We start from the raw sequence: 110,184 nt of genomic DNA on the forward strand, positions 1-110,184 counted from the left end.
GGCCAGCAGCGGCCGCAGCAGCTCCACCTGGACTTCGACGTGGACGATCTCGAGGGGGAGGAGAAGCGGGCGCTCACCCTCGGCGCGACCGTGCTCGAGCGGACGGACCAGCTCCGGCCGGAGGCCAACTGGCGGGTCTACGCGGACCCGGCCGGCCACCCGTTCTGCCTCTGCCTGCACTGAGTCAGCGGGCCCGCCGCAGTCGCTGGGTGCTCAGTGGTCGGCCCGCGAGGAACCCCCGGATCGGGCCACCGCCGTGAGACGTGCGACGTCCCGGCCCGGGGGCGCGCCGAACGTTTTGCGGTATTCGCGGCTGAACTGGGACGGGCTTTCGTAGCCGACCAGATAGCCGATCTCCGCGACGTCTGCCGGTCGGGTCAGGAGCAGGGTGCGAGCCTCCTGGAGGCGGATCTGCTTCTGGAACTGGACCGGCGTCATCGAGGTCGCGGAGCGGAAATGCCGGTGAAACGTTGAGGGGCTCATGCCGGACAATTCGGCGAGGTCCGCAATACGCAGCGGCTTGTCGTAGTGCCGGCGGATCCAGCGGATCGCGCGGGAGATGTGCGCGAGGTTGCTGTTGGCGAGGCCGATCTGACGGACGAGTGCGCCCTGGGCGCCGGTGATGAGTCGCCACAGGATCTCCCGTTCGAGGCCGGGTGCGAGCACCCGGAGGTCGTCAGGACGACCGAGCAGACGCAGCAGCCGGACGACCGGATCGAGCAGCTCCGGCGTCGCGTCGCTGACGGCCAGGCCGGAGAAGGCGGGCGGCTTCGCGGTGCTGCCGGTCTCCAGCAGCAACGGTGCGATCGCCTCCGGCTTCAGCGTCATGCTGAAGACCACGAAGGGTTCCTCCGCGCTCGCCTCGAGCGCCTGACCGGTCACCGGAAGGTCGACCGACACGACGAGAAACTGGCCGGCCCGATAGTCGTAGGGCACGCCGTTCAGAATCGTGCGTTTGACACCCTGGCCGACAACGGCGAGCGAGGGCTCCGCCATCGCGCCGATCGGGGATGTGGGCTTGTCCGCATGGGTGATGGATACGCCCTCCAGGACCTGCGTCTTCTGCTGCGGGCCGCCGCCGGTGTGGCGCACGATCAGCGTCCGAAGCTAGTCGAGAAGGTTCATGCCCTCGGCCGTGGAGCCGGAGGACGGTGGCGCCGCATGCTGCATGGCTCGATTGGAGCAATGTTGACAGGATCGTGCAAGCCCGCAGCAGGATCTGTCTATCGATCGGGTGGGCCGGCGTGGTCGCATTGGTTCATCGGCACGAATGCAGACAGCGCCTGAAAGGCATGAAATTGAAGCGCAGGACTCTTGGGTCAACCGGTATATCCGTCAGTGAGTTCGCGCTCGGTGCGATGATGTTCGGAAGTCTGGGAAACCCGGATCACGAGGACGCGATCCGAATCATCCACAGCGCGCTCGATGCCGGAATCAACTTCATCGATACGGCCGACGTCTATTCCAGGGGTGAGTCGGAGGAGATCGTCGGCAAGGCCGTAAAGGCACGTCGGGATGATCTCGTCATCGCGACGAAGTTCGGACGGCCGATGGGCGAGGACCCGAACCACCGGGGCGGCTCGCGGAGGTGGATCGTACGGGCGGTCGAGGACAGTCTTCGCCGACTCGACACCGATTACATCGACCTGTACCAGATCCACCGTCCCGACTACGAGACCGAGATCGGCGAGACCCTCTCGGCGCTGTCCGACCTGGTACGGGCCGGCAAGATCCGGGCGTTCGGATCGTCCATGTTCCCGGCGGAGATGATCGTGGAGGCGCAGTGGACGGCGGAGCACCAGGGGTGCCATCGGTTCCTGACCGAACAGCCCATGTACTCCGTCTTCACCCGCAGGCCGGAGGCCGCCGTGCTGCCGACGGCGCAGCGGCACGGTCTCGGGGTGCTCACCTTCAGCCCGCTGAACAGCGGCTGGCTCTCCGGGCGTGCGGATCTTGCGTCGAGCCACCGGGCCGTACTGACCTCCTCGGCCCTCCCGTCGCACTATGACCCGTCGACTCCGACCGGCAAGCTGAAGGCCACCGCACTCGCCCAGCTCACTGTCCTCGCCGACGAGGCGGGGATGACGCTGCCGCAACTCGCGATCGCTTTCGTCCGCGTGCATCCGGCGGTCACCTCCGTGCTGATCGGTCCGCGCACCCGGGAGCAGCTCGACGGACTTCTGTCCGGGATCGATAGGGAGCTGTCGAGCGACATCCTCGATCGCATCGACGAGATCGTCCCGCCGGGAACCGACCTCGACCCCGCGGACAACTACGCGGCCACCCCGCCCGCGATCGAAAGCGCGCGGCTGCGCCGGAAGTAGGCCGCAGGGAGCCGAAGGTGCGGGAAAGTCGATCGCTCGCGGGCCATGCGCGGCGCAGCATGGGGCCATGCCCTACTCCGGACCGCCGCTTCCGCCCGTGCTCGTACCCGCGCCGATCCGCGCCCTGGCCGGGGACCGGCCGCTGTTGCCGGTCTGGCAGAACGAGCTGGGGGGCTTGGCCTTTCGGATCGGTGACGCGGATGGGAACGGGAACAGCGCGTTGTTCGCCAAGTGGGCTCCGGCCGGCACCGGCTTGGATCTCGTGGCCGAGGCGGAGCGCATGCGCTGGGCCGGGCGGTTCACCGTGGTGCCTCGGGTGCGGGAGTGCGGGGACGGTGCGGAGGGAAGCTGGCTGGTCACCCATGGGCTTCCCGGCGAGAGCGCGGTCAGCCCCCGGTGGCTGGCGGATCCGGCCGGAGCAGTACGCGCCCTGGGCGCCGGCTTGCGGGCCCTGCACGAGCAGTTGCCGGTGGCCGACTGTCCGTTCAGCTGGTCTGTCGAGCATCGGCTGGAACGTGCCCGGCAGGCGGGTATCGAGGTGCCGGCGGAACTGGCCGAGCAGCAGCCGCCGATCGACCGGCTCGTCGTGTGTCACGGTGATCCGTGCGCGCCGAACACGCTGCTGCACGAGGACGGTTCGTGGGCCGGTCACGTCGACCTGGGAGCCCTCGGTGTTGCCGATCGGTGGGCGGACCTGGCCGTCGCGGCCAGGAACACCGGGATGAACTACGGTCGGGGCTGGGAGGACACCCTCGTTGAGGCGTACGGCATTGCTCCTGACCCGTACCGGTCGGAGTTCTACTGGCGTCTCTGGAACGCGACGTGAGGATTCCGCCGCGCCCGTGAGCCGCACCCGTGAGCGGTGCCCGTAAGCCGCGTCCGTAAGCGCGCGTGAGCCGTCGGCCGAAGGCCGTCGCGCGGGGCAGGGCCCCGTCCACCACGACGGTGCTGGTGGACGGGGCCCTGCCGGGCGTACGGGTACCTCAGTGACAGCCGCCGCACTGGCACGGCGCCCCGGACTGGCAGCCGCAGCCGCAGCTCGGGCCGCAGCCGCAGGCGCCGAGGACGCGCAGATGGTGGACTTCGACGGGGGCCGGCTGCTGGGGTTCGGTGACGGGGGAGTCTGCCATGGGAATCCTCCTGTTAGGCATACGAGCTGTCAGGCGTAGGAGCCGATGGGCATCCAAGTGCGTGCTGCCTGTGCTCATCCCATACCCGGGCCGGTGGGGCGCATCAACGGCGCACGCGCGCAAGCGCGCCGTTCACGCCCCTTCGACCGGGGCCGAGACGGCCTGGATCTCGTCCGCGTGTTCGCCCGTCACCAGGTACACCACCCGCTTGGCCACCGAGACCGCGTGGTCGGCGAACCGCTCGTAGTACCGGCCGAGCAGGGTGACGTCGACGGCGGTCTCGATCCCGTGCTTCCAGCGGTCGTCCATCAGGTGCTGGAAGAGCGCGCGGTGCAGCAGGTCCATCTCGTCGTCGTCGTTCTCCAGCTGGAGGGCCAGGTCGACGTCCTTGGTGATGATGACCTCGGCGGCCTTGGCCATCAGCCGCTGCGCCAGCTGTCCCATCTCCAGGATGGTCGCGTGCAGGTCGTGCGGCACCGCCCGGTTCGGGTAGCGCAGCCTGGTCAGCTTGCCGACGTGCTGGGCCAGGTCGCCGGAGCGCTCCAGGTCGGCGCTCATCCGCAGGGAGGTGACCACGATCCGCAGGTCGGTGGCGACCGGCTGCTGGCGGGCCAGCAGGGCGATGGCTCTGGCTTCCAGTTCGTGCTGGAGCTCGTCGACCTTCTCGTCGGCGGCGATCACGCTCTCCGCGAGCTTCAGATCGGAGTCGAGGATCGCGGTCGTCGCCCGGCCGATCGCCGAACCGACGAGCCGGGCCATCTCGACCAGACCTTCGCCGATCGAGTCCAGTTCCTCGTGGTACGCGTCCCGCATTGCAGTCCCTCTCTCGTACAGCCATGAGGTCTCCGACCCCCGCGTCTCCACGGTGCGACCGCCACGCGTCCGTTTCCGTCATCTGAAGTGAACCGGCCCTATCCCCTCGGTGAACTCTGGGCGACGAACGTTCGAGCGGGCACCCGTATGGCTGGGGAAGTGTCGGCCGGCCCGCATAACCTTGAGGCATGGACGTGAACGCGGCGGTCGCCGCAGCAAGCGCGATCGCCGGGTTGTGCACCGGTGTCATCGCGATGCTGGCGTTCCGCTGGAGCGAGCGCGACCAGGCACGCCCCACCCGCGGTTCGCTGCACACCGACGATGTCCTGCCGCCCGGAGTCGACACCGTCCTCTCCGTGCTGCGCTCGTCGGCGGTGGTGCTGGACGAGAGCGACTCGGTGGTCAAGGCCAGCTCGGCGGCGTACGCGCTGGGCCTGGTCAGGGGCGGGAAGCTGGCCGTCGCGCCCATGCTGCACATGGCCCGCGACACCCGCCGGGACGGCGAGATCCGCCAGGTCGAACTGGATCTGCCCCGCCGGGGCACCGGCCGCGGCGAGGCACTGGCGGTCTCCGCCCGGGTCGCGCCGCTCGGCTCCCGGCTCGTGCTGCTGCTCGTGGAGGACCTCACCGAGGCACGCCGTATCGAAGCCGTACGACGCGACTTCGTCGCCAACGTCAGCCATGAGCTCAAGACTCCGGTCGGCGCGCTCTCGCTGCTCTCCGAAGCCGTCATGGGGGCCAACGAGGACCCCGAGGCGGTGACCAGATTCGCCGGCCGGATGCAGATCGAGGCGACCAGACTCACCAATCTGGTCCAAGAGCTGATAGATCTCTCCCGGGTCCAGAACGACGACCCGCTGGAGGACGCCGAGCCGGTCCGGGTCGACGTCCTGGCCACCGAGGCCATCGACCGCTGCCGCCACCAGGCCGGCGCCAAACAGATCACCATGACCGTGGGCGGCGCAGCCGACCTGTCCGTCTGGGGCAACCGCGGCCAGCTCGCGGCCGCGGTGGGCAATCTCGTCGAGAACGCCGTCAACTACTCACAGGACCGCACCCGGGTTGCTATCGCCGCGCAGCGGGTCGCCGCACCCGGCGGTGACTTCATCGAGATTGCCGTCACCGACCAGGGGCTCGGCATCTCCGAGAAGGACCGCGAGCGGATCTTCGAACGTTTCTACCGGGTCGACCCGGCCCGTTCCCGGGCCACCGGCGGCACCGGCCTGGGCCTCGCCATCGTCAAACACGTGGCCGCCTCGCACGGCGGGGAGGTCACCGTGTGGAGCGCCGAGGGACAGGGTTCCACCTTCACCCTGCGGCTGCCGGAAGCCGGCGCCGTGAGCAAACGCGGCGACCACCGCAGCCGTGCGGACCAGGAGCCGGACGCCGTCGACGTGGACGACGACCAGCCGTACCAGAGCTTCCTTACTTCTGACCCCATTCCTGCCCCGGAGGTCCTTCCGTGACCCGAGTGCTCGTCGTCGAGGATGAGGAATCCTTCAGCGACGCCCTGTCCTACATGCTGCGCAAGGAAGGATTCGAGGTCGCGATCGCGGCCACGGGCCCCGATGGGCTCGACGAGTTCGAGCGCAACGGCGCCGACCTGGTGCTGCTCGACCTGATGCTGCCGGGCCTGCCCGGCACGGAGGTCTGCCGCCAGCTGCGCGGCCGCTCCAACGTCCCGGTGATCATGGTGACCGCCAAGGACAGCGAGATCGACAAGGTGGTCGGCCTGGAAATAGGGGCCGACGACTACGTCACCAAGCCGTTCTCCTCGCGGGAGCTGGTCGCCCGGATCCGGGCGGTGCTGCGCCGCCGGGGCGAGCCCGAGGAGGTCTCCCAGGCCGCGCTGGAGGCCGGCCCGGTCCGGATGGACGTGGACCGCCATGTGGTCACGGTCTCCGGCGGAAAGATCGATCTGCCGCTGAAGGAGTTCGACCTCCTGGAGATGCTGCTCAGGAACGCCGGCCGGGTGCTGACCCGGATGCAGCTGATCGACCGGGTCTGGGGCGCGGACTACGTCGGCGACACCAAGACCCTCGACGTTCACGTGAAGCGGCTGCGCGCCAAGGTGGAGCCGGATCCGGGGGCGCCCCGGTATCTGGTCACGGTGCGCGGCCTCGGCTACAAGTTCGAGCCGTAAACCGTACGAGCCGTTCGGTTCGCGGAACGAAACGTGCCCCCGCCGGGCCGCTGAGGCCTGGCGGGGGCACCGCGCTGTGCGGGAGTCAGCTCTGCGTGCCGGCCGTCGCACCGGCCGTCGTACCGGCCGTCGTGCCGGCCGTCGTGCCGGTTGTGGACGCCGCGTCCGAGGGGCTCGAGGAGCCGGTCGGGGTGCCCGAGCCGGACGGCTTGCCGGACCCCGACGGGCTGGTCGACGGCGTGGGCTTGGCCGTCGGCGGGAGGGAGCTCGGGCCGAAGCTGCTGAAGTAGCTGGTCGCCGGGACGATGTAGGCGAGCAGTGAGACCTTGCCGGTCTCGCTGAAGTGGAAGACCACCTGCTGGGCGTTGCCGTCCGTCACCGTGCGGCTGTCGGCGACGACAGCGGAGGGGTTGTTCTTGCCGCCGAGCAGGACCGAGCCGTTCGCCGGCACGGTGATGTGCCCGGAACCGCCCTTCTTCGGGGAGAGCTTCACCGTCGCTCCCGTGCCGGGCAGCTCGATCGAGTCCAGCGTCTGGTTCTTGGTGCCGTTGTTGAAGATCCTCGTGGTGATGACGGCAGGACCCTGGGCGTCGGCCTTCGGCTGGGTGATCACCGTCGCGTTCTGCACCTGGATGTTGCCCACCGAGGTGGCCGCGTTGTCCGGCTTCACCTCGAGCGTCTGAGCGTCGTTGCCTGCGCCACAGGCGGACAGGGCGGCAATCGAGACCACGATGGCAGAAGCGGCGATGGCACCGCGTCGAAGGCTGCGGCTCATGGCTGCGGCAACTCCTAAGACGTATGGACAGCAGAGATCGGGCGCGCTCAGGTTACCGAGCCGTCTTCCGGGGGCCGCACCCGACCCGCCCCGGGCGGCGCACGGGTCTCCGCGGGGCGCGCGATCGCGGTGTGTCGTACGCCGTTCACATATCGGTGGTGATCAATTCCCCGGTCCGCCGTCTATTCCTTCCGGAAAAGTCTCGTGAGGTCCCTTGCAGCTCCCTTGCGAGCCGCAGTGATCAATTTCGGATTGCGTCCGTACGGGTGATCGACGACCGAACTACGGCTCTGAAGTTCACCGTTTCGAATGCGGCAAATCGGGACGTTCGACCCCCGAAGAAGGGCTCCGGACGCGTGTAACGTACGCGTTTCTCTTCGCCCGCAGAGCCGCTCCGACCTGCGAATACCGTCTTCCGGAAGGCGTCCGCAGCACGTTCCTGTTGCTGTTGTCAAGCCCCGAGATATGCTCTGACCTGCGAAAACGCCATTCAGAAGAAGCCGTATCCGTGTTACCCTGGATAGCCACGGAAGGGGTACCTGTCACATGACGTTCAAGGTTGGCGACACCGTGGTCTATCCCCATCACGGGGCCGCGCTGATCGAGGCTATCGAAACTCGCCAGATCAAAGGCGTGGACAAGACCTACTTGGTGCTCAAGGTCGCCCAGGGCGACTTGACTGTTCGTGTGCCGGCGGACAATGCGGAGTTCGTAGGCGTACGCGACGTGGTTGGTCAGGAAGGGCTGGACCGGGTCTTCGAGGTGCTTCGCGCACCGTATGCCGAAGAGCCCACCAACTGGTCCCGCCGATACAAGGCAAATCTTGAGAAGCTCGCCTCCGGCGATGTCATCAAGGTCGCGGAAGTGGTGCGTGACCTGTGGCGCCGCGAGCGTGAGCGCGGACTTTCCGCAGGTGAGAAGCGCATGCTCGCCAAGGCCCGCCAGATCCTGGTGAGCGAGCTCGCTCTTGCGGAGAACACCAACGAGGACAAGGCCGAGGCTCTGCTCGACGAGGTGCTCGCCTCCTGACGGCTCTCCCGCCCGAAGGCTGCTTCCCGCCTGGAGCATGACGTCGGAGTGAAATGCTCCGCCGTGAAGTAATGCCGCGGCGCCCGATGACTGCATGGAATACTTCCATGTGTCGCCGGGCGCCGCGGCATGTCGCGTCCGGCTGCCCCACCAGCACCTAGTTGAGCGGTACCTGGTGGAGCGGTACTTGGTGTGCCGGGCCCGGGATGCCGACGAGACCGGTCGTCACGGAAGGGGCCGGTTCAGGGCGTCGCGCCCGGCACTCCCCCAACCAGCGGCCGGGGGTACCCCCAGGCCATACCCACGTCGGCTGAGGACACAAACCCTGAACGCGCACCCGATGTCAGACGCCCCGCTGCCCCGTCCCGACCTGCCCTCCGACCCGCCCGGTCCCGACCGCGGCACCGCCGCGGTGGTGCCCGCCGCAGGACGCGGTGTCCGGCTGGGCCCCGGAACGCCCAAGGCGCTCCGCGCCCTCAACGGGACGCCCATGCTGATCCACGCGGTCAACGCGATGGCCGGATCCCGGTCCGTGTCGCTGGTCGTCGTGGTGGCCCCGGCGGACGACGTGGCCCGGGTCACCTCCCTCATCAACGAGTACGCACCTCCCGCCGGTACGGAAGTCGTCGTCGTCCCCGGCGGTGAAACCCGCCAGGAATCCGTGCGGCGCGGCATCGATGTGCTGCCCGACACGGTCAGCACCGTGCTGGTGCATGACGCCGCCCGGCCCCTGGTCCCCGTCGAGACCGTCGACGCGGTGATCGAGGCGGTACGCGGCGGCGCCCCCGCCGTCGTGCCCGCCGTGCCGCTCGCCGACACCGTCAAGCAGGTCGAACCACAGCCCGACGGCCGCCCCGAACCGGTCGTCGCCACCCCGGAGCGCGCCAGACTGCGCGCCGTGCAGACCCCGCAGGGCTTCGACCGGGCCCTGCTGGCGCGCGCACACGCCACGGTGACCGGCGATGTCACCGACGACGCGAGCATGGTGGAGCAGCTCGGAGTACGGGTCGTGGTCGTCCCCGGGCACGAAGAGGCGTTCAAAGTGACCCGGCCGCTCGACCTGGTGCTGGCCGAGGCAGTTCTCGCCCGCAGGAGGGCCAACCATGGTTTCTGAGACGCCCAGGCCGGTACTGCCGCTCGTCGGCATCGGCACCGACATCCACGCCTTCGAGGAAGGCCGGGAGTTGTGGTGCGCCGGGCTGCGCTGGGAAGGCGAAGGCCCCGGGCTCGCCGGCCACTCCGACGCGGACGTGGTCGCGCACGCCGCCTGCAACGCACTGTTCTCCGCCGCGGGGCTCGGCGACCTCGGCGCCCACTTCGGTACCGGCCGCCCGGAATGGTCCGGCGCCGCCGGTCTCACCCTGCTCGCGGAGGCGGCCCGGATCGTCCGCGCCGACGGCTTCGTCATCGGCAACGTGGCCGTCCAGGTGATCGGCCTCCGTCCGAAGATCGGCAAGCGCAGGGCCGAGGCGCAGCGGGTGCTGTCCGAAGCGGTCGGCGCGCCCGTCTCGGTCTCCGCGGCCACCAGCGACGGGCTCGGCTTCACCGGCAGGGGCGAAGGACTCGCCGCCGTCGCGACGGCTCTGGTGGTGCGGTCGGAGCCGTAGCCCGGCGGACGGGTGGGGTGCCGTATGGGGGTTGGCGCCTTCGCAGCGGTCAGAACCGCTGCAAAGGGGGTACCCATGCCATCAGCACACCACCTCACCCGCCCCCTCCGGAGGACAGCCCGTGTCAGCCGCACTCAGTGACAAGCTCAAAGAACTGCTCGACAGCCCGGTCTTCGTGAACATCGCCACCATCCAGCCGGACGGCACCCCCCAGGTCTCACCTGTCTGGGTGAAGCGGGACGGCGACGATGTGCTGATCTCCACGACCGTGGGCCGCCGCAAGGAGAAGAACCTGCGCCGTGACCCCCGGGTGACGGTGCTGCTGCAGCCCTTCGACGACCCCTACACGTATGCCGAGATCCGGGGCACCGCGGCGCTCAGCACCGAGGGCGGCCAGGAGCTGATCGACGAGCTGTCGCTCAAGTACTCCGGTAAGAAGTACGCGGAGTTCAACCCGGACTCCGCCAACGACAGCGCCCGGGTGGTCGTCCGGATCAGCCCGCGCAAGGTCGTCGGCCGGCTCTGAGCGGCTTCTGCAGCACTGTTGGGTCACACTTCGGTGCCCCGTGGCCCAAAGGGTCACGGGGCACTGGTATGGGACCACTACCCTGGTGGGGTGACTATTCGTCTGTACGACACCAGCACCCGGCAGATTCGTGACTTCGTCCCGCTCACCGCGGGCTGCGTCTCGATCTACCTCTGTGGCGCCACGGTGCAGGCGGCCCCGCACATCGGGCACATCAGGTCCGGACTGAACTTCGACATCATGCGCCGCTGGTTCAGCTACCGCGGCTACGACGTCACGTTCGTCAGAAACGTCACCGACATCGACGACAAGATCATCAAGAAGTCCGTGGAGCAGCACCGGCCCTGGTGGTCGATCGGGTACGAGAACGAGCGCGCCTTCAACAGCGGCTACGACGTACTCGGCTGCCTTCCGGCCAGCTACGAGCCGCGCGCCACCGGCCACATCCCCGAGATGATCGAGATGATGCGCGGCCTCATCGAGCGCGGTCACGCCTACGAGGCCGAGGGCAACGTCTACTTCGACGTGCGGTCGTACGACGGGTATCTGCAGCTCTCCAACCAGGACTTGGACGATCTGCGCCAGCCGTCCGGAGAGGGCGAGACCGGGAAACGCGACCCGCGCGACTTCGCCATGTGGAAGGCCGTCAAGCCCGGCGAGCCCTCCTGGGAGACCCCGTGGGGACGCGGCCGGCCCGGCTGGCACCTGGAGTGCTCCGCGATGGCCCACAAGTATCTGGGCCGCGCCTTCGACATCCACGGCGGCGGGATCGACCTGATCTTCCCGCACCACGAGAACGAGATCGCCCAGTCCAAGGCGTTCGGCGACGACTTCGCGACGTACTGGCTGCACAACGCCTGGGTCACCCTCAGCGGCGAGAAGATGTCCAAGTCGCTGGGCAATTCGGTGCTGGTCAGCGAAATGGTCAAGCAGTGGCGCCCGATCGTGCTGCGCTACTACCTGGGCACCCCGCACTACCGGTCGATGATCGAGTACAGCGACGAGGCGCTGCGCGAGGCCGAGTCGGCCTTCGCGCGGATCGAGGGCTTCGTCCAGCGCGTCATCGAGAAGGCCGGAGGGGTGGTCGAACCGTCCGCCGATGTGCCGCTCGCCTTCGCCGAGGCGATGGACGACGACATGGGCGTCCCGCAGGCGCTCGCGATCGTCCACACCACGGTCCGCCAGGGCAACTCCGCGCTGGCCGCCGACGACAAGGAAGCGGCCGTCGCCCGGCTCGCGGAGGTCCGGGCCATGCTCGGCGTCCTCGGCCTCGACCCGCTCGACGAACAGTGGGCCGCCGGCGACGGCGACCGCGGCGAAGACCTGCACGGTGCCGTCGACACCCTCGTACGCCTCGTCCTCGAACAGCGCGAGGCGGCCAGGTCCCGGAAGGACTGGGCGACGGCGGACGCGATCCGCGACCAGCTCCAGCAGTCCGGCCTGGTCATCGAGGACAGCCCGACCGGTCCCCGCTGGACACGAGGAGGGTGCTGAAGATCTTGGGCGGGCTCGCGGGGCCTGGCACGCACATCTGCGGCGTTGCCAAAACGCCCTAATAGCTCCGCTATGAGGACGCTTCGGCGCCTTGCAACTGCACGCACCAGACCCCGCTCCCTGATCAGCCCAAGATCTCCAGCACCCTCCTGGGCCCGCGGTGAGCACTCCGCTGCCGTTCGCGGCACACTTTCCTATACGTAGTACGTACTGAGCAGCAACGAAACAGGTAGGTCATGGCCGGGAACAGCCAGCGCAGGAACCGCCGTACGTCCAACAAGAAGGGCGCACAGGTCGGCAGCGGGGGCCAGCGACGCCGCGGCCTCGAAGGAAAGGGGCCCACGCCGCCCGCGTCCGCCCGCAAGGGCCACAAGAAGAACCGGGTAGCGGGCGCCCAGGCGCGGCAGGCCGCGGCCCGCCGCCCGGCCCCCCGGCGCGGTGGCGCCAAGGGCACCTCCGAAATGGTCGTCGGCCGCAACCCGGTCTACGAGGCGCTGCGCGACGGCGTACCGGCGGTCACCCTGTACGTGCAGCAGTACATCGACAACGACGAGCGGGTGCGCGAGGCGCTCCAGCTGGCCGGTCAGCGCGGCAACATCAACCTGATGGAGGCCCCGCGGCCGGAGCTCGACCGGATGACGAACGGCCTGAACCACCAGGGCCTCGTCCTCCAGGTCCCGCCCTATGAGTACGCGCACCCCGAGGACCTTACCGACGCGGCCTACGACGCCAACGAGGACCCGCTGATCGTCGCCCTCGACGGAGTGACCGATCCCCGGAACCTCGGTGCGATCGTCCGCTCGGTCTCCGCGTTCGGTGGCCACGGCGTGGTCGTGCCGGAGCGCCGCGCGGCCGGGATGACGGCCGGCGCCTGGAAGTCCTCGGCCGGCACCGCCGCCCGCACCCCGGTCTCCCGGGTCACCAACTTGACCCGGGCGCTGGAGGGCTACCAGAAGGCCGGCATCACGGTCGTCGGCCTGGCGGCGGACGGCGAGCACGAGGTGCAGGACCTGGAGGCGCTGGGCGGCCCGGTCGTCATCGTCATCGGCAGCGAGGGCAAGGGCCTGGGCCGACTGGTCGGCGAGACCTGCGACTACCGGGTACGGGTCCCCATGCCGGGCGGTGCGGAGTCACTCAACGCCGGTGTCGCAGCCGGCATCGTCCTGTACGAGGCGGCCCGCCGCCGCGCCTGACCCAGCCGGTTCCGCTTCCCTCGGCTGTCGCCGGGGGGAAGCGAGAACCGGTGCCGACGAACCGCGCGTCACGCCCGGGAGCACACCCGGGCAACCGGCACGGACAGCGCGTCGGTGCCGTCCGACGATCACCGACTTGCCGCTTGCACCAGTTCGCGGTGCAACAAGCTGTCCCACAGCAGGTGTTCCAGCTCGGTCCGGTCCGCGCCGCGTTGACGCATGGCTTTCTCGGTGTACGGCTTGTTCCGGTGCTCCTGGGAGCCGGGCGATCGGGGATTCCTGTCCATGGCTCGTTCATGAGGCGGCGATGATCCGTTGCTGTAGCGGGAGTGAGACCCCGATCGAAGAGTGCTGGAACGGACGGTAATACTGCGATCGCCCCTCGGTCGGTTGCCGGTCGGCTTCCGCTGGGTGACCGGGCCGTGAGGGCCCTCGTGACCGTGTCGGTCGAGGCCTGTTGACGGGTCGCGGACAGATCCGACGGGTCAAGGCAGTGTCCTAAGCGAGCGTCACTCGGTTAGATGAGCGTGGACACCAGAACACCCGGGTTCGACGAGCTGCCTGCCCTGAGCATGGTCAAGGTGCCGTGCGATCCCGCGCAGGTCGTCGTCAACCACGCCAGCTTCCGGGTGCAGCTCGCACCGAACTCGATGCCGTGGCAAGCCGGTTCGGCGGGAGGTGGCCGGGCCAGGACCTCCTCGGCAGGGCGACGCCGGGCGCCCGTCGTGTGGAGCGGGAAGTCCGCGCCGGACGACACCGGCGCCATCAGACTGCTGCAGGCCGTGCGGAACTCCGGTGTGCAGGAGGCCGGTTACGGCTCCGGCCACGACGCCGGCGCCACCCAGGTCATCCCGCGCATCAGCGTCGACGACGCGGGCGGTCCCCCCTTCCCCAGCAGACCCGCCACCACGCTGCTGCCACGCATGCGCGAGGCCGTCGGCGCGTACGACGGTCAACCGTCCGGCCACGGTGACGGGTTCGGCGACGACCAGTACGACGACCAGCGGCGCGACGACGAGCAGTACGACGACGAGCAGTACGAGGACGACGACTTCTACCCGGGGCAGCGGCAGTCCGCCGACGCGGTCCGTCACGCCTACTACCCGGGCCGCCGGATGAACCTGGGCGTGGTGCTCCTGCCGCTCCGGGTGTTCCTCGGCTTCATCTCCGTCTACGCCGGCATGGGCAAACTCTGCGATCCCGTCTATTTCGACGGCGGCGAACGCGGCTCGATGGTGAAGTGGCTGCACTCACTGCAGCCTTGGGCGCTCGCCGAGCCGCTGCGCGACTTCGCGCTGTCGCATCCGGTGGGCGCCGGCCTCACCATCGCCTTCCTCCAGGTCGTCGTCGGTGTGCTCACCGTTCTCGGACTCTGGCAGCGGGTCGCTGCGGCCTTCGGCGCGATGCTGTCCATCGCGCTGCTGGTGACCGTCAGCTGGCGGGCCGTACCGGTGTACGACACCCCCGACATCATCTTCCTCGCCGCCTGGTCGCCGCTGATCATCGCGGGCGCCCCGGTCTACTCGGTGGACGGCCGCCTCGCGGGCGAGGCCTGGCGCCGGCTCGGCCCGCGCTCGGCGCTGCGGGATCTGCGCAGGCGGGTGCTGCGGCGCGGGGCCGTCGTCGCCTCCGTGGTGGTCGGTCTGACGCTGCTGATCGGCTCGCTGCTCGGCGGCGCCGTCCGGTCCGCGGAGGTGGTGACCGTACCGGGGCCGAACACCGATCCCACCAACCGGCTGCCCGGACAGCCGCTGCCGCAGGAGACCGGTTCGTCGGGCAGCCCCTCGCAGCGTGCGCACCGGGACCGGTCGTCGCCCTCCGCGCACACGTCGGCGCGACCGTCCGGCACCCCGACGACGCCCGGCACGGTCCGCGAGACCGCGACCGTGGGCATCGGCGGCGACCAGCCGAGCCAGACCCAGGGCAGCGGGCAGCAGCCCCCGCAGCAGCGTCAGCCGGCTCCGCCGCCACCGGCGGCGAGCAGTTCCGGCCCGTCGTCCTCGGGCGGCTCCGCCGGTGGCGGCGGCAGCACCGGAGGAAGCGGCTCGACCGGCGGGGGCAGCGGCACCGGCGGCAGCTCGGCCGGTGGTGGCGGCAACCGCAACCCGATCGGCGGCCTGCTCGGCTGACGGCCGGCACGGGGAACACATGAGGGGCGGCCGCTGAAGGTGCGGCCGCCCCTCACGTACGTCGTCCGACGCGAGGGCCCGGGTCAGGTCCGCGCGCCCAGCTCCCGCGCCGCCTCGGTGAGGTCCTTCGCGGTGTCGATGGCCCGCCAGTACGCCCCGTTGGGCAGCGGAAAACCGGCCAGCCTGCGCTCCCTGGCCAGCCGGGGGAACGTTGACCGCTCGTGGTCGCCCCGGTCCGGCAGCAGCGCGGTGAAGGCCGCCGAGAACACGTACACCCCGGCGTTGATCAGATACGGCGACGGAGGCGACTCGATGAAGTCGAGTACCTGCCCGAACTCGTTCGTCTCCACGGCGCCCCACGGAATCCTGGGGCGGGCCAGCGCGAGTGTCGCGGTGGCGTCCCGCTCGGCGTGGAAGGCCGCCATGTCGCGGAGCGAGAAGCGCGTCCAGATGTCGCCGTTGGTGGCGTACCAGGGACGGTCGGCGTCGGGCAACCGCGCGGCAGCGTACTTGAGACCACCGCCGCGGCCCAGCGGCTCGGACTCGATGACGGTGGTGACGCGCAGGGGGAGTTCGGTGGAGTCCAGCCACTCCTGCAGCACCCCGGCGAGGTGGCCGCAGGAGATCACCGCATCGGTGACGCCCTCGGCGGCCAGCCAGGCAAGCTGATGGCCGATGATCGGCGTTCCGGTGCCCGGAATCTCCACCATCGGCTTGGGACGGTCGTCGGTGTAGGGGCGCAGGCGGGAGCCCTGACCGCCCGCCAGGACCACGGCCTGGGTGGGCGGTAGCTGCACTTGAGGATCAGCGGTCGTCATGAGGCGCACCTTAGACCGACCGGCACATGGGCGGGCGGCGTCGCGGTGCCCCCATGTGGCGGCCGGTCCTGGACGGCCGGTCCTGTGCGGCGCGCCCCCGGCAAGGTGTCTCAGTGCACGTGCGCGACCCCGTAGGCGAAGGAGGTGTCGCAGACCGGGCGCGAGTACGACTGGGCCCGGGTGGGCCCGTAACGCTCGACGGCGGCACGGCCCAGTGCACGGGCGATCTCCATGCAGTGGCCCGCGAGAGAGGGGCGGCTCTCCACCTCGCGCTGGAGATGGGTGAGCGCGGTGCCCGGGTCCTTCTCCTGGAGCTCGGAGAGCAGCTTGTCGCGCAGAATGTCCTGCGGGGTGCGGGTCTTGGCGCGCACCGATACTTCCTTGGACGACGCAGTGAGGATCTGCGAGCCGGTGGAGGTGCCTGCCCACGGGACGCGGGTGACCGCGAGCGTCCCGGAGAGAACCAGGACGACGGGCAGGACGAGTGCGAGAGTTCGGCCGATTCGGCGGGCTGTGTGGGTCACGCAGGCGAGCGTAGCGGCCGGTGATGATTTGGCGACATTGAGTCACTCGTGTGGGGGATGGTTCGAGTTCTCTTTTCGAATCGGGTGTTGACGTCCCCGGCGAATCGCCCGTTCTGCCGGGGTAGTTGCCGCCGTATACGGAGGCCCCGCCACCCACATACGGCGGCGGCCCCGCACCTCCCGAGCGGAAGATGCGGGGCCGCCGCCGTACGCTGCTGGGCGACGTCAGTCGCTGAGGCGCTCGCCGGTCGAGGTGGCGAAGACGTGGATCTCACCGGGGCGCGGCACGACGTGCAGCTTGCTGCCCTTGTCGGGCACCCGGCGGCCGTTGACGCGGACGACGAGCTCCTTGTGCTCACCGCTCACCTCGGCCGAGCCGTAGACGAACGCGTCGGCGCCGAGCTCCTCGACGACGTTGACCGAGACGGCCAGACCGGCCGGCGCGTCCTTGGTCAGCGTCTTGGTGGTGGTGTCGTCGTGCTCGACCACCTCGAAGTGCTCCGGGCGGACACCGACCGTGACGGTGGTGTCGCCGCGCTCCGCCGCCGCGGACAGTGCCTCGCGGGAGACCGGGACGACGCTGTTGCCGAACTTCACGCCGCCGTCGGTGATCGGGACCTCGACCAGGTTCATGGCCGGGGAGCCGATGAAGCCGGCGACGAAGAGGTTGTTGGGACGGTCGTACATGTTGCGCGGCGAGTCGATCTGCTGGAGCAGACCGTCCTTGAGCACGACCACCCGGTCGCCCATGGTCATGGCCTCGACCTGGTCGTGGGTGACGTACACGGTGGTGATGCCGAGGCGGCGCTGGAGCGACGCGATCTGCGTACGGGTCGAGACGCGGAGCTTGGCGTCCAGGTTCGACAGCGGCTCGTCCATGAGGAAGACCTGCGGCTCCCGGACGATCGCGCGGCCCATCGCGACACGCTGACGCTGACCACCGGAGAGCGCCTTCGGCTTGCGGTCCAGGTACTCGCTGAGGTCGAGGATCTTCGCGGCCTCTTCGACCTTGGCGCGGATCTCCGTCTTGTTGACACCGGCGATCTTGAGCGCGAAGCCCATGTTGTCGGCGACCGTCATGTGCGGGTACAGCGCGTAGTTCTGGAACACCATCGCGATGTCCCGGTCCTTCGGCGGCAGGTGCGTGACATCGCGCTCGCCGATGCGGATCGCACCGCCGTTGACGTCCTCGAGACCCGCGAGCATCCGCAGGGAGGTCGACTTGCCGCAGCCGGAGGGACCGACGAGAACCAGGAATTCGCCGTCCTCGACCTCGATGTCGAGGCCGTCCACGGCGGGCTTGGTGGAGCCCGGGTAGATCCGGGTCGCCTTGTCGAACGTAACAGTTGCCATGATCGCGTGCTCCTTCACCGGCAGGAACGTGCCGGACGATCCGAGTAAGGGAGTGGTGTAGTCCACAAGAGTGAACTGCACCGAGACGCTACCTGGCCGTTTGTGGTCTGTCAGTAGTTTCCGGCTGATGAAATTTTCGACTCCGGGCACGGAGCCGGAGCAACGCGCTTTTGACTGATGCGCCCGTCCGCTCGGAGCGCCCGACTTCTGGATTACGCATTCTTTCGCGGTTCGGCGATTCCCGGAGCCTCACGCCCGCTACGTCCTGCCGGTCCGGCCTTCGGAACGGCACATCGGTCGGCCCGACGAACTGATGGCCGCCCAGGTCGCGGGAGCGGGGAACTTGATGGCTGGGCGGATCGGCCCTGTGTAGAGTGGAGGCGCCTCCGTGCGGCTTGTAGGTGCACGGTTGCCCCCTTAGCTCAGCTGGTTAAGAGCGCTGGTCTTGTAAACCTGAGGTCGTCGGTTCGAATCCGACAGGGGGCTCGACCGAAGCCCGGACCGATTTCCACTGGTCCGGGCTTCTCCCGTTTGCGGCCTATATGTCTGTTGACGAGGCCTCGGCCTGCTTCGGTGAGGGCCCCCAGGGGCCGTTGTCCCCCTCAGCAGACCTCGAGTTCCGAGTGGGCCCTTCCTGGCGGCCGGGGCTGGTTGTCAGATCTGTCCGTCGGCGGCGGGGAGGCCCACTCCACCCAGGACGGCGAGGTCCGTGCGGTGCGGTGGTGACGCCAGCAGTGCGAGGACCTCTGCGGGGGCGGGACCGCCGGCGGGCGACGGAGCGGCGAGGGCTGCCTGCGCACAGGCCTCGTCCCGCCAGACCTCGATGACATGCACGGTGTCCGGATCGGCTGCCTCCTGGCTGATCAGATAGGTCTCACAGCCCGGGAAGCCGTGCAGCCCCTTCGCGACTCTGAGGAGGACGGCGGCGAGTTCGCCTCCTCTGCCGGGGTGCGCGGTCATGGTCATCAGTCTGCCGATCACGTTCAGACCAGGGTCGTGATGCAGAACGGGTGGCCTGCGGGGTCCAGCAGGACCCGCCACCGGTCGGGTGCCGGCTGGACAGCGGGTTCGACGGCTCCCAGGGCCAGCAGCCGGGTCCGGGCCGCATCCAGGTCATCGACACCGAGTTCGATGTGGGCCTGCTTCCCCTGAGAAGGGTCCGGCCAGGTGGGAGGCCGGTAGTCGGCCAGCCGGTTGAATCCAAGTCCGGCCGCGCCCTCTTGGCCGAGCAGGACGAAGTCGTCAGTGGAGTAGGCGACGGCGAGGCCGAGGGCGTCGCCGTAGAAGCGGGCCAGCTCGGCGGGGTCCGGGCAGTCGAAGGTGACGGCCGCATAGCGGATTGCGGGTGCGGATGTGCGTCCGGTACTCATGGGAATGACGCTAGGGCGGAACTAGGACAGTTTCCGTCCTCATCGGACTTTCACGAAGTGATCAGCGCATCGCCCGCCTGCTGCGGCTGCTTCCACTGCTGTCCGCGCGGCCGTCGTGGACGTGCGGCGAGCAGGCCGACCGGATGGCAGTCACCGAGGGCACGGTGCGGCGGGACGTCGCCAGGCGGCCCGCTACTCCGGTGGCACGTGAGGGTGCCAGTCGGGTAGGCGTTCAGGGCGTTGACAAGGGTGCCTCCGAGGACCGCCGCGAGGGGCGGGCGACGCGCGCGTCAACCGCCCCTCGTTCGGGCTCCGTCGGGTCCGGGCGCTGTCGCCGCCGGTCCCTTTTGGCTACACGTCCTGCTTCACCGCGTCGCGGCGTTCTGTCGCCGGCGCGACCGGTCCGGGTGACTGGGCCACCACCACGCTGGGGCCCGACGCCGTGGCCGGACGGAAGCGGCGGGGGACGAGGGTGAGGACGCGTTCGCTGTGGTGCTCCTCGTGCTGGTCGATCCGGCGGGCCTCCAGCAGTTGGCGCAGGCTCAGCAGACCCTCGAGCCGGTCGGGGTCGGCGCGGTCGACGATCACGACGCGGGTGACGTGGTGGGTGGCCATCCGGTTGGCGATGGTCCGCAGCGTCTCGTCGTTGTACGCGGTCACCGCGGGCCGGGCCAGTTCACCCAGCGGCGTGCGGTCGTCGGGCGAGCTGAGCAGGAAGTCGGAGCGGGTGACGATGCCGGCCAAGTGGCCGGCCGGGTCCATGACCGGGTAGAGCCGCTGGGCGAGGAAGCCGTCGAAGTCGTGGCTGCCGTGCGGGGCGTTGAGCTCGCGCTTGATGTCGGCCACGGTCTCGTCGGTACGGAAGGTGGCGGTGATGGGCGTTTCCAGCTGGCGTACGAGGTGGACCTCCAGCGGATCCACCGAGTACTCCCGGGTGAGGTGCAGCCCACGGCGGGCGAGCTTCTCGGTGAGGACGGACCGCTTGAGGACGATCACCGAGAGCAGGTAGGCGGAGGACGCGGTGATCACCATGGGGAGCATCGCGTTCATCTCATGGGTCAGTTCGAGGCAGAAGACGATGCCGGTCAGCGGGGAGCGCATCACGCCGCCGAGCACTCCGGCCAGTGAGACCAGTGCCCAGAAGCCGGGGCTGACGGTCGGGAAGATCAGGCCCTCGGCGGCTCCGAGCGCTCCGCCGATCATGAACATCGGGGCGAGGACACCGCCGGAGGTGCCGGAGCCGAGTGAGAGACCCCAGATGAGGGTCTTGACCACCAGGATGCCGACGATCAGACCCACCGTCGCCCGGCCGGTCAGCAGCTGGTCGATGACGTCGTAACCCACCCCGAGCGCGCGGGGTTCGATGAGGCCGCCGACGCCGATGATGAGGCCGCCGATGGCAGGCCACCACATCCAGTGCAGCGGCAGCTTGGCGAACAGGTCCTCGGAGAAGTAGACGAGGGCGGTGGCGCCGAGCGCGAGCACCCCGGCGGCGAGTCCGGCCACCAGGCACAGGCCGTACGCGGAGAGCGGCAGCTGGACCGGGACGTGCGCGCCGCCGAAGAGCGGGGCGGAGCCCAGGACGGGTTCCCGGACCAGGGTCGCGGTGACGGCGGCGACGGCGACGGGGATGTACGAGCGCGGACGCCATTCGAAGAGCAGCAGCTCGACGGCGAGCAGGATCGCGGCCAGTGGCGAGTTGAAGGTGGCGGCCATGCCCGCGGCGGAGCCCGCGACCAGCAGGGTCTTGCGCTCGTCGGTGGTGACGTGCAGGAACTGGGCGAGGATCGAGCCGACCGCGCCGCCGGTCATGATGATCGGTCCCTCGGCGCCGAACGGTCCGCCGGTGCCGATGCCGATGGCCGACGAGACCGGCTTGAGTACGGCCAGCCGCGGCTGGACCTTGCTGCCGCCGACCAGGATCGACTCGATGGCCTCCGGCATGCCGTGACCGCGGATCTTCTCCGAGCCGTACCGGGCCATCAGCCCGATGACCAGGCCGCCGACGATCGGCATGAAGAGGACGAGCCACCAGTGGGAGGTGGAGCCGGGGGTGGAGCTGCCGAAGGAGAACCGGCCGTGGAAGCAGAGGTTGGTGAACAGGGCGATCAGCTTGAGCAGGCCCACCGCGACCAGGGCGGCGGCCGCGCCGACCGGCAGGGCGAGGGCGGCGATCACCGCGACCCGGGGCGGGACGTGGAAGTCGCCCAGGCTCGCGATCTTCGGCGGGTGCGCCGGGCGCGCCGGGCGGGCCGCGGGCGATGGCGGCGCGTGTTCTCCGGGGGCACGCTCGGGTTTCCGGGTGTGGTCGGGCGTGGTCACGGGGGTACCTCCGTCGGTGGTGCAGGCAGGGGCAGTCCGTCATGGGCGCGCACGAGCAGGGCCGTCGGCGCTCCGCATACAGCGGTGCCGGCGCCCCTGGGTGGCTCACCCGATGGCGGAAGCGGGCGTCATTGCCCTGGAGAAGCTGCCGATGCCCTGTGCGGAGGGCGGCAGAAAGGTGTGGGCGGTCCGTGGCGCGCAGCGGCGCCGTAGTCGGAAGCCCGGATACTGGAGCGGTAGGAACAGCGTCAAGACTACCATTGCAGACTGCAATGGTTAGTCGCGCCCAGCTGAGCTGGGTGAACGGGCCGGCCCGACAGACCGGCCGAAGAGAGCGGTGGACGGATCGTGACAGGCGAACCGCAAGGGGCGAGCGGCGGGAACACAGCGACCGGACTCACAGCGGAGACCGACGAGGTCACCGCGGCGGTGATGGCTGTCGCGAAGCTGTTGGTCGGTCTCTCGGCGCGGGCCCTGGCCGAGGCGGGCAGTGCGCTGACCCTTCCGCAGCTGCGGACGCTGGTGGTGCTGGAGACCGGCGGACCGGTCAAGCTGGCGTCGCTGGCGGCCACGCTGGAGGTCAACGCGTCGACGGCGATGCGGATGGTGGACCGGCTGGAGGCGGGCGGCCTGGTGGACCGCAAGGTCAACCCGGACAACCGCCGGGAGGTCGTGCTGCGGACCACCGCCGAGGGCGCCGCGCTGGTGCGTACGGTGTTGGAGCACCGGCAGCGGGAGGTCGCCGCGCTGGTGGGCCGACTGCCCGTCGACGTACGGTCCGGCCTGGTCGCGGGCCTCCGGGCGCTGAACCGGGCGGCGGACGATCCGGCGCTCAGCCTGCCCGATGTGCCGGCCGGGCGGGACGCGTTCCCGGACGGCAGCACGTTCTGAGCGGAGACTCCCGAGCCCGGTGCCGTCCGGCGGTGCGCCGTACGATTCCCGCGCGGGCATGTACGGATCAGTACCGACCCGGCGGACCGGTACGTGCGGGTGTTCACACTGACGGCACCAAGCCGGGGCTGGGGCTGCACGAGCCTTACGACGGTACGGCGCCGCACACCGCCCGGATCAAGGTGCTGAAGATCTGGCGGGTCGCGGACCCGGTCGAGGACGCCGTCGACGTCCAGGGTCGAACCGGCCGCGTCCGGACGCACGGGACAGGACCGGCCCCGCACGGACCGGTCTCGCGAGGCGTCCGGGCGTTACGACGCGTAGCCCGACCCGGTGCTCCGCACCACGTACGCGCACTCCGTGTAGGTGTAACCCGAGCGGATCTCGGCGGTGTTGGTGCCGGCGCCGGTCGTCGAGCGACCGGTGTAGAGGATCTCCACCTCGTCGGGACTGTCGTTGCTGATGGTGACCGGGATGCTGCCGCCGGAGGCCGTGGTGGGCAGGTGCTTGCCCGCCGCGGGCTCGTCCTGGGCGATCTCCGCGGCGATGGCTATCTTCTGGGCGCGGGCCCGGTTCTCGTCGTGCTCGTACTGGTCGGTGAAGCCGTTCATGGTGTCGAGCGCCGCGTCGAAGTCGCCGTCCTCGTACTCGTCGACGCCGCAGGCGTACGTACCCGCCTGCACCTTCTTCTCGGCCGCTTCGGAGTCCCGGCGCAGCGCACGGCCGACGGCGTCCTTCCTGCCGGGCAGCGCGGTGGCCTGGCTGCTGAGGGTGCGGAGTCGCTCGGTCGCCGCGCAGGGCTCGTCGCCCTTGAGGCCCTTGGCGGCCTGGTCGATCCGGGAGCTGATGGCCGGCTCCACCTTCCCCGCCTGCGGGGAGCGGGGGAAGGTCGTCACCAGTTCGCCGAGGTTCCCGCTCGCCGTCGTGACGGCCTCGTCGGTGCCGAGGCCCGGCAGCCCGCAGGTGTACAGCGCGTCGGCGAGCCGGCTGTCGGGCCAGCCGGCCAGCGAACCGAGGTGCTTACCGCCGAAGGTGTCGGGCACGGTGCGCAGATACTTCAGCGGCGCTATCGCGTCGCAGTACTTCTTCTCGCTGTACGGGGGCGACGGCCTCAGCGCCCCGTGATGCGGTCCGCGAGGGTGGCGATGCGGTCGGTGGCCGTGCTGCGGCCGGTGAGTTCACGGCGGTCGGCGGCCCGGTAGGCCCGGTACATGCCGTGCACGCCGAGCCAGCGCAGTGGCTCCGGCTCCCAGTCGCGGACCTTGTGGTTCACCCAGGGCAGGGTGGTGAGGTCGGTGGGGCCGGACTGCCCGGAGTCCTGCTGGATCAGGTCGCGCAGGGTACGGGCCGCGAGGTTGGCGGTGGCGACTCCGGAGCCGACGTATCCGCCCGCCCAGCCGAGGCCGGTCGACCGGTCCAGGGTGACGGTGGCGCACCAGTCACGGGGCACACCGAGCACCCCTGACCAGGCGTGGTCGATCCGTACGCCCGCGGTGGCCGGGAAGAACCGGACAAGGATCTCGCGCAGCGCCTCGATGGTGGCGGGGCTGGTGCGGCCGTCGTTGTCCGTCTTCGAGCCGTAGCGGTACGGGACGCCGCGTCCACCGAGAGCGATCCGGTCGTCGGCGGTGCGTTGTGCGTACATGTACGCGTGGGCCATGTCGCCGAGGGCCTCCCGGCCCTCCCAGCCGATGGTGTCCCAGACGGACGTGGGCAGCGGCTCGGTGGCGATCAGGGAGGAGTTCATCGGCAGCCAGCTGCGGTGCGTGCCCTTGAGACCGGCGGTGAATCCCTCGGTGCAGCGCAGCACATAGGGGGCGCGGACCGTGCCGTACGGGGTGACGGCGTGCTTGGGCCGGATTTCGGTGACCGGTGTCGACTCGTGGACGGTGACGCCGAGCGCCTCGACGGTCTCGGCCAGGCCCTTGACGAGTTTCGCCGGGTGCAGCCGGGCGCCGTGCGGGGTCCAGGTGGAGCCGACCGCCCCGTTGACCCTGATCCGCTCGGCGGTCTCGCGGGCGCCGTGCAGGGTGCGGTCCTTCTCGCCGAAGGCCACCTCCACCGAGTGGAACGCCTTGAGGCGCTGCAGCTGGGCCGGTGTGTAGGCGACCTCGAGGACGCCGCCCCGGTGGATGTCGGCGTCGATGGATTCGTCGGCCGCGGTGGTGATGACCTCGGTCACCGTGTCGTTCATGGCCTGTTGGAGGCGGACCGCCGCCTCGTGGCCGTGCAGTTCCGCGTACCGGTTGCGGCCGGCGATGCCGTTGTAGAGCCAGCCGCCGTTGCGGCCGGACGCGCCGTAGCCGCAGAACCTGGCTTCCAGCACGGTGATGTTGAGGAAGGGAACGGCCTTCTTGAGGTAGTACGCCGTCCACAGCCCGGTGTATCCACCGCCGACGATCACCACGTCCGCGGTCGCGTCGCCGGGCAGCGGCTCGCGGGCGAGCGGGGCGCCCTGGCCCGCGTACCAGAACGATATGCCGCCGTTGGCGGTGCTGTGGCTGCCGTGGCTGGGGCCGTTGACGGTGCTCATACAGACCTCTGACTCCTGGATCCGGACCGCTCGGTGTCCCGCCGGCGGTTGCCGGGAGCGTAGCGCCGGGCCGCGTGGAGTGCTCTCGCCGGGTTGGTTCGCGGACGTCCGCGGGTGACCGGATACCAGGCCAGGCCGATCAGTACCGAGGTGAAGTGCCCGAGGTCGGTGAAGGTGCGTGCGGTGACCAGCGGTAGTGCGGTGCCGACCAGGATCACGGCCAGATATCCGTACCGCCAGGGCGTGGTGATCCGGTAGGTCAGTACGCCGATGACGCCGGCCAGCGCGTAACTCACGCCCACATCAAGGGTGTTGACCGCGGACTTCGGGGCGTGGCCGAGTTGGATCGCCCAGAGCAGAGCACCCTCGCTGATGAAGGAGGCGAAGACGTGCGCACTGGCGGCGACCGCGAGCCAGCGGGCGGTGCCGATCCAGCGTTCGGCCTGGGCGTGGAAGAGGGTGTAGAGCACGGCATAGGGGACCCAGTGGCCGCTGCCGATCCACATGGCGCTCTGGATCAGCACCCGGACGGGGTGGACGGACAGCTCGTGGATGTTGGTGGAGCGCCTGTCCAGGAACGCCCGCTCGTGCCCCGGCGGCAGCTGGTGCAGCGCGATCGTGGTACCGAGCAGTACCGCCAGCCAGATGTAGGTGCCGGGTGCGCTGCGGATGTACGAGCGGACGGCGTGCAGGGCGCGGGTCATGAGGTCGATTGTGCTGGCCCGCGCCGCGCCGTGCGGCGGTCACGGCGTGCTGGTCGGCGTGGCGGTCACGGCGTGGCGCGATGGGAGCGAATGCCGGCCGGGCGAACGGGTGTGCGGGTGAGGGTGATCTGCCTGACGAGCTGGTGGAAGCAGGTCAGGGCGGTGATCGGCGGGAGGCACGCCACCGCGATGCCGGACAGCGTCTTGTCCGCGTGGCTCACGCACAGCACCGCCGCGAGCGCGGAGAACAGCACCACCAGCGCCCAGCCCTGCGGGGCGGTGCGGTGGTGCAGGGTGGCCCGCAGGACGGACAGCGAGGCGACCAGCCAGGGGCCGAAGATCAGCAGCGGCCAGCACTTCGCCAGGTTGTCCGGTACCGAGGTGGCCGCGATGAGACGCAGCGGATCATAGGAGACGACCGCGCCGAAGGCGCTGACCATGGCGACGATGACCGCGGTGAGCGCCGCGAGAGCGAAACTGATCATGCGCAGCCAGGTCCACCCGGCCGGCCGGTGGAAGCGCGGTGCGCGCCGTTTGCGGTGGTCATGGGAGCCCGGGCGGGGGAACGGCGGGGTGGGCGCGACCGGTGCGGCGGGCGCCGCCTCCGCCGCGGAGGCGCGCATGAACTCGGCCAGTTCCTCGTCCAGGTTCAGTACCTGTCCGAAGTCGTGCACGTCCTGCGGCGTAAACGTTTCCTGGGTGTGCATCATGTCGGCGTAGTGCGTGGTGGGGACGATGCCCTCGTCCGGGTCGAGTGGCCCGTAGTACGTCCCCTGGTGCGGCGCTGGGTACGTCTCCTGGTACGACCCCTGGTACGTCTCCTGGTAGGGCCCCGGGTACGACTCGAAGATTTCCCGACGGTCATACATGGCCGGCCTCCTGCCTCACCGTCGGTGCCGGCCGGGTCGCAGCCGTGCGGGATCCAGCGGTGCGGGATCCGGCGGTGAAGGATCGGGCCGGCGGTTTGGAGAGGGGTTCAGGTGGCGTCACACGAGAAGAACGACCGCCGCCATCCCCCGGATGACCGGCAGTCGGGTGACCGGCCGGGGCGAAAGGGTGGAGCGGCGATGCGGCCGTTGACCTTAGTCGGATGGTGCATCTAGCGGTTAGTCTGCACTGATGATTCGCTACGCCACCGCAGCCGACGTGCCCGAGATCCACACGATGGTCCGGGAGCTCGCCGAGTACGAGAAGGCCCTGGACGAGGCACGCGCCACCGAGGCCCAGCTGCACGAGGCACTGTTCGGTGAGCACCCGGCGGCGTTCGCCTTCATCGCCGAGACGCCGGAGGGCGAGATTGCCGGTTTCGCCCTGTGGTTCCTCAACTTCTCCACCTGGCGCGGCGTGCACGGCATCTACCTGGAGGACCTGTACGTACGCCCGCAGCTGCGCGGTGGCGGCTACGGCAAGGCGCTGCTGAAGGAACTGGCGCGGACCTGCGTGGAGCGTGGTTACGAGCGCCTGGAGTGGTCCGTACTGAACTGGAACGAGCCGTCCATCAACTTCTACCGCGCGCTGGGCGCCAGGCCGCAGGACGAATGGTCGGTCTACCGCCTCACCGACGGGGCGCTGGCGGCGCTGGGGGCGTGACCCTCAAGGGGTGAGGGCCTCCGCGGCTGCCGCCTCGCTCCGGCGCGGAGAGTGTGCGGACACCAGCAGCACCGCGAGCACCGCGCCCACCAGCATGATCAACGCGGCCCAGCCGGTGGCCACGGTGAAGCCGTGCACCACACCGCTCTTCACCAGCTGTGCTTTCTCGAGCTTGCTGGTCGCGCCCGGCAGCCGGCCGGCCAGCCAGTTGGCGGTGGTGGTGGTCGCGATGGTGTTGAGCAGCGCCGTACCGATGGAGCCGCCGATCTGCTGGGCGGTGTTGACGGACGCCGAGGTGACACCGGAGTCCCGCTGGGCCACCCCGGCGGTGGCCGTCGCCATCACCGGCATGAAGGTCAGACCCATCCCGACGCCGATCAGCAGGGTGCCCGGGAGGACGTGGGTGACGTAGCTGGAGTGCGTGCCGATGAAGGTCAGGCTGAACATCCCGCAGGCGCCGATCAGCAGCCCCGGCCCCATCAGCAGCCGCGGCGGTACCCGGTGCAGCAGTCGCGCCGCCACCTGGGTGGACGTGAGAATGATCAGTGCGGACATCGGCAGGAAGGCGAGGCCGCTGCGGATGGGGCTGTAGCCGAGGATGGTCTGCAGGTAGTACGTCATGAAGAGAAAAAGACCGAACAGTCCGATCATCGCCAGACACATGGTGAGCATCGAGCCGCCGCGGTCCCGGTTCCTGATGATGTGCAGCGGCAGCAGTGGCCGCTCGGCGCGCGTCTGCCACCAGGTGAACACGGCCAGCAGGACGACACCGCCGATGAGCAGCCCGAGCACCAGCCGGGAGCTCCAGCCGTGCGCCTGGGCCTCGCTCAGCCCGTAGACGATGGCGACGAGGCCGCCACAGCCGAGGATCACACCGGGGATGTCCAGCGTGACCTCGCGGTGGCCGGCCCGGTCGTGCAGCAGCGCGGAGGCGCCGAAGACGGCGAGCACCGCGATGGGCACATTGACGTACAGACACCACCGCCAGTCGAGGTACTCGGTGAGGATGCCGCCGAGCAGCAGCCCGATGGCGGCGCCCGAACCGGCGATGGCGCCATAGATGCCGAACGCCTTCGCGCGGTCCCTGCCGTCGGAGAAGGTGGTGGTGAGCAGCGACAGCGCGGACGGCGCCAGGATCGCGGCGAAAACGCCCTGGAGGGCGCGGGCGCCGAACAGCATGGAACCGTTGAAGGCCGCGCCTCCGATGGCTGACGCGGCGGCGAAGCCGATGAGCCCGATGACGAAGGTGCGTTTACGGCCGACGAGGTCGGCGATCCGGCCGCCGAGCAGCAGCAGCCCGCCGAACGCCAGGGTGTACGCGGTGATGACCCACTGGCGGTTGGCGTCGGTGAGGCCCAGATCGCGCTGCGCGGACGGCAGCGCGATGTTCACGATGGTGGCGTCGAGAACCACCATCAACTGGGCCGTCGCGATCACGGCCAGGCCCCACCAGCGGTGCGGGTCGGGTGCGCTGGCTTCCGGGGCGCCAGAAGGTCCCGGAGGAGATATCGCCGGGTCGCTCATCGCTCCATGGGACCACATAACGGTACTTTTCGCCCTGGTGGGTTCCGTTCCGTGCTGCCATGACCGGCTACGGGGAAACCTCGAGTCTGCTCGAGGCCAAAGCCAGGGTGGTGGCCTCGATCGCGCTGTTGAACGAGACCTCGGCGAGCATCCCGGGCGCGGCGACCTGGTCGCCCGCCAGGAACACGTCGCCGCCCCGGCGCACGGCCGGCCGGTCGCGCCAGGTGCGGCCCGGCAGATCGACCGCACCGGTACGGCCGGCCGCTACGGAGGACCGCCGCCAGGTGACCCGCTCGCGCCAGCCGGGGAACCCCAGGTCGAAGAGGCGTTCCGCGTGCGCCACACCGTCCGCCTTGGACTGATCCGGCGCGATGGGCAGCTGGCTCTGGATCAGTTGCTCACCGGCCGGGGCGAGCGTGGTGTCCTGGGCGGTGAAGCGTTCGACCCAGCCGGGGGCGTCCAGATCGGAGATGATCCAGGCGTCCCCGCGCCGGGACTCGATCGCCACATCCACCAGCGTGGTGCGGCCGCTCTCCCAGCGGAGGCTGTCGTCGCCGAGCAGCCGGCGGGCCGCGTCCAGCGAGGTCGCCACGATCACCGGCCCGCGCGTGGTGGGGAGTTCGTGCACCCGGGCGGAGGTCTCGATCCGTACACCGAGATCCCAGGCCCGGCCGGCCATCCGCTCGATGAGTGCACCCCAGCCGCCGCGCGGGAAGTGCGCCTCGGGCGGCAGCGAGACCGCGCGGCGGAGCCGGGCGTGCACGAACGCGGCGGACAGCGATCCCGGATCGTGGTGGTAGAGCGCGACGCCCGCGTAGTGCGCGGCGGCGCGGGCGCCCTCCTCGCCCACCTCACCGGTCGCCCAGTCGGTGAAGTCACGGTCCACCGGAGCCTGGGCGGCCGTCCGGCGCAGCAGCCGCACCATGGCGAGCGGCGGTGTCCTGCGCAGCGCGCCGTGCAGATGCAGCCGCAACCGCCGTATTTCGGGCAGCGGCGCCGGGGCGACCGGCCCCAGCAGACCGCGTCGCTTCAGCCACGCCCAGTGCGCGCCGCCGCTGTAGAGGGCGTGCGGGCCGTCATTGGCCAGGTATCGGCTTTCAGCCGTTCTGGCTCGCCCGCCCAGGGTGTCGTGCGCCTCCCGCAGAGTCACCCGGGCGCCCGCCTCGGCCGCGGTGATGGCTGCGGTGAGTCCGGCGAAACCGCCACCTATGACAGTGATCCGGTGCATGGTCCGTCTCCCTTTCAATGAACTTTCACCGAGTTCGAAGGAACTTCAATGAACACTTCCTGCCAACCGGACGGAATGCGGTGACGCGGATGTGACATTCGAATGGTCGCGATGTCAGAGGTGTAGGTCACCATGGGAGGTATGGCAGCGAGGAGCGGTGCGAAGAGGACACCACTGGTGAGGCGGCCGGAAGTCCGGCTCCCGCCACTCAGCCCCTTTCAGGGGCACGGACTTGAGCCGGACGGCGATTATGACGGACTTGAATTCACCTCGCAGAATTTCACCGGCCAGTCGGGCGCCGGGGCACGTTTCATGGACTGCGCCCTCAAGGAGTGCGTGCTGGACGGCACCGAGCTGGTGCGTTCCCGCTTCATCGACTGCATACTGACCGGCCCCCGGGGAGTCGGCACCGATTTCGCCGGCGCCGCACTGCGTGACGTCGAAGTGGTGGACGCCCGGCTCGGCGGCGTCCAACTGCACGGCGCGGTGTTGGAGCGGGTGGTGGTGCGCGGCGGGAAGATCGACTATCTGAACCTGCGCGAGGCGCGGCTCAAGGACGTCGTCTTCGAGGGCTGCGTGCTCTCCGAGCCGGACTTCGGTGGGGCCCGCCTCGAGCGGGTCGAGTTCGCCGGCTGCTCACTGCGCCGGGTGGACTTCTCCGGCGTCGCGATGAAGGACGTGGACCTGCGCACGGTCTCCGAGCTCGATATCGCCCGCGGTGTGGAGCGGCTGTCCGGTGCGGTGATCAGCCCCGCCCAACTGCTGGCACTGGCACCGGCGTTCGCCGCGCAGGTGGGCGTACGGGTGGAGGCGGCCGGAGCGTAGCCGCCTGCGGCGGGGGCTTCCGGGGCTCCGCCCCGCGGCCCGCTCCTCAATCGCCGGAGGGGCTGAGTTTTGCTGCAGCAGGGCTTGCACGCGCAGGTACAAAACTTGCATGCGGTCGGCACAATCAAGGCGACGCAGGCCAAAATCAAGCCCCTCCGGCGATTGAGGAGCCAGGGCCCGGGGCGGGAGCCCCGAAAAGCCCGCCGCAGGCGCCCCCTACACCCGCGGAAACCGCGCCTGCAGGTCCCACACCACCGGATTGTCCGCCAGCCCCTCATGCATGTCCGCCAGATCCGCGACCAGGTCATGCAGAAAATCCCGTGCTTCCCGCCGCAGCACCGCATGCCCGAACGTCAGCGGCGCCTCGTCCGCCGGCATCCAGTCCGCCGCCACGTCCACCCACCCGAACCGCCGCTCGAAAAGCATCCGGTCCGAGGACTCGGTGAAGTCCAGTTCCGCGTGCTGCGGCCGCGACGCGCGGTTGCCGCGCGGATCCCGGTCGACCTGCTCGACGATGTCGCAGAGCGCCCAGGCGAAGTCGAGCACCGGCACCCATCCCCAGGCTGTGGACACCTCGCGGTCCGTCCGGGTGTCCGCGAGATAGACGTCACCGCAGAACAGGTCGTGGCGCAGCGCGTGGACGTCCGCGCGCCGGTAGTCGGTCTGCGGGGGGTCGGGGAAGCGCCGGGAGAGGGAGTAGCCGATGTCGAGCACGGTTCGATGGTGTCACGCGACCGGGAGGGGCAGGACCGGCCCGGCCCTCTTAGGATCACGGCTATGGACCAGCGCATACGCCGCACGGCCGCCCCCACCGCGATCGCCGCCGCCCTGCTGCTGGTCCTGGCCGGCTGCGGCTCCGGCGTACACGGCAGGCCCGGCGCGTCGGGCCTGCACGACCCCTACTTCCCGCGCCTCGGCAACGGCGGCTACGACGTCAGCCACTACGGCCTGGAGCTCGACTACGACCGGGACACCGGCCGTATCAAGGGCACAGCGACGATCACCGCCCGGGCCACCCAGAACCTCTCGGCGTTCAACCTGGACTTCGCCGGGATGACCGTGGCGGGCGCCACCGTGGACGGCGATTACGCGCCGGCCAACCGGGCGGGCACCGAGCTCACCCTCCGTCCGCACCACGACATCGACCGGGGCCACACCTTCCGTACCGTCGTGCGGTACTCCGGCACACCCAGGACGATCACCGACCCGGACTCCTCCGAGGAGGGCTGGCTGCCGAACGCCCACGGCGCGCTCGCGCTGGGCGAGCCCACCGGCTCGATGGCCTGGTTCCCCGGCAACAACCACCCGTCCGACAAAGCAACTTACGACATCACCATCACCGTCCCCGACGGCCTCCAGGCGGTGTCCAACGGTCGGTTGACCTCGCGCCGGACCAGCGGCGGCCGCACGGCCTTCCACTGGCACAGCGCCGAGCCGATGGCCAGCTACCTGGCGATGGTGGCGATCGGCCCCTACCGCACGCACTCCTACAAGGCTCCCTCCGGGCTGCCGGTCTTCACCGCGGTCGAGCCGGCCGACGAGAAGGAGAGCGCCGCGGTGCTGGCCCGTGTCCCGGAGATCATCGCCTGGGAGAGCAAGGAGTTCGGGGCCTATCCCTTCGCCTCCACCGGCGCCGTCGTCGGCCCCGCCGATTCGGCGGGATACTCCCTGGAAACCCAGACCAAGCCGGTGCTCCCGGCCAACCAGTTCGACCTGCCGACCCTCGTGCACGAGTTGTCCCACCAGTGGTTCGGGGACTCGGTGACGCCCAAGTCCTGGCAGGACATGTGGCTGAACGAGGGGTTCGCGACGTACGCCGAGTGGCTCTGGGACGCGGACCACGGAGGCGAAAGCGTGCGGGACCACTTCAACGACGCCTACGACCGGCAGGCCAACTGGGCCTTCCCGCCCGCGAAGCCACCGTCTCCGAAGGAGATCTCGGCCTCCCCGGTGTACGGCCACGGCGCGATGGTCCTCCAGCGGATCCGCGACACCGTCGGGGACCGCGCCTTCTTCGCACTGGTCCGCGGCTGGGTCCACGACCACCGCTACGGCACCGTGTCCACCCAGGACTTCACCCGCTACGCCGAGAAGAAAACCGGCGCGAACCTGACCGCCCTCTGGGACGCCTGGCTCTACGGCAAGGACCGGCCGGTGCGGCCGTGAGGGGGCGCACGGTTATCGGAGTTCAGCCTGTGGCCAACCCCAGCAGCCGTCGCATTCGGGTGTACTTCGCGGTGAGGCGGTCCCTCGTTGCGGGGTCCAGCACGGACAGGCGGTCGGGGTCGGAGTTGTGCGCGATGTCAGCCTCTTTGATCAGCAGCGCCCCGGGCACGCTGAGAATCCGTTCGGCGTAGTCGTCCAGGCTCTCGCCCGGCTGTTTGGTCATGGCCAGCACCATGGCCTTGACACCGGGCGGCAGTGCGGCTTCCGACAGCCATTCCCGGGACAGCGCCCCGTCCTCGACGGCATCGTGGAGCCAGGCGGTGGCGACCTGTTCATCGGATCCGCCGCGCGCGGAAACGCCGTTCGCCACCGCGGCGAGGTGCTCCGCATACGGCCGGCCCGCCTTGTCGGTCTGCTGCGCGTGGGCCTGGCGCGCCAGGCTCTCCACCTCGCGCACGTTCAGATACGTTTCCGTAGCACTCCTGCATGCCGTCTCCTCGCCCATCGGCTCGGTTCCCTTCCCCATATCCGCCATATACGTCTCCCTCCAGGGATCCCATCACGATCGCTCTTCGTCGGTGCCGTCCCGGTCTTCGTCGGCGGACGCGGGGAGGCGGGCTCCTCTACTGGTCGCGATGCGGTGTACGTCGGTGAGGGATTCGGTCATCCGGGCCAGCACGAAGCGGAGTTGGTGCGGGGTGGCCGTGCGGTCGGCGAGCATGTCGGCCGCGTGGCCGAGGAGGTCGCTCGCCATGCCGAGCTGCACGCTCTCGATGTTGTCCGCGACCCGGGAGAGGTAGCCCGTGCCGTCGCCCACCAGGTAGGCAGGTTTGCCCTCCATGGTGCGCCACGGCAGCAGTCGGGGCGCGTCCGTGCGGCCGGTCACGCGGTCACCTCCACGCCGTGGATGACCCGCGGGCCGATGTCTACGCCGTGCACCGCCAGCCACAGTGCGCGCCGCCGGGCCCGCCGGCGTTGTTCCTCCTGGCGTTGCTCGTGGGCGACCAGGTACGGGTGCACCAACGCGCTGTCCTCACCGCGCAGCGCACGGGATCCGGTACGCCGCACGGTCGGGCCCTCGGTCCGCGTTGCGGTGGGGGCGGTGCGTCCTGGACTGCTTCTGTGGCACCCCGAGGCGGGGAACAGGAGCCGTAGGAGCGGCTCGATGAGGCGGGCGATAACTTGGACCATGTCGACCTGCTCTTTTCAGGTTGGCCACGCCCCCGGGCCGTCGTGACACGGTCGCGGGGGTCTCGCGTGGGCTCATCCGCACAGCGGCGGGCGATGTCGCCGTTCGAGACCAGAGTCCAGTGACAGCGCGTAGCCTCGCAAGTAGGTCAAAGGTGACAAGTGCGTTGTCACACGGGGGAGTTAAGTCATGGGTAATGCTTACGGTGACTGGGTCAGGCAGCAGCGGGAAGCGGCCGGGCTGACCCAGCAGTGCCTGGCCGACACGGCGGTGATGACCCGCTCGCATATTTCGCATATCGAGGCGGGGCGCCGCATCCCTTCGCAGGAGGATGCGAAACGGCTGGACCAGGCACTGAACACGGGGAACGTGCTACTCAGCTTCCTGCCGAAGGGGGACGAGCGGGCGGTCGCGGAGCACTTCGAGGCGGCGCGGCAGTTGGAGCAGCAGGCGGTCGTAATCCGGGAGTTCGCCCCGTCGTTCGTCCCCGGCCTGCTTCAGACCGAGGCGTACGCACATGCTGTTCTGCGCACAAGCTTTCCCCCGCTGAGTGACGCGGAGCGTGACAGGGCCGTTGTCACACGGCTTGACCGGGCTGGTGTGCTCGCTGACACGGTGGTGCCGGTGCTGTGGGCGTTACTGGACGAGGCGGTGATCAGGCGCCCCTTCGGCGGGCGAAGAGTCATGGCGGAGCAGCTCGCGCATATCGCCGGCCTGGCCGACAGCGGGCGTATCCGGGTGCACGTCATGCCGTTCGCTATGGGGGGCTACATGCTCCTACAGGGTCAGCTCACGCTCATGTGGTTCGAGGATCAGCCTCCGGTGGCCTATGCAGAGGGCTTGTTTACCGGGAAGGTTCACGACTCCCCGTCCTTGGTCCAGCGGTACCAGGCCACATACGATCTCGCACTGAGCGACGCGTTGCCGCTGAAGGAGTCACTGGCCCTCCTGAGGGCAACAGCGAAGGAATACGGAGACCATGACAGTTGAGCGCCACATTCCCCGCGCCTCCGCCGTGAGCGGGTGGCGCAAATCGAGTCACAGCGGGGCTGATCAGGGCAGCTGCCTCGAGGTCATCGACGGCCTCCCCGCTGCCGTCCCCGTCCGTGATTCGAAGGACCCGGACGGCCCCGCCCTGCTTTTCCCTGCGAGCGGCTGGTCCTCGTTCGTCACCGCGGTCAAGGGCGGCGAGTTCCCCGCCTGAGTCCGGCGACCCGGCCTGTGCTCGGCCGCCGCGGATGTGACAGCAGCTCTGTCACATCGGCAGCGGCAGACGTCGTCCCGGCTTCGACCGTCGGGTCGCGTAGCCGGGGGCCTACTGACGCAGTTCGAGCGAAATGTGCGGGGACAGGGCGCGGAGGAAGCCGGGGGCGTCGAAGAGCGCGCCTGCGGAAGCGGCGCCGACCGTCCTGGTCTGTCCGGTGAGGACGCGGTGGACTGCTTCCACTACGAGCGGCGCCGTGATGGCGTAGATGTCCTGGCCGCTCGCTGAAGCGCGCCGTTCCGTGCCGCCGGCCCGCACGATGACGTCGACGAGGAAGGTCTGCGCGGACCGCCCGCGCTCGTCGACCGCCGTCGGCGTCGGTGTGTCCGGAGTCGCCAGGTCGCCCGCCGCCTCGACCGTCATGTAGGTGCACACCTCGGGGATGGCCAGGTGGCTGGGGACGGTGACGACATCGGCCATGGTGAACTCGCCGATCACCGCCCGGGCACCCATCGGCTCGGGAAAGGGCCACTTCAGGGTCGGCGGGGCGTCATCGCGGTACTCCAGTCGGCCGTGGCTGTAGCGGATGCGCCGGCCAGCTCTGCGCTGCCGGGAGACCGTACCTGCGGTGCGGGTCCCGGCTGTGGGGTGCCAACCGCTCAACCCGTACGCGATATGCGCCTCGTCGGCCGCCGTCCAGTCGGCCATCGCCGCGGTGACCAGTAGGTCGCCGAGTCCGCCGTAGAAGGCCATCGCGGTGACGACCACCACACCCGCAGCCCGAGCGCGGTCCGCGAAGTGCGCGAACGTGTCGAGATTGGCCTCGATCTCGGCTGCCACATCCAGGTACGGGATCCCGGCGCGCAGTGCCGCTTCGATCACCGGAGCGGCGGTCACGGCGAAGGGCCCGGCGCAGTTGATCACCGCAGCCGCGCCGGCCAGTGCGCGGTCGAGTGCGGCCGGGTCGTCGACCGAAGCGGGCCGGTGGCCGAGCCCCGGGTGGGACGCCGCGAGCTCCCGCAGCTTGTTCGCATCGCGTCCGGACAGCAGCGGGACGAACCCGCGCTCGCGCAACTCCGCCACCACGAAGCGCCCGGTGTGCCCGTAGGCGCCGAACACTGCCACCGTCTGACCCGATGTCATCAGTTCTCCCGTTTTCGTGCCGAACGATCAGCTGTGCAGATCCTGGTGTCGGCGGCTGAGCAACGCCAGTGTCCGGAACGCCATGGCCCGTACAATTCCAGACATGGGTACTGTCGCACTGGCCGTCACCGACGGGATGCTGCACTTCGAGCTGTCGTTGGCGTACGAGGTCTTCGGTGCCAACCTGACCGGCGTGGCCGACCCCTGGTACAGCCTTACCGTGTGCGGACCGGGCGCGGTTCGGGTCGGCCGGTTCCTGCTGGAGCCGGACTGCGGGCTCGACCGACTCCGGCACGCCGACACGGTGATCGTCCCCGGGTGGGCCGATGTCGACGAGGACCCGCCTGCCGACCTGGTCGACGCTGTGCGCGCGGCCCACGAGGCGGGCGTACGGGTGGTCTCCCTGTGTACGGGCGCTTTCGTGCTGGCCGCCGCAGGCCTGCTGAACGGCCGACGTGCGACCACGCACTGGGCGCACGCTCAGGCCCTGGCCACCCGCTACCCGCAGGTCGAGGTCGATCCGGACGTGCTCTACGTGGACAACGGCAGCGTGCTCACCTCCGCCGGCAAGGCCGCTGCGATGGATCTGTGTTTGCATCTGGTCCGCCTGGACCACGGCTCGGCGATCGCCAACACGCTCGCCCGTCGCCTGGTCGTGCCACCGCACCGGGCCGGCGGCCAGGCTCAGTTCGTCACCGCGCCGGTGCCCGCCCAGGACGACCACCCGCTCGCCGAGCTGTTCCCCTGGGTGATCGAACGCCTCGCCCGTGAGTTGAACGTGGAGGACCTGGCCCGCCAGGCGAACATGAGCTCGCGCAACCTGAGTCGCCACTTCCGGTCGGCGACCGGCACGACCCCGCTGCAATGGCTGCTGAACCAGCGGATCCGGCGCGCCCAGGAGCTGCTGGAGACCACCGGTGACAGCGTCGACGCCATCGCGGCGGCAACCGGTATGGGCACCGCGACGACTTTGCGCCGGAATTTCAACCGCGCCATCGGCGTGCCCCCGGACACCTACCGCCGGACCTTCCGCAGCTCCCGGACCGTCGCTCGGTGACGGACTGTCACCAAGGAAGAGGCCCCACCCGGACCTACTCGGGCTGCTCACGTGCCGCTTGACGGGTGCGCTGGTCCTTCACGTGGACACGGGCGGCGGCCTTCGGCGACGACGCCGGTTCGTCGGCCGGGTCGGGGTGAGGGAAGAAGCGGCGGGCCGCGAGGGCGACGTGGACCAGGCCGATGAGGACGGGGACCTCGATGAGGGGGCCGACCACTCCGGCGAGGGCCTGGCCGGAGGTGGCGCCGAAGGTGGCGATGGCGACCGCGATGGCGAGTTCGAAGTTGTTGCCCGCAGCGGTGAACGCCAGCGTGGTGGTCCTCGGGTAGTCGAGCCCGGCGGCGCGGCCGATGACCATGGACCCGGCCCACATCACGGTGAAGTAGGTGAGCAGGGGCAGCGCGATCCGAGCGACGCTGAGGGGCCGGGAGGTGATGGCGTCGCCCTGGAGGGCGAACAGCACGACGATCGTGAACAGCAGCCCGTACAGCGCGAACGGGCCGATCCTGGGGGTCAGTTTCGACTCGTACCAAACCCGGCCCTTGGCCCTCTCGCCCAGACGGCGGGTGAGGAACCCGGCCAGCAGCGGGATGCCCAGGAAGATGAGCACGGAGCGGGCGATCTGCCACGCCGAGACGTCGAGTGCGGTCTGTTCCAGGCCGAGCCAACCGGGCAGCACGGTCAGGTAGAACCATCCGAGCACACCGAAGGCGATGACCTGGAACACCGAGTTCAGTGCCACCAGGACGGCGGCCGCTTCCCGGTCGCCGCAGGCCAGATCGTTCCAGATGATGACCATGGCAATGCAGCGCGCCAGGCCGACGATGATCAGGCCGGTGCGGTACGCGGGCAGATCAGGAAGGAAGAGCCAGGCGAGGGCGAACATCAGGGCCGGTCCGACGAGCCAGTTCAGGGCCAGGGACGGGATGAGCAGGCGCCGGTCGCGGGTGACGGTGTCGAGCCGGTCGTAACGGACCTTCGCGAGCACCGGGTACATCATCACGAGCAGGCCGAGCGCGATCGGCAGTGAGACGCCGGTGACGGTGACCCGGGCGAGTGCGTCGCCGAGGCCGGGGACCGCACGGCCGAGTCCGAGGCCGACGGCCATCGCGGCGAGAATCCATACGGCGAGGTACCGGTCGAGGAACGACAGGCGCCCGGTCATCGGCCCTGCGGACCCCGCCGCGGCCGTGGTGGTGGTCCCGGTGCTCACGAAGCGGCCCCGGTGGGCGACGCGGACCCGGCGGGCTCGGGCAGCGGTTCTCCGGCGGGGCGGGTGAGGACGGCGGCGAGGCGGTCGGTCATCTCGGGCAGCAGCCGGTAGTACACCCAGGTCCCGCGCCGCTCGGAGTCGATGAGCCCGGCCTGCTTGAGCAGCTTGAGGTGGTGGGAAATCGTCGGCTGGGACAGCTCGAAGGCCGGGGTGAGGTCGCAGACGCAGACCTCCCCGCCCGCGCGAGAGGCGATCATCGACAGCAGCCGCAGGCGCACCGGATCGCCCAGCGCCTTGAAGACCTTCGCCAGTGTCTCGGCCTGGTTCTCCTCCAGCGGGGCGGTCAGCAGGGCGGGACAGCATCCGCCGGGCTCCTGGCCGAGCACCACAAGCTCTTGTTTCGACATGCTTCTATGTTGACGTTTTTCTATTCAAGGCGCAAGGTTGAATCGACAGACGTCAATACAACGCGTTCAGGGAGTGGTCATGTCGCGTGTCCAGCTCGCACTCAACGTCGCCGACCTCGAAGGGTCGGTGGCCTTCTACTCCAAACTGTTCGGCGTGGAGCCCGCCAAGCGCCGCCCCGGCTACGCCAACTTCGCCATCACCACCCCGCCGCTCAAGCTCGTGCTGATCGAGGGCGAGCCGGGCCGGGCCACCCGCCTGGATCACCTGGGCGTCGAGGTCGCCGGCACGGACGACGTCGCCGCGGCGGCCACCCGCCTCAAGGACGCAGGGCTCGCCACGTTCGAGGAGAACGACACGTCGTGCTGCTACGCGCTCCAGGACAAGGTGTGGGTCCACGGCCCCGGCAAGGAGCCGTGGGAGGTCTACGTCGTCAAGGCCGACGCCGACCAGCTGGGGAAGAACCCCGTCGGGGGCGGTGACGCCTGCTGTGCCGGCCGGTCCGGCGCCGCCGGAACGGAGAGCGCCGAGACCGCAGGGTCCGCGGCGACGACTGTGGGCTGTGCCTGCGGCAGTTGAGTCACCGCGGGGATCCTGTCGCATGCCGGGCTACGGGGTAACGACACGAGCAAACGCGCTGAGCCCCCGGCGACCACTGGAACTCAGGGGCTGCCGGGGGCTCAGGCGCTGTGCGGGGAAGGGGGTGTCAGACGCTGACGCCGAAGTCCTGGGCGATTCCGACGAGGCCCGAGGCGTAACCCTGGCCGACGGCGCGGAACTTCCACTCGGCGCCGTTGCGGTAGAGCTCGCCGAAGACCATGGCGGTCTCGGTGGCGGCGTCCTCGCTCAGGTCGTAGCGGGCGATCTCGGTGCCGCCGGCCTGGTTGACGATGCGGATGAAGGCGTTGCGCACCTGGCCGAAGTTCTGCGAGCGGTTCTCCGCGTCGTAGATCGACACCGGGAAGACGATCTTCTCGATGTCGGCGGGCAGCGCGGCCAGGTTGACCTTGATCTGCTCGTCGTCACCCTCGCCCTGGCCCGTGACGTTGTCACCGGTGTGCTCGATGCTCTGGTCCGGGGTGACCTTGTTGTTGAAGAAGACGAAGTGCTTGTCGGAGTAGACCTTGCCCTCCGGGTTCACCGCGATGGCCGAGGCGTCGAGGTCGAAGTCGGTGCCGGTGGTCGTGCGGACGTCCCAGCCGAGGCCGACCGTGACGGCGGTCAGGCCCGGGGCCTCCTTGGTGAGGGAGACGTTGCCGCCCTTGGACAGGCTTACAGCCATGGGGATGTCCCTTTCCGTTGCGATGTGCGGGCTTCGTGCGGTCACGAAGCTACCGTCATCCGGCATAACGTCGGCAGGGGACCGGGTGGTTCCAGGTCTCTTTGCTTTCTTTACCCGGCACCGAAAAGTGGGTGACGGGACGGGTCCGTACCAGCGACCATGGATCACATGTCCGGTCCCTATGTCGTCCGTGGTTCGGTCTCCCTGCCGGAGGCCGAGCTGATGTGGCGTTTCTCGCGCTCGTCGGGGCCCGGCGGCCAGCACGTCAACACCACCGACTCACAGGTCGAGCTCCGCTTCGACCTCGCGAACACGGAAGCGCTGCCGCCGGTCTGGAAGGAGCGTGCCCTGGAGCGGCTCGCCTCCCGGCTGGTGGGCGGTGTCGTCTCGGTCCGTGCGTCCGAGCACCGGTCGCAGTGGCGAAACCGGGAGATGGCCGCGGTCCGGCTGGCCTCGTTGCTCGCGGAGGCGACCGCGCCGCCGCCGAAGCCGCGGCGTGCGACGAAGATCCCTCGCGGGATCAATGAGCGGCGGTTGCGGAACAAGAAGGCTCGGGGGGACACGAAGAGGGGCCGCGCGGGGCGCGGCTGGGACTGAGCCGCGCTGCCCGTCTCCGGGCGTGGGCCTTGTCCTCGAGCGCCGCCGGGGTTGGTGGGGGCTGGTGTTCGGGTGGCCTCAAGCGCCGGCCGGGCTGGTGGGGGCTGGGGTGGATGGGTCCGGCCGGGGTTGGTGGGGGCTGGTGTTCGGGTGGCCTCAAGCGCCGGCCGGGCTGGTGGGGGCTGGGGTGGATGGGTCCCGCCGGGAGCTGGGGGCGGCCGGTGTCGACGGATCCGCCGGGACCGGTGAGGGCTGGGCTGCCGACGGGGCCGCCGGGGTCGGGGCCTTGACGGTGAGTCAGCCCAGGTGGCGGTAGCGGCCGCGGAAGTAGGTCAGGGGGCCGCCCTCCGTGGGGGGGACGTTCGCGGTCAGTACGCGGCCGATGACCAGGGTGTGGTCGCCGGCCACCACGCGTTGTTCGGTCGCGCATTCCAGGGTTGCCAGGGCGCCGTCGACCAGAGGGGCGCCGGATGTCTCGCCGCGGGTGAGGGGGAGGTCCGCGAAGAGGAGGCGGTCGCTGATGCGGCCCTTCATCGCGAAGCGGCCGGCGATGTGGTGCTGGCTCTCGGCCAGCAGGGACGCGGCCCAGAGCGGCTGCTCGGCGAGGAGGTCGTCCATCCGGGAGCCGTTCCGTACGCTCACCATCACCAGGGGCGGGTCCAGCGACACCGACATGAACGCCGTCGCGGTCATCCCGGCGTCCTCGCCGCGTGGTCCGGCGTCGGCGTCGTGCGCCGTCACCAGCACCACACCTGCGCTCAGGCGGGACATCGCGGCGCGGAAGTCGTCGTTGCTCACCCCCTCAGGATGGGGGATGGGCTCGGTGCGCGGGGTGGGGATCGTCTGCATCTGGAACACATCAGGAACGCTAGCCGGGGCGTGCCCGGTGCGCATCGGGCCGGAGGACCAGGTCGGTAGGAGGACCCGAAGGACCGGCGGCACGGACCGGCGTTCAAGAATCGACAGGCGTTTTCCGCTGTTTCTCAAATGACCCTTCATGCTCTGATGTGACTTGGGTCACGACGGCGATAAATTGTTGACCCTGTGTACCTGCCGAACAGCTCACTGTGATTCAGTGGCGGAGACACTGCACCAAGAGCGCCGATGGAGAACCCTGGAGTTGCTGTCGAGGTCTTTCTCGGGGAGAGCGAGCAATGGAGACCGAGTCGGAGCCGTACGTCCGTCTTGCGACCCTGCGGCAGTTGCATCAAGCGGTCGCGAACCTGAATCAGGCACGCAGTCTGGCGGACACCCTGCAGACCGTGGCCGACGGCATCGTGGCCGGGCTCGGCTATGAACTTGCCTGCGTCAACCTCGTGCGGCCGGACGGCGACCTGATCGTCGCGGCGCTCGCCGGTGACGATTCCGCCGCCGCGCTGATGACCGGACGCGTCGGGTCACGCGCGTCCTGGGAGCGCAGGCTCGCCATGGGCCAGGCCTGGGGGGCGCTGCGGTTCATCCCGTACACCGAGGGCTGGGTGCTCGACCAGGACGACGTGCCGCACTGGCACAACAGCGGACCCGAGCCGCGCTTCGAGGACGAGTGGCACCCGGACGACCGGCTCTTCGCTCCGATGTACGCGACCGACGCGTCCGGCGGGGAGCTCGTCGGTGTGATCTCCGTCGACCGGCCGCGCAACGGCCGGCGCCCGGGCGCCTGGGGCCAGGAGGCGCTGCAGATGTACGCGTTCCAGGCCGCGATAGCGATCACCAACGCCCGGCTGCGCGCCAATATGCAGCGGGCCCTCGTCCGGCTGGAGCGCGAGCAGCAGGCGCTGCGGGCCAGTGAGGAATCCTTCCGGCAGGCTTTCGAGTACGCCCCGAGCGGTATGGCCATCGCGGAGATGGGCGGCGACCAGCACGGGCGGCTGCTCCGGACGAACGACGCGCTCTGCCGGCTGCTGGGTCGGCCCGCCTCCGCGATGCGCCGGTACTCGTTCGCCGATCTGGTGCACCCCGAGGACGTGGGCACGCTGCTCCGTACGTCCGCCGAGGGGGGCCGGGCCGAGCTGCGGCTGCGGCGGCGCGACGAGTCGTACATCTGGGTGTCGCTCCGCAATTCGGTGGTCGCCGACACCACGGACGGCCCGCGCTTCCTGCTCACCCACGTCGAGGACGTCGAGGAGCGCAAGCGCCATGAGCTGCAACTGGCCCACCGCGCGTCGCACGACTCACTGACCGGGCTGCCCAACAGCGCCGAGCTGCGCTCCCGGCTCAGCGCCCGGTTGTGCGCGCGCCCCGACGCGGTGCGCGAGACGGCGATCGAGGCGCTGGACGCGGCATACGAGCAGGGCAGCCTGTCGACCACGGACTCCGGCGGTCACCGGTTCGACTTCGCGGCTGCGGCGGCCGTCGCGGGTGGTTACGACCACCCGAACCATCTGGTCCCTCCGTCGGACGACGCCGAGGACGGGACGAAGGGGCTCGCGGTGCTCTTCTGCGACTTGGACGGTTTCAAGTCGATCAATGACCGCTTCGGGCACCACACCGGTGACGCCGTTCTCATCGAGGTCGCACGCCGGCTCGCCACCGGCGTGCGGGACGGCGACACCGTCGCGCGGCTCGGAGGTGACGAATTCGTCGTCCTGGCTGACGGCCTCGCCGCCGCGGACGCCGCTGACCTGGCCGTACGGCTGCGGAATGCCATCATCCCGCCCATAAGGGTGGACGGCAGGGCGGTGCGCGTCGGAGCCAGTTTCGGCATCGGCTGGGCGAGCTGCGGGATGACCGTCGAAGAGGTGCTGCGCTCCGCCGACCAGCGGATGTACGTCGAAAAGCGGTCGCGGGCGAAGGTGCACCGACGGGCCGGATAGGTGCTGTGACGCTGCCCACGCGGTGCGAGCGGGGACCGGTCGACTGGCCGATCGGTTGGTCCATCCGGGGTAGGCTCGCCCGCGTCAGCGATGTGTGAGGAGTACCAGGGAATGACGGCCGGCAATAACGGCGCGAGCACGCCCGAGGACGACGACCCGTTCGGCTATCTGTACGAGGACGGTCAGGCAGCAGGTGCCGTCCCCCCGCCCGGCGGCGGCGGATACGGCTATCCGGGCCCGTCGGCAGGCGGCCGCCCCGGGGTGCCACGCACGTCGTACAACCAGGTGCGGACGGTCGGCGAGCGCCAGTACGGGCAGCAGCAGGCACCGCAGCAGGCCCCTCCGCCGCAGCAGCCGTACGACCAGCCACAGCAGGCATACGGTCAGACCCAGCAGTACGGCCAGCAGGACTACGGCCAGACCCAGCAGTACGGCCAGCCGTCCCCGCAGTACGCCGCGCCGGAGGTGTACCCCGGCGGGCCGCCGCAGCCGCCTCCGGAGCAGTACAGCTCCGGCAGCGGTGGCGGCCGGAGCGGCCCCCAGCACAAGGGGCTGCTGATCGGGGCGGTCGCGGTGGTCGCGGTCGTGGTGATCGGGATCGCCGCAGCGCTGATGACCAGCGGCGGTGACAAGAACAACGACGCCAAGTCGGGCGCGAGCGGTGGGTCCGGTGGTGGCCGGTCGGCCGCCCAGTCGGTCAAGCCCAGCGACACCCCGTCGGAGTCCGCGCCCGCGGACCTGCCGAAGCAGGACGCGGCGACGCTGACCCTGGGCGGTGCGGCGACCACCAGCAAGGACGTCGCGGGTGCCAAGGCGGCGGGCGGCGCCTATGTGGTGATCGCCCAGCCCGGTGACTCGGCGACCTGGACAGTGGATGTGCCCAAGGCCGGCGATTACACCCTGTCGATCAACTACGGCGTGCCGGGCACCGACGCGAAGACCTCGCTGACGGTCAACGATGCCGCGAAGCCCGCGTCGGTCAACATGAAGAACTTCGCGCAGGCGCCCGCCGGGGACGCGTCGAAGGGGTGGACCAACACCTTCAACTACGTCAACCTCAAGAAGGGCTCCAACACCATCAAGATCTCCTGCGAGCAGGGAGACACGTGCGGGGTCAATCTGGACCAGCTCGAGCTGAAGGCCGGGCACCAGGGCTGACCGTTCATCCCGGCTGACCCGGTGGCCGGTGCCCGGGAGGGCTATCCGGCCTGTGCGACAGCGTCGACGAGGACCTGCGGAAGCAGGTCCTCGTACGTTTTGCGGTGGAACTCACCCGCCGCGGGCGCCTGCACCGTGGCCGCCGAGAGCGCCACCGCGCGGGCCAGCCGCTGCGGCCAGGGAAGCTGCTCCACCAGCCCGGACAGCAGTCCGGCGACCGCCGAGTCGCCCGCGCCCGTCGGGTTGCCGGGGAATCGGGCCGGTGGCGTGGCCTGCCAGTTGCCGTCCGGGGTGGCGGCCAGCATGCCGTCCGCGCCCAGCGAGGCGACCACCGTACGGGCGCCCCGGCGGCGGGCGTCCCGAGTGGCGCGCAGCGGTTCCCGCGAGCCGGTCAGCCGGGCCAGCTCGTCGGCGTTCGGCTTGACCAGGTCGGGGCGGGCCGCGATGCCGCGCCGCAGCGGCTCGCCGCTGGTGTCGAGCAGGACGGGGACCCCGGCCGCGCGGGCCTGGCGGATCAGCCGGCCGTACGCGCCGACCGGCACACCCGGCGGCAGGCTGCCGCAGAGCGCCACCGCTTCGGCGCCGGTCAGCAGCTCCGCGTACGAGGCGAGGAAGGTCTCCCACTCGGTCGGGGAGATGACCGGACCCGGTTCGTTCAGCTGGGTCGTGTCGCCGGAAGCGGCGTCGACGACGGCGATCGTCCGGCGGGTGGTGCCGGCCACCGGTATCAACGCGTCGGTGGGCGGCAGCTCCGCCAGCAGCTCACGCAGGACCGCGCCCGTGGTGCCGCCGGCGAAACCGGTCACCACCGTCTCGTGGCCGAGCGCGGCGAGCACCCGGGCCACGTTGAGCCCTTTGCCGCCCGCCCGCTCGGTGACCGCTTCCACGCGGTGGCTGGCGTGCGGGGTGAGGGCGGGGACGCGGTAGGTGATGTCCAGTGCGGTGTTCAGGGTCACGGTCAGTAGCACAGAAACGATCATGCCAAAGCGGAAGCGGCAGGCCCAGACCTGGGAACCTGCCGCTTTCCGTGTGTTGTGGTTGGTGTGCCGGACCGTACCGGCCGGCTGTGCCGGGCCGGGCTACCGGGGCGTAACCACCCATTCGCCCTTGCGCATCACACCGGTCAGTGTGAAGTCCGCGTCGAGCACCACCAGATCCGCGTCCTTGCCGGGTTCCAGCGAGCCGACCCTGTCGTCGACGCCGAGCAGCCGGGCCGGGTTGGCGGAGAGGGACCGTACGACGTCCTCCACCGGGAGCCGGTCGACGGTCACCGCGCGCCGGAAGGCGGTGTCCAGCGTGAGGGTGGAGCCCGCGATCGAGCCGCCCTCGACGAGCCGGGCCACGCCCTGCTCGACCTCGACCTCCAGCGGACCGAGGTGGTAGATCCCGTCACCGAAGCCCGCCGCGTCCATCGCGTCGGTGATGAACGCGACCCGCGCGGCGCCCGCGCAGCGGAACGCCAGCTCCAGAGCGGCCGGATGCAGATGGGTGCCGTCGTTGATCAGCTCGACGGTGATCCGCTCGTCCTCCAGCAGCGCGGCGATCGGACCGGGGTCCCGGTGACCCAGCGGCGGCATCGCGTTGAAGAGGTGGGTGGCCACGGTGGCGCCGGCCTCGATGGCCTGCACGGTCTGCTCGTACGTCGCGTCGGTGTGGCCGATCGCCGCGATCACACCGTGCTCGGCGAGCAGCCGTACCGAGTCGATGCCTCCCTTCATCTCGGTGGCGAGGGTGAACATCTTCGCGGTGCCGCGCGCCGCGTCCAGCAGCTTGCGGACGTCGGCCGGGTCCGGGTCGCGCAGCAGCGCCTCGCTGTGCGCGCCCTTGCGGCACGGCGAGATGAACGGGCCCTCGAAGTGGATGCCCGCCAGATCGCCCTGCTCGACCAGCTCGGAGAGCAGCGAGGCGCGTGCGGCGAGGAATTCCATCTCGCCGGTGACGGTGGAGGCGACGATCGTCGTGGTGCCGTGCAGCCGGTGCGTGTGGATGCCCTGCAGCACCTCGTCGGTGGTCCCCGAGGTGAAGGAACTGCCGCCGCCGCCGTGTACGTGCATGTCGACGAAACCGGGGACCACCCAGTGGCCCGCCAGATCGATCACCGGAGCGTGCTCCGGCGCGCTCGCCGCGATGCGCGATCCGGCCACGACCACCTGGTCGCCCTCGACGGTCCCGGTCGGCAGCACCACCCGGGCTCCGGAGAGAACGGTGCTTGTTTCGCTTCCGGCCATCAGGCGGTTACCTCCGTGGAGAGTAGATCCCAGGCGAGCAGACCTGCGCCCAGGCAGCCGGCGGTGTCCCCGAGGGCCGCCGGGACGATGAGAGGCAGTTTCTGGAACGTCACGCGTTCCGCGACTGCTGCCCGCAGGGGTACGAACAAGGTTTCCCCGGCTTCGGCGAGTCCGCCACCGATGATCAGGGTGCGCGGGTCGAGCAGCGTGAGCGCGGTGATCAGACCGTCGGCCAGCGCGTCCACCGCGTCCTGCCAGACGGTGACGGCCCGCGGGTCGCCGGATTCGACGGCCTTGGCGCAGTCCGCCGCGTCCGCCTCCGGATCGCCGGAGGCCGCGGCCCAGGCCAGTGACACCGCCGACGCGGAGGCGTACCGCTCCAGACAGCCGCGCTGCCCGCAGCCGCAGTCGACGCCGTCGGGACGCACCACGACGTGGCCGATCTCACCGGCGCAGCCGTGGGCGCCCGCTTCGATGACGCCGTTGATGCCGATGGCGCCCGCGATGCCGGTGCCCAGCGGCAGGAACAGGAAGCGGTCGGCGTCCCGGCCCGCGCCGATCCGGCCCTCGGCGAGCCCGCCGGTGCGCACGTCGTGGCCGAGGGCGACCGGGACGCCGTTCAGCTCGGCACTGAGCAGCTTCCGCAGGGGCACGTCCCGCCAACCGAGGTTGGCGGAGTAGACCGCTATGCCGTTCTCGCCGTCGACGATGCCGGGGACGGCGACGCCGGCCGCCGACGCAGGCCGGCCGAGGTGCTCCTCGCCGTACGCGTGCAGCTCGGCGGCGAAGTCCAGGATCGACCGGACGACGGCTTCGGGGCCCCGCTTCCTGTCGGTGGCCCGCCGCGCCTCGTGGAGCAGGGCGCCGTCGGCCCCGACCAGGGCGGCCTTCATACCGGTGCCGCCCACGTCCAGGGCGATGACGTGGCTTCCGGCCGGGTGTCCGGGGGGTGTCCCACGGGAGAATGCAGTCACGGGGACAGTGTGGCGCGGAGAACCGGAAAAGGTCTAGTCCACTCGCGGTGAATTGTTGCGCACCCATACAAAGTCCGGACCGCAGCCGGACCCCAGCCCGGGCGCAGCTGGACCCCGGCCCGGACCCCAGGCGGACCGCAGCCGGGGCGAAGCCCGGGTGGCGGTGCCGGTGGCAGTCCGGCCGAAGTCCGGGCAAAGGCGGCATTCGGTGGCCGCCCGGCCCGGAACATCGAACTCTCCGGTGTTTGACGGTTGTTGACCGGATCGTTGCGACAATGTGGGGGTGCGTTGCAGAAGCGAGACCCTTGTCGTGTAGACCTTGTGGCGGGGCGTGAGGGAAAATCGCAGCTCATAGCGACAGGACGTCACGAGGGACCGACTGGAACACAAGGGTGGGTAAAGGGCTGTGCAGCGGCGCTTCATGGGACTGACCGCGGCGATCGCGGCGCTCGGAATGACAGCAGGTCTCTCCGGCTGCGGCAGCGACGACGGGTCGTCGGGCGACGCCACCCTCAGCATGGTGGTGGCGAACTACGACCCCGACGAGGGCAGTTCCACCCAGAAGTACTGGGACGGCCTGATCAGCACCTTCGAGAAGAACAACCCGGGCATCAAGATCAACCTCAAGGTGCTGTCCTGGACGGTCGTGGACGCCGAGGTCGCCAAGATGGTGAAGGCCGGCCACGCCCCCGACATCGCGCAGATCGGCTCCTACGCCGATTACGCGGCCCAGGGCAAGCTCTACAGCGCGGACGACCTGCTCTCCATACCCGTACAGGCCAACTTCCTCGGCCCGCTCGCCGACGCCGGCCAGCAGGACCGCAAGCAGTACGGCATGCCCTTCGTGGCCTCCACCCGGCTGCTCTTCTACAACAAGGAGCTGTTCACCGAGGCCGGCCTCACCCCGCCGAAGACCTGGAAGCAGCTGGCGTCGGACGCCGGGGTCCTCAAGGCGCGTGGCGTGAAGTACCCGTACGCGCTGCCGCTCGGCCCCGAGGAGGCCCAGGCCGAGACGCAGATGTGGCTGCTGAGTGGCGGTGACGGTTACACCGACGGCGTCGGTACGTACACCATCAACTCGCCGCAGAACATCAAGACCTTCGACTGGCTGAAGAACGACCTGGTCGGCAAGGGCCTGACCGGCCCGGTGGCACCCGGCAAGCTCAACCGCAAGGACGCCTTCGCCGCGTTCACCCACGGGGACGTCGGCATGCTCAACGGCCACCCGCAGCTGCTGCAGCAGGCCGAGGACAAGGGGGTCAAGGTCGGCATGGTTCCGATGCCCGGCCTCAACGGCACCTCCAAGACCACCATGGGTGTCTCCGACTGGATCATGGGGTTCAAGCAGAACGGCCACCGCGAGCAGATCGGCGCGTTCCTCGACTACGCCTTCAACGACCGCAACGTGCTGGACTTCGCGACCCGGTACGACCTGCTGCCGCCGACCGTGTCCGCGTCGGACAAGCTCGCCGATGACCCGGAGCACGAGGAACTGAAGAAGTTCCTCGACGAGCTGGCCACCTCGCAGCTGCCGCCGGTCGGCAAGACCTCCTGGGCCGCGGTCAGCGGGTCCATCAAGAAGCAGATCGGCAAGGCCGTCGAGCCCAACGGCAACCCGGAGAGCGTCCTCAACCAGATCCAGAACGTCGCGGCTGCCGCCCAGGCGGCGGAGTAGCCGTTCCGGGCAGCCCGTTGCGTCCAGCCCCGCCCGGAGCAGTACCCGTCGGGAGGAGCGTTGGGAGCAGCACCGCCCGGAGTGGCTCCGCCCGGGGGCTGCCCAGTACGTTGGCTCATATGACCGGCAACGACCTCCACGGCCCCGCGCCCCTCTCGGAGCGCGACCGTGCGGTGCTCGCCGTCGAACGCCACGCCTGGCCGGGTCCCGGCGCGAAGGAACGCGCGATACGCGAGCGCCTGGGGATCTCCCCGGTGCGCTACTACCAGCTCCTGAACGCTCTGCTCGACGACGAAGCGGCACTCGCCCACGACCCGGTGACGGTCAATCGCCTCCGCCGCGTCCGCCAGGCCCGGCGGGAGCGCCGGTAACTCCGGCGACGTGCGGACCACGACATCCGGGGCGCGGCGGCCGGGTCGCGGATAGGGTCATCCCATGGGCAGCCCATCGAACATCCTGCCGACCCCCGCCACCGCAGCCGGCCGCCAAGGCCTCGCCGCCCTGTTGGCCGGGCCGGAAAAAGCCGTAGTGGCCCTCGACTTCGACGGCACGCTGGCCGACATCGTGCCGGACCCGGAACAGGCTCGCGCCCACCCGGACACCGTTCCCGCGCTGGCCGCACTCGCCCCGCGGATCGCCTCGGTGGCCGTGGTGACGGGCCGCCCGGCCGGCGTCGCCGTACGGCACGGCGGCTTCGCCGGTGTGCCGGGCCTCGAGCATCTGGTCGTGCTCGGCCACTACGGCGCCGAGCGCTGGGACGCCGCCAGCGGCACCGTGAACGCCCCCGCCCCGCACCCGGGTGTCGCCGCCGCCCGCGCCGAGCTCCCCGGCTTCCTGGACGCGATCGGCGCCTGGCAGGGGACCTGGGTCGAGGAGAAGGGGCGGGCCGTCGCAGTCCACACCCGCCGGGCCACCGACCCGGAGGCCGCCTTCGAGGCGCTCCGGGAACCGCTGGCGGAGCTGGCCGCCCGCCACGGGCTCATCGTGGAGCCGGGCCGGATGGTCCTGGAGCTGCGCCCGCCCGGCGTCGACAAGGGTGTCGCGCTCACTGCCTACGTACGCGAACTGGGCGCCGCAGCCGTCCTCTACGCCGGTGACGACCTGGGCGACCTGACCGCGTTCGGCGCGGTCGAGCAGCTGCGCGCGGAAGGCGTCCCCGGGCTGCTGGTCTGCAGCGGCAACGAGGTCCCCGAGCTCGCCGCCAGGGCCGACCTGCTGCTGCCGGGCCCCGGCGCGGTCGCCGCGTTCCTGGCCGATCTGGCGCGCTCGATCACGGGCTAGCGGTCAGCGCTTCCAGCTGATCCAGGAACCACCGCTGCGGCGGCAGCGCGGTGGCCGCCGCAGCCAGCCGCCCGGTGCGTTCGGCGCGCTCCGGGCCCGGCATGGTGAGCGCCTCGTGCAGCGCGGCCGCGGTGCCCGACACGTCGTACGGGTTCACCGTGACCGCGTCCGGCCCGAGCTCCTCGTGGGCCCCCGCCTCCCGGGACAGCACCAGCGCGCACCCGTGGTCGCTCACCACCGGAACCTCCTTGGCCACCAGGTTCATCCCGTCCCGGATCGGGTTGACGAGGGCGACGTCGGCCAGCCGGTAGGCGGCCAGTGAGCGCGCGAAGTCGTCCTTGAGGTACAGCACGACCGGAGTCCAGTCGTCGGTGCCGTAGCGGGAGTTGATGGCGTCGGCGACCCGTCGCACCTCGTCCATGTAGTCGCGGTAGACGGCGAGGTCCTGCCGTGAGGGGTAGGCGAGGGCGAGGTGCACGAGCCGGCCGCGCCACTCGGGGCGGGTGTCGAGCAGCTCACGGAAGGCGTGCAGACCGCGCACGATGTTCTTGGACAGCTCGGTACGGTCCACCCGGACGATCGTCTTCCGGTCACCGCTGCCGCCGATCCGACCGCGCAGCTCCTGCATCCGCCTCTCCACGTCCGGCTCGTGGGACCGCGCCCGCAGGAAACCGGCGTCGGCGCCGAGCCCGTGCACCCCGATACGGGTACGGCCGGTGCCGCCCAGCACCTCCGTGCAGCAGCCGATGAAGGCGTCCGCCCACCGCCGGGTCAGGAACCCGGCCCGGTCGGCGCCCAGGATGCCGCGCAGCAGTTCCTCGCCGATGTCGTCGGGCAGCAGCCGGAAGTAGTCGACGGGCGCCCACGGGGTGTGCGAGAAGTGCCCGATCCGCAGATCGGGGCGGAGCTCGCGCAGCATCCCCGGCACCAGCGCCAGGTGGTAGTCCTGCACCAGCACGACGGCGCCCTTGGCGGCCTCGGCGGCCAGCGCATCGGCGAAGGCCCGGTTGTAGGTGCGGTACGCCGCCCACTGCTGCCGGAAGGCGGCGTCGAACACCGGCTCGAGCGGCGTCTGGTAGAGCATGTGGTGCACGAACCAGAGCACCGAGTTGGCGATGTCGTTGTACGCGGCGTGGTGCACCTCGGCGTCGATGTCGAGCATCCGCACCCCGTCCTCGCCGGCCCCGCGACGGACCGCCTCACGGTCGCCCTCGCCGAGCGCGGCACACACCCACAGCGAGTCGGCGTCCCCCCCGACGGCCGAGAGCCCCGAGACGAGCCCGCCGCCACCGCGCCGGGAATCGAGCTCACCGTCTTCGCGGAGGGTGTACGAGACGGGACCGCGGTTGGAGGCGACGAGGATCTGAGCGGCGTGCGGAGAGGACATGACGCGTACCTAGCCCCTGCGGCAACCGCTCAAACGTGCTGGGACGGGGCCACCGGTTCCGGGTCGGCGCCGTCCCCGGAGGGGGCGAGCACGTCCTCGGGGACCGAGATCACCCAGTGCGTCTCGCTGCGGGGGCGGAGGTAGAGGGCCCAGTACCCGGTGGCTGCCGCGACGATGACGCCGGTGATGACGAGGCTCTCGACGCTCTGCTGGTACAGCACCCAGGCCAGTACGACGACCAGCAGCGCCGGGATCGCGGGCCACAGCGGCATGCGCCAGGCCGGCCGGTCCTTGTGTGCGCCCCGGCGCGAGACCAGTGCGCCCAGCGCGACGAACACGTACATCGCGGCGACCGCCACCCCGGTGACCTCGCTCAGGGTGTCCAGGTTGACGAAGCACAGGGCCGCCCCGGGGATCCCCACGGCCAGGGTGGCGACCCAGGGGGAGCCGTAGCGCCGGCTGACGTGCGAGAAGGCGCGGTTGACGGAATCCGGCCAGGCCGCGTCGCGCGCCGATGAGTAGACGACGCGAGAGTTCTGGATCACCATCACGATCGCGGCGTTGATGATCGCCAGTGCGATGCAGAGGCTGACGAAGGTGCCGACGCCGGAGTTGCTCCAGCTCGCCACCATGCCCGCGACGTCGCCGGTGGCGAGGGTCGCGAGGTCGGGGGCGCCGAGCGTGATCGCCACCACCGGGATCAGGACGACGGCCGCGCCGATGCCGAGCGTCCACAGCACGGTCCTGGAGACGTTGCGGCGCGGGTTGTCCATCTCCTCGGCGAGATACACGGCGGTGGAGAAGCCCTGGAGGATGAAGAGGGCGGTGGCCAGGCCGGTCACGATCAGTCCGGCGGTGACGGCCGAGCTCTGGCCGTGCCCGGTGGCCATCACCGGGTGGACGAAAACCGAGGCGGACCTGCTGGTGTGGCTGAAGCCGAGGAAGGCGACCACTGCGCAGGCCACCACCTCCAGGACCAGGAAGATGCCGGTGATCCAGGCATTGGCGCGCAGATCCAGCAAACCCATCAGGGTGGCGAGCACCATCACCCCGGCCGCGGTGAACTCCGGACTCAGGTGGGCGATCGGCGCCAGATAGTCGGCGGTGCCCAGGGCGATGATGGGTGGCACGATCATGACCACGATCAGCGACAGGACGAACACCAGCCACCCAGCGAGCCGGCCCATCAGGGTGCCGACCATGGCGTACTCGCCGCCGGAGCTCGGTATCAGTGTGCCGAGCTCGGAGTAGGTGAAGGCGACGCCGATGCAGAGCAGGCCGGCGATGGCGATGGTGAGGGCCGTGCCCGTGCCGAGGGTCGCGAACGAGTCCGGCACTATCACGAAGAGTGAGGACGCCGGGGTCAGGCAGGTCAGTGTGAGCAGCGTGCCTCCCACCACCCCGATCGACCGGGTGAGCTTCGGAGCGGCTGCGTCGCGAGGGCCGGCTGGGGGCTTCTCGGCTTCGGACTTCTGGGGCGTGGCGCCAACGGCCATGTCGGGCATGTTGATTATCCGTGTCCCATCGGTGCGTGGGCTGGACCGAGCGGGGACCTCCGCGCCGCTTCGGTGTCCGAATAAAACCCTTACCGATGGATCCCGTCAAGACCTCATTAAGGGCGCATCGCAACGAAATCCGTCGTGTCCGACGTATGCGTAGGTTCTTATGCGCTCCCTGGGCGCGGTATTCAAGCGGATTTAGTGGCCTGATGGGCGGTGCGGATTCTCGCGTGAAATCGGCCGGATTCTTTTGGCAGGCGGTGGGACGCGACCGGTCACGCAGCGCGGCGCGCCTGGTACTCGGCCACCTCACGCATCGGCGGCCGCTCCTCGGTGTCCACCGGAAACGTCCGCGGCACGAACCCGTCAGGACCGCGTTCGAACTGGGTGAGCTCGGGTCGCACCAGATGCCCGCGGGAGAGCCGCAGCTGCGCGGTCCGGTAGATGGCGGCTGCCATCCGGCCGAGCGCCAGGCCGTCCTGGTGGCGATGCCTACGGGAGCCGACGTCGACCTGGGCCAGCGCGTCGAGCCCCACCATGTGGAGCGCGTCGACCAGCAGGCCGAGCTCCACTCCATAACCGACCGGGAAGGGGAGGCGCTCGAGCAGCGAGCGGCGCACCGCGTACTCGCCGCCCAGCGGCTGGACGAAACCGGCCAGCTGGGGCCAGTGCAGATTGAGCAGCGGCCGGGCCACCAGTTCCGTCACCCGGCCGCCCTGGCCCGTGCCGGAGGGGAGCGGAGGGGACGCGGCGGGGGAGGCGGGCGAACGGAACTCGGCGCCCAGCGGACGGTCGTACATGGCCTTGACGAAATGCACGTCGGGCTCGGTCAGCAGCGGTCCGACGATGCCGGAGACGAAGTCCGTCGAGAAGTCCTTCAGGTCGGCGTCGACGAAACAGACGATCTCGCCGCTGGTCGCCAGGAGCGAGCGCCACAGCACCTCGCCCTTGCCGGGCAGGGCGGGTATCCGGGGCAGGATCGTGTCCCGGTGCACCACGCGGGCGCCGGCCGCCGCCGCGACCTCCGCCGTACGGTCGGTGGACCCCGAGTCGATCACGACCAGCTCGTCCACCAGCGGCACCGCCTCCATGAGATCCCGCCGGATCGCCGCGACGATCTCACCGACCGTGGCCTCCTCGTTCAGCGCAGGAAGCACCACGCTCACCTTCGTACAGCGCTTGGCGGCGGTCAGCCGGTCCAGCGGACGGTCGGCGGCCGACCAGGAACGCCTGGTCAGCCAGCGTTCCACCTCATCCAGCACGGAGTGTCTCCTCGGTACGCCGGCCGCGGCAGCGGCTCATGTGACAGTCATCTCGCGGTACGGACGACTCTCTCCATCGTCCTCGCCGTCGGCTACAGTCTTGAACAACGCGAGAGACCGCCGCATGCCGGGGGTCGGTACGCGCGACAAATACCCGGGCCCGGTGGTCCGGCGTCATAGCGCTCATCCAGAGGGACTGAGGGAACGGCCCGTTGAAGTCCCGGCAACCTTCCGCCGACCGCGAGGTCATGGTGGGGAAGGTGCCAATTCCGTCTTGCGGCGAAGTACGTCGCGAGGAAGATGAGGAGAAAGGGACCTCGCCACCATGGCTGTGCAGACTGTCGCCGACACCACGAACTCCACCGAAGCGGTCGATCTCGGACCCGCCGCCGCGCTTTCCTGCCGCGAATGCGGAGAGCGTTTCGCCCTCGGACCGATCTTCGCCTGTGCCTCCTGTTTCGGGCCGCTCGAAGTCGCGTACGACCTGCCGAGCGGCTCCCCCGACGAGCTGAAGAAGCGCATCGAGGCAGGCCCGAACAACATCTGGCGTTACGCGCCGCTGCTGCCGGTCCCCGCTGATGTCGCGTCGCAGCCCAATCTGAACCCGGGTTTCACCAAGCTGGTCAAGGCCGACAACCTGGCCCGCGAGCTCGGCATCACCGGCGGCCTGCACATCAAGGACGACTCCGGGAACCCGACGCACTCCTTCAAGGACCGGGTTGTCGCGATCGCCGTCGAGGCCGCCCGCGCCTTCGGCTTCACCACCCTGTCCTGCTCGTCGACCGGCAACCTGGCGGGCGCCGTCGGCGCCGCCGCTGCCCGTTCCGGCTTCCGCTCCTGCGTGTTCATCCCGCACGACCTGGAGCAGGGCAAGGTCGTGATGGCCGCGGTGTACGGCGGTGAACTGGTCGGTATCGAGGGCAACTACGACGACGTCAACCGCTTCTGCTCCGAGCTCATCGGCGACCCGATCGGCGAGGGCTGGGGCTTCGTCAACGTCAACCTCCGCCCGTACTACGGCGAGGGCTCCAAGACGCTGGCGTACGAGATCTGCGAGCAGCTCGGCTGGCAGCTGCCCGACCAGATCGTCATCCCGATCGCGTCCGGCTCCCAGCTCACGAAGATCGACAAGGGTCTCCAGGAGCTGATCAAGCTGGGCCTGGTCGAGGACAAGCCGTACCGGATCTTCGGCGCGCAGGCCGAGGGCTGCTCGCCGGTCTCCACCGCCTTCAAGGCGGGCCACGATGTCGTGCGGCCGCAGAAGCCGAACACGATCGCCAAGTCCCTCGCCATCGGCAACCCGGCGGACGGCCCGTACGTCCTGGACATCGCCCGGCGCACCGGCGGCGCGGTCGAGGACGTCAACGACGAGCAGATCGTCGACGCGATCAAGCTGCTGGCCCGCTCCGAGGGCATCTTCGCGGAGACCGCGGGCGGGGTGACCGTCGGCGTGACCAGGAAGCTGATCGAGGCCGGTCTGCTCGACCCGGCGCTGTCCACCGTCGTCCTGAACACCGGTGACGGCCTCAAGACCCTGGACGCGGTGGCCGAGACCTCACGCCCCACCGCGACGATCCGCCCGACCCTGGACGCGTTCCGCGAGGCCGGCCTGGCCACCAGCTGAACCCCCGTCCCGCCCACTCCCCGGTCTCCTGGACGGCCGGTTCTCCCGGAAGGCAATCCGCATGAGCGTCAAGGTCCGCATCCCCACCATCCTCCGCACGTACACCGGCGGCCAGGCCGAGGTCGTCGCCGAGGGCGGCACCCTCGCCGAGGTCATCGCCGACCTGGAGAAGAACCACACGGGCATCGCGGCCCGCGTCCTGGACGACCAGGGCAAGCTGCGCCGCTTCGTGAACGTGTACGTCAACGACGACGACGTGCGCTTCGAACAGGGCCTGGAGACCGCCACGCCGGACGGCGCCGGCGTCTCGATCATTCCGGCCGTCGCCGGCGGCTGACCGGCCTCCCGCGGCGCTGATCCGGCGCCGCGATCGCACCCTCGATTACCCCCTCCGGGCCAGAAGCGGAGGGGGTAATTCTGTGTGGTTGAGCGCGGTACAGTTGGGGTAGTCCCCTTCGCTGCTCATGCCAGGCGCATATGTGAACGCGACAAGGTGCGGACAAAAAGTGAAACCTTTTGTGGCGTAAGTGCCCTTTGCCCGGCCCGACTTGCCCGGAAACCCCCAGGAATCAGCCCGTTCGGGCGTTCGGTCACGCACAGATTTTTCGTCCGATTGACCTGTTGCAGAGGGCAGTTGGGCAGATACATTCAGCCGCGGTCGACGCGTTCCGGCGCAAGGTCTGACCCCGGGTCCCGCGAAGTGCGGGCTCGTGCAAGGGCCAGTAATAGGGGAGTTGGGCATGGCTCAGGGCACCGTCAAGTGGTTCAACGCGGAGAAGGGGTACGGCTTCATCGCGGTCGACGGTGGTGCGGATGTTTTCGTCCACTACAGCGCGATTCAGATGGACGGTTACCGCACCCTTGAAGAAGGTCAGCGAGTGGAGTTCGAGATCTCGCAGGGCCAGAAGGGTCCGCAGGCGGACATGGTCAAGCTCGCCGTCTGATTCTCGGCGCGATCGGCCACCGACGCACTCACGCCGAGAGGCCCGTACCCCGCACCGGGGTACGGGCCTCTCGTGCGTCCGCACCCGCCCCGCGCTGGATCGCCGGAGGCGCTTGCTCCCCCCCCGTCGCCCGACCGCCGCCCCGCATCGAGCCTTCTTCGAAGGCGCTTGCACTCCAGGGGGCCGAGTGCTAATCATTGGCATTAGCACTCTCCCAGTGAGAGTGACAGAAAGACCGGGTTGGCGAGGCCCGCAGGCCGGGTGGGGCAAGGAACCACCAGGCAGGCAGGCCGTCCGTCGCGGGCGCCGCCAGGTCTGACGCATCCCACCCTGTCCGGGAGGACCACTTCACATGGCCAAGATCATCGCGTTCGACGAGGAGGCACGGCGCGGTCTCGAGCGCGGGATGAACCAGCTCGCCGACGCCGTCAAGGTCACCCTCGGCCCGAAGGGCCGCAACGTCGTCCTCGAGAAGAAGTGGGGCGCCCCCACGATCACCAACGATGGTGTTTCCATCGCCAAGGAGATCGAGCTCGAGGACCCGTACGAGAAGATCGGCGCCGAGCTGGTCAAGGAAGTCGCCAAGAAGACGGACGACGTCGCCGGTGACGGTACGACCACCGCGACCGTCCTCGCCCAGGCGCTGGTCCGCGAGGGCCTGCGCAACGTCGCAGCCGGTGCCAACCCGATGGCCCTGAAGCGCGGCATCGAGAAGGCCGTCGAGGCCGTCTCCGCTGCCCTGCTCGAGCAGGCCAAGGACGTGGAGACGAAGGAGCAGATCGCTTCGACCGCCTCCATCTCCGCCGCCGACACGCAGATCGGCGAGCTCATCGCCGAGGCGATGGACAAGGTCGGCAAGGAAGGCGTCATCACGGTCGAGGAGGCCCAGACCTTCGGTCTGGAGCTGGAGCTCACCGAGGGCATGCGCTTCGACAAGGGCTACATCTCGGCGTACTTCGCCACCGACATGGAGCGTATGGAGTCGTCGCTCGACGACCCGTACATCCTGATCGTCAACTCCAAGATCGGCAGCGTCAAGGACCTCATTCCGCTGCTCGAGAAGGTCATGCAGTCCGGCAAGCCGCTGCTGATCATCGCCGAGGACGTGGAGGGCGAGGCGCTCTCGACCCTGGTCGTCAACAAGATCAAGGGCACCTTCAAGTCCGTCGCCGTCAAGGCCCCGGGCTTCGGTGACCGTCGCAAGGCCATGCTCGGTGACATCGCCATCCTCACGGGCGGCACCGTCATCTCCGAGGAGGTCGGCCTCAAGCTCGAGAGCGCCGGTCTGGACCTGCTCGGCCGCGCCCGCAAGGTCGTCATCACCAAGGACGAGACCACGATCGTCGACGGCGCCGGTGAGAGCGACCAGGTTCAGGGTCGCGTCAACCAGATCCGTGCCGAGATCGAGAACTCCGACTCGGACTACGACCGCGAGAAGCTCCAGGAGCGCCTCGCGAAGCTGGCCGGCGGCGTGGCCGTCATCAAGGCCGGCGCCGCGACCGAGGTCGAGCTCAAGGAGCGCAAGCACCGCATCGAGGACGCCGTTCGCAACGCGAAGGCGGCCGTCGAGGAGGGCATCGTCGCCGGTGGTGGCGTGGCGCTCATCCAGGCCTCCTCGGTCTTCGAGAAGCTCGAACTCGAGGGTGACGAGGCGACCGGTGCCAACGCCGTGAAGCTCGCGCTCGAGGCCCCGCTGAAGCAGATCGCCGTCAACGGTGGTCTCGAAGGCGGAGTCATCGTCGAGAAGGTCCGCAACCTGCCCATCGGTCACGGCCTCAACGCCGCGACCGGCGAGTACGTGGACATGATCGCCGAGGGCATCATCGACCCGGCCAAGGTTACGCGCTCCGCGCTGCAGAACGCCGCGTCGATCGCCGCGCTGTTCCTCACCACCGAGGCCGTCATCGCCGACAAGCCGGAGAAGGCCGCTGCCGGCGGCGCCCCGGGCGGCATGCCGGGCGGTGACATGGACTTCTGATCGACTGCGGCCCTGCCGCTGGTTGATCGACTGTCCTGAACCGAAGGGCGGCACTCCCCTCAGGGAGTGCCGCCCTTCGGCGTTGCTCAGATCCAGCCGTGTGCCCGCGCCTCGCGTATGGCCTCGTGACGGTTGCTCAGGCCGAGCTTGGTGGTGGCGCTCGACAGATAGTTCCGCACGGTGCCCGGCGTGAGCACGGCGCGTTCGGCGATGTCGGCTATGGGGGCTCCGTCGGCCGCCAGGGACAGCAGGTCGGTCTCCCGGGGGGTCAACGGGGAGTCGCCGATACTGATCGCGTCGGCGGCGAGCGACGGCTCTATGTAGCGGTTTCCCTGGTACAGCGTGCGGATGATGGCCGCCAGATCGCTGGCGGACAGGGTTTTCGACGAGAACCCCACGGCCCCGACGGCGAGTGCGCGCTTGAGATAGCCGGGCAGCCCGTGGCTGGTGACGATGAGACACCGGCAGTCGGGGAGCTTCGCCGAAAGGGCCTCGGTCACGGCGATACCGTCCGCACAGGGCATCAGGAGGTCGAGTACGGCGACATCGGGGCGGTGTTCGAGGGCCAGCTCCACCGCCTCCCTGCCGTCGCCCGCCTGGGCGATGACATCGATGTCTTCCTCGTAGGAGAGCAGGGCTGCGAGGGCCCCGCGGATGAGGTGTTCATCCTCGGCGAGCAGAACGCTGATCATGTCTCAGTCCTTGCGGTGGGGGACGACAGCGGTGAGACGGTACGTGTCCTTCGGGCCGGCACCGTGGCTGACGGTGCCGCCGAGTGTGCTGATGCGGTGCGCGAGGCCGGCGAGCCCGGTTCCTCCTTTACCCGTGGCCTCCATCGGGCGGTCGTTGGTGATGGCCACGGTCAGCCGGCCGCGGCCCGATGTGATGCGGATGGTGCACGTGCGGGCGCGGGAGTGCCGGATGACGTTGGTGACACCTTCACGGATGACCCAGCCCAGGGCCACATGCTTGTCCAGGGTGAGGTTCATGTCCACCGTGTTGCGGTGGACGCGGCAGGCGATGCCCGCGGATTCCAGTACGGCGGCGGCCCCGTCGAGTTCGGTGGTCAGGTCCGTGCTGTGGGAGCCGCGGACGACGTCGCGTACCTCTTCCTGCGACTCCCGCGCGATGCGCTGGATCTCCGTCATCTCCGCGTGGGCGCGGGGCACGCTTTCCGAAAGGCGCGCGCCGAGTTCGCTCTTGAAAGCGATGATCGCCAGGTTCCTTCCCAGCACGTCGTGCACGTCGCGGGCGATCCTCAGCCGTTCTTCGGCGACCGCCAGGCTGCTCTCGGTCTGCCGTGCGGCATCGAGGCGGCGCATGACCGAGAGGGACCACAGGGACGAATGCACACCCAGTCCGGCCGCGCCCCAGACCGCCACCGCCGCCACCACGCAGATCTTCCAGGTGGAGGGCGCGACGGCTATGCACGCGACGCAGGCCGCGACAGCACAGGCCGTGGAGGCCGGCCAGCGCTCGGTGGCCCAGACCGAGGCGAGTGGAATCACCGCCACCGCCCCGGTGAAGGCGGCGCCCACGGGCTGCAGCCAGTCGGCCGGACCCGCCGCGTAGGCGACGGCGACGAGCTGTCCCGCGCACATGAGGGTGACCGATGCGGTGACGACGACCGGCGGCCTGCGGAGCGAAGCGAGCGCGACCGTGGCTGTGACAGCCTGCGCGAGATAGAGGACGCCGGTGCCCCAGGCCAGCGGAACGGCCGAGTGCGGGACGCTGAGGTGGGTGATGATGGGGCGGCCGAGAACGAAGATCAGCAGCCACGGCACGCAGCACAGCACCACCCGGGAGACGAGGGTGAACTGCTGGATGGGGGTACGAAACCGACCGCTCCTCATGTCCGTGGTTCCCACCGGAAGGACCGGCGCACCGCCCACGCCGTGAGAGCGATCCAGACCAGCAGGGTGGCCGTGCGGACGGCGGCGTCCGCCACGGACAGGGAACCGGTCCACCCCGAGCGCACCAGATCGGTCACCGGCGTCAGCGGGAAGAAGCGGAGGACCTCCTGGACGCCGTGCGGCAGGATTTCCAGCGGTACATACGTGCCGGAGGTCAGTGGCAGCAGGAACATCCCCGGCAGTACGGCGATCTGGGCGGTCTCCGCGGTCCTGGCCAGCACGGTGGTGAGCGCCGCGAGCGCGGTGATCAGAGCGGTGCCGAGCACGATTCCGATGACCGCGAGGAGCGGTGCGGCGGGCGCGCCGGTGCCGGCCACCACGGTGATACCGGCCGAGATGATGAGGAACTGGACCGGCACGGCGGCCACCACGGGCACTGCGGCTCCCAGCAGGATCGTGAGGTCCCCGACCTCGCCACTGCGCAGCCGCTTCAGGATCAGCTGCTCGCGCCGCATGACGTAGATGCTGGTCAATGGTGCGTACAAGCCCATGAGAAGGATGATGCCCGCTGCCGAGGAGATCATGACCGGTCCCATGGTGAGGCCGGCGCCGGAGAGATCGAACTGATCCAGGATCACCTTCATGGTGAAGACCAGCATCAGCGGTACGAGAAGCGCGCTGACGAGGTTCGCCTTGCTGCGCAGGAAGAGGGTCAGTTCCGCCCGGCCGAGTCCGGCCAGGTGCGTGGTGTGGCTCATGTCAGTACGTCCTCGCTGGTGTCTGCCTTGGCGATGTGCATGAACGCCTCTTCCAGGGATGCGGAGCGGGCGTGCAGACCGGCAAGGGAGATCCCTCCCTCCCTGGCCCACATGAGCGCCTGGGTCGCTGTGAACTGCAGGTCCTCGGTGGTCAGATGAACAGTTCCTCCCGTCATCCGCACGCTGGTGGCGCCCAGCGGCGGCAGATCGGCGTCGGTGAGGCCGGCCGGGAGACCGAAGAAGAGGGAGGACGGGTGGGAGGAGACGATGTCGGCTGTCGTCCCCGAGGCGGTGATCCGGCCCCGGTGCATGATCGCCAGGTGGTCGGCGAGCCGCTCGGCCTCCTCCAGGTAATGCGTCGTCAGCACGATGGTGGTGTCCTGGCTCTGCAGCTCGCGGATGAGGTCCCAGGTCTCCCTGCGGCCCTCCGGGTCCATGCCCGCCGTGGGTTCGTCGAGGAAGAGCAGCTCCGGTGAGCCCAGCACGGCCAGGGTCAGGTTCAGCCGGCACTTCTCGCCGCCCGAGAGGTTTTTGACGAGTGTTCCGCTGCGGGGCATCAGCCCGGTCATGGCGATCGCTTCGTCGACCGGCCGCGGTCGCGTGGTGCAGGAGGCCCACATACGGACGGTTTCGGCGACCGTGAGGTCGCCGGGGAAACCGCCCTCCTGGAGCATGACTCCGGTACGTGGCCGGATGCGGGCGCGGTCGCGCAGCGGGTCGTAGGCGCCGAACAGCCGGATGGCACCCCGGGAGGGCCGGGCATGTCCTTCGAGGAGTTCGATCGTGGAGGTCTTTCCCGCTCCGTTCGTGCCCAGCAACGCGAACAGTTCGCCGCGGCCGACGGTGAAGGAGACACCGCGCACGGCGTCGAACCCGTGCTCCCCGGTCCCGTACCGACGCCAGAGGTCTGTGACGTCGATCACATTTTCCGATGTTGGCTGATTCATGTCGATGATCCTTCCAGCGCCGGGTGAGGGGGTTCGGTGAGACGTGTCATGTCTTGAGGTGACGGATGTCATGGCGTCCGGCTGGGCGTCCCCACATGTGGAAGCGCTCCGTCCGAATTTCGAAGTCATGGACGTCGAACGAAGGGCCGTTCTAATATCCGGAGCGTGGCGGACGAGAGGTTCCCGGCGGCTTATTCCTAACAGTGTCGACGCACTGGCGGAGAAAGCCGCAGGACAATAGCAGTCCGGTTCGGCCCATTGCGTACGAGCCGTCACGAGGATCACGGAAGCGGGGGCTTTCGCGGTAACAGTAAATGCCGCGCGTTCTGGATTGTGTTGATGTTCCGATTGAGTCCTGAAACACAGGAAGAATCCATCAGAAATTCGAGAGAGAGACAGCCATGAACAACGTGGAATCGTTTGCCAATTCGACGCTCGTGCGTCCCATCGGTGAGCAGCCGGGCCAGGTCATGACCGACCAGAGCCCCGTCATGACCGTTGTCGCGCTCGGTGCCGCGGCCGTGGCCGGCGGCGCCGCCGTGGTCGGCGCCTACGCGCTCGGCAAGGCCGTCGGCTGATCGATCCGCAACACGCTCTCATTCAGAATTCGCGAGGAGGAACAGCTGTGAACAACGTGGAATCGTTTGCCAACTCGACGCTCGTGCGTCCCATCGGTGAGCAGCCGGGCCAGGTCATGACCGACCAGGACCCCGTCATGACCGTCGTGGCCACCGCCGCCGCCTTCGCGGGTGGCGTCGCGGTCTGTGGCGCGCTGGTCGCCGCGTACGACGCCGGCGCCAACGGCTGAGTCCGGCCGACCGATAGGTAGACCGTCCATGTGCTGCCGGGCCGGGACCGGTATCGGCCCGGCGGCACGGGACGCACCGGAACAGAAGCCCTGGCGCCCGGTGAGCCGGGCGCCCGAAGAGTCCGAAAGACCCGAAGAGTTCGCAGAGCCCCCGCGGAAGGACCGGTGGAGATCTCATGAGTTTGCCCGGAAGGATCGCTGCGGCGGTCTTCAGACCGTGGCCGGTGTCCCGGGGCGGAGCGATAGCGACCGGCGAACGTCTTGCCGCCGCCACGACCCTGACCTCGTCACTGGAGTACCTCACCCAGCGTCATCAGATGCGCAGCGGCGGACTGAACGACTGGCGGGTCGTCAAGGACGTCCAGAGCAAGTCGACACCGCTCACCCGCAAGCTCCTGGATCTGGTCAGTGACGAGCGGGCCACCACCGCTGTGCACGCCGCCCGCGCCCTGGTCAGTGCGGGAATGCTGCTACCGGGATCCAGCCGGTGGCGCGGTGCGGGCAGTCTGTTCCTCGGGGCCAGCACGGCGTTGCTCTACCCCCGGCATCGCTACGGAACCGATGGCTCCGACCAGGTCTCCGTCCTCGTGCAGACCGCCGCCGGTGTGGCCCGCCTGTCCACCAGCCCCCAGGTCAAGGATGCGGCCCTCTGGTACATCGCTCTGCAGTCGAACACGTCCTACCTGGTATCCGGCTGGGTCAAGCTCATCGGCCCCTCCTGGCGTGACGCGACCGCACTGGGCGGCGTGCTGCGTACCAGGACATACGGTCACGAGGGCGCCTTCAGACTCACCCGCAAGTACCCCAGGACCGCCCGCTGGGTCGCCCACGGGGTGCTCGCACTCGAATGCCTCTTCCCGGTGGCCTACCTGGGCGGTGGCAGGCTGGTACGCCCGGTGGTCGCGAGCGCGGCCGCTTTCCACGTCACCAACGGCTTCGCCATGGGGCTCGGGCGCTTCGTCACCTCCTTCACCGCGATGCACCCGGCCGTCGCCTACACGGCGGCGCCCAGGAACCACCCGGCGGTGGCCGGCCGTGACGACCGTGCCCTAGCGGTCGCCGGTGCCACGCTGGCGCTGGCCGCTTCGGCGGCCGGTGTGGTGGCCGTGCAGCGCAGACTGCGCTCCCGGGAGGGCTGGCCCACCTCACGCACGATGACGACCCGTCAGGGCAACGTGCTGCAGTACGAGGTGATGTCGCCCGGGAAGCCCGGCCGGCCCGTCGTGGTCTTCTGCAACGGCCTGGGTACCTCCTCCGAGTACTTCTCCTGGATCAGCGAGCATCTCGCCCAGCAGTCCGGTTACGGCGTCATCACCTTCGCCCGGGCCGGATACGCGGGCAGCAGCAGGCGCAGCACCGAGCCCTACCGGCTGGACGAATCCGTCGATGACCTGGTGGATCTGGTGCACGGCGCGGTCGCGGCCGACCGCAGGGTGGTGCTGGTAGGACACTCCCTCGGCGGCGAACTGTGCCGGCGCGCAGCGTCGCGTATCGGCGACCGCCTGCACAGCGTCGTGTACCTGGACTCCTCGCACCCGGCCGAGCTGAACCGCTCCGAGCAGCAGGGTGAGGCGGCGAAGCGGCTGCGTGAGTCTCTGACGCTGATGGTGTGGTCGCTGCGGCTGGGCATGGGGGCACTGATGAGCCGGCCCGAGTGGCTGGACTCCCTGCCGGAGCACTACCGGCTGCGGGCCTTCGCGCAGTACAGCGATCTGCGCACCTGGGCGGCGGCCCGGCGGGAGTGGCTCGCCGTCGAGGAGGACTTCCGCGCTTTCAGCGGCGATCTGACACCCATTGACGCTCCCGCGTTGATGATCTCCGCGCAGCAGACCACGGACCGTGACCCGGAACAGCTGCTGATGCACAACGAACTCGCCCAGGCGCACCGCGGTGGCGGGCGCCGCGTCGAGACGATGGTGATGGAGGGCGCGAACCACGAGGGGCTGCTGGTGAAGGCCGAGTACGCGGTCGACGTGGCCTCCCGCATCGTCGGCTTCCTCGACGCCGCGACCGCGGACGTCTCCGCATCCGACGTGCTGGAGGGACAGACCCGATGAGGACCGGCAGACTCACCGACAACCTTTTCACCGGGCCGGGCAGCACCGTCCGCATTCTCGGGGCGGTGATGCTGGCGTGCACCGTCGCGACCCAGCACCCCAACCCCGCCTTCAACCGGTTGCAGCGCAAGGACACGCTGTCGCTCCTGCCGAACTGGCGGTTCTTCGCGCCGACACCGGCGACCCACGACGACCACCTTCTGTACCGCACGCTCGACGGCAACGGCCAGACGTCCGCCTGGCGGGACATCGACGTGATCGCCGGGAGAAAGGTCAGCCAGGTCGTCTGGTTTGCCACCCGGCGTCAGGAGAAGGCTGTCTTCGACGTGTGCGCCGAGATTCTCCGGTCGCTCGACAAGGGGTTCGATTACGTGGTGAACATTCCGGCCTACCGCGTACTCGTCGGCTACATAAGGCAGCGGATGGTCGCCGACGGTTTCGGTGACGCCGAGGGTTTTCAGTTCACCCTCGTCCGTGCCGCGGGATACGACGAGGCGGAGGAGCCGGCCGCTCTTTTCGTATCGCCCTACGCCCCGCTGAAAAACCATGCGGAAACGCTGCATCGGCACGATATGGAAAGGGCGGCGCCGTGACGACGAGCCAGGTTATTTTTTCGATCTCCATCCTGATGATCCTCATCATCCTGTACGTGGTATTCAAGAATCGTTAGGGGCGCGTTCGCTATGACCGTTCGCGAAATAGCCAGGCGGCACCTGAGGATTCTGGTGACCGGAATTCTTCTGGGTCTGTTCGGGGCGGCGGCCTCGCTGGCGCAGCCCATGCTCATCGGACGGCTGATCACGGCTGTCGCCGCGCACGCCTCGCTGGTGTGGCCGCTGGTGTTCATCGTCGCGCTGTTCTGCGCGGATGCCGCCCTGTCCGGAACGCACGCCTACCTGATCGGGCGGGCCGGCGAAAACATCGTGTACGACATGCGAAGCGGGCTCACGGCCAGGCTGCTGCGCTCCGACATGTCCGCGTTCAGCCGGCTCGACCACGGCGACGTGTTCACGCGGATGGTCACCGACACCTCCCTGGCCCGGGTGTCGCTCTCCCAGTCGCTGGCCCAGATCGTCACCTCGACCTTCATGGTGGCGGGTGGCCTGACCCTCATGGGCTGGCTCGACTGGCGGTTGCTGGTGGTGACGGTCTGCTGCCTCGGAGCGGCAAGCGTGTGCTCGCTGCTGATGGCCCGCCAGGTGAGGCGGGCCGCAGTGCGGAACCGGGAGGACACCGGCGTGTTCGGCTCCAGGCTCCAACGGGTCATGGGAGCGATGAGCACGGTCAAGGCGTCCCGTGCCGAGCAGCGGGAGACCGACGACGTCAGCGGTGTCGCGGACGTCGCGCGCCGTTCCGGAATCCGGGTCAGCGCCCTGTCGGCCATGCTCACCCCCAGCATCAACGTCGGCACGCAGATCTCGCTCGCCGCCGTGGTCGGCTGGGGCATGTCACGGGTGGCGACCGGCGCGATGACGATGGCGGATCTGACCGCGTTCGTGATGTACCTGTTCTACCTGGTCTCTCCGCTCGCGCTGCTCTTCATGTCCATCGGGCAGTTCCAGCAGGGACGCGCGGCGATGGGCCGGGTGGACGAACTCGCCTCGATCGAGCAGGAGGAGACGGTCGCCCCGCCGCCCGCCGTCCCCCGGCCCGGGCCGGCCGTCACCTTCGAGAACGTGTCCTTCGGCTACGGGGAAGCGGGCACGGACGCCGTGATCGACGATGTGTCGTTCTCGGTGCCGGAGCGCGGGGTGACCGCGGTCGTCGGTCTGTCGGGCGCGGGCAAGACCACCCTCTTCCAGCTCATCGAACGTTTCCACCGGCCGTGGCAGGGCACCGTCCGGCTGGGCGGAACGGACCTGGCGCGGCTGCCGCTGGAGCAGATACGCACCACGGTCGGCTACGTCGAGCAGCACAACGCGCTGCTGCGCGGCACGATCCGGGCGAACCTGACCTACGCCAATCCGCACGCCGACGACACCGCCATCGCCAGGGCCGTTGAACTGGCAGCCCTCAGCGATGTCATCGAACGGCTGCCCGGCGGGCTCGACACCGAGCTCGGTGAGCTCGGCTCCGGCCTGTCCGGCGGACAGCGGCAGCGTCTGTCCATCGCCCGGACCCTCCTGCAGCGCCCGCGCGTCGTTCTGCTCGACGAAGCCACCGCGCATCTGGACAGCGACGCCGAGACCCGGCTCCGCGAGAGCATCGACGGCATGGCGCGCGAGTGCGCGGTGGTGGTCATCGCGCACCGCATCTCGACGGTCATGGCGGCCGACCAGATCATCGTCATCGAGGAGGGCCGGGTCCGCGCCACCGGGAGCCATCACGAACTCCTGGCGTCCGACAGCCTGTACAGCAGGCTGGCCACCCAGCAGCTCGCCCCCGCGCCGACGCTGGCACGGGCCGCCGGGTGAGCCGCGCCGACGCGGCCGTCGTGGGCACGGGACCCAACGGACTGTCCGCCGCCGTGACGCTGGCCCGGGCCGGGCTGACCGTCGATCTGTTCGAGTCCGCCGACACGGTGGGCGGCGGACTGCGCAGCGAGCCGCTGTTCGACAGCGACATCGACCACGATATCTGTTCGGCGGTCCACCCGATGGCACCCGCTTCGCGGTTCTTCCGGGAATTCGACCTGTCCGCACACGGGGTGGAACTGATCCGGCCCGAGATTCCCTACGCCCACCCGCTCGAAGCGGGCCGGGCCGGGCTCGTCCACCGGAACCTCGACGCGACCGCGGAGCGGCTCGGTGCCGACGGGGCACGCTGGCGCCGGCTCATGGCGCCACTGGTCGACCACAGCCGCGGCGTCGTCGACCTGATGCTGTCCGGGCAGCGTTCCCTGCCACCGGACCTGCCGGCCGCGCTCTCACTGGCCGGACGCGTCCTGCGCCACAGCACCCGGCTCACCGGCGGTTCGGCCCTCCGTACCGAGGAGGCCCGCGCGCTGCTCACCGGAGTGGCCGCGCACGCCGTCGGAAAGCTGCCGAGCCCCAGCGCGGCGGCGGTCGCGATGCTGCTGGGCCATCTCGCGCACAGCAGCGGTTGGTGCGTGCCCCGAGGGGGCAGCGCGCGTATCGCCGAGGCCCTGACGGCCGACCTGCTGGCCCGTGGGTGCTCCTTCCACACCGGACACGAGGTACGCGGTCTCGCCGAACTGGCCGGCTACCGGGTCGTGTTCCTCGACATCGGTGCCCGCTCCCTGCTGACCGTCGCCGGGGACGCGTTGCCCCGCGGCTACGCGCGCAGCCTCGCCCGGTTCCGGTACGGGCCGGGAGCGGCGAAGGCCGACTTCCTCGTGTCCGGTCCGATTCCCTGGTCGCACCCGGAGGTCGGCAGGGCCGGGACCGTGCACATCGGCGGTGACCAGGCGGCCATGTTCCGGCAGGAGACGCTGACCCAGCGGGGTGTCGCCACCGACGAACCGTTCGTCCTGGTCGTCGATCCGGCCGTCACCGACCCGGGCCGGGCCCGCCCCGGCAAGCGGCCGGTCTGGGCGTACGCCCACGTCCCCAACGGCGACACCCGTGACCCTGTCGATCTCGTCCAGCGCCGCATCGAGCGTTACGCACCCGGCTTCACCGACACGATCGTCGCCGCCCGGGGCGTCTCGGCGGCCGGGTACGAGAAGTACAACCCGAACTACGTCGGCGGCGACATCGGTTCGGGCGCCATGAACCTGTACCAGGCCGTGGCCCGCCCGGCCCCCCGGCTCGATCCTTACCGCACCCCGCTGCCCGGGGTGTACCTGTGCTCGGCCGCCACGCCCCCGGGCCCCGGCGTCCACGGCATGTGCGGCTATCTCGCGGCCCGCTCCGCGCTCCGCCGCGAATACGGCATCAGGGCAGCACCCGACCTTTCCCCGTCCCCGACGGAGAACACACCGTACGAGAGGGAGACCCGATGACTCACGCCAGCTCCACGACGGACTACGACGCGGTGGTGGTCGGCGGCGGTCCGACCGGCGCCACCACGGCTGCCCTGCTGGCCCAAGCCGGTCATCGGGTGCTGGTGCTGGAACGGGAGAGGTTCCCGCGCTTCCACATCGGGGAGTCGATGATCACCGGCATGCTGAGCGTCATCGAGCAGTTGGGGCTGACGGAACGCCTCGACGCGATGGGCTTCGAGCGCAAATACGGCATCAGCCTGGTGTGGGGGCGCGAACGAGGCCTGTGGAGTGTGAGTTTCCGCGAGGCGGGCTCGTACGAGTACTCGTACCACGTGCACCGTGACCGCTTCGACAAGCTGCTGCTCGACCGGGCCGCCGAACTGGGCGCCGTGGTCGAACAGGAAGCCACCGTGCGGGACGCGATCGTGGTGGACGGCCGGGTGACCGGCGTGCGGTACACCAAGGACGGCGAACTGCGCGAGGCGAACGCCCGCGTGGTCGTGGACGCGTCAGGCCAGGCCAGGACGATCGCCCGGCGCTTCACCGAGGTGGACTGGAACGGACAGCTGCGCAACCTGGCCATCGGGCGCTACTACACCGGCTGCAACCGCATGGAAGGTGACGAACACGGCAACATCCTGGTGGAGAAGGTCGGCGACGACGACGGCTGGTTCTGGGGCATCCCGCTCGGTGAGTCGCTGCTGAGCGTCGGCTACGTCGCTCCGACCGAGGACATCCGCCTCGAAGGCCTCGACCACGCCGAGCTTTTCGAGAAGAAGCTCGCGCAGACCACCTATATGCGTGACCTGCTGGCTCCGGGCACGCCGAGCAGCGAGTTCCGCACCAGCAGGGACTGGTCGTACATGTCCCGCGAGTTCCACGGCCCCGGCTGGGTCACCGTGGGCGACGCCTCCTGCTTCATCGACCCGCTGCTGTCCAGCGGTGTCTGCCTGGGCATGCTGTGCGCGGTGCCGCTGGCCCAGGCCATCGGGATCTTCCTGAAGGACCCCGGCCAGGAGGAGCGGGTCTTCAGCCGGTACGCACGGGGCAGCCGGGACTTCGCCGAGGGCATCCTCGACTACGTCCTCTTCTTCTACGACCAGCAGCGCGACCGTGAGGACTACTTCGAGCGCGCGGCGGCCATGGCCAACTCCGAGGTCTTCCGGTCTCCCCGGAAGGGATTCGTCGCCCTGATATCCGGGATCGCCGGTATGGGACCGATCTTCACCATGGAGGAGACCGAAGCGGACGGAGCCGGCGCCGATGGTGAGGCGGCCGCTCGAGAGGCAGTCGCGGCACAGCCGGCTTCCTGACCGTGGTCACAACCGGCCGGGAGACTCCGGTGATACCCGGGCCGACCCGGCCGTTCATGCCCCGGCCGTCAGGTTCTGGGCCGTCATGTTCTGGCCCGTCACGTTGTGGGCCGTCGTGTTCTGGGCCGGCGTGGCACTCACCTGTGCGGGTGTCGGCGAGCATCTGCGGATGTTCGCCGCCGCCGCGCCCGGGGACTTCACGTGGTCGATGACGCCCCTGGGCCCGGTCATGTTGGTGGCCATGGCGACCCTCACGATCGGAGTGGTCGTCTCCGGATTCGCGCGGGCGCCGGTGGGCCGGACCGGGGGTGCCGGGATCGTGCCGGCCGGCGCGATCCCCGCCGGGGCGGTCGTCTCCCGGCGGCGGCGGCCGGTGGACGGCATCGACGACGCGTTGTCCGCCGAGTGGCTGAAGCGGGCGCGGGCGCTCGAGGGGTGAGGGCGGCGCTCTGCCGCCCGACGTTCAGCCGAGTGCCTCCGCCAGCAGCCCGGCAGCCGCCGCCACCAAGGGGTAATCCGCTGCGGACGAGGCGTCCTGGTGGGTGGTGAGGACGGCGAGCACGATCGGCGTACCGTCCGTGGTCCAGGTGACACCCACGTCGTTGTTGGTGCCGTACTCGCCGCTGCCGGTCTTGTCGGCGATCGTCCAGTCGGCGGGGAGCCCGGCACGGAAACTCTGCCCGTTGGTGGCGCTGTTCCGCATCCAGGTGGCCAACCGCTCCCGGTCCGGCCGGCCCAGGACGCGACCGACGACGAGACGGGCGCAGGTCGTCGCGATGGCGCGTGGACTGGTGGTGTCCTCCACCCGCCACGGCTCGGCCGAGTTCAGCTCGGTCTCCCACCGGTCGAGCCGGGTGGTCGGGTCACCCACCGACCTGGCGAAGCGGGTGACCGCCGGAGGGCCCCCGAGCTCCCTGAGCAGCAGGTTCGCGGCGGTGTTGTCGCTGATGGAGACGGCGGCGGCGCAGAGTTCCGCCACCGTCATGCCACCTGACAGGTGCTCGGGGGTACCGGTCACCGGGGAGTAGGAGACCAGGTCGGCCTCGGTGTAATGGATCCGCTCGGCGAGGAACTCGCCGTGCCGGTCGAGGTCCCGCAGCACGGCGGCAGCGGCGAGCGTCTTCCAGACCGAGCACATCGGGAAGCGTTCGTCGGCGCGGCGGACGACGGTCTCGCCCGTACGCAGGTTGCGGCCGAACACTCCCAGGCGAGCGTGGTGCTCCTGCTCGAGGTCGCTCAACCGCCGGTCGACGGCGCGGGAACGGGCCGGGGCCGCGGACGCGGACGCCGTCGCGCCCAGCGGGAGGGCGGCGAGCGCTGTTCCCGCACCGAGGGCGAGAACCGTACGACGGGCGGGTCCTCGAACCTCTCGTGCGTACAAGACCGGACCTCCTGCGATGAGACGGTGGACACCCCGCATGATGCCACGGTGGCCCCGACCGTTCCCGAGCGAAGGAACTGTTCAGGCCGTTCAGCCCTGGCGGCTCACGGCTGGAAGGGCATCGTCGCGCAGTTGGAGGTGGTCGGCTTGCCCGCCAGGCGGTCGGACAGCCAGGAGATGGCGGAGCCCTGGTCGGCGATGGCCGGTGTGAGGTGGTTGATCAGCGTCCGGTCGCCGAGGTTGGGCAGCCGCAGGGGCTTGTAGGTGACGTTCGCGCCCTTGTCACACCAGTCCACGGCGAGTTGCCGTACCTGTGAGTGCACCACGATGTCGTCCGCCACGCCGGTCGCCACCCGCACCGGGCCGGACGGCTTCAGCTTGCCGATGCGCTGTGCGTCCAGGACGGCCTGGACCTCGGGGGCGGCCGCGATGACGTCGGAGATGGGCTTGCCGCTGGTCGTCCACGACGAGCTCTTCCTGAACCCGTAGCCGAAGACCGCGTCGCCGACGCACATGGTGGACAGGTCGGCGAGTGCGGCCTTGCCCGCAGCGTTGATCTGCGTATCGGCGAAGCCGGCCAGGGCCGGGTCGGACTGGAGGAAACCGTTGATCGACCAGCCCAGCGCACCGGCCAGAGCGCTGCCGTCGATGCCCTTCATGACCGTGGTCAGGTCGGCGGGTGGCGCACCGGCGTAGGTGCCGGACAGGTGGACGTCGGGGGCGTAGGACGACTGGAGTTCGGCGGCCGCGGCGGTCGCCCCACCGCCTTCGCTGTAACCGTAGAGGCCGACGCGGGATTCGGGGCCGATCGAGGCCCCGGGCACGGTGTGTGCCGCGCGGGCCGCATCGAGGACCGCATGTGCTTCGTCGACGCGATTGACGTAGGTGTGCAGCCGGTCGGTCGCGCCGAGCCCGACGTAGTCGGTGAGGGCCACGGCCACGCCCTTGGCGAGCAGCCGGTAGATCGCCAGGTCCTCGTAACCGACGGACACCGTCCCGCTGTTGATCTGGAGGGGGTGCTGCAGTGCCAGCGAGGGCGCGCACTGGTCGCCCTGCCCCATGGTGCCCGAAGCGAAGGCGACCAACGGCCGGGGTCCGCTGCCCGACCAGGCGGCCGACGGTTCGATGTACGCGCCGGTCACGGCGGCCGGCTTGCCGTTCGAATCGGTGGTCCGGTACATCAGCCGGGTCGCTTTGCCGGGCAGCGGTCCGTCGAGTCCCGGCAGGCTCAGATCGAGCGGCAGCGGTTCGGTGCGTATCAGCGTGCCGTTGGCGGCGGGCAGTTCGGCGGGTGGGTTGTAGAACGACGGGATGGTGACCCCTCGGGACACCTCGTTGTCTGATCCGGAGGCGGCGGCCGCCGGTACCGCGTAAGCGCCGAGACAGGCGGCGGTGGCCATGGCGGTGGCCACCAGTCGTTTTTTCGCATGCATGAGGGACTCCACGGTGAGACCTGTGATGCGGGTACCCGGAACTTACTTACTGGTCAGTAAGAAAACAAGGGTTCGGACCGTGGTGTTCACGTGCGTGGGCATGCAGGATCGCGGGGCCGGCCGGTGGAGGTGTCGCCGTTTCAGCAGACGGGACGGTCAGTCGGTGTACTCCTTGAGCTCTTCGGTCTCCAGGGTGATCCCCAGAGGGGCCGGCAGCTCGACGGTCTTCCCGTAGGCGTACGAGGTGTTCTGCTGATACGTCCCGCCTTCCGGGTCGCTGAACACGGTGACGGTGTGCGCGTCGCGGTCGATGAGGAGGTAGACGGGGATCGATGCTGCGGCGTATCCGACAGGCTTCTCGACCCGGTCGCGACGGTTGGTGTCCCGGTCGTGGGAGGTGATCTCGACCGCCATGAGGGTGCCGTCGGCGGCGGACCACTCGCCGTGCCCCTTGAAGTGGCCCCGGGGCGTCCCGGCCGATGAGTTTTCGGATCGTGTTCGGTCCACCCACCGCAAGCACCGCACCGACGACCCCTGGGGGACGGACTCATGGCCAAGTACGACACGGTTGACGCCTATCTCGCTTCGCTCGACCAGCCGCTGCGCGAGATCGCGGAGCAGGCCGGGAAGGTCATCGACGCCGCCTTCGACGGGCCCCGGAGCGCGATGTTCCACGGTCACCCGGTCTGGAGCATGGGCGCGACGCCCGGCAAGCAGCCGGTGGCCCTGATCAAGGCTTATGCCTCGTACGTGACCTTCGGTCTCTGGCGCGGGCAGAAGATCGACGACACGTCAGGACGGCTGGAGGCCGGGGCGCGCGAGATGGCGAGCGTCAAGCTGCGGTCGGTGGCGGACATCGACGGCCCGCTGTTCAGCGCGTGGATCGAGCAGGCGCAGGCCTTGGAGAGCTGAGGCACCGGCGCCGGGGCGAGGTGGGCGGCTGGGGGTCCCACCCCTGGAAACCGTGAACACATTGCCTTCTGTTGTTCACTGGCCACTCATGTGAGCGGCCGGCTGACACTTCGACGGTAAGTGCTCACGCTTTTTCGAGGGGGTGCCGGAGGAAGCGCAGGCACATGGTCAGTCTCGAACGCGGCACGACGCGGTCGACTCGCGGGACGGCCGGATCGGCCGGGTGATGGCCCGGGAGGGCGGCTGCGTACAGCTGCGACCGCCGGGCGGCGGTTACGAGTGGGACTGTCCGCCGGAGGCGCTGGCGCCCGCTCCGTCGGGGGAGGTGCTGCGGGCGCGGGTCACGGAACTGAACCGTGCGGGGCGGCTGCCATGCCCGGTACGGGCTGACCGGCACCGCAGGGCGCACCCCCGTTCCACAGCGGGTGCGCCCTCTGCCCGGGGCCGCGCGACCGTGCGCTGTCAGACGCCCGCCGGTTCCTGGGCCGGGCCGCCCGGGGAGCGGTCGTCGTTCGGTGCCGGTGCCGGTGCCGGTCCGGCGGTCACGGCGGTACTGGTCGCTGCCGCAGCGGGGTCGACGTTGAACTCCGCAAGGAGCGCCTTGCTGAAGCCGAAGAAGTACGTGGCGACGAAGCCCGCGAGGTAACCGACCAGCAGCCCGCCCGCGTAGATCGTGAGCGAGGTGCCCAGGCCGTGGTCGCCCTTGAGCAGCGGGAACAGGGCCCAGCCCGATGGGCCGATGGCCGTGGAGCCCATCGAGTCGCCGAGCTGGTTGAAGAGGCCGATGAAGCCGCCGCCGAAGGCACCGCCGACGCAGGCGGTGACGAACGGTCGGCCGAGGGGCAGCGAGACGCCGTAGATGAGGGGTTCGCCGACGCCGAGGAAACCGGCGGGGAGCGCGGACCTGATGGTCTTGCGGATCGATTTGTTGTGCGGGAGGCGCAGGTAGACAGCCACCGCCGAGCCGACCTGGCCGGCGCCCGCCATCGCCAGGATGGGGAGCAGCACGGTGTAGCCCTGCTGCTCGATCAGTGTGGTGTGGATGGGGATCAGCGCCTGGTGCAGGCCCAGCATCACCAGCGGCAGGAACAGCCCACCGAGGATGAAACCGGCCCCCGCGCCACCGTGGGCGAGCAGCCAGGTGGCGAAGTCGCCGATGGCGTGGGAGACCTCACCGGCCACGTACATCAGTCCGAAGAGCGTGACGAGGCCGGAGACCAGGACGGTGAGAGTGGGGGTGAGCAGGACGTCCAGGGATTCCGGCATGAACCTGCGGCACCACTTCTCGACGTACACCGCGAGCACCGCCGCACCGAGCGCACCCAGCACACCCCCCTGGCCGGGGGAGAGTTTCTCGCCGAAGGCGGAGACGTTCGCGACGCCCGGATAGACGATGATCGCGGCGACCGCACCGCCCAGGATGGGCGTCCCACCGAACTCCTTCGCCGTGTTGTAGCCGACGAAGACGGCGATCAGCGCCATGAAAGCGGAGGCGATCGCGGCGAGCGCGGGGGTGACGCCGGTCAGCCATCCCGCGTTGACCAGCAGCCCGTTGATGCCGGCGATGATGCCGCAGCCGATCAGCGCGGGGATCAGCGGGACGAAGATGTTCGCGATCTTCCGGAGGAAGAGCTTGACGGGTGTGGCGTTCTTCGCCTTGCGTTCGGCCCGCATCGCCGCGCCCCGGTCGGCGAGGCCCTCGGCGGTGGCCGCCGGAGCCACGGCGGGCGGCCCGGCGGCGGTGCTCGCAGCGGCGGCCCCCGCCGGGGCGGCGGCCCGGTCCTCGGCCACCAGGGCCTCGAACTCCGGGGTGACCCGGGCGACGGTGCCCGGTCCCAGCACGATCTGGAACGTCTCGTCGTCGACCACACCCATGACGGCGGGCAGTGCCTTCAGCGGCTCGCCTTGCACCAGCGAGCGGTCGGCCAGGCCGAGTCGCAGCCGGGTCATGCAGTGGGCGACGGAGGTGACGTTCTGCGCGCCGCCTACGAGAGGCAGGATCGCGGCAGCGGTGGCGCGGTTCTTGTCAGGAGTGCTCATGGTGCGTGGTGCCTTTGGTTCGGGTGGCGCGGGGGGTTGTCGGTTCAACTGGTGCGGGTCGTGGCGCGCAGCGCTGCGCGCAGGTGGCCCCGGCTCTCGTCGAGCAGGCGCACGGCGGTGTGCGCGTCGACGGTGCCCAGGATGATGAGGATGGCGGTCTTCACCTCGCCCTCCGCGGCGGTGAGCGCGGCCTCGATCTCCGCGTCATCGGCTCCGGTGGCCAGCTCCACGATGCGGCGGGACCGGGCGCGCAGCTTCTCGTTGGAGGCCCGGACGTCGACCATGAGGTTCCCGTAGGTCTTGCCGAGTCGGATCATGGTGATCGTGGAGAGCATGTTGAGCACCAGCTTCTGGGCGGTGCCCGCCTTCAGCCGGGTCGAGCCGGTGAGCAACTCGGGACCGACGACGACCTCGATGCCGTGCTCCGCGGCCGATCCGAGTGCGCTGTCGGCGTTGCAGGACAGGCCGACGGTGAGGGCGCCGAGACCACGGGCGTGCTCGACCGCACCGATCGCGTAGGGGGTGCGGCCGGAGGCGGAGATGCCGACGACGGTGTCGTCCGCGGTGAGGCGCAGTGCGTCCAGGTCGTCGGCGGCCAGCTTCTTGGAGTCCTCCGCGCCCTCGACCGCGGTGACCATGGCGGACGGGCCGCCCGCGATGAGGCCGAGCACCTCCGACGGGTCGGTGTTGAACGTGGGCGGGCACTCGCTGGCGTCCAGCACGCCCATCCGGCCGGCGGTTCCCGCGCCCGCGTAGACGAGCCGGCCGCCACGGGACATCCGGGCCGCTATGGCGTCGATGGCGGCGGCGATCTGCGGGAGCCGGGCGGCGACGGCGGTGGGGACGGTGGCGTCCTCACCGTTCATCAGCCGGGCGATCTCCTCGGTGGGCAGCTGGTCGATCTCGGCGAGCTCGGGCCGGAACGCCTCGGTGGTGAGGGTGTCCAGCTGGGCGCGCAGCGCTCCGTAGTTGTTGGAAGCGGTGGAGGTCATGATCTGTGCGGCTCTTTCTGGTGCGGCGGGACCGGTTCGGCGGGACCCGGTCAGCGGCCGGTGCGGGGGGTGTGGCGGTGGGCGAGCGCCTCGTAGGAGGCGGAGAGCGCGGGGGCCGCCTTGTCGTACGTCCGCTGCATCACGCCGATGAACAGGCAGTCCACGACAAGCAGCTGGCTGGTCCGGGAGGACATCGCGGCCGGCCGCAGCTCGCTCTCGCGGGCCGTGGACGTGGTGAGTATGTGGTCGGCGTACTGCGAGACCCGGCCGTCGGGGCGGCCGGTGATCGCGATGGTGGTCGCGCCGTGCTCGAAGGCGGTGTGCAGCGGCTCGATGACGTCTCCGGTGGCGCCCGAGTGAGTGATCGCTATCGCCACGTCGCCGGAGCGGAGCTGCACGGCGTTGGTGACGGCGAGGTGCGGATCGGCGTGGGCGTGCGCGATCAGCCCGATGCGCAGCAGCTTCTGGGCCAGGTCCTGACCGACCAGGGAGGAGGCGCCGACGCCGTAGATGTCGATACGGCGGGCGGTGGACAGCGCGGACACCGCTGCACCGAGCTGGACGGTGTCCAGGGCGGCCGCGGTGTCGGCGAGGGTCTGCTGCTCGTCATACGCCAGCTTGCTGACCACATCGGCGATGGGGTCGTCGACCGCGATGTCGGCGGTGACCGAAGGGGCCCGGCCGGACTGCTGCTGGGCGGCGAGCCCGGCCAGCGCGAGCCGCAGATCGCGGTAGCCCGGATACCCGAGGATGCGGGCCGTCCGGACCACGGTGGCCTCGCTGGTGCCGGTGAGCTCGGCCAGACCGGTGACCGTGAGGGCGGCGCAGCCGGCCGGATCGCCCGCCACCGCCTCCGCGACCAGCTGCATCGAGCGGGTCATCGACGGCGCGAGGGTGCGCACCTTGGCGGAGAGGGCCGCGGGGGCGGGCGGCGCCGAGACGGTGGTGAAAATTTCCTTCACGTTGTTGGTCACGTCTGAAAGATATTTTCGGACCCCGGGATCGTCAAGCCCTCCCGTCCCGGCCGGAGGTCATCCGGCCGGGCGACAATCCGGCCGGGCGACAATGGAGCCATGGAACCCGTATCGCCCCTGGAACAGTCCCTGCATGTGGCGCGGGCGCTGGTGCTCGCCGATCTCGCCGCGCGTGGCGTGGCCCAGGCCGACGTCGTCTCGCTGGTCGAGGACGCGGTGACGCATCGGCGGTGGTGGGTCGAGCAGTGGCCGGCCGGCGCGGAGTTCGTTGCCGGCCTGGTCGCCCAGGACGTCCAGGACGCGCTCCTCGAAAGGTTCGGCCGCTGGCCGCTCTGCCCGGTCTGTACCGACCCGCACGCTCTGGAAGTGGAGCCGGAGTTGGGCCCGGACCCGCACTGGGTGTGTGTCAAGGAGGCCGTGATCGTGGCTCCGGTCGGGAAGCTGTCATGACGCTCTACATCGATCCGCCGACCTGGCCGGGCCACGGGCGCATGTGGTCGCACCTGGTCAGCGACGTCTCCTACGAGGAACTGCACGCCTTCGCCGAGTCGATCGGCTGCCCCCCACGGGCGTTCGAACGCGATCACTACGACGTGCCGTCGCACCGGTACGCGGACGCGGTGGCGGCGGGGGCGGTCGAGGTCGGCTCGAAGGAGATCGTGCGCAGGCTCACAGCGGCCGGTCTGCGCCGGCCGAAGGGCCGCCCCGCGTAGGACCCGGCCGCGTCAGCCGGGGAAGGCCGCGGTGTCCAGCACCCCGCCGAACGGCTCCGGCAGCTTGACCTGCTCCCCGAAGGGGATGCGCTCGCTGTGCTTGTACGCCCCGTTCTGCGGCCCGCCGAACAGGGTGGCCGTCGGGCCGTGCTCGTCGAAACGGTCGATCAGCAGGTACCTGGGCACGGGGGCATGGGCATAGGCCCACAGCTTCTTGGTCCGGTCGTCCTTGGCGTTGCTCTTCGAGGTGATCTCGACGACCAGCAGCGCCTCGGCCGCGTCCACCGGGTCGCTGATGTCCGGATCGGCGGCGGCGATCAGCGCGCGGGGCATGATGACCAGATCCGGTACGTACAGTTTGCCGAGGGGGGCGATATGGATGCCGAGGGTCTGATAGACCCCGAGCTCCTCGGGCAGCGTGCGGTAAAGCACCCGCTGAACCGACTCAGCGATGCCGTTGTGGTGTGCGTGTGGCGGCGGTACCACGAGGATCTGCCCTCCGTCGATCTCGGCGCGCCACCCCTCGGGCACGTCCAGCTCCCGCCAGGCATGCAGCAGGTCGTCCCACGGCCGGCAGTGCGGCGTGCGGTCGTTCTCGGCCATCGCGGCGGTCATCGCGACTCCCTTCTCCGGTGGCCCGACAGGGCGAGCGTAGATCGACTGAAACACGGCGCGGGCCGCTTCCCTCAGCGTCCCACGGACGAGTGAACAGCGCAGCAACCGCGGCCCGGCGGCGTCAGACGCTGTCCGCCCCGACCGGCTCGGTGGCGAGGTCCGTCGACCGGGCGACCACCCGCGACTGCGATCGGTGCAGCCGCAGCGACACCGTCACCGCCCCGAGCGCCACCAGCGCCATCGCCGCGCCCGCCCAGGCCGTGGACGCGAAGCCGAAGCCGGCGCTGATGACCATTCCACCCAGCCAGGGGCCGCCCGCGTTGCCCAGGTTGAAGGCGGCCGTGGTGGTCGCGCCGGCCAGTGTGGGGGCGGCGCCCGCGACGTTGAATATCCGGGCGTTGAGGGCGGGGGCGGTGTAGAACGCCGAGGTGCCCAGCAGGAACGACAAGAGCACCGCCGCGACCGGGCTGTGCGCCAGCAGGGCGAGGGCGACCAGGAAGACCGTCGAGGCGGCGATGCCGGTGAGGAGCACACCGAAGAGGTGCGCGTCCGCGACCCGGCCGCCGATGACCGTACCGATCAGGGCGCCGACCCCGAAGAGCGCGAGGACCGTCGGGACCCAGCCGTCGGCCAGGCCGGCGACGTCCGTCAGCAGGGGCGCCAGGTAGCTGAACGCGCAGAAGACGGCGCCCCCGGCCAGCGCGGTGACGACGATGGAGAGCCAGACCTGGCGGTCCCGGTAGATGGCCAGCTCGCCGCGCAGGCGCGGTTTCGCATCGGGGAGCGGGATGCGGGGGATCAGCGTCGCCACCCCCACCAGGGCGATCGCGGAGGCGGCGCCGACCGCCCAGAAGGCCGAGCGCCAGCCCAGGTTCTCGCCGAGGAAGGCACCTGCGGGGACGCCGAGGACGTTGGCTATCGAAAGCCCGCCGATCATGACCGCCATGGCCCGCGCGCGGGCGTTCACCGGCACCATCGCGATGGCCACCGCGGCGCCGACCGCCCAGAAACCGGCACAGGCGAGGGCGCTGATCACCCGGGAGGCGAAGAGCAGCGCGTAGTTGGGTGCCAGCGCACCCGCCACCTGGCCGAGGCCGAACACCGTGATCAGGCCGATGAGCGTGGTGCGCCGGGGGAGCCGCAGGGTCGCCACCGCGAGCAGCGGGGCGCCGACCACCATTCCGATCGCGAAGGCCGAGATCAGCAGACCGGCCCGCGGGATGGAGACATGCATGTCGTCGGCGATGTCGGGCAGCAATCCGGAGAGCATGAATTCACTGGTTCCGAGTGCGAAGACCGCGAGCCCGAGAACGTGGACGGCGAGTGGCATGCGGGTACGGGTGGCGTTGTCGGGCATGCCGGCGCCAACACGGTGCGGGACGGTGACATTCCCGCCGGCATTCCCGCGCGGGCGGGTGGTGAATGCCGGTGCTGTGCATTGCGACGGGGGAGTACGGGGAGGAAACAGGGCATGACGGTGAGCACTGACGCCCAGGAGGCGGACGGCGGGCCGACGAAGGGCGCGTACGTCATCGACACTCGGTGCGGCGAGATCGGCGAGGTCGTGCGGCGCAGCGACGCGACGCTGCGGCTGCGGCCGCCCGCGGGCGGCCGGGGGTGGGACTGCCCGGCCGACGCGGTACGGACGGCCACCGCCCGCGAGCAGCTCGACGCCCGCACCGCGCTCGCCAACGCCCGCAGCCGTGGGGACGTCTGCCGCTGATCGGCGCGGGGTGGATGGGCGGGGCGTCGGGGGTCAGACGGTGAGCAGTTCCAGCTCCGTCGCCAGGTTCCGCCGGGCGGCGGTCTCCCACCGGTCCGCTCCGTAGGGCGTACGGAACAGCCTCGGCAGCCCGAGCAGTTGACGCAGCACCGCGGCGCGGCCCTCACGGAACGCCTGGTCGGGGACGAAGGAGTACTCGTCGCGGATCGAGGCGGCGTACGCCGCGTAGTCGGCGGGGCTGCTCGCCAGGATCGCCAGATCGGCGTCGCACAGCACCTCACCGTTGGTGTCGCCGGGCTGGGGATCGTGGCTCACGGTCAGCCTGACCAGCCGGGCGACCTCGGCCGTACGCGCGCCGGGCACCCGTGCCTCGGTGAGCGCGCGCTCCGCCAGCTGTGCGCTGCGCTCCTCGTTCTCCGAGCGGTCGGGCCGGTAGACCGCGTCGTGGAACCAGGCCGCGAGCCGGACCGCTTCGGGGTCGGCCGCGTGTTCGGCGAGGGTGTCGACGTGGTCGAGGACCGCGGTCAGGTGGGTGGCGGTGTGGTAGCGGCGCTGCGGCTCCGCCCAACGTGCGAGCAGTTCTTCCGCGTACGGGGCCGGGTCCGGGCCACCGGCTCCCTCGCGGGCGGCGGTGAGGGTGTGACGCCAGCGGGACGTGAGGTCTTCGGGCATGGGGCCATTGTGCGCGGCGGCCTGTACCGGATGCGATGCCCGTTCATCGGCAGGGCGGGCCGGTCACCGGCAGGGCGGCCCCTTCAATGGCGGGGCAGGCTGCGGTGACTGGAGGCCGGGCCTTAGGGTGTCCATTGGACTAGACCTGTAGCCCTCGAAGATAGGGATCTGATGAGTAACCGCGCAGTTCTGGAGGTGATCGCGCTCTCCGCTCAGGACGCGATCGCCGCCCAGGCCGGAGGGGCCGACCGCCTTGAGCTGGTCACCGATATGGCGGCCGACGGGCTGACACCGCCCCCTGAGACGTTCGCGGCGATCCGCGCGGCCGTCGACATCCCGCTGCGCGTGATGCTGCGTCTGTCCGACGGTTTCGCCGCCGGGGACATCGACGAGCTGCTCGCGTCGGCGCGGGTGCTGCGCGCGGAGGGTGCGGAGGAGTTCGTCCTCGGTTTCCTGGACGCCGGCGGCAGCCCCGACCTGGTCGCCATGGAGCGGATCATCACGGAGATCAACGGCTGCCGGTGGACGTTCCACCGAGCCATCGACCGGGCTGCCGACCGTGACGCGCTCCGGAAGGAACTCGCCGGCCTGCCCGGCCTGGACACCTACCTCACCGCGGGCGCGGCGTCCGGGGTCTCGGAGGGGCTGCCCACGCTGGAGGCGGAGGCCGCACAAGCCGGGAAGCCGGGCTACGAGGCGCAGATCATGGTGGGCGGGGCGTTGCGGCTCGAACACCTGCCCCGGCTCGTCGCGGCCGGCATCGACGCGGTGCACATCGGTGGGGCGGCCCGGCCCCGCGGGTGGGCCGGGCCGGTCGACGCGGGTGCGGTGGCCGAGTGGCGGTCGGTGCTGGACGGCTGAGCCCGGTCAGCCGAGTTGCTCCGGCAGCGGCGCCCGGTGCGTGACGATCAGCCCGGAAACGGCCCGGGTGAGCGCGACGTACAGACGGCGCAGCCCGGTCCGTTCGTCGGGTTCGCCGTCGACCACCGCGGCCGGTTCGTCCAGTACCACGTAGTCGTACTCCAGGCCCTTGGCCAGCGAGGCCGGGACCAGGGTCAGCCGGGCCTCCGCGCTGGTCTCCTCGCCCGGGTCCAGGTATGCGAGCCCCGCCGCGTCGAGTGCGGCGGCCAGCGCGGGAATCCTCGCGTCGGCCGCGATCAGCCCGGTCGAGCCTTCGTGGCGCAGCGAGTCCCGGCAGGCGGTGACGGCCGCGGCGTCCAGATCGTCCGTCGCCCGGACGTCCAGCGAGCCCGGGTTCTCCCGCACCGACGAGACCGGGGCGAGCCCGGGCGACATGTGGGGGAGCAGCCGCGAGGCGTAGGCGATGACCTCGCGCGGCACCCGGAAACCGGCCGTCAGCTCCTCCACCAGTGCGTCCCCCTTGCCGAGGTGCCGCAGCGCCTCGTCCCAGCTCGCGGTGGCCCACGGCGTGGTGCCCTGCGCCAGGTCGCCGAGCACGGTGGCCGATCCGGTGGTGCAGCGGCGGCCCACCGCGCGGTACTGCATCGGCGAGAGGTCCTGCGCCTCGTCGAGCACCACATGGCCGAGCGAGTGCGTACGGGCCACCAGGTCACCGGCCTCGTCGATCAGTACCGCATCCGCAGCTGACCACTTGGCGGACTTCACGGACCGGGCCGGTTTCACCCACAGGATGGTCTTCTGCTCGTCGTCGCTGAGGATCCCCGCCGCGTGGGTGGCGAGGAACTCCCCGTCGGACAGCAGCCGCAGCACCAGCTTCGCCGGATCGACCACCGGCCACACCGCCTTGACCACGGCCTTCACCGCGGGGTTCCGGGCCACCGCGTCCTGCACCCGGTCGTCGGGCGCCTCGCCGGCCTGCTCCATCCGGACCAGCACGGCGTGCGCGATGCGCTGCGGGAGGGCGTCGTGGGCGGCTCCGTAACGGATGTCCCGCGTCAGCAACTCGTCGACGATCTCCTGCAGTTCGTATGCCGGGACGCGCCAGCGGCGCGAACCGCGCACCACCACGGCCGGTTCGGCCGGCAGGGTCACATGCGACCGCAGCGCCCGGCGCAGCACCTCGGCCATCCTCGCGTCGCCCTTGATGACCGCGGCGGCGGCCTCGTCCGTGCACCGGACCTCGACGCCCGTCACCAGGTCGTCGACCGTCGCCTGCTTGACCTCCAACTCGCCGAGCGCGGGCAGCACCTGCTCGATGTAGTGCAGGAAGGACTTGTTCGGCCCGATGACCAGGGTGCCGGTACGGGCCAGCCGGTCGCGGTGCGCGTAGAGGAGATACGCGACGCGGTGCAGCCCCACGGCGGTCTTCCCGGTACCGGGCCCGCCCTGCACACAGACCGTCCCGCCGAGCTCCGACCGTACGATCTCGTCCTGTTCGGGCTGGATCGTCGCCACGATGTCCCGCATCGGGCCCACGCGCGGCCGCTCGATCTCCGTCTGCAGCAGCTTGCTGGTCCGGGCGGTTTCGCCGGGGTCGGTGAGGTGCTCGTCCTCGTACGCGGTGAGCTCACCGGCGGTGTAACCGAACCGGCGCCGCAACCCGACGTCCAGCGGGTTCTTCGAGGACGCCCGGTAGAAGGGCTGCGAGACGGGGGCCCGCCAGTCGATGACCATCGGGTCGCCGTCCCCGTCGTGCACATGCCGCCGCCCGATGTAGAACCTCTCCCCCTCGGCGCCTTCCGCCAGGTCGGCGCCCGGGGCGTGCAGGTAGTCGAGCCGGCCGAAGAAGAGGGGGGTGTGCGAGAGGTCGGCGAGGGCCTTGATCCGGTCGGTGATCTGGGCCTGCAGCACGGCCGCGTTGACCCAGTTCGCGGTGACGTCGCGGATGTCGAGACCTTCCGCGTCCTCCCGCATGGCGCGCAGCGCGGCTCGGGACGCGGTGAGATGGGCGCGCTCCCGGGCGAGTGGGTTGTCCTGGGTGGCCATGTCCTGCTGGTCCTGCGCGTGCGTGGGCACGGTGTTGCCTCCGGCGGGGGTGCGGGTGGTCATGGCGCGGTGGGGGAGCGGTGATTGTAGTGCGGTGGCTTGTGCTCGGGCGAACGGTTTTGTCCCCGCTCCTCCCGGAGCCTCCGGCCGCGGGGGTCTTGTCCTCTCCGACCGGACCGGACCGACCGGGTCGACCGGGCCGGCAGGCGGGGAAGGTTTTCAGCCAAACCTCTGATGTGACCCTGTCAATTCGGGTCCCGGAATGTCATTCTTCCCCCGGCCGTCACACAACTCGCACAGTCGGTTCACGTCACGAACGACTGTTCGCCTGCTGTCCGTGGCCGCCAGGTGCAGCACGCAGCGGGACACCGGTCCGCCAGTCCGGGCTCCCGCACAGTTCTGGCCGGACGGCCACCCCGCCGCCCGGTTGTCGACGACCGTGCGACCCACGGTCAGGCAGAAGGAGCCAGTGTTGAGTACGTCTCACAGACACCCCTCCCATGTCCCCACCGGCGGGCGCAGGCGCGCTGCTGCTACCGGCGCCCTCGTGGCCGTCGCCGCGATGCTCTCCGTAGCGGTGCAGACGGGAGCGGCCTCCGCGGACTCGAACGCGGCTGCCGCGCACAAGAGGCCCATACCGCTGGTCGGCAAGGTCGACACGGGCGCGCTGCCCGCCAAGCTCACCCCATCCCAGCGTGCCGAGCTGATACGTGACGCCAACGCCACCAAGGCGGACACGGCCAAGGACCTCGGCCTGGGCGCCAAGGAGAAACTGGTCGTCAAGGACGTCGTCCAGGACCGGGACGGTACCGCGCACACCCGCTACGAGCGCACCTACGACGGCCTTCCGGTCCTCGGCGGCGACTTGGTGGTGGACACCGCCAAGTCCGGAAAGACCAACGGGGTCACCCGCGCGGTCAGCACGCGGCTGAAGAACGTCGACACCACGGCCACCGTGAAGCCGGCGACGGCCGAGAAGAAGGCGCTGAGCCTCGCCGCCGACGCCGGTTCGAAGAAGACCACCGCCGACCGGGCCCCCCGCAAGGTGGTCTGGATGGCCAAGGGCAAGCCCACCCTCGCCTACGAGACCGTGGTCGGCGGCCTCCAGGACGACGGCACCCCGAACCAGCTGCACGTCGTCACCGACGCCGCCACCGGCAAGAAGATCTACCAGTGGCAGGCCATCGAGAACGCCACCGGTACCGGCAACACCCGGTACAGCGGCACGGTCTCGCTGAGCACCTCGGGTTCCGGCTCGTCGTACTCGCTCAACGACACGGTTCGCGGCGGCCACAAGACGTACAACCTGAACCACGGGACGTCCGGCACCGGCAGCCTCGTCACGGACTCCGACAACGTCTGGGGCGACGGCACCAACGGCAACGCCCAGACCGCGGCCGCCGACGCCCACTACGGCGCCGCCGAGACGTGGGACTTCTACAAGAACACCTTCGGCCGCAACGGCATCCGCGGTGACGGTGTCGCCGCCTACTCCCGGGTGCACTACGGCAACAGCTACGTCAACGCCTTCTGGGACGACAGCTGCTTCTGCATGACGTACGGCGACGGCTCCGGCAACAACGACCCGCTGACCGCCCTGGACGTGGCCGGCCACGAGATGTCGCACGGCGTCACCGCCGCCACCGCGGGACTCAACTACAGCGGCGAGTCCGGTGGCCTCAACGAGGGCACGTCGGACATCTTCGGCACCGGTGTCGAGTGGTACGCCAACAACTCGTCCGACAAGGGTGACTACCTCATCGGCGAGAAGATCGACATCAACGGCGACGGCACCCCGCTGCGCTACATGGACCAGCCCAGCAAGGACGGCGGCTCGGCCGACTACTGGTCCTCCGGCGTCGGCAACAAGGACGTCCACTACTCCTCGGGTGTCGCCAACCACTTCTTCTACCTGCTCTCCGAGGGCAGCGGGTCCAAGGTCGTCAACGGCGTCTCCTACAACTCGCCGACCTCCGACGGGCTCCCGGTCACCGGCATAGGCCGGGACAAGGCGCTGCAGATCTGGTACAAGGCGCTGACCGAGCAGTTCACGTCGACCACCAACTACGCGTCCGCCCGCACCGGCACCCTCGCCGCCGCGGCCGCGCTCTACGGCTCCAGCTCGGCCGAGTACAAGGGCGTCGAGAACGCCTGGGCCGGCGTCAACGTCGGTTCGAGGGACGGCGGTGGCGACCCGGGCGACCCCGGAGACCCCGGTAACGGCACCTTCGAGAACAGCAACAACGTGAACATCCCGGACGGGTACGGCTCAGCCGCATCGAACATCAGCGTGACCGGTATCAGCGGCGCGGCCCCGAGCAACCTCCAGGTATCGGTCGACATCAGGCACACCTACCGCGGCGACCTCGTCGTGGACCTGGTGGCACCGAACGGCGCGTACGCCCGGCTGAAGGACTCGAGCGCCTACGACTCGGCGGACAACGTCACCGGGACCTGGACGGTCGACGCCTCCTCGGTGGCCGCCGCCGGCACCTGGAAACTGCGCGTGCAGGACGTCTACTCCGGAGACACCGGCTACATCAACGACTGGAAGCTGGTCTTCCCGTAATCACCGACCGGTGACAGCACCGGCGCATGATCTGAGGCGCCGCTCCGGGGTGATGGGATCACCCCGGAGCGGCGCCCCGGTCGTTCCCCCGTAGGGGACCGCATGGGTCCTGAGTCGTACGCGGCCACCCCTGGCGTTCCGCCCTCAGCCCGACGCGCTGAAGCCGGCCGGAAACCATCATGGGAGGCATGAACACAGCAACCACCGCGCTCCGCGCGGTCAAGGCCTTCGTCTCCGCCGCGTTCAGCGTGGTCATCCTCGGCGAGTACGGCGGCTGAGGCCGACAGCCCGCGCTCACGCCGCCGTCTCGTCGCCCGACCCCGTCAGCAGATCGTCCGCGTCCACAATCCGGTACGCGTAACCCTGCTCCGCCAGGAACCGCTGGCGGTGCGCCGCGAAGTCCTGGTCGATGGTGTCCCGGGCGACCACCGAGTAGAAGCGGGCCTCGTGTCCGTCCGCCTTGGGGCGCAGTACCCGGCCCAGCCGCTGCGCCTCCTCCTGGCGCGAACCGAACGTGCCGGAGACCTGGATGGCGACCGTCGCCTCGGGCAGGTCGATCGAGAAGTTCGCGACCTTCGAGACGACGAGCACACTGATCTCGCCCTCCCGGAACGCCCCGAACAGCTTCTCGCGCTGCACGTTCGACGTCTCGCCCTTGATCACCGGAGCGTCCAGATGCTCGCCCAGCTCGTCGAGCTGGTCGATGTACTGGCCGATGACCAGGGTCTGCTCGCCCCGGTGTTTGCGGACCAGTGCCTCGGTGACCTTGCGCTTCGTCGCGGTCGTCGCGCAGAAGCGGTACTTCTCGTCGGCCTCGGCCGTCGCGTAGGCCAGCCGCTCCGTGTCGGTGAGGTTGACCCGGACCTCGACGCAGTCGGCGGGCGCGATGTAGCCCTGCGCCTCGATCTCCTTCCACGGCGCGTCGAACCGCTTGGGCCCGATCAGCGAGAAGACGTCCGACTCGCGGCCGTCCTCGCGGACCAGCGTCGCGGTCAGCCCGAGCCGGCGCCTGGCCTGCAGGTCGGCGGTGAACTTGAAGACCGGTGCGGGCAGCAGATGGACCTCGTCGTAGACGACCAGCCCCCAGTCGCGGGAGTCGAAGAGCTCCAGGTGCGGGTAGATGCCCTTCCTGCGGGTCGTCAGCACCTGGTAGGTGGCGATGGTGACCGGGCGGATCTCCTTCTTCGTACCGCTGTACTCGCCGATCTCGTCCTCGGTGAGGGACGTCCGGTTCACCAGCTCGTGCTTCCACTGCCGGGCCGAGACCGTGTTGGTGACCAGGATCAGCGTCGTCGCCTTGGCCTCCGCCATCGCGGCGGCGCCGACCAGTGTCTTTCCCGCACCGCAGGGCAGTACGACGACACCGGATCCGCCGTGCCAGAAGTTCTCGACGGCCTGCTTCTGGTACGGGCGCAGAGTCCAGCCGTCCTCCGCCAGGTCGATCTGATGGGCCTCACCGTCGACGTACCCGGCCAGGTCCTCGGCGGGCCAGCCCAGCTTCAGCAGGGTCTGCTTGATCTGGCCGCGCTCCGAGGGGTGCACGGAGACGGTGTCCGGGTCGAGACGGGCGCCGACCAGCGGGGCGACCTTCTTGGAACGGAGGATCTCCTCCAGCACCGGGCGGTCGGTCGAGGTGAGGACGAGGCCGTGCACCGGGTGCTTGGAGAGGGTGAGCCGCCCGTAGCGGGCCATCGTCTCGGCGACGTCCACCAGGAGGGCGTGCGGGACCGGATACCGGGAGAACTCGACCAGCGCGTCGACGACCTGCTCGGCGTCATGGCCCGCCGCACGGGCGTTCCACAGGCCGAGCGGGGTCAGCCGGTAGGTGTGGATGTGCTCGGGCGCACGCTCCAGCTCGGCGAACGGCGCGATGGCACGACGGCAGGCGTCCGCCTGGTCGTGGTCCACCTCCAGGAGGAGCGTTTTGTCGCTCTGGACGATGAGTGGTCCGTTCACGCGTGGAGTCCTTCCCGTGACAGCCAAACCTCCAGTGTGCCGCATGACGGCGGCGGACGGCGCGGTGCGGAAGGTCCGAGACACCTGCGTGCGGCCGACTGCCGTGCCGGGGCGGGGGTAGACGCGGTCGCATGGAATCCGAACCGCGGCTGCAGCGCCGCACTTGGCCGTCCGCAGTACTGCGCATGCTCGTGCTGTTGGTGGGATTCGTGTGCATGGTGGGGTTCGCGGTGGCGCTGGCCAAGGTCACCCTGCAGCCCTCGGCCGCGTCGGTGGACCTCACCCACACCAATCTGCGTCCCGGCGATTCGATCCGGATGTACCTGGACCAGCCGGCCTTCCGCGACACGGTCAAGCAGATCGGCGGCAATCTGCTGCTCGGCGTGCCCTTCGGGGTGCTGCTGCCGGTACTGATCCCCAAGGCGCGCGGTCCGCTGCGGGTGGTGCTGGTGACCGCCGTGGTGATGCTGCTGGTCGAGGCGGCGCAGGGCGCTCTGGTCGAGGGTCGCGCCTTCGACATCGACGATGTGATCCTCAATACCGCCGGCGCCCTGGTCGGCTACCTGCTGCTGGGGCGGCGGCTCGGGAGGGCCCTGCATCCACGTCGGCACCACTGGTGGCAGCGCTCCGGCGGGCCGGCGGGACCGGCTTCGGAGCGGCGGCCCGACCCGAAGAAGCGGCGGCCGGCACCGGAGAAGCGATGGCCCGCCCTGAAAAAACTCCGGCCCGCCTCGGAGAAGCGCGGGCCTGCCGCGAAGAAGTCCGCGCCCGCTGCCTGGTGGCGCTCGCTCAGGCCGGGTCGTCGGTGAGCTCGGCCACGCCCGTGATGCGGTGCAGCGGATACGTACGGACGTCGTCGGCGGTGTGGTCGTACGCGGTGACGAAACCGCCCTCGACGCGGACCGGTGCGATCACCCGTCGGCTGGCCGCACCGTCGGCGTTGACGTAACCGATCCAGAGCGCCGCCCCGGTCATCGCCGCGGCCTGGACGGTGGCGAGCGTCTCGGCCGCCGGGGTGCGGGGCAGGTCGCCCTGCTCGGGCACCGGTTTGTGGACCACGGTGGCAGCCGTGTCACCGGCCCTGATCGCCCGCAGCGCCGCACCGAGCAGCGTGTCGTCGGGGACCGGCGGGCCCTCCGGGACGGGAACGGGGGCGCTGCGGGGCGGCGTGCGGTAGGCGTCGGCCCGGGTGATCAGGACGTCCCCCTCGGCCGACTCGGCGGCGGGCGCGAAGCCCATCGAGCGGAGCCCTTCGAGCAGTTCGCCGGGGTCGGCCTGGGCGGCCAGCACGGTGGGCGCGAGCCGGCGCAGCCGCAGAGACTGGGAACGGGTGTCGGCCAGGATCTCGCTGAGCACCGCGTCGTCGTCGCAGCGCACGTACGAGGACGCGGCGCCGACCCGCAGATGACCGTGGCGCCTCGCCACGTCGTCGATGAGGTACGTCAGCGGCTGCGGTACCGGCGTACGGCTGTGGGTGGCAAGGAAGGCGTGCAGATCGGACGCCGTCTGCCCGGCGTCCAGCGCGCGGCGCACCGAGCCCCCGGTGAAGCGGTAGACGGTGGCGCCGCCTTTGGACTCGATGTCGGCGGCGACGCCGAGCAGCTCGGCGAGCGGGCGTTCCAGCGGGCCGGGCGCGACGGCGGTGAGGTCGGCCTGGAGCAGGACGTGGTCCAGCGGGACAGGGATGAGCGGGGCCAGTGCCTCGGCGGCGCGGGCGCGGGCCGTGGTGAGTTCGGCCGAGGTGGGGGCGGCGGTGGGCCCGGCGCCGCCACCCGGTTCCGCGCCGCCCAGCAGCGCCCTGCCGTGCGTGGCGAGGGCGCCGCGGCCGGTGATGCCGAGCAGCTCCGTCTCGTTCATCGTCCACTGGGCGATCCGGGAGCGCAGATCGCCGACCGCGGTGGCGCCGTGCGAGTACCGGGCGGCGGCGATGTCGGCCGCCGAGCTCTGCCCGGCGCCGCGGCCCGCGGTGGTGCCGCGCACCGGGCGTTCCCAGCGGAGCCGGGCCAGCAGCGATTCCGGCTCGGGCGCGGTGCCCGCGGGGAGGGTGGCCATCAGGGCCAGCACCCTGCGGCGCACCTCGGGGGCGGCCGAGCGGTCCAGGTCCGGGCCCAGCGTCGACAGGGCGCGGCCCTTCGCGTCGAGGCCGCCGATCAGGCCCGGGGTCCGGGTCGCGGTGAGCCAGGCGGTGACCAGGTCGGCCCAGCGGTCCTGGGCGGGGGATTCCAGCCAGGCGTCGTAGAACGGGGTGGCGGCGAACCGCTCGTCGTCCCCCGTTGCCTTAAGGGCACGGGAGGTACCCCCACCCCCGTCGGTGGCCAACAGGCCGGCGGCGTAAGCGAGTTCGACCCAGAACGCGGCCAGCTGCTCGGTGCAGTCGAGCGCGGCCGCGGTGCGCTTGAGGTCGCGGACGCTGAGGCCGCCGGAGCGGAGTACGGCGGGGCCGCCCTCGTTCCAGTCCTTGAGGAGCTCCTCGATGGTGTCGAGCGCGACGAATGCCTGTCCGGCCGCCGCCGCGTCCACAGCCTGTGGACCGTAGTCCCGGGCGGGCGCGACGGTGGGCGGCCGCGGCTCGGTGGACCGGTGCGCGCGTCCGGCGCGCAGATGCAGGGCGGCCTCCCGGGGGAGCACGACCGTGCGGGCGCTCGCGGGCAACAGCAGACCGTGGTCGCGCAGCCAGCGCACCGGACGGGTCGGGTCGGCCGTCACCTCTCCGTACGGGGGCCCCCAGACCAGCCTGCTCAGCACGTTCAGGGACTCCACCGGGGCCTCGTCGAGCAGCGCGGACATCCGCTGCCGGTCGGTGAAGAGCGCGGTCAGCGCGGCCACCGCGGACACCGAGTCGTGGGTGCCCGAGAGGCCCACCGCGGTGACGATCTCCTGAACGCGGCCCGGTGACATCCCGACGGTGGCCTCGGCCACGGTCGGGCCGAGACCGGTCGGCGACGGGTGCGTGGGGGAGGGGGCGAGCAGTTCGCGGGCGGTGCGCACCAACCGCAGCCGGTCGTCCGCGCCCCAGATCAGCGCCTGTTCCCGCAGCACCCCGACCGCGCCGGGCAGTTCGGCCTCGACGACCGGGTCGCAGTCGTCACCGCCCATCAGGGCGAGCAGCGCCGGATACGGGGCGGGATCGGGCGCGACGGCCAGTGCCTCCGCGGTCTGCAGGGTGAACCGGTCGAGGTGTTCCAGTGCCCGGATCACCGAAGCGCGGGTTCCCGCCCGGGTGGCGAGCGCGCCGATGTCGCCGGGCACCGGCGTCAGCAGATCCGGCCGCGCTCTCAGCAGGGCCTCGAGTGACGCGTCGTCACGCGTGCGCAAGGCCTCGGCGAGGGTGCGCGGTGGCGTGCTGTGTGTTCGTTCCGGCACGTGCGCCTCCCATAGAGCTGACCCCGGTCCCCATCCGGTCCACGTTACTGAGATTTGCGGGGGGATGGCGCATCGCCCCACGCCGGTCCGCCGACTTCGGCCCCGGCGGCGGACGAGAAGTTGGACACCGGCTTCCAAGAACGGCCGCGCCCGGGTCGGGGCGCTACCGTCGGAACAGGCGGCGGGAAGGGGAGCGAGTCCGTGGGGATCGAGAGCGATCAACTCGTCTACGACTATCTGAGCCGGGTCGGCGACCTGGCCCAGCGACAGCTGACCTCCGGCGACCGGATGCGGCTCGTCTCCTCGCTCCGCAGCGAGATCGACCGGCAGCGCGCCCGGCCCGACGGCGAGGACACCGCCGCCGTGCTGCGGATCCTCGGCGCCCTGGGCACCCCCGCCGATCAGGTCGCTGCTGCGGTGGGCGGCGGACTGCCCCGCACCCAGAGTGCCGGACCGGACTCCGGGGCCACCACCGGCGATGACCCGGGGCGGGGCGCACGGCGGCGGGTCGCACGGGAGCGCGGCGCACGGGACCGGGCCCGCCGGGTGCCACGCCCGCGCCGGAACGAGAAGGCCGAACCGTCGCCCCGGTCGACCGCCGCGCTGCCACCTCACCTGGCCGGGGAGGACGAACTCGGCTCGTCCGGCAGTGAGCCCGACTGGTGGCGCATCGATACGGACAGCTTCGGCCCCGGCGACGCGGTGCCCGGTTTCACCGGTGGGGTGGAGATCCCCGAGATACTGCGCCCGCCGGCGCGGCGGAAGACCCGGCCCCGCGGTGAGGCGGGCGACGCCGATATCGACGCCGACTTCGACGCCGACTTCGACGCCGACTTCGACGACGAATCCGTGGTCGACGCGTCCGTGTATGACACGTCGGTCGAGGAAGCCCCCGTCAGCGAAGAGCCCGTCCGGGAGTCAGGCCCGCGCCGCCGATTCCGGCTCCGCCGCCGGGCCCCGGTGGTGGCGGAGCCGGCCGTCGCGACGCGCGGCTTCTCCAGCCCGTTCCTGCTGCTCGCCGCCCTCGCTCTGGTCGTCGGCGCGGTTCTCGGCAATCTCATCGTGCTCGCCGTCGGCTGGCTCCTCGCGTACAGCTCCCGCCGCCTGAGCCGGCTGGAGGCGAAGTGGGCGGTGCTGGGACTGCCCGGGCTGACCGTGGCCGGCGGCCTCGTCTGGCTGTGGGGGCGCGCCAACGGCCGCTGGAGCTCCCCGATCGCGGCGCACGGCATGGGCGCGGCGATCAGTGGTGAGTGGCCGGTCGTCCTCCGGGTGGCGGCCGGCGCGTCCGCTCTGTACCTGATCTGGCGGGCGCGGCGGCCCGTCGGATAGCGCCGTCGGCTGCGCGCCGCGGGGAAGGCAGGATGGGAGGCATGCTTTCGAACCCATCGGCCCGCACCCCCGCCCTGCCCCTGACGGTCGGCTTCGACCTCGACATGACGCTCATCGACTCCCGGCCCGGTATCCGGGCCGTCTACCAGGCACTCTCCGCCGAGACCGGCGTGTACATCGACGCCGATCTCGCGGTGACCCGGCTCGGCCCGCCGCTCGAACTGGAGCTGGCGCAGTGGTTCCCGGCCGAGCGGATACCGGCGATGGGCGACCGTTACCGCGCGATATACCCTGCCCACGCGATCGAGCCGACCACCGCGATGGCCGGCGCCGCCGAGGCGGTGGCTGCGGTCCAGCGGCTGGGTGGGCGGGCGATCGTGGTGACGGCCAAGCACGAGCCGAACGCCAAGCTCCACCTCGCCCACCTGGGCATCGAGCCGGACGCCGTGATCGGCTGGCTGTGGGCGGAGGCCAAGGCCGAGGCGCTGCGGGAGCACGGTGCGTCGGTGTACGTGGGCGACCACACCGGGGACGTCCGCGGCGCCCGGACGGCGGGTGCGTTCTCCGTCGCCGTACCGACCGGGCCGATCGGCGCGGACGAGCTGCGTGCGGCCGGCGCGGACGTCATCCTGACCGACCTGACGGAGTTCCCCGGCTGGCTGGCGGACTACGTGACGGAACCCGCCGCGCGCCCCTGACGCCGCTGCGCGGCGACGGAGCGCAGCACACCGGCCGCCGCGACCAGGAATCCGACGCCCATCAGCATGCACACCGCGTAGGCGATCGACGGGAACGGGTCCGTCCCCAGAAACAGCGGGGCCACGGTGACCAGGGTGGCCACAGCCCCGACGAAGAAGATGATCGCGCCGACCTGAACCAGCCGGTCACCGGCATGGACCTCGGTCGATTGGGTTTCATTGCTCACCCAGTCAGGGTAGTTCCTTGCGCGGAGGAACCATCCGGCGACGTCTTGTCACCAGTCCCAGGACCATTAGCCTGGGTCCTGGCGGGTCCGGGGGCCCGCCGCAGTGCTATCCAGAGCCGTTTTCGCGGATTATTTTTCTACGAGTTCGAGGACAAGGACAGACGGTGCCGACCGGCAAAGTGAAATGGTTCAACTCGGAAAAGGGCTTCGGCTTTCTTTCCCGCGACGACGGAAACGATGTCTTCGTCCACTCGTCGGTGCTTCCGTCCGGGGTCGAGGCGCTCAAGCCCGGCCAGCGCGTTGAATTCGGTGTCGTCGCGGGACAGCGGGGTGACCAGGCGCTGTCGGTGACCATCCTGGACCCGACGCCTTCGGTGGCGGCGGCGCAGCGGCGGAAGCCGGACGAACTGGCCTCGATCGTCCAGGACCTGACGACGCTCCTGGAGAACATCACGCCGAGCCTGGAGCGGGGTCGCTATCCCGACAAGGCGGCCGGGGCGAAGATCGCGGGCCTGCTCAGAGCGGTCGCCGACCAACTGGACGTCTAAGGGCTCTCCCGGACCGGCAGGGGCGGGCAGGCGAACAGGCCCTCAGGAACGACCCATCAGGGAAACGCCTCCTCAGGGGAACGACAGCGCCCCCGCCCCCACCGCAGGCACCAGCCCCTCCGCCGCGGCCCGGGTGAGCAGCCCCCGTACGGCCGCGTAGCCGTCCTCGCCCAGGTCGGCCGTGAACTCGTTCACGTAGAGCCCGATGTGCTGGTCGGCCACGGCCGGGTCCATCTCCTGGGAGTGGGCGAGCACATACGGCCGGGAGACCTCGGGGGCGTCCCAGGCCTGCCGTACGGACGACCGGATCACCTGGGCCAGTTCCCGCAGCCGCTCCTCGCCCAGCGACCGCTTCGCGATGATCGCGCCCAGCGGGATCGGCAGGCCGGTGGTCGTCTCCCAGTGCTCGCCCATGTCGGCCAGCGAGTGCAGGCCGTACTCCTGGTAGGTGAAGCGCGCCTCGTGGATGACCAGGCCGGCATCGACCTTGCCGTCGCGTACGGCAGGCATGATCTCGTGGAAGGGCAGCACGACGATCTCGCCGACCCCGCCGGGGACGACCTCCGCCGCCCACAGCCGGAAGAGCAGGTACGCCGTCGAGCGCTCGCTGGGCACGGCGACGGTCTTCCCGGTGAGGTCCACGCCGCTTTCCCGGGTGAGCACCAGCGGGCCGCAACCGCGGCCGAGCGCACCGCCGCAGGGCAGCAGCGTGTACTCCTCGAGCACCCACGGCAGCACCGCGTACGACACCTTCAGGATGTCCAGTTCCCCGCGCTCCGCCATGCCGTTGGTGAGGTCGATGTCCGCGAAGGTGACATCGATCGCCGGCGCACCCTGCACCCGGCCGTGCGCCCACGCGTCGAAGACGAAGGTGTCGTTCGGGCAGGGCGAGAACGCGATCCTCAGCGACTGCTCGGTCCTCAGCGACTGCTCGGCGGAGTGGTCGGCGTCGGCGGAGTGGTCAGTCATGGGTCCAGCCTTCCAGTACGGGGGGAAGCTTCCCGAACGCTTCGGTCAGCGCGGTCAGCGCCTCGCCGATGCGCCAGGCCGCCCGGTCACGGGGCCCGACGGCGTTGGAGACCGTCCGGATCTCCAGCACCGGCACACCGGCCTGCGCCGCCGCCTCGGCGACGCCGAAGCCCTCCATCGCCTCGGCCACCGCCCGGGGGTGCGCGGCCAGCAGGGCGGCGGCCCGGTCGGCGGTGCCGGTGACGGTCGAGACGGTGAGCACGGTGCCGGTCGTCGCGGCGGTGGCGGCGGCCACCGCCCGTACGAGCGTGCTGGGCGGGCGGTGTTCCACCGTGCCGAAGCCGAGGGCGGTCACCGGCACGAAGCCGTCGGGGGTGTCGGCGCCCAGATCGGCGGCGACGATCGCGTCGGCGACGAGCAGCGAGCCGGGCGCGGCGCGGAACCCGCCGCCGACTCCGGCCGAGACGACCAGGCCGTACGAACCGGTGGCCAGTGCCGTCGCGGTGGCCGCGGCGGCGGCGGCCGGGCCGACCCCGGCCGCGATCACGTCATGGCCGGGGAGGCCGCCGAACGCGCGCGTGACCGCGTCCCGCTCGGCGGGAACCGCGGTCACGACCAGGACGCGCAAGGCGGTCAGGCGTCCTTCTTGAACTTGAACGACCAGAGACCGTAAACCTTGTCGGTGCCGTTGCCCATGGCCACCGCGACGGTCGTGGTGTTGCCCTTGGCGCCGTACTGTGCGTTGAAGAACACGCTGCCCGGGATGTTGGTGAAGGTCTTGGTGCTCTTGGCGGTCAGCGGCTGACCGTTCATCAGCAGCGTCCAGCCCTTGTCGGCGATCGCCGGGTCCACGCCGAGGCGCACGGTGGCGTCCGGGTCGACCTTGATGGTGGTGACGCTCTTCTTGTCCGCGGCGCAGTTCCTGGTTGAGGACGCGTCCAGCGGCTTGCCGTCGTTGTAGCAGGCGGCCTGGGCGTGCACCGAGTCGGTGCCGACCGTCACGGTGGCGTTGGGGGTCGGCTTGTCGCAGGCGGACAGCACAAGGAGTCCCGCGGACAGGGCACCGAGGGCGGCAGCTGTGCGGCGGCCCCTACCGGAAAGAAGCGCAACGGTCATGGCCGAAGGCTATCGTCCGGTGCAGGTCACGCCACGCGGGGGTGCGGTGCGCCGCGTTTGGTCGCCTGCAGCAGCCCTCGTACGGTCCCGACGACGCCCGCGGTGACCAGTGCGGAAGCCACCGCCATGCCCAGTACGCCGTTGAGCGGCAGCGCGATTCCGATGACGCCGCCGACCACCCAGGCCATCTGGAGCAGAGTCTCGGACCTGGCGAACGCCGACGTCCGCACCTCTTCCGGCACATCCCGCTGGATCATCGCGTCCAGCGACAGCTTGCCGAGCGCCTGCGAGATACCGGCCACCGCCGCGAGCAGCGCCAGCAGGACCGGCGTGAAGAAGACCGCGGTGACCACGGCGGTGCCCAGCGCCAGCGCCAGCACCGCGGCGATCATGATCTCCGGGCGGCGGGAGCGCAGCAGCGCGCCGACCGCGGTGCCCAGCGCATTGCCGGCGCCCGCCGCGACGCCGACGATGCCCAGCGACACCGCCGCGCTCTGCCCCGCCAGGGGGTGCACCCGCAGCAGAAACGCCAGGAAGAAGATCAGGAAACCGGAGAGACAGCGCAAGGTGGCGTTGGCCAGCAGCCCCTTGAAGACGGCGGGGCCGACCGTACGGAGCGAGGGCTTCCGCTCGTGTTCCACCAGCCGGGCCTTGTGCTCACCCCTCGCCGAGTCCACCTTCGGCGGCAGTGTGAAGGCCAGAAACGTGCCGAAGCCGAAGACCACGCAGGCGCCGTAGAGCGGCCAGGGCGAGCCGATGTGCTGGAGCCCCGCGCCGATCGGCGCGCCGATCCCGGTCGCCAGCAGACCGCCCAGCGTCACCCGGGAATTGGCCTTCACCAGCGAGAACCCCGGCGGCAGCAGCCGCGGCACCACGGCGCTGCGCACCACGCCGTACGCCTTCGACGAGACCAGCACGCCGAGCGCGGCCGGGTAGAGCTCCAGGCCGCCGGTGGCCACCGCGCCCGACATGGTGATGGCGAGCAGCGCCCTGGCCAGCATCGCGCCGGCCATCGCGGCCCGGCGGCCGTGCGGAAGCCGGTCGAGCATCGGGCCGATCACCGGGGCGAGCAGCGCGAACGGGGCCATGGTGACCGCCAGATACAGCGCGACCCGGCCGCGGGCCTGGTCCGTCGGTACGGAGAAGAACACGGTGGAGGCGAGGGCCACGGTGATCATGACGTCGCCCATGCTGTTCACCGCGTGCAGCTCGATCAGTTTGCCGAGCCCCGACTCGCCTGCCCCGTGGGCGTGGGTGGCCTTTCTGATCCCTTTCGCGGTACCGGTGAACGGCCGGTAGAGGGCATGGCCGACCGCGCGGCCCGCCCTGCGCGCCGTGCCGGTTCGGTGGGACGACCTTGCGGTGGTCACCCCGTCATAGTGCCCCAACCCCGTACGACCCGAACCGGGATTCGGACGGGCAGGTGGGACCCGAGCCGGAGAGAGGGTAGCGTGCACGGAGGCTGCCGACCTTTCCCGGGCGGGCCCGCGACGCCTGTCACCGCACTTCGCTGCGCTGTCGGGGACCCCGAGTAGCGTCCGCTACTCGGGGGATCCCCGCCTTGCGATGCACGGCGCCGGACGCCGCGGGCTCATCCGCCCGGGAGTGATCGGCAGCCTCCAGCGCGCCACCGGCGGTAGCCCTTGGCTGTGCGCCTCTCCGTTATCCCGCAGAATGGGTAGGAGTAGGTGCCGCCCCGGGCATGTCGGGCGCGGACGTTGACGCGGTCCCCAGGTCCGCTCCGCCCGCTCCCGTACACGATGTTCGTCCGGCGCACCCGTGAGACGGCGTAGGAGAGAAGCGAGACCTGTGAGTGCTGCGACGACGAGAAGCCGTACCCCTGACCGCCTGTGCGCCGAGGCAGTGGGCCTTGCCCGCGAGGCGGCCGAGGAGGCCGCCTTCCCCGGGGTGGTCGGTGAGCACGTCTCCATGGTGGCGGAGGGCGACCGGGTCGTCACCCATTACTTCGAATGCAAGGAAGCCGGCTACCGGGGGTGGCGCTGGGCGGTGACGGTCGCCCGCGCCTCGCGGGCCAAGTTCGTCACGCTGGACGAGACGGTCCTGCTGCCCGGCCCCGATTCGCTGCTGGCCCCCGAGTGGGTGCCGTGGAGCGAGCGGCTGCGCCCCGGTGACCTGGGCCCCGGGGACCTGCTGCCCACCGAGGCGGAGGACCTTCGTCTGGAGCCCGGATACTCCGGCGAGGACGCACCGCCGCCGAACTCCGTCGTCTCGGACGAACTCGCCGAGCGGGTCGACGCGGAGGACGCCGAGGTCACCGACCGCACCGCAGTCCCCGCCCGCGGCACGCTCGCCGCGGTCGCCGAGGAGCTCGGCATGCGCCGCGCGCGGGTCCTCTCCCGCTACGGCCTGCACCTCGCGGCGGACCGCTGGGACGAGGAGTACGGCCCCCGTACCCCCATGGCCCAGGCGGCCCCCGCCACCTGCGCGTCCTGCGCCTTCCTGCTGCCGCTGGCCGGTTCGCTGCGGCAGGCCTTCGGCGTCTGCTCCAACGAGTTCAGTCCCGGGGACGGGCACGTGGTCTCCCTCTCCTACGGCTGCGGCGGCCACTCCGAGGCAGCCGTCATGCCCGCCCCGCCGCGGCCGGCCGCGCTGGTGCTCGACTCGACGGCCGCGGACGTGTTCGCCTTGCGGCCGGATCCGGCCGGGGGGTCGGTGCCGGTGGAGTCCGCCGGGGCGGAGGATCTGGGGCACTCCTGAGGGGGCGGGGGTTGTTTCCTTCCCGACCTGGGGCCCTGCCCCAGACCCCGGTCCTCAAGCTCCCCCAGCTACCTCCCCCAGATTCCGTCCGGGGGGACCCCCACGGAGGGGCCCCCAGGACGGGCTTGATTTTGCCAGCGTCAGCTTGATGGTGCGGGTTGCCCTGCCCTTGCGGCGGCGGCCTTCGCCAGCCGGCTGCGCGGCGCCCGTGCTCATCACCCAGTGAAGCCGTTTCACGCCTGGACCCCCGGCTCACGTCGGAAAATCCCAGTTCACGTCTGCACCATCCCGGCTCAGGCCGGAAAGCCCCCGTTCAACCTGCACCATCCCGGCTCACGCCTGCACCATCCCGGCTCACGCCTGCACCATCCCGGCTCACGCCTGCATCATCCCGGCTCACGCCTGCATCATCCCTGCTCACGCCTGCATCATCCCTGCTCACGCCGGAACGTCCCCTCTCACGCCTGGACTCCCAGCTCACGCCAGCACCCCCTTGCCCACGCCGCACCCCGGCCCTGCCTCGCGCCCAGCCGCGCCGCGCCGCCTCCGTCCCAGCCCCCCGCCGCACCCATCCCAGCTCACACCGCACCCGTCGGGTTCCAGTCCCCTCACCCCGGCCACATCCAGCCCCTCCGACGATTGAGGAGCGGGGTCCGGGGCGGAGCCCCGGTTCGGGTAGGGGCGGGGAGGGGACAAGCGCCGCAGGCACAACCGCCCACCCTCACGCGGTACGTTCCCCCTCAGACCCCGCCCCGCCCCGCAAAAAGGAGCCACGAGCCGTGATCGTGAAAGACACGAACGGAGCCGACCCCTTCGGCACGGCCCGCATCCGACACGGCGTCCTGGACGCCTGGGCCACCACCCCCGCCCGCTTCCGCGAGGACGCCAACGCCGAGGAAGACCTCGCCCTGGGCGGCTACCGCGACCGCCTCGTCGTCGAGCTGGCCCAGAACGCGGCGGACGCCGCAGCCCGGGCCGGCGTGCCGGGCCGGTTCCGGCTGACGCTGCGGCCGGGCACCGGCGGCGACCCCGCCGTACTGGTGGCGGCCAACACCGGCGCCCACCTGGACGCCACCGGCGTCGAGTCGCTGAGCACCCTCCGGGCCTCCGCCAAACGCACCGAGGCCGACACGGAAGCCTCCGTCGGCCGCTTCGGCGTCGGCTTCGCCGCCGTCCTCGCGGTGAGTGACGAGCCGGCCGTCATCGGCCGGCACGGCGGTGTCCGGTGGTCCCTCGCCGAGGCCCGTGAGCTGGCGGCCGACGCCGCACACCGGGCCCCGGCCACTCCGGGCCCGGGCCTGGACGACGAACTGCGCCGCCGCGACGGCCACGTACCCCTGCTGCGGCTGCCGCTGCCCGCCGAGGGCTCCGCGCCGGACGGCTACGACACCGTGGTCATCCTGCCGTTGCGCGACGGCGGCGCGGAGGATCTGGCCCAGCGGCTGATCGCCGCGATCGACGACGCGCTGCTGCTGACCCTGCCGGGGCTCAGCGAGGTCACCGTCGAGACCCCGCAGGGCCTCCGCACCCTGACCCGTACGGCGCACGGCCGGTACGTCCACATCACCGACACCACAGCGGGGGCCGCAGCACCCACCACCCGAACCACCCGCTGGCGGACCGTGAGCGGCCAGGGCCCGCTGGACCGGGAACTGCTCGAAGGCCGCCCCGTCGAGGAACGGCTGCGGCCGCACTGGTCGGTGACCTGGGCCGTCCCGGTGGACGCCGAGGGCGCCCCGGCGCGCCCGCGCACCACGCCCGTGGTGCACGCGCCCACGCCCACCGACGAGCCGCTGGGCGTGCCCGCCCTGCTGATCGCCTCGCTGCCGCTGGACACCACCCGCCGCCACCCGGCCCCCGGACCCCTCACCGACTTCCTGGTGCAGCGGGCGGCCGACTGCTACGCCGAGCTGCTCGGTGGCTGGCAGCCGGTATCGGTCGGCACGATCGATCTGGTGCCCGGGCCGCTCGGCAAGGGCGAACTGGACGGCGCGCTGCGGGTGGCGATCCTGCAGCGGCTGGCCCGCGTCGCCTTCCTCGCCCCCGCCGCACCCCGCTCCGCCGATGCCGACGAGTTCGGGGAGGAGCCCGCCGCCCCCGGTGACGAGCCCGTTGACGAGCCGGGCGACGAGCCCGGCGACCGGCCGGCCGCGTTGCGGCCCTTCGAGGCCGAGGTGGTCGAGGGCGCCGGCGCCGACACCGTACGGGTGCTGGCCGAGGTGCTGCCGACGCTGCTGCCCGCAGGCCTGGAACGCCGCCCCGAGCTGCGCACCCTGGGCGTCGGGCGGCTGACGCTCGGCGACGCCATCGAACGTATCGGCGGCGCCGAACGGGCACCGTCCTGGTGGCGGCGGCTGTACGAGACGCTGGCCGGCGTCGACCCCGACCAGCTGGCCGGGCTGCCGGTGCCGCTCGCCTCGGGCCGTACGGCAGTCGGTCCGCGGCAGGTGCTGCTGCCGCTCGCCGAGACCCCGGCGAACCTGACGCGGCTCGGCCTGAAGGTGGCGCACCCGGACGCCGCGCACCCCCTCCTGGAGAAGCTCGGCGCGGTGTCCGCCACGCCCCGCGCCGTACTGACGACCCCGCAGGTGCGGGCCGCCGTCGCGGCTTCGATGGACGAGGGTGAGATCTGGGACGAGGACGCGCCGGACTCCGACGAACTCGCCGACATCGTGCTCGGTCTCGTACGGGAGGCGAACCTCGGGCCGGGCGACGAGCCCTGGCTCGCCGCCCTGGCCCTGCCCGACGAGGACGGTGAGCCCGCCCCGGCCGGCGAACTCGTGCTGCCGGGCAGTCCGTTCGCGCAGATCATGCGCGAGGACGAACTGGCGCTGTGTGACAGCGAGTGGGCCGAACGCTGGGGCGAACAGCCGTTGACCGCTTGCGGGGTGCTGGCCGGTTTCGCCCTGGTGCGCGCCACGGACATCGTGCTCGACCCGGACGAACTGGAGCCGCGCGAAAGCGACTTCGCCGAGCCCGACGACCCGGGCCTGCTGGACGCGGTGGACGTCTGGTGCGAGGACGTGCTCGACCAGCTGCCCGCATCACACGTGCCGCCGGTGGCGACCGAGATCATCGCCGTCCGGGACCTGGATTTGGTCGACGACGACAAATGGCCGCAGGCCCTGGCCCTACTGGCGCGGCCCCCGCTCCGGGACGCACTGACCCAGCAGGTCCGGGTGCTGCTGCCCGATGGCACCACCGCCTCGGTCCGCTCGTACACCGCCTGGTGGCTGCGTGACCATCCGGTGCTGGACGGGCGCCGCCCGGCCGGCCTGCGCTCGGCGGGCGGCGACCGGCTGCTGGCCGGTCTCTACGACGAGGTGGATGCCACCGGCTTCGACGACGAGCAGGTGCTGCGGGCGCTGGGCGTCCGGACCTCGGTGGCCGGTCTCCTGGACGAACCCGGCGGCGCGGCCGAACTGCTCGGCCGGCTGGCCGATCCGGACCGCGAGGTGTCGGCTCCTCAGTTGCACGCGCTGTACGGCGAGCTGGCCCGGCTCGACCCGGAACAGGTCACGCTGCCCGACGAGCTGCGGGCCGTGGTGGATGGCGAGGTGCGGGTGGTGGACGCGTCCGACGCGTTGGTGGCCGATGCCCCCGACCTCTTGCCGCTGACCTCGGGTACCCCCCTGCTCCCGGTGGCCCCGGACCGCGCGGCCGACCTGGCCGAGCTGCTCCAGGTCCGACGGCTCAGCGAGACGGTGCGGCCCGAGGTGACCACGGCGGGCGAGGAGCACGAAGTGCCGGAGGCGGTCCGGGTCCTGCTCGGTCCCGGCACCCCCGACACGTACATCGAGCACGAGGAGCTCCTGGCGGACGGCGTGGAGCTGGACTGGCACCGCACCCGCGACGGCGTCCTGCACGCCGCCACGCTGGAGGGCGTCGCGGCCGGACTGGCCTGGTCGGCCGGGCAGTGGCCGCGCCGCTTCGAGGTCGCGGCCCTGATCGAGGATCCGTCCCGCACGGACGAGCTGGCACGGGACCGCTGGTTCGACTGAGCCCCCGACGCCGAGCGCCGCGACGCCCTACTGCGGCTCGGGACCGGGCTCAGGACCGGCCGCCCCCGGCTCAGCATCCGGCCCGGGCGTCGCGGCCCGCTTGAGCGCGGCGTCGCGCCCCCGGACGTACCAGACGCCGATCAAACCCAGCCCGGCGCCGGCCGCACAGGTCCACAGCCACCACAGGTGCCCGTGGTCGTCGAACCAGCCGTAGAAGGGCAGCTGGACGAGGAAGAGGACGAACCAGATGATCGTGCCGCCGGTGACCGTGGCGACGACCGGCCCCTCGAGGGGCTCGGGTGCCTCATGCGTCGGTGTCCACTTCGCCATGGCCTCAGTCTATGCGCGGCCCGTTCGGCCGATCCGGGGCAGTGTCCCGGCCGGGCGGCGCAAGGGTCTACGCGCGGAGATAGCGATCTTCGACCTATGTATTCATACTGAAGCGGCTTTCGAATGACTGGTTATATTCGTGTAAACGTCCAACTCTGGCCGTTTTCCATCGCCCCATGACAACTGAGGTCAGCGCATGTCTTCCTCGGCCACCGCTCCGGTCGACGCCACGAAGCCGCCGAACCCCGGCGGACAGAATGCCCTTGACCGCTTCTTCAAGATCTCCGAGCGGGGGTCATCGGTCGCCCGGGAGATCCGCGGCGGCTTCGCCACCTTCTTCGCGATGGCCTACATCATCGTGCTCAACCCGATCATCCTGGGCAGCGGGCACGACATGTACGGGCATCACCTCGACGGCGGCCAGCTGGTCACCGCGACCGTACTGACCGCTGCCTTCTCCACACTGCTGATGGGTGTCATCGGCAATGTGCCGATCGCGCTGGCGGCCGGCCTCGGCGTGAACACCGTGGTGGCCCTCCAGCTGGCACCGCGGATGAGCTGGCCGGACGCGATGGGCATGGTGGTACTGGCGGGCATCGTGGTGATGCTGCTGGTCGCCACCGGGCTCCGGGAGCGTGTCATGAGCGCCGTGCCGCTAGGCCTGCGCAAGGGCATCGCGATCGGCATCGGCTTCTTCATCCTGCTGATCGGCCTCGTCGACTCGGGCTTCGTCTCCCGCGTCACCGACAACGCCCACACCACGGTCCCGCTCCAGCTCGGCTCCGACGGGCACCTGCACGGCTGGCCGGTACTGATCTTCGCGGTCGGCGTGCTGCTGACCCTCGGACTGATCATCCGCAAGGTGTCCGGCGCGATCCTGATCTCCATCGTGGCGATGACCATCGCCGCCATGATCATCGAAGCCGTCACCAAGGTGCCCAGCTGGGGCCTGACCACCCCGAAGTGGCCCGGCAATCCCGTCGCCTCACCGGACTTCGGTCTGGTCGGTCACCTGAGCCTGTTCGGCGGCTTCCACAAGGTCGGCGTCCTGACCGGCGTGCTCTTCGTCTTCACCGTGCTGCTCTCGTCCTTCTTCGACGCCATGGGCACCATCCTCGGCATCGGTGACGAGGCCAAGCTGATCGACAAGGACGGCAAGTTCCCGGGCATCAACAAGGTGCTGTTCGTCGACGGCATCGCGGTCGCGGCGGGCGGTGTGACCTCCTCGTCCGCCAACACCTGCTTCGTGGAGTCCACCGCCGGTGTCGGCGAGGGCGCCCGCACCGGCCTGGCGAGCGTCGTCAGCGGCCTGCTCTTCACGGTGGCGCTGTTCCTCACCCCGGTGGCGACCATGGTCCCCTCTCAGGCGGCCACCCCGGCCCTGGTGGCCGTCGGCTTCCTGATCCTGGCGGGCAATGTCAGGGACATCGACTGGTCCGACTTCACCATCGCCGTCCCGGCCTTCCTGGCCATGGTGATGATGCCGTTCACCTACTCCATCACCAACGGCATCGGCATCGGCTTCATCTCCTTCGTCGTGCTGCGGGCCGCGGCCGGGCGGTGGCGCGACATTCCGGTCGCGATGTACGTCGTGTCGCTGGTCTTCGTCTTCTACTACGCGATGCCGGCCCTGGGTCTGACCTGACCTGACCTGGTCCGACCGGAACGGCCCGGCTCAGGTGCGACCGTAGAACTCCTCGGTCTCCTCGACCGCTGTTTGAAACCGTTCGTCGAAGTCGTCGCGAATGAGCGTCCGGACCACGTAGTCCTGGACGCTCATTCCGCGTTTGGCGGCATGATCGCGGAGCCGGTCCAGCAGCTCGCCGTCTATGCGCAGGCTGAGCACAGTCGATCCCATACCGACCAGGGTTGCGCTGCCGAGCGCCGTCCTGCGTCAGTTTTGTGCCTCGCCTCACTCATATGGGTGATGTCGCTCACCGGACGGCATACTCGGGTGGTCTTTAGTAAAGGTAATGAGTTACGCTAACGACCATGCCTGACCTATCGTCCGACGAGAAGGCCGCCACCGTGGACACCCTGCGTTCCACGGTGATGCGGCTGAGCCGACGCCTCAAGCACCAGCGCGTCGACGAGTCGCTGAGTCCCACCGAGATGTCGGTGCTCGGGACGCTGGCCCGCTGTGGCTCGGCCACGCCCGGGGAGCTCGCGCGCAAGGAACACGTGCAGCCGCCCTCGATGACCCGCATCGTGGCGCTGCTGGAGGCAAAGGGCCTGGTCAGGCTCGAACCCCACCCCGACGACCGCCGGCAGAAGGTCGTCAGTCAGACCGAGGAGGCGCAAGCCATGCTGGCGGAGAGTCGCCGCAAGCGGAACGTCTGGCTGGCTCAGCTCGCCGAGGGCCTCAACGAGGACGACTGGACCCGACTTCAAGCCGCTGCCCCCGTACTGGAAAAACTCGCACGTCTGTAGCCGCCGCACACCCACCGCATCCATAGCCCCGCACAGCCCCACATCCGCTCTACGCCCAGGAGGCGACCACTGTTGAGTTCGGGACCCGGAGCAGACTCCGCCCCCGCACCCCAAGAGACCCCTGCCCGGACTTCGATGTTCAGCTCGCTGAAGATCCGTAACTACCGGCTCTTCGCCACCGGCGCCGTGGTGTCCAACACCGGCACCTGGATGGCGCGCATCACCCAGGACTGGCTGGTGCTCAGCATCACCGGATCCTCGGCGGCGGTCGGTATCACCACGGCCATGCAGTTCCTGCCGATGCTGCTCTTCGGTCTGTACGGCGGCGTCATCGCTGACCGCTTCACCAAGCGCAGCCTGCTCTTCTGCACCCAGGGTGCGATGAGCCTCGGCGGCCTCTTCCTCGCCGTGCTCACCCTCACCGGTCATGTCGAGGTCTGGCACGTCTACCTCACCGCCTTCTTCACCGGCCTGGTCACGGTCGTCGACAACCCGACCCGCCAGTCCTTCGTCTCCGAGATGGTCGGCCCGGACCAGGTCCGTAACGCCGTCAGCCTGAACTCGGCGAACTTCCAGTCCGCGCGGCTGCTCGGCCCCGCCATCGCGAGTGTCCTCACCGCGGCCGTCGGCCCGGGCTGGGCGTTCCTCGCCAACGGTCTCTCCTTCTTCGCACCGATCACCGGCCTGCTGCTGATGCGCACCCGCGAGCTGCACCACAGCCCGCGCAGACCGCGCGGCAAGGGCCAGCTGCGCGAGGGCCTGAACTACGTCTCCAAGCACCCCGACCTGATCTGGCCGATCGTCCTGGTCGGTTTCGTCGGCACCTTCGGCTTCAACTTCCCCATCTGGCTGAGCGCCTTCGCCAACGGCACTTTTCACGGCGGCGTGGGCATGTACGGCCTGTTCAACACGCTGATGGCGGTCGGCTCCCTGGTCGGCGCCCTGCTGGCGGCCCGCCGCGGCACATCACGGCTGCGGATCCTGGTGGGCGCCGCGATCTGCTTCGGCACGCTCCAGGTGATCACCGCGTGGCTGCCGTCGGTCTGGGTGTTCGCCCCGATGATCGCGGTCATCGGCGTCGTCGGCCTGACGGTCAACGTCACCGCCAACTCGTCGGTCCAGATGGGCACCGACCCGGAGATGCGGGGCCGCGTGATGAGCCTCTTCATGATGGTCTTCACCGGCGGCACCCCGCTCGGTGGCCCGCTCTTCGGCTGGCTCACCGACACCTACGGGGTACGGATCAGCTTCACGCTCGGCGGCGCGATCTGCGCGGCCGCGGCGATGGGCGTCGGCCTGATGCTGGCCCGCGCTGCCAACCTCCGCCTGGAGGTCGACCTCCGCCGCGGACGCCGGCACGTCTCCCTCGTACCGCGCGAGGAGCTGGCCACGGCGGCGTGAGCGGGCTTGTCGCCGGGTTCAGTCGCGGGGGAAGTCGTCGGTCTGCAGGGTCAGGCCGACGACGGTGGAGGTGAGGTCGACGGGGACGCCGAAGCCCAATGTCAGCAGGCTGTGGTACGCGTCGTCCTTCGGGAGAGTGTGCAGGTACCACTCGCCCTTGTACGGGGTCGACGACGAGGTACACGGGTACGCCGGCAGTGGCGTAAACATCTTTCTTCGGCCCGTAATCGTTCGGCGCGGTGTCCTTGGAGACCACCTCGGCGACGAACTCGATGTCCTCGTAGCGCCAGCAGCCCTTGGCATCCTTGGCAGCACCGTCCACGAGAGCCACGACGTCCGAGGCGAAGCCGTTCAGCCGACCCGGGAAATCGATTCTTACGTCGGACTTCACGCGCTTCCGGGGGTAAACGGCGCGCAGTTGCTCGACGATGTCCAGGATGATGTCCCCGTGGGTGTTCCGCTGCGGCGACATGAAAATGTTCCCCCCGACGATCTCGACCTTGTATCCCTCGGGGGTCGGCTCGAGCCACTCGAACATGCTGTCCAAAGTGCGCTCATCGCTGGTGTCGGCCATCTCGATCCTGTCGTCGACGACGGTCATCGTGGCGCTCCTCCCCGCTG

108 protein-coding genes, 1 tRNA gene, 3 pseudogenes and 1 riboswitch (1 of these 113 only partly in view) are annotated in these 110,184 nt (G+C 70.4%); of the genes and pseudogenes, 55 read left to right on the forward strand and 57 right to left on the reverse strand.

Features of this window, described 5'->3' with window-relative positions; translation table 11 throughout:
* Positions 1–183 (forward strand): VOC family protein (locus tag AB0M87_RS25770; protein WP_365856873.1); only part of this gene is annotated, 183 nt, incomplete at its 5' end.
* Positions 184–213: 30 nt separating this feature from the next.
* Here AB0M87_RS25770 and AB0M87_RS25775 read toward each other — a convergent pair.
* Positions 214–1,092, reverse strand: a complete 879-nt coding sequence (locus AB0M87_RS25775) for an AraC family transcriptional regulator (protein ID WP_365856875.1) — start codon at positions 1,090–1,092, stop codon at positions 214–216.
* Positions 1,093–1,298: 206 nt separating this feature from the next.
* Here AB0M87_RS25775 and AB0M87_RS25780 point away from each other — a divergent pair, with 206 nt between their 5' ends.
* On the forward strand, positions 1,299–2,324 hold the full coding sequence (locus AB0M87_RS25780; RefSeq protein ID WP_365857248.1) for an aldo/keto reductase: 1,026 nt from the start codon (positions 1,299–1,301) through the stop codon (positions 2,322–2,324).
* Between the two features lie 67 nt (positions 2,325–2,391).
* The gene (locus AB0M87_RS25785; protein ID WP_365856877.1) at positions 2,392–3,150 is read left to right on the forward strand and encodes an aminoglycoside 3'-phosphotransferase; all 759 of its coding nucleotides are present in this window, start codon (positions 2,392–2,394) and stop codon (positions 3,148–3,150) included.
* Positions 3,151–3,307: 157 nt separating this feature from the next.
* On the opposite strand, the gene AB0M87_RS25790 is transcribed toward AB0M87_RS25785, so the two are convergent.
* Together AB0M87_RS25790 and phoU are read right to left on the reverse strand one after the other, a co-directional pair.
* Positions 3,308–3,454, reverse strand: a complete 147-nt coding sequence (locus AB0M87_RS25790; RefSeq protein WP_365856879.1) for a hypothetical protein — start codon at positions 3,452–3,454, stop codon at positions 3,308–3,310.
* A gap of 132 nt (positions 3,455–3,586) precedes the next feature.
* Positions 3,587–4,267, reverse strand: a complete 681-nt coding sequence (gene phoU, locus AB0M87_RS25795; RefSeq protein WP_365856881.1) for a phosphate signaling complex protein PhoU — start codon at positions 4,265–4,267, stop codon at positions 3,587–3,589.
* 188 nt (positions 4,268–4,455) lie between these two features.
* Here phoU and AB0M87_RS25800 point away from each other — a divergent pair, with 188 nt between their 5' ends.
* Both AB0M87_RS25800 and AB0M87_RS25805 read left to right on the forward strand, forming a co-directional pair.
* Positions 4,456–5,733: an ATP-binding protein gene (locus tag AB0M87_RS25800; protein WP_365856883.1), complete on the forward strand. Its 1,278-nt coding sequence runs from the start codon at positions 4,456–4,458 to the stop codon at positions 5,731–5,733.
* Entirely contained in the window at positions 5,730–6,410 is a 681-nt protein-coding gene (locus tag AB0M87_RS25805; RefSeq protein WP_365856885.1) for a response regulator transcription factor, read from the forward strand. The genes AB0M87_RS25800 and AB0M87_RS25805 overlap by 4 nt, the downstream gene beginning before the upstream one ends.
* An 85-nt stretch (positions 6,411–6,495) precedes the next feature.
* Here the strand turns inward: AB0M87_RS25805 and AB0M87_RS25810 are convergent, their stop codons facing one another.
* On the reverse strand, positions 6,496–7,185 hold the full coding sequence (locus tag AB0M87_RS25810; protein ID WP_365856887.1) for a DUF461 domain-containing protein: 690 nt from the start codon (positions 7,183–7,185) through the stop codon (positions 6,496–6,498).
* 546 nt (positions 7,186–7,731) lie between these two features.
* On the opposite strand from AB0M87_RS25810, the gene AB0M87_RS25815 reads away from it, so the two are divergent.
* The 6 genes from AB0M87_RS25815 (at position 7,732) to rlmB (ending at position 13,034) form a co-directional block, all read left to right on the forward strand.
* Positions 7,732–8,214, forward strand: coding sequence for a CarD family transcriptional regulator (locus tag AB0M87_RS25815; RefSeq protein WP_006380568.1), 483 nt, complete (start codon positions 7,732–7,734; stop codon positions 8,212–8,214).
* A 340-nt stretch (positions 8,215–8,554) separates the two neighbouring features.
* A complete protein-coding gene (gene ispD / locus AB0M87_RS25820; RefSeq protein ID WP_365856889.1) occupies positions 8,555–9,328 on the forward strand; it encodes a 2-C-methyl-D-erythritol 4-phosphate cytidylyltransferase in 774 nt (257 codons plus the stop codon).
* Positions 9,318–9,821 carry a 2-C-methyl-D-erythritol 2,4-cyclodiphosphate synthase gene (ispF, locus tag AB0M87_RS25825; RefSeq protein ID WP_365856891.1) on the forward strand — a complete coding sequence of 168 codons (504 nt, stop codon included), beginning with the start codon at positions 9,318–9,320 and terminating at the stop codon, positions 9,819–9,821. Before ispD ends, ispF begins: the two co-directional genes overlap by 11 nt.
* 121 nt (positions 9,822–9,942) lie before the next feature.
* On the forward strand, positions 9,943–10,347 hold the full coding sequence (locus AB0M87_RS25830) for a PPOX class F420-dependent oxidoreductase (RefSeq protein WP_365856893.1): 405 nt from the start codon (positions 9,943–9,945) through the stop codon (positions 10,345–10,347).
* 90 nt (positions 10,348–10,437) lie between these two features.
* Positions 10,438–11,841 carry a cysteine--tRNA ligase gene (gene cysS / locus AB0M87_RS25835; RefSeq protein ID WP_365856895.1) on the forward strand — a complete coding sequence of 468 codons (1,404 nt, stop codon included), beginning with the start codon at positions 10,438–10,440 and terminating at the stop codon, positions 11,839–11,841.
* Between the two features lie 236 nt (positions 11,842–12,077).
* A complete protein-coding gene (gene rlmB / locus AB0M87_RS25840; RefSeq protein WP_365856897.1) occupies positions 12,078–13,034 on the forward strand; it encodes a 23S rRNA (guanosine(2251)-2'-O)-methyltransferase RlmB in 957 nt (318 codons plus the stop codon).
* Positions 13,035–13,162: 128 nt separating this feature from the next.
* Here the strand turns inward: rlmB and AB0M87_RS25845 are convergent, their stop codons facing one another.
* The gene (locus AB0M87_RS25845; protein ID WP_365856899.1) at positions 13,163–13,321 is read right to left on the reverse strand and encodes a hypothetical protein; all 159 of its coding nucleotides are present in this window, start codon (positions 13,319–13,321) and stop codon (positions 13,163–13,165) included.
* A 234-nt stretch (positions 13,322–13,555) separates the two neighbouring features.
* Between AB0M87_RS25845 and AB0M87_RS25850 the strand changes: the two genes are divergently transcribed.
* Positions 13,556–15,163, forward strand: a complete 1,608-nt coding sequence (locus AB0M87_RS25850; protein WP_365856901.1) for a DoxX family membrane protein — start codon at positions 13,556–13,558, stop codon at positions 15,161–15,163.
* An 83-nt stretch (positions 15,164–15,246) separates the two neighbouring features.
* Here the strand turns inward: AB0M87_RS25850 and AB0M87_RS25855 are convergent, their stop codons facing one another.
* The 3 genes from AB0M87_RS25855 to ugpC form a co-directional block, all read right to left on the reverse strand.
* Positions 15,247–15,960 carry a nucleotidyltransferase family protein gene (locus AB0M87_RS25855; RefSeq protein WP_365857250.1) on the reverse strand — a complete coding sequence of 238 codons (714 nt, stop codon included), beginning with the start codon at positions 15,958–15,960 and terminating at the stop codon, positions 15,247–15,249.
* A gap of 131 nt (positions 15,961–16,091) precedes the next feature.
* Positions 16,092–16,505 carry a hypothetical protein gene (locus AB0M87_RS25860; protein WP_365856903.1) on the reverse strand — a complete coding sequence of 138 codons (414 nt, stop codon included), beginning with the start codon at positions 16,503–16,505 and terminating at the stop codon, positions 16,092–16,094.
* Between the two features lie 225 nt (positions 16,506–16,730).
* The gene (ugpC, locus tag AB0M87_RS25865) at positions 16,731–17,858 is read right to left on the reverse strand and encodes a sn-glycerol-3-phosphate ABC transporter ATP-binding protein UgpC (protein WP_365856905.1); all 1,128 of its coding nucleotides are present in this window, start codon (positions 17,856–17,858) and stop codon (positions 16,731–16,733) included.
* Between the two features lie 411 nt (positions 17,859–18,269).
* Between ugpC and AB0M87_RS25870 the strand changes: the two genes are divergently transcribed.
* Positions 18,270–18,344 (forward strand) — tRNA-Thr (locus AB0M87_RS25870).
* Between the two features lie 168 nt (positions 18,345–18,512).
* Here the strand turns inward: AB0M87_RS25870 and AB0M87_RS25875 are convergent.
* Positions 18,513–18,818 (reverse strand): antibiotic biosynthesis monooxygenase family protein, encoded by a 306-nt coding sequence (locus AB0M87_RS25875; protein WP_365856907.1) that lies wholly within the window; start codon positions 18,816–18,818, stop codon positions 18,513–18,515.
* Positions 18,819–18,841: 23 nt separating this feature from the next.
* On the reverse strand, positions 18,842–19,228 hold the full coding sequence (locus tag AB0M87_RS25880) for a VOC family protein (protein ID WP_365856909.1): 387 nt from the start codon (positions 19,226–19,228) through the stop codon (positions 18,842–18,844).
* 68 nt (positions 19,229–19,296) lie between these two features.
* On the opposite strand from AB0M87_RS25880, the pseudogene AB0M87_RS25885 reads away from it, so the two are divergent.
* Positions 19,297–19,407 (forward strand): annotated as a pseudogene (locus AB0M87_RS25885) (transcriptional regulator); the annotation flags it as partial.
* A gap of 172 nt (positions 19,408–19,579) precedes the next feature.
* Here the strand turns inward: AB0M87_RS25885 and AB0M87_RS25890 are convergent.
* Positions 19,580–21,550 (reverse strand): chloride channel protein, encoded by a 1,971-nt coding sequence (locus AB0M87_RS25890; protein ID WP_365856911.1) that lies wholly within the window; start codon positions 21,548–21,550, stop codon positions 19,580–19,582.
* A 348-nt stretch (positions 21,551–21,898) separates the two neighbouring features.
* Here AB0M87_RS25890 and AB0M87_RS25895 point away from each other — a divergent pair, with 348 nt between their 5' ends.
* Positions 21,899–22,441, forward strand: a complete 543-nt coding sequence (locus tag AB0M87_RS25895; protein WP_365856913.1) for a MarR family transcriptional regulator — start codon at positions 21,899–21,901, stop codon at positions 22,439–22,441.
* 311 nt (positions 22,442–22,752) lie between these two features.
* Here the strand turns inward: AB0M87_RS25895 and AB0M87_RS25900 are convergent, their stop codons facing one another.
* From AB0M87_RS25900 to AB0M87_RS25915, 4 genes are all read right to left on the reverse strand, one after another.
* Positions 22,753–23,484, reverse strand: a complete 732-nt coding sequence (locus tag AB0M87_RS25900; protein WP_365856915.1) for a hypothetical protein — start codon at positions 23,482–23,484, stop codon at positions 22,753–22,755.
* Between the two features lie 68 nt (positions 23,485–23,552).
* Entirely contained in the window at positions 23,553–24,974 is a 1,422-nt protein-coding gene (locus AB0M87_RS25905; protein WP_365856917.1) for an FAD-dependent oxidoreductase, read from the reverse strand.
* Positions 24,971–25,678, reverse strand: coding sequence for a rhomboid-like protein (locus tag AB0M87_RS25910; RefSeq protein ID WP_365856919.1), 708 nt, complete (start codon positions 25,676–25,678; stop codon positions 24,971–24,973). The genes AB0M87_RS25905 and AB0M87_RS25910 overlap by 4 nt, the downstream gene beginning before the upstream one ends.
* A gap of 65 nt (positions 25,679–25,743) precedes the next feature.
* The gene (locus AB0M87_RS25915; RefSeq protein ID WP_365856921.1) at positions 25,744–26,547 is read right to left on the reverse strand and encodes a DUF2637 domain-containing protein; all 804 of its coding nucleotides are present in this window, start codon (positions 26,545–26,547) and stop codon (positions 25,744–25,746) included.
* A gap of 250 nt (positions 26,548–26,797) precedes the next feature.
* Between AB0M87_RS25915 and AB0M87_RS25920 the strand changes: the two genes are divergently transcribed.
* Positions 26,798–27,268, forward strand: coding sequence for a GNAT family N-acetyltransferase (locus AB0M87_RS25920; protein WP_365856923.1), 471 nt, complete (start codon positions 26,798–26,800; stop codon positions 27,266–27,268).
* A gap of 3 nt (positions 27,269–27,271) precedes the next feature.
* On the opposite strand, the gene AB0M87_RS25925 is transcribed toward AB0M87_RS25920, so the two are convergent.
* Positions 27,272–28,792, reverse strand: a complete 1,521-nt coding sequence (locus AB0M87_RS25925) for an MFS transporter (RefSeq protein WP_365856925.1) — start codon at positions 28,790–28,792, stop codon at positions 27,272–27,274.
* Between the two features lie 67 nt (positions 28,793–28,859).
* Positions 28,860–30,020 carry an FAD-dependent oxidoreductase gene (locus AB0M87_RS25930; protein WP_365856927.1) on the reverse strand — a complete coding sequence of 387 codons (1,161 nt, stop codon included), beginning with the start codon at positions 30,018–30,020 and terminating at the stop codon, positions 28,860–28,862.
* A gap of 141 nt (positions 30,021–30,161) precedes the next feature.
* On the opposite strand from AB0M87_RS25930, the gene AB0M87_RS25935 reads away from it, so the two are divergent.
* Positions 30,162–30,845: a pentapeptide repeat-containing protein gene (locus AB0M87_RS25935; protein WP_365856929.1), complete on the forward strand. Its 684-nt coding sequence runs from the start codon at positions 30,162–30,164 to the stop codon at positions 30,843–30,845.
* A 216-nt stretch (positions 30,846–31,061) separates the two neighbouring features.
* On the opposite strand, the gene AB0M87_RS25940 is transcribed toward AB0M87_RS25935, so the two are convergent.
* Positions 31,062–31,559: a hypothetical protein gene (locus AB0M87_RS25940; RefSeq protein ID WP_365856931.1), complete on the reverse strand. Its 498-nt coding sequence runs from the start codon at positions 31,557–31,559 to the stop codon at positions 31,062–31,064.
* Positions 31,560–31,622: 63 nt separating this feature from the next.
* Here AB0M87_RS25940 and AB0M87_RS25945 point away from each other — a divergent pair, with 63 nt between their 5' ends.
* Positions 31,623–33,011 carry a M1 family metallopeptidase gene (locus AB0M87_RS25945; RefSeq protein ID WP_365856933.1) on the forward strand — a complete coding sequence of 463 codons (1,389 nt, stop codon included), beginning with the start codon at positions 31,623–31,625 and terminating at the stop codon, positions 33,009–33,011.
* A 22-nt stretch (positions 33,012–33,033) separates the two neighbouring features.
* Here AB0M87_RS25945 and AB0M87_RS25950 read toward each other — a convergent pair whose 3' ends face one another.
* From AB0M87_RS25950 to AB0M87_RS25960, 3 genes are read right to left on the reverse strand one after another with little or no spacing between them, the layout of a single operon-like run.
* On the reverse strand, positions 33,034–33,516 hold the full coding sequence (locus tag AB0M87_RS25950; RefSeq protein ID WP_365856935.1) for an HD domain-containing protein: 483 nt from the start codon (positions 33,514–33,516) through the stop codon (positions 33,034–33,036).
* Positions 33,517–33,570: 54 nt separating this feature from the next.
* The gene (locus AB0M87_RS25955) at positions 33,571–33,852 is read right to left on the reverse strand and encodes a hypothetical protein (RefSeq protein ID WP_365857251.1); all 282 of its coding nucleotides are present in this window, start codon (positions 33,850–33,852) and stop codon (positions 33,571–33,573) included.
* 41 nt (positions 33,853–33,893) lie between these two features.
* A complete protein-coding gene (locus tag AB0M87_RS25960) occupies positions 33,894–34,079 on the reverse strand; it encodes a hypothetical protein (RefSeq protein WP_365856937.1) in 186 nt (61 codons plus the stop codon).
* Positions 34,080–34,389: 310 nt separating this feature from the next.
* Here AB0M87_RS25960 and AB0M87_RS25965 point away from each other — a divergent pair, with 310 nt between their 5' ends.
* Positions 34,390–35,190 (forward strand): helix-turn-helix transcriptional regulator, encoded by an 801-nt coding sequence (locus AB0M87_RS25965; RefSeq protein WP_365856939.1) that lies wholly within the window; start codon positions 34,390–34,392, stop codon positions 35,188–35,190.
* Entirely contained in the window at positions 35,180–35,404 is a 225-nt protein-coding gene (locus tag AB0M87_RS25970; RefSeq protein ID WP_365856941.1) for a DUF397 domain-containing protein, read from the forward strand. The genes AB0M87_RS25965 and AB0M87_RS25970 overlap by 11 nt, the downstream gene beginning before the upstream one ends.
* A 111-nt stretch (positions 35,405–35,515) precedes the next feature.
* Here AB0M87_RS25970 and AB0M87_RS25975 read toward each other — a convergent pair whose 3' ends face one another.
* A complete protein-coding gene (locus AB0M87_RS25975; protein WP_365856943.1) occupies positions 35,516–36,547 on the reverse strand; it encodes a saccharopine dehydrogenase NADP-binding domain-containing protein in 1,032 nt (343 codons plus the stop codon).
* Between the two features lie 103 nt (positions 36,548–36,650).
* Between AB0M87_RS25975 and AB0M87_RS25980 the strand changes: the two genes are divergently transcribed.
* Positions 36,651–37,604 carry a helix-turn-helix domain-containing protein gene (locus AB0M87_RS25980; RefSeq protein WP_365856945.1) on the forward strand — a complete coding sequence of 318 codons (954 nt, stop codon included), beginning with the start codon at positions 36,651–36,653 and terminating at the stop codon, positions 37,602–37,604.
* A 34-nt stretch (positions 37,605–37,638) separates the two neighbouring features.
* Here the strand turns inward: AB0M87_RS25980 and arsB are convergent, their stop codons facing one another.
* Both arsB and AB0M87_RS25990 read right to left on the reverse strand, forming a co-directional pair.
* Positions 37,639–38,769, reverse strand: a complete 1,131-nt coding sequence (gene arsB, locus AB0M87_RS25985; protein WP_365857253.1) for an ACR3 family arsenite efflux transporter — start codon at positions 38,767–38,769, stop codon at positions 37,639–37,641.
* Positions 38,770–38,813: 44 nt separating this feature from the next.
* Positions 38,814–39,224: a metalloregulator ArsR/SmtB family transcription factor gene (locus tag AB0M87_RS25990; RefSeq protein WP_365856947.1), complete on the reverse strand. Its 411-nt coding sequence runs from the start codon at positions 39,222–39,224 to the stop codon at positions 38,814–38,816.
* A gap of 79 nt (positions 39,225–39,303) precedes the next feature.
* Here AB0M87_RS25990 and AB0M87_RS25995 point away from each other — a divergent pair, with 79 nt between their 5' ends.
* The gene (locus AB0M87_RS25995; RefSeq protein WP_365856949.1) at positions 39,304–39,801 is read left to right on the forward strand and encodes an ArsI/CadI family heavy metal resistance metalloenzyme; all 498 of its coding nucleotides are present in this window, start codon (positions 39,304–39,306) and stop codon (positions 39,799–39,801) included.
* Between the two features lie 127 nt (positions 39,802–39,928).
* Here AB0M87_RS25995 and AB0M87_RS26000 read toward each other — a convergent pair whose 3' ends face one another.
* Positions 39,929–40,504 carry a TerD family protein gene (locus AB0M87_RS26000; protein WP_365856951.1) on the reverse strand — a complete coding sequence of 192 codons (576 nt, stop codon included), beginning with the start codon at positions 40,502–40,504 and terminating at the stop codon, positions 39,929–39,931.
* Positions 40,505–40,663: 159 nt separating this feature from the next.
* Between AB0M87_RS26000 and arfB the strand changes: the two genes are divergently transcribed.
* A complete protein-coding gene (gene arfB / locus AB0M87_RS26005) occupies positions 40,664–41,101 on the forward strand; it encodes an alternative ribosome rescue aminoacyl-tRNA hydrolase ArfB (RefSeq protein ID WP_365856953.1) in 438 nt (145 codons plus the stop codon).
* A gap of 297 nt (positions 41,102–41,398) precedes the next feature.
* Here arfB and AB0M87_RS26010 read toward each other — a convergent pair whose 3' ends face one another.
* Positions 41,399–41,950, reverse strand: a complete 552-nt coding sequence (locus AB0M87_RS26010; protein WP_365857255.1) for a flavin reductase family protein — start codon at positions 41,948–41,950, stop codon at positions 41,399–41,401.
* A gap of 305 nt (positions 41,951–42,255) precedes the next feature.
* Here AB0M87_RS26010 and cdgB point away from each other — a divergent pair, with 305 nt between their 5' ends.
* Complete coding sequence (gene cdgB, locus AB0M87_RS26015) at positions 42,256–43,914, forward strand: diguanylate cyclase CdgB (RefSeq protein ID WP_365856955.1); 1,659 nt, start codon at positions 42,256–42,258, stop codon at positions 43,912–43,914.
* Between the two features lie 111 nt (positions 43,915–44,025).
* Positions 44,026–45,072 (forward strand): CBM35 domain-containing protein, encoded by a 1,047-nt coding sequence (locus AB0M87_RS26020; protein ID WP_365856957.1) that lies wholly within the window; start codon positions 44,026–44,028, stop codon positions 45,070–45,072.
* Between the two features lie 41 nt (positions 45,073–45,113).
* Here AB0M87_RS26020 and AB0M87_RS26025 read toward each other — a convergent pair whose 3' ends face one another.
* The 3 genes from AB0M87_RS26025 to AB0M87_RS26035 form a co-directional block, all read right to left on the reverse strand.
* Positions 45,114–46,040: a 1-phosphofructokinase family hexose kinase gene (locus AB0M87_RS26025; protein WP_365857257.1), complete on the reverse strand. Its 927-nt coding sequence runs from the start codon at positions 46,038–46,040 to the stop codon at positions 45,114–45,116.
* A gap of 111 nt (positions 46,041–46,151) precedes the next feature.
* Positions 46,152–47,300, reverse strand: coding sequence for an N-acetylglucosamine-6-phosphate deacetylase (nagA, locus tag AB0M87_RS26030; protein ID WP_365856959.1), 1,149 nt, complete (start codon positions 47,298–47,300; stop codon positions 46,152–46,154).
* Positions 47,300–48,193, reverse strand: coding sequence for an ROK family protein (locus tag AB0M87_RS26035; RefSeq protein WP_365857259.1), 894 nt, complete (start codon positions 48,191–48,193; stop codon positions 47,300–47,302). The genes nagA and AB0M87_RS26035 overlap by 1 nt, the downstream gene beginning before the upstream one ends.
* Before the next feature lie 502 nt (positions 48,194–48,695).
* On the opposite strand from AB0M87_RS26035, the gene AB0M87_RS26040 reads away from it, so the two are divergent.
* The 3 genes from AB0M87_RS26040 to otsB all read left to right on the forward strand — a co-directional run bounded on the left by AB0M87_RS26040 (position 48,696) and on the right by otsB (position 51,230).
* Positions 48,696–49,949: an extracellular solute-binding protein gene (locus AB0M87_RS26040; RefSeq protein ID WP_365856961.1), complete on the forward strand. Its 1,254-nt coding sequence runs from the start codon at positions 48,696–48,698 to the stop codon at positions 49,947–49,949.
* 119 nt (positions 49,950–50,068) lie between these two features.
* Entirely contained in the window at positions 50,069–50,320 is a 252-nt protein-coding gene (locus tag AB0M87_RS26045; protein WP_365856963.1) for a DUF3263 domain-containing protein, read from the forward strand.
* 64 nt (positions 50,321–50,384) lie between these two features.
* Positions 50,385–51,230 carry a trehalose-phosphatase gene (gene otsB, locus AB0M87_RS26050; RefSeq protein WP_365856965.1) on the forward strand — a complete coding sequence of 282 codons (846 nt, stop codon included), beginning with the start codon at positions 50,385–50,387 and terminating at the stop codon, positions 51,228–51,230.
* Here otsB and AB0M87_RS26055 read toward each other — a convergent pair.
* The 3 genes from AB0M87_RS26055 to AB0M87_RS26065 all read right to left on the reverse strand — a co-directional run bounded on the left by AB0M87_RS26055 (position 51,220) and on the right by AB0M87_RS26065 (position 55,378).
* Positions 51,220–52,617 carry a trehalose-6-phosphate synthase gene (locus AB0M87_RS26055; protein WP_365856967.1) on the reverse strand — a complete coding sequence of 466 codons (1,398 nt, stop codon included), beginning with the start codon at positions 52,615–52,617 and terminating at the stop codon, positions 51,220–51,222. The genes otsB and AB0M87_RS26055 overlap by 11 nt on opposite strands.
* Before the next feature lie 29 nt (positions 52,618–52,646).
* Positions 52,647–54,113: an APC family permease gene (locus AB0M87_RS26060; protein WP_365856969.1), complete on the reverse strand. Its 1,467-nt coding sequence runs from the start codon at positions 54,111–54,113 to the stop codon at positions 52,647–52,649.
* 278 nt (positions 54,114–54,391) lie between these two features.
* Entirely contained in the window at positions 54,392–55,378 is a 987-nt protein-coding gene (locus tag AB0M87_RS26065; protein WP_365856971.1) for a glucosyl-3-phosphoglycerate synthase, read from the reverse strand.
* Between the two features lie 180 nt (positions 55,379–55,558).
* Positions 55,559–55,685, forward strand: a riboswitch (SAM riboswitch).
* Positions 55,686–55,703: 18 nt separating this feature from the next.
* Between AB0M87_RS26065 and thrC the strand changes: the two genes are divergently transcribed.
* From thrC to groL, 4 genes are all read left to right on the forward strand, one after another.
* Positions 55,704–57,002, forward strand: a complete 1,299-nt coding sequence (thrC, locus tag AB0M87_RS26070; protein ID WP_365856973.1) for a threonine synthase — start codon at positions 55,704–55,706, stop codon at positions 57,000–57,002.
* A gap of 61 nt (positions 57,003–57,063) precedes the next feature.
* Positions 57,064–57,339 carry a MoaD/ThiS family protein gene (locus AB0M87_RS26075; RefSeq protein WP_365856975.1) on the forward strand — a complete coding sequence of 92 codons (276 nt, stop codon included), beginning with the start codon at positions 57,064–57,066 and terminating at the stop codon, positions 57,337–57,339.
* A gap of 403 nt (positions 57,340–57,742) precedes the next feature.
* Complete coding sequence (locus AB0M87_RS26080) at positions 57,743–57,946, forward strand: cold-shock protein (RefSeq protein WP_005315736.1); 204 nt, start codon at positions 57,743–57,745, stop codon at positions 57,944–57,946.
* Positions 57,947–58,298: 352 nt separating this feature from the next.
* The gene (groL, locus tag AB0M87_RS26085) at positions 58,299–59,924 is read left to right on the forward strand and encodes a chaperonin GroEL (RefSeq protein WP_365856977.1); all 1,626 of its coding nucleotides are present in this window, start codon (positions 58,299–58,301) and stop codon (positions 59,922–59,924) included.
* An 86-nt stretch (positions 59,925–60,010) separates the two neighbouring features.
* On the opposite strand, the gene AB0M87_RS26090 is transcribed toward groL, so the two are convergent.
* Genes AB0M87_RS26090 through AB0M87_RS26105 form a run of 4 tightly spaced genes read right to left on the reverse strand, consistent with a single transcriptional unit; the run spans position 60,011 to position 63,482 of the window.
* Complete coding sequence (locus AB0M87_RS26090; RefSeq protein ID WP_365856979.1) at positions 60,011–60,616, reverse strand: response regulator transcription factor; 606 nt, start codon at positions 60,614–60,616, stop codon at positions 60,011–60,013.
* A gap of 3 nt (positions 60,617–60,619) precedes the next feature.
* Positions 60,620–61,777 carry a histidine kinase gene (locus AB0M87_RS26095; protein ID WP_365856981.1) on the reverse strand — a complete coding sequence of 386 codons (1,158 nt, stop codon included), beginning with the start codon at positions 61,775–61,777 and terminating at the stop codon, positions 60,620–60,622.
* Positions 61,774–62,535 carry an ABC transporter permease gene (locus tag AB0M87_RS26100; RefSeq protein ID WP_365856983.1) on the reverse strand — a complete coding sequence of 254 codons (762 nt, stop codon included), beginning with the start codon at positions 62,533–62,535 and terminating at the stop codon, positions 61,774–61,776. The genes AB0M87_RS26095 and AB0M87_RS26100 overlap by 4 nt, the downstream gene beginning before the upstream one ends.
* Positions 62,532–63,482: an ABC transporter ATP-binding protein gene (locus AB0M87_RS26105; RefSeq protein WP_365856985.1), complete on the reverse strand. Its 951-nt coding sequence runs from the start codon at positions 63,480–63,482 to the stop codon at positions 62,532–62,534. Before AB0M87_RS26105 ends, AB0M87_RS26100 begins: the two co-directional genes overlap by 4 nt.
* 401 nt (positions 63,483–63,883) lie before the next feature.
* Here AB0M87_RS26105 and AB0M87_RS26110 point away from each other — a divergent pair, with 401 nt between their 5' ends.
* From AB0M87_RS26110 to AB0M87_RS26145, 8 genes are all read left to right on the forward strand, one after another.
* Positions 63,884–64,060, forward strand: a complete 177-nt coding sequence (locus AB0M87_RS26110) for a hypothetical protein (RefSeq protein ID WP_365856987.1) — start codon at positions 63,884–63,886, stop codon at positions 64,058–64,060.
* A 47-nt stretch (positions 64,061–64,107) separates the two neighbouring features.
* Positions 64,108–64,290 (forward strand): hypothetical protein, encoded by a 183-nt coding sequence (locus AB0M87_RS26115; protein ID WP_365856989.1) that lies wholly within the window; start codon positions 64,108–64,110, stop codon positions 64,288–64,290.
* A gap of 176 nt (positions 64,291–64,466) precedes the next feature.
* Positions 64,467–66,347 carry an alpha/beta fold hydrolase gene (locus tag AB0M87_RS26120; protein ID WP_365856991.1) on the forward strand — a complete coding sequence of 627 codons (1,881 nt, stop codon included), beginning with the start codon at positions 64,467–64,469 and terminating at the stop codon, positions 66,345–66,347.
* A 68-nt stretch (positions 66,348–66,415) separates the two neighbouring features.
* The gene (locus AB0M87_RS26125) at positions 66,416–66,940 is read left to right on the forward strand and encodes a hypothetical protein (RefSeq protein ID WP_365857261.1); all 525 of its coding nucleotides are present in this window, start codon (positions 66,416–66,418) and stop codon (positions 66,938–66,940) included.
* Between the two features lie 132 nt (positions 66,941–67,072).
* Positions 67,073–68,761 (forward strand): ABC transporter ATP-binding protein, encoded by a 1,689-nt coding sequence (locus AB0M87_RS26130; protein WP_365856993.1) that lies wholly within the window; start codon positions 67,073–67,075, stop codon positions 68,759–68,761.
* Positions 68,758–70,251 carry an NAD(P)/FAD-dependent oxidoreductase gene (locus AB0M87_RS26135; protein WP_365856995.1) on the forward strand — a complete coding sequence of 498 codons (1,494 nt, stop codon included), beginning with the start codon at positions 68,758–68,760 and terminating at the stop codon, positions 70,249–70,251. Before AB0M87_RS26130 ends, AB0M87_RS26135 begins: the two co-directional genes overlap by 4 nt.
* The gene (locus AB0M87_RS26140) at positions 70,248–71,546 is read left to right on the forward strand and encodes an NAD(P)/FAD-dependent oxidoreductase (RefSeq protein ID WP_365856997.1); all 1,299 of its coding nucleotides are present in this window, start codon (positions 70,248–70,250) and stop codon (positions 71,544–71,546) included. Before AB0M87_RS26135 ends, AB0M87_RS26140 begins: the two co-directional genes overlap by 4 nt.
* A gap of 85 nt (positions 71,547–71,631) precedes the next feature.
* The gene (locus tag AB0M87_RS26145; RefSeq protein WP_365856999.1) at positions 71,632–71,985 is read left to right on the forward strand and encodes a hypothetical protein; all 354 of its coding nucleotides are present in this window, start codon (positions 71,632–71,634) and stop codon (positions 71,983–71,985) included.
* Between the two features lie 24 nt (positions 71,986–72,009).
* Here the strand turns inward: AB0M87_RS26145 and bla are convergent, their stop codons facing one another.
* The 3 genes and pseudogenes from bla to AB0M87_RS26160 form a co-directional block, all read right to left on the reverse strand.
* On the reverse strand, positions 72,010–72,927 hold the full coding sequence (gene bla / locus AB0M87_RS26150; RefSeq protein WP_365857001.1) for a class A beta-lactamase: 918 nt from the start codon (positions 72,925–72,927) through the stop codon (positions 72,010–72,012).
* A gap of 104 nt (positions 72,928–73,031) precedes the next feature.
* Positions 73,032–74,360: a lipase family protein gene (locus tag AB0M87_RS26155; protein ID WP_365857003.1), complete on the reverse strand. Its 1,329-nt coding sequence runs from the start codon at positions 74,358–74,360 to the stop codon at positions 73,032–73,034.
* Positions 74,361–74,516: 156 nt separating this feature from the next.
* Positions 74,517–74,828, reverse strand: a pseudogene (locus AB0M87_RS26160) (Uma2 family endonuclease); the annotation flags it as partial.
* Positions 74,829–74,909: 81 nt separating this feature from the next.
* Between AB0M87_RS26160 and AB0M87_RS26165 the strand changes: the two are divergent.
* Positions 74,910–75,272, forward strand: coding sequence for a DUF1801 domain-containing protein (locus AB0M87_RS26165; protein WP_365857005.1), 363 nt, complete (start codon positions 74,910–74,912; stop codon positions 75,270–75,272).
* A 462-nt stretch (positions 75,273–75,734) separates the two neighbouring features.
* On the opposite strand, the gene AB0M87_RS26170 is transcribed toward AB0M87_RS26165, so the two are convergent.
* From AB0M87_RS26170 to AB0M87_RS26180, 3 genes are read right to left on the reverse strand one after another with little or no spacing between them, the layout of a single operon-like run.
* Positions 75,735–77,312, reverse strand: a complete 1,578-nt coding sequence (locus tag AB0M87_RS26170; RefSeq protein WP_365857007.1) for a PTS transporter subunit EIIC — start codon at positions 77,310–77,312, stop codon at positions 75,735–75,737.
* Positions 77,313–77,356: 44 nt separating this feature from the next.
* Positions 77,357–78,304: an N-acetylmuramic acid 6-phosphate etherase gene (gene murQ / locus AB0M87_RS26175; RefSeq protein ID WP_365857009.1), complete on the reverse strand. Its 948-nt coding sequence runs from the start codon at positions 78,302–78,304 to the stop codon at positions 77,357–77,359.
* A gap of 50 nt (positions 78,305–78,354) precedes the next feature.
* Positions 78,355–79,278: a MurR/RpiR family transcriptional regulator gene (locus AB0M87_RS26180; RefSeq protein ID WP_365857011.1), complete on the reverse strand. Its 924-nt coding sequence runs from the start codon at positions 79,276–79,278 to the stop codon at positions 78,355–78,357.
* Between the two features lie 99 nt (positions 79,279–79,377).
* On the opposite strand from AB0M87_RS26180, the gene AB0M87_RS26185 reads away from it, so the two are divergent.
* Together AB0M87_RS26185 and AB0M87_RS26190 are read left to right on the forward strand one after the other, a co-directional pair.
* Entirely contained in the window at positions 79,378–79,728 is a 351-nt protein-coding gene (locus AB0M87_RS26185) for a hypothetical protein (RefSeq protein WP_365857013.1), read from the forward strand.
* On the forward strand, positions 79,725–79,991 hold the full coding sequence (locus tag AB0M87_RS26190; RefSeq protein WP_365857015.1) for a DUF4031 domain-containing protein: 267 nt from the start codon (positions 79,725–79,727) through the stop codon (positions 79,989–79,991). The genes AB0M87_RS26185 and AB0M87_RS26190 overlap by 4 nt, the downstream gene beginning before the upstream one ends.
* A 12-nt stretch (positions 79,992–80,003) precedes the next feature.
* On the opposite strand, the gene AB0M87_RS26195 is transcribed toward AB0M87_RS26190, so the two are convergent.
* Both AB0M87_RS26195 and AB0M87_RS26200 read right to left on the reverse strand, forming a co-directional pair.
* Positions 80,004–80,606 carry a Uma2 family endonuclease gene (locus AB0M87_RS26195; RefSeq protein ID WP_365857017.1) on the reverse strand — a complete coding sequence of 201 codons (603 nt, stop codon included), beginning with the start codon at positions 80,604–80,606 and terminating at the stop codon, positions 80,004–80,006.
* 121 nt (positions 80,607–80,727) lie between these two features.
* Positions 80,728–81,936: a Cmx/CmrA family chloramphenicol efflux MFS transporter gene (locus AB0M87_RS26200; protein WP_365857263.1), complete on the reverse strand. Its 1,209-nt coding sequence runs from the start codon at positions 81,934–81,936 to the stop codon at positions 80,728–80,730.
* Positions 81,937–82,077: 141 nt separating this feature from the next.
* Here AB0M87_RS26200 and AB0M87_RS26205 point away from each other — a divergent pair, with 141 nt between their 5' ends.
* A complete protein-coding gene (locus AB0M87_RS26205) occupies positions 82,078–82,329 on the forward strand; it encodes a hypothetical protein (protein ID WP_365857019.1) in 252 nt (83 codons plus the stop codon).
* A 33-nt stretch (positions 82,330–82,362) separates the two neighbouring features.
* Here AB0M87_RS26205 and AB0M87_RS26210 read toward each other — a convergent pair whose 3' ends face one another.
* Positions 82,363–83,001 (reverse strand): hypothetical protein, encoded by a 639-nt coding sequence (locus AB0M87_RS26210; protein WP_365857021.1) that lies wholly within the window; start codon positions 82,999–83,001, stop codon positions 82,363–82,365.
* 171 nt (positions 83,002–83,172) lie between these two features.
* Between AB0M87_RS26210 and AB0M87_RS26215 the strand changes: the two genes are divergently transcribed.
* Positions 83,173–83,862: a copper homeostasis protein CutC gene (locus tag AB0M87_RS26215; protein WP_365857023.1), complete on the forward strand. Its 690-nt coding sequence runs from the start codon at positions 83,173–83,175 to the stop codon at positions 83,860–83,862.
* Positions 83,863–83,868: 6 nt separating this feature from the next.
* Here the strand turns inward: AB0M87_RS26215 and AB0M87_RS26220 are convergent, their stop codons facing one another.
* Positions 83,869–85,908, reverse strand: a complete 2,040-nt coding sequence (locus AB0M87_RS26220) for a UvrD-helicase domain-containing protein (RefSeq protein WP_365857265.1) — start codon at positions 85,906–85,908, stop codon at positions 83,869–83,871.
* 562 nt (positions 85,909–86,470) lie between these two features.
* On the opposite strand from AB0M87_RS26220, the gene AB0M87_RS26225 reads away from it, so the two are divergent.
* Positions 86,471–88,477, forward strand: coding sequence for a M4 family metallopeptidase (locus tag AB0M87_RS26225; protein WP_365857267.1), 2,007 nt, complete (start codon positions 86,471–86,473; stop codon positions 88,475–88,477).
* A gap of 294 nt (positions 88,478–88,771) precedes the next feature.
* Here the strand turns inward: AB0M87_RS26225 and AB0M87_RS26230 are convergent, their stop codons facing one another.
* Positions 88,772–90,433 carry a DNA repair helicase XPB gene (locus AB0M87_RS26230; RefSeq protein ID WP_365857025.1) on the reverse strand — a complete coding sequence of 554 codons (1,662 nt, stop codon included), beginning with the start codon at positions 90,431–90,433 and terminating at the stop codon, positions 88,772–88,774.
* Between the two features lie 131 nt (positions 90,434–90,564).
* On the opposite strand from AB0M87_RS26230, the gene AB0M87_RS26235 reads away from it, so the two are divergent.
* Complete coding sequence (locus AB0M87_RS26235; RefSeq protein WP_365857027.1) at positions 90,565–91,242, forward strand: VanZ family protein; 678 nt, start codon at positions 90,565–90,567, stop codon at positions 91,240–91,242.
* On the opposite strand, the gene AB0M87_RS26240 is transcribed toward AB0M87_RS26235, so the two are convergent.
* Complete coding sequence (locus tag AB0M87_RS26240) at positions 91,223–93,796, reverse strand: helicase C-terminal domain-containing protein (protein ID WP_365857029.1); 2,574 nt, start codon at positions 93,794–93,796, stop codon at positions 91,223–91,225. The genes AB0M87_RS26235 and AB0M87_RS26240 overlap by 20 nt on opposite strands.
* Before the next feature lie 201 nt (positions 93,797–93,997).
* On the opposite strand from AB0M87_RS26240, the gene AB0M87_RS26245 reads away from it, so the two are divergent.
* Together AB0M87_RS26245 and AB0M87_RS26250 are read left to right on the forward strand one after the other, a co-directional pair.
* Positions 93,998–95,125 (forward strand): hypothetical protein, encoded by a 1,128-nt coding sequence (locus AB0M87_RS26245; RefSeq protein ID WP_365857031.1) that lies wholly within the window; start codon positions 93,998–94,000, stop codon positions 95,123–95,125.
* Positions 95,126–95,166: 41 nt separating this feature from the next.
* Positions 95,167–95,823: an HAD hydrolase-like protein gene (locus tag AB0M87_RS26250; RefSeq protein ID WP_365857033.1), complete on the forward strand. Its 657-nt coding sequence runs from the start codon at positions 95,167–95,169 to the stop codon at positions 95,821–95,823.
* Here AB0M87_RS26250 and AB0M87_RS26255 read toward each other — a convergent pair.
* Positions 95,793–96,050: a hypothetical protein gene (locus tag AB0M87_RS26255; protein WP_365857035.1), complete on the reverse strand. Its 258-nt coding sequence runs from the start codon at positions 96,048–96,050 to the stop codon at positions 95,793–95,795. The two genes, AB0M87_RS26250 and AB0M87_RS26255, sit on opposite strands and share 31 nt — an antisense overlap.
* Positions 96,051–96,214: 164 nt before the next feature.
* On the opposite strand from AB0M87_RS26255, the gene AB0M87_RS26260 reads away from it, so the two are divergent.
* Positions 96,215–96,598 (forward strand): cold-shock protein, encoded by a 384-nt coding sequence (locus AB0M87_RS26260; protein ID WP_365857037.1) that lies wholly within the window; start codon positions 96,215–96,217, stop codon positions 96,596–96,598.
* A gap of 72 nt (positions 96,599–96,670) precedes the next feature.
* Here AB0M87_RS26260 and AB0M87_RS26265 read toward each other — a convergent pair whose 3' ends face one another.
* The 4 genes from AB0M87_RS26265 to AB0M87_RS26280 are packed head-to-tail and all read right to left on the reverse strand — an operon-like array spanning position 96,671 to position 100,053.
* Entirely contained in the window at positions 96,671–97,567 is an 897-nt protein-coding gene (locus AB0M87_RS26265; RefSeq protein ID WP_365857040.1) for a 1,4-dihydroxy-6-naphthoate synthase, read from the reverse strand.
* Positions 97,560–98,195, reverse strand: coding sequence for a futalosine hydrolase (locus AB0M87_RS26270; RefSeq protein WP_365857042.1), 636 nt, complete (start codon positions 98,193–98,195; stop codon positions 97,560–97,562). The genes AB0M87_RS26265 and AB0M87_RS26270 overlap by 8 nt, the downstream gene beginning before the upstream one ends.
* Positions 98,196–98,200: 5 nt before the next feature.
* Entirely contained in the window at positions 98,201–98,683 is a 483-nt protein-coding gene (locus tag AB0M87_RS26275; RefSeq protein ID WP_365857044.1) for a DUF2771 domain-containing protein, read from the reverse strand.
* A gap of 26 nt (positions 98,684–98,709) precedes the next feature.
* Positions 98,710–100,053, reverse strand: a complete 1,344-nt coding sequence (locus AB0M87_RS26280) for an MFS transporter (RefSeq protein ID WP_365857046.1) — start codon at positions 100,051–100,053, stop codon at positions 98,710–98,712.
* A 439-nt stretch (positions 100,054–100,492) separates the two neighbouring features.
* On the opposite strand from AB0M87_RS26280, the gene AB0M87_RS26285 reads away from it, so the two are divergent.
* Entirely contained in the window at positions 100,493–101,401 is a 909-nt protein-coding gene (locus tag AB0M87_RS26285; protein WP_365857048.1) for a DUF3027 domain-containing protein, read from the forward strand.
* Positions 101,402–102,186: 785 nt separating this feature from the next.
* Positions 102,187–105,402: a molecular chaperone Hsp90 gene (locus AB0M87_RS26290; RefSeq protein WP_365857269.1), complete on the forward strand. Its 3,216-nt coding sequence runs from the start codon at positions 102,187–102,189 to the stop codon at positions 105,400–105,402.
* Between the two features lie 27 nt (positions 105,403–105,429).
* Here the strand turns inward: AB0M87_RS26290 and AB0M87_RS26295 are convergent, their stop codons facing one another.
* Positions 105,430–105,732, reverse strand: coding sequence for a DUF2530 domain-containing protein (locus tag AB0M87_RS26295; RefSeq protein WP_365857050.1), 303 nt, complete (start codon positions 105,730–105,732; stop codon positions 105,430–105,432).
* 196 nt (positions 105,733–105,928) lie between these two features.
* Here AB0M87_RS26295 and AB0M87_RS26300 point away from each other — a divergent pair, with 196 nt between their 5' ends.
* The gene (locus tag AB0M87_RS26300) at positions 105,929–107,377 is read left to right on the forward strand and encodes an NCS2 family permease (protein ID WP_365857052.1); all 1,449 of its coding nucleotides are present in this window, start codon (positions 105,929–105,931) and stop codon (positions 107,375–107,377) included.
* Positions 107,378–107,407: 30 nt separating this feature from the next.
* Here AB0M87_RS26300 and AB0M87_RS26305 read toward each other — a convergent pair whose 3' ends face one another.
* Positions 107,408–107,590 (reverse strand): ribbon-helix-helix protein, CopG family, encoded by a 183-nt coding sequence (locus AB0M87_RS26305; protein ID WP_365857054.1) that lies wholly within the window; start codon positions 107,588–107,590, stop codon positions 107,408–107,410.
* 134 nt (positions 107,591–107,724) lie between these two features.
* Here AB0M87_RS26305 and AB0M87_RS26310 point away from each other — a divergent pair, with 134 nt between their 5' ends.
* Entirely contained in the window at positions 107,725–108,162 is a 438-nt protein-coding gene (locus AB0M87_RS26310) for a MarR family transcriptional regulator (protein WP_365857056.1), read from the forward strand.
* Between the two features lie 72 nt (positions 108,163–108,234).
* Positions 108,235–109,563 (forward strand): MFS transporter, encoded by a 1,329-nt coding sequence (locus AB0M87_RS26315; protein ID WP_365857059.1) that lies wholly within the window; start codon positions 108,235–108,237, stop codon positions 109,561–109,563.
* 18 nt (positions 109,564–109,581) lie between these two features.
* Here the strand turns inward: AB0M87_RS26315 and AB0M87_RS26320 are convergent, their stop codons facing one another.
* Both AB0M87_RS26320 and AB0M87_RS26325 read right to left on the reverse strand, forming a co-directional pair.
* On the reverse strand, positions 109,582–109,773 hold the full coding sequence (locus tag AB0M87_RS26320; protein WP_365857291.1) for a hypothetical protein: 192 nt from the start codon (positions 109,771–109,773) through the stop codon (positions 109,582–109,584).
* A pseudogene (locus AB0M87_RS26325) lies at positions 109,727–110,184 on the reverse strand (Uma2 family endonuclease) (its annotated part continues 163 nt past the right edge of the window); the annotation flags it as partial. The pseudogene AB0M87_RS26325 and the gene AB0M87_RS26320, both read right to left, overlap by 47 nt.

The organism is Streptomyces sp. NPDC051320 (genome assembly GCF_040682175.1).
Classification (GTDB): domain Bacteria; phylum Actinomycetota; class Actinomycetes; order Streptomycetales; family Streptomycetaceae; genus Streptomyces.

What these genes read in the sequence shown, in the direction of transcription:
- AB0M87_RS26305 (WP_365857054.1), bottom strand. Translation starts at nt 107,590, where the DNA reads ATGGGATCGACTGTGCTCAGCCTGCGCATAGACGGCGAGCTGCTGGAC.
- AB0M87_RS26165 (WP_365857005.1), top strand. Translation starts at nt 74,910, where the DNA reads ATGGCCAAGTACGACACGGTTGACGCCTATCTCGCTTCGCTCGACCAG.
- AB0M87_RS26320 (WP_365857291.1), bottom strand. Translation starts at nt 109,773, where the DNA reads ATGTTTACGCCACTGCCGGCGTACCCGTGTACCTCGTCGTCGACCCCG.
- AB0M87_RS25905 (WP_365856917.1), bottom strand. Translation starts at nt 24,974, where the DNA reads ATGAGCACCGTCAACGGCCCCAGCCACGGCAGCCACAGCACCGCCAAC.
- AB0M87_RS26055 (WP_365856967.1), bottom strand. Translation starts at nt 52,617, where the DNA reads ATGTCCTCTCCGCACGCCGCTCAGATCCTCGTCGCCTCCAACCGCGGT.
- murQ (WP_365857009.1), bottom strand. Translation starts at nt 78,304, where the DNA reads ATGACCTCCACCGCTTCCAACAACTACGGAGCGCTGCGCGCCCAGCTG.
- AB0M87_RS25815 (WP_006380568.1), top strand. Translation starts at nt 7,732, where the DNA reads ATGACGTTCAAGGTTGGCGACACCGTGGTCTATCCCCATCACGGGGCC.
- AB0M87_RS26125 (WP_365857261.1), top strand. Translation starts at nt 66,416, where the DNA reads ATGCTGGCGTGCACCGTCGCGACCCAGCACCCCAACCCCGCCTTCAAC.
- AB0M87_RS26045 (WP_365856963.1), top strand. Translation starts at nt 50,069, where the DNA reads ATGACCGGCAACGACCTCCACGGCCCCGCGCCCCTCTCGGAGCGCGAC.
- arsB (WP_365857253.1), bottom strand. Translation starts at nt 38,769, where the DNA reads ATGACCGGGCGCCTGTCGTTCCTCGACCGGTACCTCGCCGTATGGATT.
- AB0M87_RS25955 (WP_365857251.1), bottom strand. Translation starts at nt 33,852, where the DNA reads ATGGAGGGCAAACCTGCCTACCTGGTGGGCGACGGCACGGGCTACCTC.
- AB0M87_RS26075 (WP_365856975.1), top strand. Translation starts at nt 57,064, where the DNA reads ATGAGCGTCAAGGTCCGCATCCCCACCATCCTCCGCACGTACACCGGC.
- ispF (WP_365856891.1), top strand. Translation starts at nt 9,318, where the DNA reads ATGGTTTCTGAGACGCCCAGGCCGGTACTGCCGCTCGTCGGCATCGGC.
- AB0M87_RS26265 (WP_365857040.1), bottom strand. Translation starts at nt 97,567, where the DNA reads ATGACTGACCACTCCGCCGACGCCGACCACTCCGCCGAGCAGTCGCTG.
- AB0M87_RS25980 (WP_365856945.1), top strand. Translation starts at nt 36,651, where the DNA reads ATGGGTACTGTCGCACTGGCCGTCACCGACGGGATGCTGCACTTCGAG.
- AB0M87_RS26010 (WP_365857255.1), bottom strand. Translation starts at nt 41,950, where the DNA reads ATGCAGACGATCCCCACCCCGCGCACCGAGCCCATCCCCCATCCTGAG.
- AB0M87_RS26250 (WP_365857033.1), top strand. Translation starts at nt 95,167, where the DNA reads ATGCTTTCGAACCCATCGGCCCGCACCCCCGCCCTGCCCCTGACGGTC.
- AB0M87_RS26220 (WP_365857265.1), bottom strand. Translation starts at nt 85,908, where the DNA reads ATGGCCACCCAGGACAACCCACTCGCCCGGGAGCGCGCCCATCTCACC.
- AB0M87_RS26105 (WP_365856985.1), bottom strand. Translation starts at nt 63,482, where the DNA reads ATGAATCAGCCAACATCGGAAAATGTGATCGACGTCACAGACCTCTGG.
- AB0M87_RS26080 (WP_005315736.1), top strand. Translation starts at nt 57,743, where the DNA reads ATGGCTCAGGGCACCGTCAAGTGGTTCAACGCGGAGAAGGGGTACGGC.
- AB0M87_RS26185 (WP_365857013.1), top strand. Translation starts at nt 79,378, where the DNA reads ATGGAACCCGTATCGCCCCTGGAACAGTCCCTGCATGTGGCGCGGGCG.
- AB0M87_RS26190 (WP_365857015.1), top strand. Translation starts at nt 79,725, where the DNA reads ATGACGCTCTACATCGATCCGCCGACCTGGCCGGGCCACGGGCGCATG.
- AB0M87_RS25925 (WP_365856925.1), bottom strand. Translation starts at nt 28,792, where the DNA reads ATGAGCGACCCGGCGATATCTCCTCCGGGACCTTCTGGCGCCCCGGAA.
- AB0M87_RS26140 (WP_365856997.1), top strand. Translation starts at nt 70,248, where the DNA reads ATGACTCACGCCAGCTCCACGACGGACTACGACGCGGTGGTGGTCGGC.
- AB0M87_RS26100 (WP_365856983.1), bottom strand. Translation starts at nt 62,535, where the DNA reads ATGAGCCACACCACGCACCTGGCCGGACTCGGCCGGGCGGAACTGACC.
- AB0M87_RS26295 (WP_365857050.1), bottom strand. Translation starts at nt 105,732, where the DNA reads ATGGCGAAGTGGACACCGACGCATGAGGCACCCGAGCCCCTCGAGGGG.
- AB0M87_RS26235 (WP_365857027.1), top strand. Translation starts at nt 90,565, where the DNA reads ATGGAATCCGAACCGCGGCTGCAGCGCCGCACTTGGCCGTCCGCAGTA.
- AB0M87_RS25975 (WP_365856943.1), bottom strand. Translation starts at nt 36,547, where the DNA reads ATGACATCGGGTCAGACGGTGGCAGTGTTCGGCGCCTACGGGCACACC.
- AB0M87_RS25785 (WP_365856877.1), top strand. Translation starts at nt 2,392, where the DNA reads ATGCCCTACTCCGGACCGCCGCTTCCGCCCGTGCTCGTACCCGCGCCG.
- AB0M87_RS25790 (WP_365856879.1), bottom strand. Translation starts at nt 3,454, where the DNA reads ATGGCAGACTCCCCCGTCACCGAACCCCAGCAGCCGGCCCCCGTCGAA.
- AB0M87_RS25945 (WP_365856933.1), top strand. Translation starts at nt 31,623, where the DNA reads ATGGACCAGCGCATACGCCGCACGGCCGCCCCCACCGCGATCGCCGCC.
- AB0M87_RS26000 (WP_365856951.1), bottom strand. Translation starts at nt 40,504, where the DNA reads ATGGCTGTAAGCCTGTCCAAGGGCGGCAACGTCTCCCTCACCAAGGAG.
- AB0M87_RS26120 (WP_365856991.1), top strand. Translation starts at nt 64,467, where the DNA reads ATGAGTTTGCCCGGAAGGATCGCTGCGGCGGTCTTCAGACCGTGGCCG.
- otsB (WP_365856965.1), top strand. Translation starts at nt 50,385, where the DNA reads ATGGGCAGCCCATCGAACATCCTGCCGACCCCCGCCACCGCAGCCGGC.
- AB0M87_RS25990 (WP_365856947.1), bottom strand. Translation starts at nt 39,224, where the DNA reads ATGTCGAAACAAGAGCTTGTGGTGCTCGGCCAGGAGCCCGGCGGATGC.
- nagA (WP_365856959.1), bottom strand. Translation starts at nt 47,300, where the DNA reads ATGGCCGGAAGCGAAACAAGCACCGTTCTCTCCGGAGCCCGGGTGGTG.
- AB0M87_RS26200 (WP_365857263.1), bottom strand. Translation starts at nt 81,936, where the DNA reads ATGCCACTCGCCGTCCACGTTCTCGGGCTCGCGGTCTTCGCACTCGGA.
- AB0M87_RS25910 (WP_365856919.1), bottom strand. Translation starts at nt 25,678, where the DNA reads ATGACCCGCGCCCTGCACGCCGTCCGCTCGTACATCCGCAGCGCACCC.
- AB0M87_RS25970 (WP_365856941.1), top strand. Translation starts at nt 35,180, where the DNA reads ATGACAGTTGAGCGCCACATTCCCCGCGCCTCCGCCGTGAGCGGGTGG.
- AB0M87_RS25880 (WP_365856909.1), bottom strand. Translation starts at nt 19,228, where the DNA reads ATGAGTACCGGACGCACATCCGCACCCGCAATCCGCTATGCGGCCGTC.
- AB0M87_RS26300 (WP_365857052.1), top strand. Translation starts at nt 105,929, where the DNA reads ATGTCTTCCTCGGCCACCGCTCCGGTCGACGCCACGAAGCCGCCGAAC.
- AB0M87_RS25845 (WP_365856899.1), bottom strand. Translation starts at nt 13,321, where the DNA reads ATGGACAGGAATCCCCGATCGCCCGGCTCCCAGGAGCACCGGAACAAG.
- ugpC (WP_365856905.1), bottom strand. Translation starts at nt 17,858, where the DNA reads ATGGCAACTGTTACGTTCGACAAGGCGACCCGGATCTACCCGGGCTCC.
- AB0M87_RS26195 (WP_365857017.1), bottom strand. Translation starts at nt 80,606, where the DNA reads ATGACCGCCGCGATGGCCGAGAACGACCGCACGCCGCACTGCCGGCCG.
- AB0M87_RS26155 (WP_365857003.1), bottom strand. Translation starts at nt 74,360, where the DNA reads ATGCATGCGAAAAAACGACTGGTGGCCACCGCCATGGCCACCGCCGCC.
- AB0M87_RS25950 (WP_365856935.1), bottom strand. Translation starts at nt 33,516, where the DNA reads ATGGGCGAGGAGACGGCATGCAGGAGTGCTACGGAAACGTATCTGAAC.
- AB0M87_RS25875 (WP_365856907.1), bottom strand. Translation starts at nt 18,818, where the DNA reads ATGACCGCGCACCCCGGCAGAGGAGGCGAACTCGCCGCCGTCCTCCTC.
- AB0M87_RS26090 (WP_365856979.1), bottom strand. Translation starts at nt 60,616, where the DNA reads ATGATCAGCGTTCTGCTCGCCGAGGATGAACACCTCATCCGCGGGGCC.
- AB0M87_RS25810 (WP_365856887.1), bottom strand. Translation starts at nt 7,185, where the DNA reads ATGAGCCGCAGCCTTCGACGCGGTGCCATCGCCGCTTCTGCCATCGTG.
- AB0M87_RS26040 (WP_365856961.1), top strand. Translation starts at nt 48,696, where the DNA reads ATGGGACTGACCGCGGCGATCGCGGCGCTCGGAATGACAGCAGGTCTC.
- AB0M87_RS26110 (WP_365856987.1), top strand. Translation starts at nt 63,884, where the DNA reads ATGAACAACGTGGAATCGTTTGCCAATTCGACGCTCGTGCGTCCCATC.
- AB0M87_RS26210 (WP_365857021.1), bottom strand. Translation starts at nt 83,001, where the DNA reads ATGCCCGAAGACCTCACGTCCCGCTGGCGTCACACCCTCACCGCCGCC.
- ispD (WP_365856889.1), top strand. Translation starts at nt 8,555, where the DNA reads ATGTCAGACGCCCCGCTGCCCCGTCCCGACCTGCCCTCCGACCCGCCC.
- AB0M87_RS26035 (WP_365857259.1), bottom strand. Translation starts at nt 48,193, where the DNA reads ATGAAGGCCGCCCTGGTCGGGGCCGACGGCGCCCTGCTCCACGAGGCG.
- AB0M87_RS25850 (WP_365856901.1), top strand. Translation starts at nt 13,556, where the DNA reads ATGAGCGTGGACACCAGAACACCCGGGTTCGACGAGCTGCCTGCCCTG.
- arfB (WP_365856953.1), top strand. Translation starts at nt 40,664, where the DNA reads ATGGATCACATGTCCGGTCCCTATGTCGTCCGTGGTTCGGTCTCCCTG.
- groL (WP_365856977.1), top strand. Translation starts at nt 58,299, where the DNA reads ATGGCCAAGATCATCGCGTTCGACGAGGAGGCACGGCGCGGTCTCGAG.
- AB0M87_RS26095 (WP_365856981.1), bottom strand. Translation starts at nt 61,777, where the DNA reads ATGAGGAGCGGTCGGTTTCGTACCCCCATCCAGCAGTTCACCCTCGTC.
- rlmB (WP_365856897.1), top strand. Translation starts at nt 12,078, where the DNA reads ATGGCCGGGAACAGCCAGCGCAGGAACCGCCGTACGTCCAACAAGAAG.
- AB0M87_RS26145 (WP_365856999.1), top strand. Translation starts at nt 71,632, where the DNA reads ATGTTCTGGCCCGTCACGTTGTGGGCCGTCGTGTTCTGGGCCGGCGTG.
- phoU (WP_365856881.1), bottom strand. Translation starts at nt 4,267, where the DNA reads ATGCGGGACGCGTACCACGAGGAACTGGACTCGATCGGCGAAGGTCTG.
- AB0M87_RS26170 (WP_365857007.1), bottom strand. Translation starts at nt 77,312, where the DNA reads ATGAGCACTCCTGACAAGAACCGCGCCACCGCTGCCGCGATCCTGCCT.
- AB0M87_RS25995 (WP_365856949.1), top strand. Translation starts at nt 39,304, where the DNA reads ATGTCGCGTGTCCAGCTCGCACTCAACGTCGCCGACCTCGAAGGGTCG.
- AB0M87_RS25915 (WP_365856921.1), bottom strand. Translation starts at nt 26,547, where the DNA reads ATGTATGACCGTCGGGAAATCTTCGAGTCGTACCCGGGGCCCTACCAG.
- AB0M87_RS25920 (WP_365856923.1), top strand. Translation starts at nt 26,798, where the DNA reads ATGATTCGCTACGCCACCGCAGCCGACGTGCCCGAGATCCACACGATG.
- AB0M87_RS26225 (WP_365857267.1), top strand. Translation starts at nt 86,471, where the DNA reads ATGCTCTCCGTAGCGGTGCAGACGGGAGCGGCCTCCGCGGACTCGAAC.
- AB0M87_RS26060 (WP_365856969.1), bottom strand. Translation starts at nt 54,113, where the DNA reads ATGGCCGTTGGCGCCACGCCCCAGAAGTCCGAAGCCGAGAAGCCCCCA.
- AB0M87_RS25935 (WP_365856929.1), top strand. Translation starts at nt 30,162, where the DNA reads ATGGCAGCGAGGAGCGGTGCGAAGAGGACACCACTGGTGAGGCGGCCG.
- AB0M87_RS26275 (WP_365857044.1), bottom strand. Translation starts at nt 98,683, where the DNA reads ATGACCGTTGCGCTTCTTTCCGGTAGGGGCCGCCGCACAGCTGCCGCC.
- AB0M87_RS26215 (WP_365857023.1), top strand. Translation starts at nt 83,173, where the DNA reads ATGAGTAACCGCGCAGTTCTGGAGGTGATCGCGCTCTCCGCTCAGGAC.
- AB0M87_RS25800 (WP_365856883.1), top strand. Translation starts at nt 4,456, where the DNA reads ATGGACGTGAACGCGGCGGTCGCCGCAGCAAGCGCGATCGCCGGGTTG.
- AB0M87_RS26020 (WP_365856957.1), top strand. Translation starts at nt 44,026, where the DNA reads ATGACGGCCGGCAATAACGGCGCGAGCACGCCCGAGGACGACGACCCG.
- AB0M87_RS25965 (WP_365856939.1), top strand. Translation starts at nt 34,390, where the DNA reads ATGGGTAATGCTTACGGTGACTGGGTCAGGCAGCAGCGGGAAGCGGCC.
- thrC (WP_365856973.1), top strand. Translation starts at nt 55,704, where the DNA reads ATGGCTGTGCAGACTGTCGCCGACACCACGAACTCCACCGAAGCGGTC.
- AB0M87_RS26205 (WP_365857019.1), top strand. Translation starts at nt 82,078, where the DNA reads ATGACGGTGAGCACTGACGCCCAGGAGGCGGACGGCGGGCCGACGAAG.
- cdgB (WP_365856955.1), top strand. Translation starts at nt 42,256, where the DNA reads ATGGAGACCGAGTCGGAGCCGTACGTCCGTCTTGCGACCCTGCGGCAG.
- AB0M87_RS25930 (WP_365856927.1), bottom strand. Translation starts at nt 30,020, where the DNA reads ATGCACCGGATCACTGTCATAGGTGGCGGTTTCGCCGGACTCACCGCA.
- AB0M87_RS26310 (WP_365857056.1), top strand. Translation starts at nt 107,725, where the DNA reads ATGCCTGACCTATCGTCCGACGAGAAGGCCGCCACCGTGGACACCCTG.